Here is a 110,068-nt window from a genome sequence, read left to right on the forward strand (position 1 = left end):
GCGCGGCGCGGCGCGCGCCCCCCCCCCCCCCCCCCCCCCCCCCCCCCCCCCCGCGGCCGGGGTGCCCGGGCGCCCCGGGCGTCAGCGCGCGGCGGCCGCGGCGGCCGACAGCGCCGCCGCCAGCTCGCGCGGGCGCCGGGTGGAGACCATCCAGTACGGCGCCGGGTCCCGCGGGTCGTCCAGGTGCACGCGCACCGCGCCCGGCACCCACGAGCGGATCGCCAGGTGGGCGCGCGCGTCCAGCTGCGTGCCCAGCGCCGCGCGCCGCTGCGCGGGCAGCACCGGGTCGACGCCGCTGACGACCTCCAGCGGCAGCCGGGCGCGGCCGACGTGGAACGCGCCGTCCTCCAGCCGGGTCCGGGTGGCCAGCGAGAGCAGGACGGCCGCGGACACCAGCGCGCCCAGCACCGCGCCGGCCAGCGCGGCCGCGGTGCCCCAGATCGGCAGCGGCACCAGCGCCGCGCCCGCCACGACGACCAGCGACGACGCCCACGACCCCGGCGCCGGCCACCAGCGCTCGTCCCAGGTCACCGCGCCGCCGGCCGCGCCGCCGGGGGCCCCGTCCGTCGCGTCCGCCGCTCCGCCGCTCGTGCCGTGCGCCACGCCGCCAGCCTCTCACGGGCCGCGGGTAGGGTCGGGGCCCGTGACGGACAGCACGCTCAGCGCGACGCCGCCCGCGGCGCCCGGTGCCGCGGCACCCGCGAGGTCCGCGGTGTCCGCGACGCCCGGGCTGCCCGTGCCCACGGTGCTCGCGGCCGGGGTCCCCGCGCCCTCCTACGCCCACCCGGGCGACGCCGGGGCGGACCTGACCACCCGCGTGGACGTCGAGCTCGGCCCGGGGGAGCGCGCCACCGTGCCCACGGGCGTGTCCGTGGCGCTGCCCGAGGGGTACGCCGCCTTCGTCGTGCCCCGCTCCGGGCTCGCCGCCCGCCTGGGCGTGACCACGCTCAACGCCCCCGGCACCGTCGACGCCGGCTACCGCGGGGAGATCAAGGTCACCCTGCTCAACACCGACCCGCGCGAGACCGTCCACCTGCACGCGGGCGAGCGCGTGGCGCAGCTGGTCGTGCAGCGCGTGGAGCGCGTGGACTTCCAGCTCGTGGACGTCCTGACCGGCTCGGTGCGCGGCACCGGCGGCCACGGCTCCACCGGCGGGGCCCGAGCCCTGACCGGCGCCACCGCCCCCGGCACGCCCACCGCCTCCAGCACCACCCCCAGCGATCCCAGCACCGACGAGGAGGGCCGGCCGTGAGCCTGTTCCGACGACGCAACAAGGCCGCCGACACCGGGTCGGCCACGTCCGCGGGCCCGGCGGCCGACTCGCCCGCCGGCACCCCGGTGGGCGAGCGGTCCGTCACCACGGCGGAGTCCTCGGCGGAGCCCGCGACGGCCGCGGCCGGCGCGGTCCGCGACCCGGAGGCCGAGGCCGCCGCGGCCGCGGTGCGGGAGCCGGCGACCGGCGCCGCGACCACCGGGTCCGCCTCCGGGGCGTTCGACCGCAGCGCCGGGCCCTTCGACGTCGCCGAGGTCGACGAGGACGACACCCGCCTGCCGCTGGGCGGGCTGCGGCTGAAGGGCCGCGACGGCATGGAGCTGCGCTTCGAGGTCGAGGAGGCCACCGGGCGCGTCATCGCCGTCACCGTCGGCCTGGGCGGGTCCACCGTCCAGCTGCAGGTCTTCGCCGCCCCGCGCACGAGCGGGGTGTGGGACGAGGTCCGCGAGGAGATCGCCACGGCCGTCACCCGCCAGGGCGGCGCGGCCGAGGAGGTCGCCGGCGCCTTCGGCACCGAGCTGCTGTGCCGGCTGCCCGTGCGCACGCAGGACGGGCGCACCGCGCACCAGCCGACCCGCTTCGCCGGGATCGACGGGCCGCGCTGGTTCCTGCGGGCCGTCTTCTCCGGCCACGCCGCCCACGACGCGGCCGCGGCCGCGCCGCTGGAGGCCGTGGTGCGCGACGCCGTCGTCGTGCGCGGCTCCGAGGCGATGGCCCCGCGCGAGCTGGTGCCGCTGGCGCTGCCGCAGGTGCCCGGCGGCGCCCAGCCCGCTCCCGGCCAGGAGGCCCAGCCGGCGGGCGCGGGCGGGCCGCAGGGCGGGCAGCGGCCCCGCACCGACGACCTGAAGCCGTTCGAGCGCGGCCCCGAGATCACCGAGGTGCGCTGAGGTGGTCGCCGCACCGCTCGCGCGGACGTGCTCCGCCACCGTCCGCACCGTCCTACGCTTGTCCTCGTGAGCAGGTCCTCCCTGGTCGGCGCGCCGCTGTGGCGCCGTGCGCTGCAGCGGTTCACCGCGTCCGAGTCCGACCTGGCCGCGCGCGACGCGCTGGCCGAGTCCGCCCGCCAGGGCGGTGTGCCGTGCGGGCAGCTGGCCAACCGCTCGCGCGCGTGCGTGTGCGGCACGCTGCGGTCGGTCACCGCCCGCCCTCGCGGCGGCGTGCCCGCCGTCGAGGCCGAGCTGTTCGACGGCTCCGGCACCGTGTCGCTGGTCTGGCTGGGCCGCCGGCGCATCGCGGGCGTCGAGCCGGGCCGGCGCCTGAAGGCCAGCGGGCTGGTCGCCGAGGACGACGGCCAGCGCGTGATCTTCAACCCCGTCTACGAGCTGATCTGCCCGGACGGCGCGTGAGCGGACAGCCCGTCCCCACCACCGTCGAGGAGGTCGTGCGCCAGCGGCTGTCGCTGGCCGTGGGCGGCTGGCGGGGTCTGCTGGACAGCGCCCTGCCCGGCGTCGCCTTCCTCGTGGCGTGGACCACCACGCAGGACCTGTGGACGGCCGTGGGCGCCTCGGTGGCCGTCATGCTCGTGGCGGTCGCCGTGCGGGTGGTGCGGCGCGAGACCGTCCAGCACGCCCTCGGCGGCCTGTTCGTGCTCGTCGTGGCCGCCCTCGTGGCCTCGCGCACCGGCCGGGCGGGTGACGTGTTCCTGCCGGGCATCCTGCTCAACGCGGCCCTGGCGGTCGTCTTCGCCGTCTCGATGGTGACCCGCTGGCCGGTCGTCGGCTTCCTCGTCGGCGCCGTGGTGGAGGAGCCGACGCGCTGGCGCCGCGACCCGGGCGTCGTCGCCCTGTGCCAGAAGCTCACCGCCCTGCTGCTGGCCGGGTACGTGCTGCGGGTGGCGGTGCAGCTGCCGCTGTACCTGGCCGACGACGTCACCGGCCTGGCCGTGGCCAAGCTGCTGCTGGGCTGGCCGCTGCTGGTGCTGGGGCTGGTCGTGGCCAGCGTCGTCCTGCTGCGCGGGCGCACCCCGCTGGCCCCGCCCGCCGAGCGCGTCGCGGGCTGAGCCGCCCCCGCGGACCTCTCAGGGGGAGCCGAGGACGGTCCGCAGCGCGTCCTCCGCCGCGGGGGAGGACAGGAACATCAGGTGGTCGCCCGCCTCCAGGCGGTCGTCGCGGTCGGGGGCGATGGGCCGCTCGCCGCGCACGATGGCCACCAGCACCGTGTCCTCCGGCAGCCGCACCTCGGCCACGGTGCGGCCCACGACCCGGCTGGTCTCGTCGAGGGTGAACTCGGCCATCGACGTCTGCCCCTGCTGGAAGGTGAACAGCCGCACCAGCTCGCCGGCCGAGACGGCCTCCTCCACCAGTGCCGTCATCAGCCGCGGCGTGGAGACGGCCACGTCCACGCCCCACGCCTCGTCGAAGAGCCACTCGTTCTTGGGGTTGTTCACGCGCGCCACGGTGCGCGGCACGCCGTACTCCGTCTTGGCCAGCAGGGAGACGACGAGGTTGGCCTTGTCGTCGCCCGTGGCGGCGACCACGACGTCGCAGTCGGCCAGGTCGGCCTCCTGCAGGCTGGTCACCTCGCACGCGTCGGCGAGCAGCCACTGGGCGTCCGGCACGCTGCTGATCTTCATGGCGGCGGGGGCGCGGTCCACCAGCAGGACGCGGTGGCCGTTGCCGATGAGCTCGCGGGCGATGGAGCGGCCGACGATGCCGGCCCCGGCGATGACGACGCGCATCAGGCGACCTCCTCCGGGGAGCGGCCGAGGACCTTCACGGCCTTGGCGGACAGCTCGTCGGCGACGACGACGTGCACGAGGTCGCCCTCCTGGTGGACGGTGCCGGAGCGGGGCACCAGCCCCGCCCCCAGGCGGGTGATGTAGGCGACGCGGGCTCCCGAGGCGGCCTCCAGCTCGCGCAGCGGCCGGCCCACCCAGTCCTCGTGCACGGGCACCTCCAGCATGACGACCCGCCCGCTGGCGTCGCGGTGCTCGCTCAGCGCACCCTCGGGCACGAGCCGGCGCAGCACCTGGTCGGCGGTCCAGCGCACCGTGGCGATGGTGGGGATGCCCAGGCGCTGGTAGACCTCGGCGCGGCCGGGGTCGTAGATGCGGGCCACGACGGTCGGCACGTCGAACTTCTCCCGCGCCACGCGGGCGGCGAGGATGTTGGAGTTGTCGCCGGAGCTGACGGCGGCGAAGGCGTCGGCCTCGTGGATGCCGGCCTCGACGAGGGTGTCGTGGTCGAAGCCGACGCCGGTGACGCGCCGTCCCTCGAAGGCGTGCCCGAGGCGGCGGAAGGCGTCGGCGTCCTGGTCGACGACGGCGACGCTGTGCCCGCGCTGCTCGACGGTCAGGGCGAGGGTCGAGCCCACCCGCCCGCAACCCATGATCACGAAGTGCATCCGCCCCGGTCCGTCCCGTCGTCGCCCGCGCCGCCCCGGCGGGCGGCGCGGGTCCGACGCTACCGCCCGGCCCGCCGCGGGCGCGGCGCGCGGGTGCCCGGTGGGCGGACGTCCGCGCACCGGGTCCGCCGGTCGTACCATCGGCGGACGTGCCCTCTGTCACCGACGCGGCCAAGCGGCTGCTGGTCGGCCGGCCGTTCCGCAGCGAGAAGCTGTCCGAGACGCTCCTGCCGAAGCGCATCGCGCTGCCCGTCTTCGCCTCCGACGCCCTGAGCTCGGTGGCGTACGCGCCCGACGAGATCCTCCTGACCCTCTCGATCGCCGGCATCGCCGCCTACGCGCTGTCGCCGTGGATCGCCGTGGCCGTCGTGGTGGTGCTGCTGGTCGTCGTGGCCTCCTACCGCCAGAACGTCCACGCCTACCCCTCCGGCGGCGGTGACTACGAGGTCGCCACGGTCAACCTCGGCCCCAGCGCCGGCCTGACCGTGGGCAGCGCGCTGCTCGTGGACTACGTCCTGACGGTCGCCGTGTCGATCTCCTCGGGCGCGCAGTACGCGGCCACGGCCCTGCCGTTCCTGCGCGGGCACGAGGCCCTGTTCGCCGTCGGGCTCATCGTGCTGCTGATGACGGTCAACCTGCGCGGCGTGCGCGAGAGCGGCACCGCGTTCGCCGTGCCCACCTACCTGTTCATGGCCTCGGTCATCGGCATGGGCCTGTGGGGCTTCGGGCGCTGGCTGTTCGGCGACCTGCCGCAGGCGCCCAGCGCCCACCTGGAGCTGGCCGCCGAGCACGACATCTCCGGCGGCCTGACGAGCCTGGCGGGCGTCTACCTCATCCTGCGGGCGTTCTCCTCGGGCGCGGCGGCCCTGACGGGCGTGGAGGCCATCAGCAACGGCGTCCCGGCCTTCCGCAAGCCCAAGAGCCGCAACGCGGCCACGACGCTGCTGCTGCTGGGCCTCATCGCGGTGACCATGCTGATGAGCGTCGTGGCGCTGGCGAACCTGACGAACGTCCGCTTCGCGGAGGACCCGTCGGTGCAGCTGCTGGACGACGGGGTGCCCGTGGGCGACTCCTACGTGCAGGACCCGGTCATCGGCCAGCTCGCCGCGACGGTCTTCGACCACTTCCCGCCGGCGTTCTACCTCGTGACCGCGGCCACCGGCGTCATCCTCGTCCTGGCGGCCAACACCGCCTTCAACGGCTTCCCCGTCCTGGCCTCGATCCTGGCCCGCGACGGGTTCCTGCCCAAGCAGCTGCACACCCGCGGGGACCGGCTGGCCTTCTCCAACGGCATCCTCGCCCTGGCTGGCGCCGCGATCGTCCTCGTGCTGGCCTTCGACGCCGAGGTGACGCGGCTGATCCAGCTGTACATCGTCGGGGTCTTCGTCTCCTTCACCGTCAGCCAGCTGGGCATGGTGCGGCACTGGACGCGGCACCTGCGCACCGAGACCGACGCGGCGGCGCGCGCCCGGATGACCCGCTCGCGGGTGGTGAACTCCGTCGGCTTCGCGCTGACGGGCCTGGTCCTGGTCATCGTGCTGCTGACGAAGTTCACGCAGGGCGCGTGGATCGCCGTCCTGGCGATGGCCGTGGTGTTCGTCAACATGCGGCTGATCCAGCGGCACTACTCCTCGGTGGCCCGCGAGCTGGCGGTGCCCGACGACCCGGCCGCCAAGGCGCTGCCCACGGGCGTGCGCGCGGTGGTGCTGGTCTCCAAGCTGCACAAGCCGACGCTGCGGGCCCTGGCCTACGCCCGGGCGGCGCGCAACACCGACCTGCAGGCCGTCACGGTGGCCGTGGACCCGCAGGAGACGCGGGCGCTGCAGGAGCGCTGGGAGCGCCTGGGCGTGCCGCTGCCGCTGACGGTGCTGGACTCCCCGTACCGGGAGATCACCCGGCCGGTCGTGGACCACGTGCGGGCGCTGCGCGAGCGGCACCCGCGCGACCTGGTCGTCGTCTACGTGCCCGAGTACGTGGTGGGGCACTGGTGGGAGACGCTGCTGCACAACCAGTCGGCGCTGCGGCTGCGGGCTCGCCTGCGCTACACGCCGGGTGTCATGGTGGCCAGCGTGCCGTGGCAGCTGTCCAGCTCGGCGGGCATGGAGGACCGCCACGAGCCGGCCGCGCCGGGCGTGGTGCGCCGCGGGACGTGGGGCCCGGCGCCGCTCGAGCACGAGGAGGCCGCCCGCCCGTCCGGGCGCGGCGGCGGCGAGCCGCGGGACCGGCACGAGGTCGGGCAGGACGAGCAGCAGGAGCAGGGGAGGCGCGCGTGAGCCCGCAGGACGACCGCGGACGGGCGGGGGGACGGTCCGGGGGACGGTCCGGGGGACGGCCGTCCCGGGAGCGGGCCGGAGCGCGCGGCGGGCGGCCGGCGGCGCCGGCCGCGGCACCCGGGGTGAGCGCGCGCCGGCCCTCGCGGCCGCGGGCGCGGGCCGGGCGGGACGTCACGGGCACCGAGCTGGAGCTGGAGGTGGGCCCCGTCGCCCACGGCGGGCACTGCGTGGCGCGCACCGAGGGCGAGGGGCGCGTGGTCTTCGTGCGCCACGCCCTGCCGGGGGAGCGCGTGCTGGCGCGCGTCACCGAGGGCACCGAGGAGTCCTCGTTCTGGCGCGCGGACGCCGTCCGGGTGCTGCGCGCCGACGCCGACCGCGTCGAGCCGGCCTGCCCGGTCGCCCGGCCCGGCCTGTGCGGCGGCTGCGACTTCCAGCACGTGGCCCTGCCCCGGCAGCGGCTCCTGAAGGCCGAGGTGGTCGCCGAGCAGCTGCGCCGCCTGGCCGGCCTGGACGTGGCCGCGGGCACCGACGTCGTCGTCGAGCCCGTGCCCGGCGACACCGGGGACGACACCGGGGACGAGGACGGCGACGGCGACGGCGACGGCGCTGTCGGCGGCGGGGCGGGGCTGCGCTGGCGCACCCGCACGCGCTTCGCGGTGGACGCCGAGGGCCGTCCCGGCCTGCACGTGCACCGCTCGCACGCCGTCGTGCCCCTGGACGACTGCCCGATCAGCGCCCCGGGCGTCGTGGGCTCCGGCGTCCTGGGCGCGCGCTGGGGCAACGTGGAGGCGGTGGAGGTCGCGGCCGGCTCCGACGGCGGCCCGCCGCTCGTGGTGGCGCTGCCGTCCGCGGGCCGGCACGCGCACCTGCCCAAGCTGCCCGGCGCGTCGGTGGCCGTGCGCACCGCCGAGGGCGTGCACCGCGTCAGCGGGCGCACCTGGGTCGGCGAGCGCGTGGCGGCCGGCGGGCGCGAGCACGCCTTCCGGGTCAGCGGCGCGGGCTTCTGGCAGGGGCACCGCGCCGCCCCCGGCGTGCTGGCCGGGGCCGTGCTGGAGGCCGCCGCCCCGCGGCCGGGGGAGTCCGCGCTGGACCTGTACGCGGGGGCGGGCCTGTTCACGGCGGTGCTGGCGGCCGCGGTGGGCGAGCAGGGGTCCGTGCTGGCCGTGGAGGGCGAGGAGCGCGCCGTGCGCGACGCCCGGCGCAGCCTGCACGGCGCGCCGCAGGTGGAGCTGTGGGCGGGAGCGGTGGAGGAGGCGCTGGCCGACCCCGAGCTGGCCGGGCGCTCCGTCGACGTCGTCGTCCTGGACCCCCCGCGCGCGGGGGCGGGCCGGGACGTCGTGGCCGGGGTGGCCGGGCTGCGCCCGCGCGCGGTGGTCTACGTGGCCTGCGACCCGGCCGCCCTGGCCCGGGACGTGGCGACGTTCGCGCAGCACGGGTACCGGCTGGACGGCCTGCGCGCCTTCGACCTGTTCCCGCAGACCGCGCACGTGGAGTGCGTGGCGCGCCTGGTCCCGGCGTGAGCCGCCCGGCGCCGCGCGGCCGCTTCCCGCGCGGCGTCTACGGCACCGGCGCCGAGCCGGACCCGCGCTTCTCGCTGGCCAACGAGCGCACGTTCCTGGCGTGGCTGCGCACCGCGCTGGCGCTGCTGGCGGCCGGGGTGGCGCTGGAGGCGCTCGCGCTGCCGCTGCAGCCGGGGCTGCGGCTGGCGGCCTCGCTGCTGCTGGTCGTGCTGGGGCTGGTCACGCCCGTGCAGGCCTGGCGCGGGTGGGCCCGCGACGAGCGGGCGCTGCGGCGCGCGGAGCCGCTGGCCCCTCCCGTGCTGGCCGCGCCGCTGGCGGCGGGGGTGTGCCTGGCCGGGGTGCTCGTGCTGCTCGGCGTCCTGTGGCGGTGAGCGGGCGGTGAGCGGGGGAGCGGGCCCGCGGGTGTTCGACCCGGGGCTGCAGCCGGAGCGGACGGCGCTGGCGTGGCGGCGCACGGCGCTGGGGGTCCTGGTGGGCTCGCTGGTGCTGGCGCGGCTGCTCGCGCCCGTGCTGGGCGGCGCCGCCCTGGCCGTCGCCCTGGCGGGGGCCGCGGCGGGCACGTGGCTGCTCGTGGCGTCCGGGCGGCGCTCGGCCCGGGTGGTGCGGGTGCTGCTGCGCGACGGGGACCTGCGCGCGGGCCCGGGGGCGGGGGTGCCCGCGGCCGCGGCCGCGCTGACGGCGCTGGTGGGGGTGCTGGGGCTGGTGCTCCTGCTGACCCGCGCCGCGTCCGTGGTATCTTGACGTCGAGACAATCGGGCGGCGGGGTGGCTGGCCGGTCCACCAGAGCCGGTGGGACCATCGCCGGGACCGCATCCGGACGTCGCGGACGACGAGTGAGGAGCTCACGGTGAGCAGCCAGAACAGCTTCCAAGCGAAGGCTACCCTAACAGTCGGGGGCAAGGACTACACGATCTTCCGCCTGGACGCGGTCGACGGGGCGGCGCAGCTGCCGTTCAGCCTCAAGGTCCTCCTCGAGAACCTGCTGCGCACCGAGGACGGCGCGAACATCACCGCCGACCACATCCGGGCCCTCGGCGGCTGGGACGCGGACGCGGAGCCGGACACCGAGATCCAGTTCACGCCCGCGCGCGTGATCATGCAGGACTTCACGGGTGTGCCGTGCATCGTCGACCTGGCCACCATGCGCGAGGCCGTCGCCGAGCTGGGCGGCGACGCGACCAAGGTGAACCCGCTGTCGCCGGCCGAGCTGGTCATCGACCACTCCGTCATCGCCGACGTCTTCGGCCGCCCCGACGCCTTCGAGCAGAACGTCGAGATCGAGTACGGGCGCAACCGCGAGCGCTACCAGTTCCTGCGCTGGGGCCAGACCGCGTTCGACGACTTCAAGGTCGTCCCCCCGGGCACCGGCATCGTCCACCAGGTCAACATCGAGCACCTGGCGCGCGTCGTGTTCGAGCGCGAGGTCGGCGGCGAGCTGCAGGCCTACCCCGACACCCTCGTGGGCACCGACTCGCACACCACGATGGTCAACGGCCTGGGCGTGCTGGGCTGGGGCGTCGGCGGCATCGAGGCCGAGGCCGCGATGCTCGGCCAGCCGGTCTCGATGCTCATCCCGCGCGTGGTGGGGTTCAAGCTGTCCGGGTCCATCCCCGCCGGCGCCACCGCCACCGACGTCGTCCTGACGATCACCGAGGTGCTGCGCAAGCACGGCGTGGTGGGCAAGTTCGTGGAGTTCTACGGCGACGGCGTCGGCGCCGTCCCGCTGGCCAACCGCGCCACCATCGGCAACATGAGCCCGGAGTTCGGCTCCACCGCGGCGATCTTCCCGATCGACGACGTCACCCTGGACTACCTGCGCCTGACCGGCCGCAGCGAGGAGCAGGTCGCCCTCGTGGAGGCCTACACCAAGGAGCAGGGCCTCTGGCACGACCCGTCCCGCGAGGCGCGCTACTCCGAGTACCTCGAGCTGGACCTGTCCACGGTCGTCCCCAGCATCGCCGGCCCCAAGCGCCCGCAGGACCGCATCGTCCTCACCGAGGCCAAGGAGGCGTTCCGCGCCGCCCTGGGCGACTACGTCACCGACGAGGTGCCCGCCGGGAACCCCGCCTCCAGCGCGCACAGCGACGCGGTCGACGCCGTGCACGGCTCCTCCCAGGACGAGGCCAGCGCCGAGAGCTTCCCGGCCTCCGACCCGCCGGCCGCCTCCGGCAGCAGCGAGGCCGACGAGCCGGCCGCCCCCGGCCACGCGCAGGGCCGTCCCTCGCGCCGCGTGCCCGTGACGCTGGCCGACGGCACCCGCACCGAGATCGACCACGGCGCCGTCGCGATCGCCTCGATCACCAGCTGCACCAACACCTCCAACCCCTCGGTGATGGTGGCCGCGGCGCTGCTGGCCAAGAACGCGGTGGAGCGGGGCCTGGCCCGCAAGCCCTGGGTGAAGACCTCCCTGGCCCCCGGGTCGAAGGTCGTCACCGACTACTACGACAAGGCCGGGCTGACCCCGTACCTGGAGAAGCTGGGCTTCCACCTCGTCGGGTACGGCTGCGTCACCTGCATCGGCAACTCCGGCCCGCTGCCGGAGGAGATCTCCGCCGCGGTGCAGGAGAACGACCTCGCGGTGACCGCGGTCCTGTCGGGCAACCGCAACTTCGAGGGCCGCATCAACCCCGACGTGAAGATGAACTACCTGGCCTCCCCGCCGCTGGTCATCGCCTACGCCCTCGCCGGGACGATGGACTGGGACGTGGAGAACGACCCCATCGGCCAGGACGAGTCGGGCGCCGACGTGTTCCTGCGCGACATCTGGCCCGACGCGGCCGAGGTCGAGCGGGTCATCGGCGACGCCATCAGCAAGGACATGTTCGTCACCGGCTACTCCGACGTGTTCGCCGGCGACGAGCGCTGGCGGAACCTGCCCACGCCCGAGGGCGACACCTTCGCGTGGGACCAGGAGTCCACCTACGTGCGCAAGCCCCCGTACTTCGAGGGCATGGGCGCCGAGCCGGAGCCCGTGCGGGACATCTCCGGCGCGCGCGTGCTGGCGCTGCTGGGCGACTCGGTCACCACCGACCACATCTCGCCCGCCGGCTCCATCAAGCCCGACAGCCCCGCCGGCACGTACCTGTCCGAGCACGGGGTGGAGCGCAAGGACTTCAACTCCTACGGCTCGCGCCGCGGCAACCACGAGGTGATGATCCGCGGCACGTTCGCGAACATCCGCCTGCGCAACCTGCTGCTGGACGGCGTCTCGGGCGGTTTCACCCGCGACTTCACCCGCGGCGGCGAGCAGACGAGCATCTACGAGGCCGCGCAGCACTACGCCGAGCAGGGCACCCCGCTGGTCGTCCTGGGCGGCAAGGAGTACGGCTCCGGCTCCTCGCGCGACTGGGCCGCCAAGGGCACCGCGCTGCTGGGCGTGAAGGCCGTCATCACCGAGAGCTTCGAGCGCATCCACCGCTCCAACCTCATCGGCATGGGCGTCGTCCCGCTGCAGTTCCCAGCCGGCGAGAGCGCCGCCTCCCTCGGCCTGGACGGCACCGAGACGTTCGACGTCACGGGCATCGCCGAGCTCAACGAGGGCCGCACCCCCCGGACCGTGCGCGTCACCGCCACCAGGGAGTCCGGCGAGAGCGTCGAGTTCGACGCCGTCGTGCGCATCGACACCCCCGGCGAGGCGGACTACTACCGCAACGGCGGCATCCTGCAGTACGTCCTGCGCTCGCTGACCCGGGCGTGAGCCGCGCCCGGGGCTGACCCGGGAGCAGCGGGAGGGGGCGGTCACCCGGACGGGGTGGCCGCCCCCTCGTCGTGCCCGTGCCCCCGCGGCGACCACGCACCGTGACCGCGGACGGGGCGGCACCGCCGACCGGGTGGGCCCGGGGGCTTCACCTCGCGCCACCGCGTGCCGATGGACCCCCTGACGCGGCACCACGGACGGGGCCGCACCGCACGAGGGACGGACGGAACCGTGGACCCCGAGGACCTGTGGCGCCCGGCGGGCGCAGCGACCCCGCCAGAGGTCGCCGCCGCCCTGCTGCACCTCGCCAGCGCCCAGCCGCACCCCGTCCTCGTCGTCTCCCGCCCCGCCGACGACGTCCACGGCCGGGTCCCGCGCGAGGCACCGCGCGTGCGCTGGGCCAACGCCGCCGCCGCCGAGCTGCTCGCGGTGGCCGCCGACGCCCTGCCCGAGCTGGCCCTGACCCGCCTGCTGCGCCCGGCCGCCGGCGCGCTCGGGGACCACCTGCGGCGAGAGCGCCACACCCGCTTCGCCGCCACCGCGACCACCAGCTCCGGCGAGGCCCGCGCGTGCGAGCTCGTCGCCTGGCCCGTGCCCGCCGCCCCCGCCCTCCCGGGCGCCCCCGCGACGCCGGGAGCACCCGGAGCACTCGGAGCACTTGGCGCGCCCGCCGAGGAGTGCTGGGTCCTGCAGGGCGCCCTGCCCGGCGACGCCCGCGCCGACGCGGCCCTGCGCGCCGCCGAGGAGCGCTTCGCGACCCTGGCCCGCAGCTCGCCCGTGGCCACCATCGTCTCCGACGTCGGCGCCCGCCTGTCCCACGTCAACGACGCCTTCGCCGCCCTGACCGGCCGCTCGGCCGCCGAGCTGCACGGCACCGGCTGGCTGGACTGCGTCGTCGAGGAGGAGCGCGCCGCCGTCGTCGAGGCCGTCACGCACGTCCTCGCCGGGCGCCCCGTCACCCTCGACACGCGGCTGCGCACCGCCACCGGGCAGGTCCGCTGGGTCCACGTGCGCTTCGCGCCGTCCCGCACCCCCGGCTACGGCGCCGGCTTCATCGCCACCGTCGAGGACGTCACCGACCGCCTGGCCCGCGAGCACCGGCTGGCCTACCAGGCCCAGCACGACCTGCTGACCGGCCTGCCGAACCGGCTCGCGCTGCTGGAGCACCTCGCCGGGCTCCTGCCCGCCGCCGAGGGGTCCCGCCCCCCGGGCGCGGAGCACCCCGCGCCCCGCGCCGGGGTCCTCATGGTCGACCTCGACGACTTCAAGACCGTCAACGACGGCCTGGGCCCCGAGGCCGGTGACGCCGTCCTCGTCGAGGTCGCCCGCCGCCTGGCCGCCACCGTGCGCGCCGGCGACCTCGTCACCCGCCCCGGCGGCGACGAGTTCGTCGTCGTCTGCCACGACCTGCCCGACGCCGACGCCGTGGCCGCCGCCGCCCGGCGGGTCCTGGACACCGTCTCGGCACCCGTCGAGGTCAACGGCCTGCGCCTGGACGTCGTCGCCAGCGTCGGCGTGGTCCTGCTCGGCGGGCCCTCCGGCACGCCCGACGAGCTGCTGCGCGACGCCGGCATCGCCACCCACGAGGCCAAGGCCGCCGGCGGCGGGCGCTGGGCCCTGCTCGACGACGAGGTGCGCCGCCGGGCCCGCCGGGCCCTGCGCCTGGTCGCCGACCTGCGCGAGGCCCTGGCCCGCGGCGCCGTCGACGTGCACTACCAGCCCATCGTGCGCCCCGGCCCGGTCGCCGAGGTGCTGTCGGTGGAGGCCCTGTGCCGCTGGCGCCACCCCGAGCTGGGGCCCGTGGACCCCGGCACCTTCGTGCCGCTGGCCGAGCGCGCCGGGCTGGTGCCCGCCCTGGACGCCCACGTCCTGGCCGTCGCCTGCCGCGACCTGGCCGGCTGGCGGGCCGCCGAGCGCTCCGGCGAGCTGCCCCGCGCCCCGCGCTGGGTCGCCGTCAACGTCTCCGCGGTCACCCTGTCCGCCGAGGGCTTCGCCGACAGCGTGCGGCGCACCGCCGCCGGGGCCGGGGTGCAGCTGTCCGACCTGTGCCTGGAGGTCACCGAGACCGCGCTGGCCAGCGACCTGCGCGCCTGCCGGGAGGTCCTGGAGGAGCTGCGCCGCGACGGCGCCCGCGTCGCCGTCGACGACTTCGGCACCGGCTACTCCTCGCTGGCCTACCTGAAGGACCTGCCCGTCGACCACCTGAAGGTCGACCGCTCGTTCGTGCGCGACCTCGACGCCCGCCCGCGGCCCCGCCCGGGCGCCGTGCCCGGTGCGCGCCCCGGGGACCAGCGCGGCGGCCCGGCGCGCGCCGTGGCCGCGGCCGTCGTCTCGCTGGCCCGCACCCTGGGCCTGGGGGTCGTCGCCGAGGGCGTCGAGACGCCCGAGCAGGACGCCGTGCTCGCCGAGCTGGGCTGCGAGGCCGTCCAGGGCTACCTGTACTCGCGCCCCCTGGAGCCCGCCGCCCTGCTGGCCCTGCTGCGCTCCGGCGGCCGCATCGAGCGGCCCGCCGCGGTGCCCGCGCCCCGGACGGTGACCGCGTGATCGGGCGGCGCCCCGCGGTGACCGGCACCGGCACCGTGGAGGACACCACCGCCGGCGCCGTCGAGGTCCTCGGGCGCATCTCCTCCGCCCTGGACGACCTGCCCGCCCACCGGCCCGTCGCCGCGCGCGTCATCGCCGAGGCCGACGACGCCCGCTCGGACGCCACCTCCCTCGGGCGCACCCTCAGCTACGACCCCGCCCTGACCGCCAAGGTGCTGCGGCTGGCCAACTCCGCCTACTTCGGGCTGTCCGGGCGCGTGTCGGCGCCCTCCTTCGCCGTGACCGTCGTCGGCTTCTCCACCGTGCGCAGCCTGGCCGTGACGGCCATGGCCGGCCTCGACGACGTCCCGCCGGAGCTGGACGGCTTCTGGGACCGCAGCCTGCTGACCGCCGTCGCCGCCGGCGAGGTCGCCGCCCGGCTGGGCGCCCTGCAGCCGGAGGCCTTCAGCCTGGGGCTGCTGGCGCGCCTGGGCCAGGCCCTGCTGGTGCGCTGCGACCCCGTGCGCTACCCGCAGCTGCTGACCGCGGCCGCCGACCGCGAGGAGCTGCTGGCCGCGGAGGCGCGCCGCTACGGGGCCGTGCACACCCGCGTGTCCGCCGAGGCCCTGGCCGCGTGGGCGTTCCCCGACGACCTGGCCCTCGCCCTCGCCCAGGTCGACCAGCCCGGCCCGGCGCGGCCGCTGGCCGTGGCCGTGCGGCTGGGCCTGGAGCTGTCCGAGCGCGTGCTGGACCCCGCGCGCGCCCCGCGCCCGGCCGGGCACCTGTCCGCCGGGCACGTGCGCGACGCCGAGCTGGACGCCCTGCGCGCGCCCGTGGAGCGCACCGCCGCCGACATGGTCCGCCTGCTGACGTCCTGAGCCCCGCGTCCCGCCCGCCGCGCCGCCCGGTGCGCCGCCCGGCGCGCCGCGCGACCCCGCCGCGCGGCCCGCGGGGGGCGGCGGCAGGATGGGCCGGGTGTGCGAGGCGACCCCCGCGGCGGAGCTGGTCCTCCCCGACCACGAGGGCTCGGCCCGCGAGGCCCGGGACTTCCTGACGCGGGCGTACTGCAGCGTCCACCACGCCCGCGTCCTCGACGAGGCGCAGCTGCTCGTCTCCGAGCTGGTGACCAACGCGGTGCGCCACGGCGGCCCGCCCGTGCGGGTGCGCGTGGAGTGCGACGGGACCGCCGGCCTGCAGGTGTCCGTCAGCGACGGCCACCCGGCCCCCCCGGTGCGCCGCGACGTCCCGCCCGACGCCGAGGGCGGCCGCGGCGTGGCCCTCGTCGACATCATCAGCGACCGCTGGGGCGTCTCCAGCGCCGGCCGCGGCAAGACCGTTTGGTTCGTCCTGTCCTGACGCCCGCGGGCGGGGTCCTCAGCGGGCGGCGGCGGCCTCGGCGGCCGGCACGACCAGCACCGGGCACAGCGCGCGCCCCAGGACCTGCCGGCCGGGACCGCGCCCGCCGAGGCCGTCGGCGTCGTCGTCCGGGGCGGCCACCACGAGCACGCCCGCGCCCGCCCCCGCGGACAGCAGCGCGTCGTCCCGGGAGGACCAGCGCTCGTCGGGGCGGCAGGTGCGCACCACGTGCACCGCCCCGCCGTGCCGGCCCGCCCAGTCCTGCGCCCGGCGCACCACCGCGTCGTCGTCGCCGCCGTGGCGGCCGTCCCCGTGGACCGCGGCGACCGTCGCGCCCGCGGCGCCGCCCGGGCCCGCCGGCTCGGGCGCGGCCGCCGTCACGACGAGCACCGGCACGGGGGAGCCGGCCACCAGCTCGGCGGCCACGTCGCCCAGGCCGGGCAGGAACTCCCCGCCGGTGCCGCGGGCGCCCACCACGAGCAGCCGCGCGTCGCGGGCCGCGGAGCGCAGCGCCGTGGCCACCGGCCCCAGGTGCAGGTGGCGGACCACCGGCAGCCCCGGGTGCAGCCGCTCCACCAGCGCGCCGGCGTGGCGCAGCACCTCCTCGGCGCGCGCCACCGGCTCCACCGCGTGGTCGCCGGCGCCCGGGTCGGCACCCGCGGCCGGTGCCGCGGTCCGGGCAGCGGGGTCCTCGCCCAGCCGGGCCACCGTCAGCACGTGCAGCGGCGAGCCGGTCCCGGCCGCGTCGTCGGCGGCCAGCACCAGCGCGCGCACGGCGTCGGGGGAGCCGTCGTAGCCCACGACGACGGGCGCTGCCGCGGGGCCCCCGCCCGAGGACCCGGCGCCGGTCCGGCCGGTGGGCGCGCCGGCGGGGCGCGCGGGCGGGGCGGTGACGGCGGCGAGCGTGTCCACGGCGGACCTCCGGGAGGGGTGGGCGGGTGCCGCGACCAGCGTCCCCCGCGGGTCCGGGCGCCCACCAGGGACGGAGGTCCCGGGTGCCCGCCGGGCCCGCGGGGGCCGCCGGCCGGCCGCCGGGGCAGGATCGGCCCGTGACGCCGCACGAGCGCGAGCAGGGGACCCGCACCCGCCCGGACCCGCTCGGGGACGTGCGGATCGGCCAGGTGCGCAGCCGCACGAGCCTGAAGTGGCGCTTCCACCCGCCGGACGTGCTGCCGCTGTGGGTGGCCGAGATGGACGTCCTGCTCGCCGCGCCCGTGGCCGCCGCCCTGCACGACGCCGTCACCCGCGGCGACACCGGCTACGCCCACGGCGACGACCTGGCCCGCGCCTTCGCCGGCTTCGCCCGGCGCCGCTGGGGCTGGGAGGTCGACGTCGCCCGCACGGCCCTCGTGCCCGACGTCATGACCGGGGTCGTGGAGGCGCTGCGGCTGGTGTCCGGGCCCGGCGCCGCGGTGGTCGTCAACACGCCCGTCTACCCGCCGTTCCGCGCCTTCGCCGAGCGCTCGGGCCGCCGCGTCGTCGACGTCCCGCTGACCGCCGCCGGGCGCCTGGACCTGCCGGCGCTGGAGGCGGCGTACGCGCGCGAGCGCGCCCGCGGCGAGGTCGTCCACCTGCTGTGCAGCCCGCAGAACCCCACCGGCACCGTGCACACCGCCGCCGAGCTGACCGCGCTGGCCGAGCTGGCCGCCGCCCGCGGGGTGCGCGTGGTCGCCGACGAGGTGCACGCCCCGCTGGCCGACGCCGCCGCCGGTTTCGCGCCGTACCTGGCCCACGACCCGACCGGGCTCGGGACGGCCCTGACGTCGGCCAGCAAGGGCTGGAACCTCGCGGGCGTCCCGGCCGCGCTGCTGCTGGCCGGGCCCGCCGCGGCCGGCGACCTGGCGCGGCTGCCGGAGGAGGCCGGGCACGGTGTCGCCCACCTGGGCGTCCTCGCCCACGCGGCGGCGTTCCGGGCCGGCGGGGAGTGGCTGGACGGCCTCCTGGACGGCCTGGCCCGCCGGCGGGCGCTGCTGGACGCCCTGCTCGCCGAGCACCTGCCGGCGGTGCGGCGCGCGCCGTCCCGGGCCACGTACCTGGCGTGGCTGGACTGCCGCGACCTCGGCCTGGGCGACGACCCGGCCCGGGTGCTGCTGGAGCGCGGCCGGGTCGCGCTCAGCGCCGGGCACGAGTTCGGGCCCGCCGGCCGCGGCTTCGCGCGCCTGAACCTCGCCACGGGCGAGGACGTGCTCACCGAGGCGGTGCGGCGGATGGCGGCCGCCCTGGACGGCTGACCGGACGGCCGACCGGACGGCTGAGCCGTCCCGCGCGCCGCGCGGTAGCGTCGAACGCGTGTTCGAGGAACCGTCCGCCGCGCCCGCGCGGCGGCGTCCCCGGCACGGCCCGCCCGGCTGGCCGCAGGAGGTCCCCCCGGCCGGGGCGGAGGGCTGGGAGGCGGCCGCGACGGACTGGCTGCTGGACCAGGCGCCGCCGGAGTACCGCGGCTACCCGCCGGTGCGCCGCCACCCGGTGCTGCTGGCCTGGCTCGTCGCCCACCACGCCGCCGCCGGCCAGGAGCAGGTGCGCCGCGCCCTGGGCACCGCGCGCCGCGACCTGTCCGGGCACCTGCCGCCCGAGACCGCCCCGGCGGTCTTCGACGTCCTGGAGCGCGAGCAGCTGCGGCTGCGGCGCCTGGCCCGCGCCGTCGGCCTCGTCCACGACGCCCTGCTGCGCGCCGCGCCGCCGCCCTGGTGAGCGGGCCGGTGAGCGGGCCGGTGAGCGGGCCGGTGAGCGGGCCGGTGAGCGGGCCGTCCGTGTGCAGATCCGGTGCGGGCCCGCCCGTCGGGGTGCTCTTCCCGCGCCGCGGCGCCCCGGCGCTCCTACACTCGACCCGCGACGCGCCCGGGCACCCCGCCGCGCCGCGACCGCAGGACGACGCCGCACGCCAGGAGGCCACCGGAGCATGGGGCTGCTCGCATCGATCACGGGTCCCGAGGACCTCAGGGCCCTGGCCCCGGAGCAGCTGCCGGCGCTGGCCGCTGAGGTCCGGGACTTCCTCGTCCGCGCCGTCAGCCGCACCGGCGGGCACCTGGGCCCCAACCTCGGGGTCGTCGAGCTGACCATCGCGCTGCACCGGGTCTTCGACTCCCCGCGCGACCGGCTGGTCTTCGACACCGGCCACCAGAGCTACGTGCACAAGCTGCTCACCGGCCGGCAGGACTTCTCCCGCCTGCGCGAGGCCGGCGGCCTGTCCGGCTACCCCTCGCGCGCCGAGAGCGAGCACGACGTCGTGGAGAACTCGCACGCCTCCACGTCGCTGTCGTGGGCCGACGGCCTGGCCAAGGCGTTCGAGCTGAGCGGCCAGACCGACCGGCGGGTCGCCGCCGTCGTCGGCGACGGCGCCCTGACCGGCGGCATGGCCTGGGAGGCGCTGAACAACATCGCCGCCGCCCAGCGGCCCGTCATCGTCGTCGTCAACGACAACGAGCGCTCCTACGCGCCGACCATCGGCGGGATGGCCACCCACCTGGCGACCCTGCGCACCACCCGCGAGTACGAGAAGCTCCTGGACTGGGGCAAGCAGTCGCTGCGCCGCGGCGGGGCCCCCGGCCGCTTCGCCTACGACACGCTGCACGGGATGAAGAAGGGCATCAAGGACATCGTCGCCCCGCAGGGGCTGTTCGAGGACCTGGGCCTGAAGTACGTCGGTCCCGTCGACGGCCACGACGCCGTCGCCGTCGAGCACGCCCTGCGCCGCGCCCGCTCCTACGGCGGCCCCGTCATCGTGCACGTCATCACCCAGAAGGGCCGCGGCTACAAGCCCGCCCTGGACAACGACGCCGACCACTTCCACGCCGTCGGCGTCATCGACCCCGAGACGGGCGAGGCGCAGGCCTCCAGCGGCTCCTCCTGGACCAGCGTGTTCGCCGAGGAGATGGTCGCGATCGGCGAGGTGCGCCGCGACGTCGTCGGCATCACCGCCGCCATGCAGATCCCCGTCGGCCTCGGGCCGTTCGCCCGCGCCCACCCCGAGCGGGTCTTCGACGTCGGCATCGCCGAGCAGCACGCGGCCACGTCCGCGGCCGGGATGGCCGCCGGCGGCCTGCACCCCGTCGTCGCCGTCTACGCCACCTTCCTCAACCGGGCGTTCGACCAGCTGCTCATGGACGTCGCGCTGCACCGCGCGGGCGTCACGTTCGTCCTGGACCGCGCCGGGGTCACCGGCCCCGACGGCGCCAGCCACCACGGCGTGTGGGACATGGCCCTGACCCGCCTGGTGCCGGGGCTGCGGCTGGCCGCCCCCCGCGACGCCACGACGCTGCGCGAGGAGCTGCGCGAGGCCGTCGCCGTCGAGGACGCGCCCACCGTCCTGCGCTTCAGCAAGGGCAAGGTGCCGGCCGACCTGCCGGCGATCGCCCGCACCGGGCACGCCGACGTGCTGGAGGGGGAGCGCTGGCGCGAGGGCGACGACGTCCTGCTCGTCGCCGTCGGCGCGATGGTCCCGCGGTGCCTGGACGTGGCCGCCCGGCTGCGCGCGCACGGGGTCGGCGTCACCGTCGTCGACCCCCGCTGGGTGACGCCCGTGGACCCGGCCCTGGTCGAGCTGGCCGCCTCGCACCGGCACGTCGCCGTCGTCGAGGACGGCTGCGAGGCCGGGGGCGTGGGCAGCGCCCTGGCCGACGCGCTGCGCGCCGCCGACGTGACCACCCCGCTGCAGACGTTCGCGCTGCCGCAGCGCTTCGTCGACCACGGCGGGCGCGACGCCATCCTCGACGAGGCGGGCCTGTCGCCGCAGCACGTGGCCCGGCGCGTGGTGGAGGCCGTGGCCCGGCGGACCCAGGGCTCGCAGGACGCCGACACCGCCGGCGACCCGGCGGTGCGCCCCGGCGGCTGACCCGCGGCGGCTGACCCGCGGCGGCTGACCCGCGGCCGCCGCTGCGTCACTGCTGGAGGACGACCTCGGCCAGCCGCACCGTCCGCGGCGCGTGCGCGACCTCGTGGCGCGAGACGAGCAGCGGGCGCGCCGCCCCCCGCTCCAGGGGGTCGGTGGCGCTCCACGCCGCGGCCACGAAGGCCGGGTCGATCCGGGCCAGGTCGAACCAGCCGCGCGAGCGCGCGGGCACCGCCACGGCGCGCAGCAGGCCCACGCCCCCGTGAGCCGCCCCGGGGCCCGAGCCGGCGCCCGGCCCGTCGCCGGGGGCGGTCAGGTGCGCGCGCAGCGCCGGGGACGTCAGCAGGGTCGGCACGTCGCAGCCGCCCACGGGCCGCAGCACCCCGCCACCGCGGGCGCCGGCGTCGCGGGCCAGGCGCTGCGCCGCCAGCGCGCCCATCGCGTCGACGTGGTCGAGGTCGGCACCGGTCAGCGCGGGCGAGGAGCCCGTGGCCCGGGCGGTCGCGGCCGCCAGCGGCAGCGCCCGCTCGCGGCCGTCGGGGCCGGTGAGCACCACGGCCGGGCCCACGTCCAGCGCGCCGCCGGTGAACCGGCGGGCCGTCCACGCCCGCCCGGGGTGCACGTCCGCGTCCACCGCCACCGCGAGGGCGACGCGGCGCGCGCCGCGCCGGTGCGCGGCGCGGTGGGCCAGCAGCAGGTCGCGCACGCGCCGGCGCCGGGGCTCCTCGCCGGCCGGCGCGCCCGGGGCGCCCGCGGCGGCGGCCTCGAGCACGGCCCAGTCCAAGGACGCGCAGCCGGGCAGGTGGACGCCCGCGTCGTCGAGGTCGACGTCCACGTCGTCCAGCACGCTCGCGGCCAGCACCGCGCGGCGCAGGGCCGCGCGGGCGGCGCGCGCGGCGGGCAGGGACGAGGTCACGGGCCGACCGTAGGCGAGCGGGCGGCCCGCCTCTCGCGCAGCGCGAGCACCGCTGGGCCGCACGGGTGAGGTGCCGGCCCCCGGACGGCGCCGGTCACCACGGGCGGTGACGAGACGACCACCCGCCCTCCTGCGCGCTCCCGCGCGGCCGCCCGTCCCCCGTCCGGGGGGCTCCGCGCCGCGGCGGACGGCCCTCCCACCTTGCCCGCGCGCGCGGCCTGCGCCATCGTCTGCCGTGGTGGTGTCGAGGGCGCACCGCCGGGTCGAGGGCGACGGAGGACGACGTGGAACGCCTCTCACTGGACGCGCACCTGTCCTCACCGGCGCTGGCGCGGCACTGGGTGTGCGAGCGCTGCCCCGCCGAGCACCTGCCGGAGGCGCGCCGCTGGATCGCCGAGCTGCTCACCAGCGAGCTCGTCTCCAACGCGCTGGAGCACGGCCAGGGGCCGGTCACGCTGACGATGACGCACGACGCCGAGGGCATCGTCGTGGGCATCTCGGACGGCACGACCAGCATCCCGGCGCTGCGGCCGCAGAGCCCGACGGCCACCTCCGGGCGCGGCATCGCCCTCGTCGACGCGCTGGCGACGGCGTGGGGGTACTACCCGAGCGCCGAGCGGCCCGGCGCGGACGGCGACCGGGACGCCGGCGGGGCCGGTGACGCCCCGGCCGGTGGTGACGGGGCCGCCGGCGCCGTCGAGGACGTCGGCGATCCCGCCCGCGAGGTGCTGCGCTGGCCGCTGCCGCGCGAGGAGGAGAGCGCCGCGCCGGCCGCGGGCGGGGCCGCGGGGGACCGTCCCGGGCGCGGCGGCAAGACCGTCTGGTTCCACCTCGCCCGCGACTGACGCCGGGGACGCCGGCGGTCCTCAGCCCGCCGGGCGCCCGCCGTCGGCGGGGGCGTCCACCGGGTGCTCGCCGCGGGCGGCCGCGGCGAACGCCTCGGCCAGCGGCTGCGCCACGAGGGCGACCTGCCAGTCGCGGGCGCGCGAGGCCCGCAGGGCCGCGCCCAGCGCCGCCGCGTCGGCCGGCCGCGGCGGGGACCAGGCCAGCCGGCGCAGGGCGTCCGGCTGCAGGAGGTTCTCCACCGGCAGGCCGTGCTCCCCGGCCAGGGCGGTGACCGCGGCGCGTCCCGCGGCCAGGCGGGCGGCGGCCTCCGGGTCGCGCTGGGCCCACGTGCGCGGCGGCGGCGGGCCGTCCCCGCGCGCGGCGTGCTGGGGCAGCTCGGCCTCGGGCAGCGCCCGCCCGGCCTCGACGGCCGCGAACCAGGCGACCAGGCGGGTGCGGGCGGCCCGGCCGGTGAACCCGGGCGTGCCCAGCAGGGCCTGCGGCGTGCGGGGCATCGCCCGCGCGGCGGCCACGAGGGCGGCGTCGGGCAGGAGGCGGCCGGGAGAGGTGTCGCGGCGGCGGGCCTCCTCGTCGCGGGCCTGCCACAGCGCGCGCACGACGGCCAGCTGGCGGCGCGAGCGCACGGCGTGCAGGCCGGAGACGCGGCGCCACGGCTCGGCGGGCGGGGCGGGCGCGGCGGCCGCCGCGACGGCGGCGAACTCCTCGCGGGCCCAGCCCAGCTTGCCCTGGGCGTCCAGCCGCGCCGCGACCGCGTCGCGCAGCTCTAGCAGCACCTCGACGTCGAGGGCGGCGTAGTTCAGCCACGGCTGCGGCAGCGGGCGGGTGGACCAGTCCACCGCGGAGTGCTCCTTGGCCAGCCGCAGCCCGAGCAGCTCCTCGACGACGGCGCCCAGGCCCACGCGCGGCAGCCCGGCCAGCCGCGAGCCCAGCTCGGTGTCGAACAGCGTCACCGGGCGCATGCCCACCTCGGCCAGGCACGGCAGGTCCTGGCTGGCGGCGTGCAGGACCCACTCGGCGTCGGCGAGGGCCTCGCCCAGCGCCGACAGGTCCCCCAGCGCCTCGGGGTCGACGAGGGCGGTGCCGGCCCCGGCGCGGCGCAGCTGCACGAGGAAGGCGCGCTGGCCGTAGCGGTACCCGGAGGCGCGCTCGGCGTCCACCGCCACGGGGCCGGTGCCGGCCGCCATCGCGGCCACGACCTCCGCCAGCGCCGCCGGCGTGTCGGCCACCGGCGGCACCCCGCCGGTGGGCGCGTCGAGCAGGGGCAGCGGCGGGGCCTCCGGCTGCTCCTGCGGCCCGGCGGCCCCGCCGGGGGCGCCGGGGGCGTCCTGACCCGGCGCGTCCCGACCGGCCGCGTCCTGACCGCTCTCGCCCTGGCTCACGCGCCCACCGTACGGGGCGCTCCCGGCCCGCCCGGGGCCGGTCGCCGGACCGGTTACTGGATGACGCCGGCGCGCAGGGTGATGGCGACCATCTCGGCGCGGTCGCCGGTGCCCAGCTTGCGGGCGATGCGCGCCAGGTGGCTCTTGACGGTCAGCGCGGACAGGCCCAGCAGGGCCCCGGTGTCCTTGTTGGAGCGGCCGTCGGCGACGTGCTGGAGCACCTCGACCTCGCGCTCGGACAGGCCGTCGACGCCGGCGCCGCCGGTGCGGGTCTCGAAGCCGGTGCCCTCGGGGCGGGTGGTGACCAGGTAGCAGCGCACCCCGGCGGCCACCGCGCCGCGCACGGCGAACGGGTCGGCGTTGCTGGACAGCACGACGCAGCGGTTCCAGCCGGCCGCGCGCAGCTCGGAGACGAGCTGGGCGCCGGAGCCGTCGGGCAGGCCCGCGTCGGCGATGAACAGGGCGCGCGGGCCCGTGCGCGCCAGGGCGCGGGCCTGGGCGACGCTGGAGGCGTGCTCCACGTTGGCCGCGCCCAGCAGGCGCAGGGTGCGGGTCACCGACTCGCGGACCACCGGGTCGGCGACCGCGACCAGGGCGGCGAAGCGGCCGAGACGGGAGGGGACGGCCATCCCCGGGCGTTCGACGAGCGCAGTCACCGTCGTCCTCCTCAGTGCGCGGCGTCCGCCTCGTGCGGAGCCTGTGTCCCGAGGTGATCGGCCGGACGGGGGGCCGCCTTGACGTCCGGGGACGGCCCGGAACGCGGCGGCACCCGTCACGACCTGCGACGACGTCACCGCCGGGTGCGTCCCGGCGGGTGGGCGCGCACCCGTCCGGGTGAGCGGCCACCGGCCCGGGCCCCGCCCGCGGCCACGGGCGGTCACCGACCGTCAGGGAGGGGTCAGCGGTACGGCCGTCCGAGGGAACTGACGCCCTCGGGCACCGGCGGCAGCCCCGCGACCGTGCACAGGAGCACCGCCCACGCCTCCACGTGGGCGGCGACGTCACCGGGTGCGAGCACCGCCACGCCCGCCGCGCCCGCCACGCCCACCGGGCCCCCCGGGCCCCCCGGGCCCCCCGGGCCCCCCGGGCCCCCCGCCGCCAGCGGCGTCCAGGAGGCGCGCACCTCCACGTCCACGGACGCCTCGCGGTCGGCCAGCGCGCCGTAGCCCTCGCTGAGCACCCGCGTCACCGTGCCGCCCACCTCGGCGGCCCGGGCGCCGGCGCCGGCCAGGGCGTCCTCCAGCCACGACCAGCCGACCCGGCCCAGCAGCGGGTCGGCGCCCAGCTCGGCCTCCAGACCCGCCCGCGCGTACGTGACGACCCGGAAGGCGCCGCCCCACTCCGGCGGGGCGGCGGGGTCGTGCAGCAGGATGAACCGGCCCGTCGCCAGCTCCTCGCCGTCGTGCAGGACCTCCCCGGACAGCGCCGCGGCGTGCGGGGCGATCCGGGCCGGTGCGGCCACCTCGGTGACGGCCACCTCCGGGCGCACGCGGACCGCGCGCAGGGCGGCCACGGCGTCCGCGAAGGCGGGCGGCACGGCGGCCCCGTCACCGGGTCGCACGCGGGTCACGGTCACGTCCCGGAGACTAGGCACGAGGCCGCCGCGGACCGGGTGCGCCGCGCCGTGGGACCATCGGCCCGTGCCCGGCCCCACCTCCAGCCCCGCCCCCGCGACCACCGCCCCGGACGCCCCGGGCGCGCAGCAGCCGTACCTGGTGGCCGCGCGCGGCGGCCGGCCCCTGGAGACCGGCGGGCGCACCCCGGTGTGGTTCATGCGCCAGGCCGGCCGCTCGCTGCCGGAGTACCGGCGGGTGCGCGAGGGCACGACGATGCTCGAGTCCTGCCGCCGCCCCGAGCTGGTCACCGAGATCACCCTGCAGCCCGTGCGCCGCTACGGCGTGGACGCGGCGATCTTCTACTCCGACATCGTCGTGCCGCTGGAGGCAGCCGGGGTCGGCGTGGAGATCGTCCCCGGCACCGGCCCGGTCATCGCCGAGCCGTTCCGCACCCGCGCCGACCTGGACCGGCTGCCCGAGCTGACCCCCGACGCCCTCGGGCACGTCACCGAGGCGGTGCGGCTGATCACCGCCGAGCTGGCCGCGAGCCACGGCGGCACGCCGCTCATCGGCTTCGCCGGCGCCCCCTTCACCCTGGCCAGCTACCTCGTCGAGGGCGGCCCCTCGCGCGACCTGCTGCGCACCAAGGCGCTCCTGCACGCCGACCCGCGGCTGTGGCACGACCTCGCTGCCCGCCTCGCGCAGATCACGGGGGCGTTCCTGCGGGCGCAGGTGCTCGCCGGCGCCTCCGCCGTGCAGCTGTTCGACTCCTGGGTCGGCTCGCTGTCCCTGGCCGACTACGAGCGCCACGTGGCCGCCCACTCCGCCGCCGCCCTGCGCGCCGTCGCCGACCTCGGCGTGCCGCGCACCCACTTCGGCACCGGCACCGGCGAGCTGCTGGGCGCGATGGCCGCCGTCGACGGCGGCGTCGACGTCCTGGGCGTGGACTTCCGCGTGCCGCTGGACGTCGGCGCCGCGCGCGGCCGCGCCGGCGCCGGGCGGCCCGTGGCCGTGCAGGGCAACCTCGACCCCGCGCTGCTGTCCGCCCCCTGGGAGGTGCTGCGCGAGGAGGTGTACCGCGTCCTGGCCGCCGGCGAGCGCGCCGGCGGCGGGCACGTGTTCAACCTCGGCCACGGCGTCCCGCCCTCGGCCGACCCGGACGTGCTGCACCGCGTGGTGGACGAGGTGCACGCCTGGCGCGGCACCGCGTGAGCGGGCCCGGCCCCGACCGCGCCGGCGGGGCCGCCCGCCCCGCCCGCCCCGCCCGCGTCGTCGTCGTGGGCGGCGGGGTCAGCGGCCTGACCGCCGCCCACCACCTGCTCACCCGCGCCGGCCGGCCCCTGGAGGTCGTGGTCTGCGAGGCCTCCGGGCGCGTGGGCGGCGTCCTGCAGCGCGCCGAGGTCGGCGGCGTCGTGCTCGACCTGGGCGCCGAGTCGCTGCTGGCGCGCCGGCCCGAGGCCGTCGACCTCGTGCGCGAGGCCGGCCTGGGCGACGACCTCGTCCACCCCGCCACCGCCTCGGCCTCCCTGCGCCTGGAGGACGGGCTGCACCCCCTGCCCGCCGGGACGGTCATGGGCGTGCCGGCGAGCGCGGAGCAGCTGCGCGCCCTGCTGGCCCCGGCGGACGTCGAGCGCGCCGCGCAGGACGAGCAGCGGCCCGCGGCCCCGCTCGAGCACGACGTCAGCGTCGGCGCCCACGTCGCCGACCGCGTCGGGCGGGCCGTCGTCGACCGCCTCGTCGAGCCCCTGCTCGGCGGCGTCTACGCCGGGCACGCCGACCGCCTGTCGCTGCGGGCCACCGTCCCCGCGCTGTGGCGGCGCGCCGCGGCCGGCGGCCCCCTGATGGCCGGGGTCCGCGAGGCCGCCGCCGCCCGCCCCGCCGGCGCCGGGCCCGTCTTCGCCGGTGTCGCCGGGGGTGTGGCCCGCCTGCCCGAGGCGCTGGCGGCCGCCGTCACCGCCCGCGGCGGTGAGGTCCGCACGAGCACCCCCGTGACCGGCCTGGAGCGCGACGGCCGCGACGGGACCGGCGGCTGGCGGGTGCGCACCCCCGCCGGGACGCTCGCCGCCGACGCCGTGGTGGTGGCGCTCCCGGCGCCCGCCGCGGCGCGGCTGCTGCGCGGGCCCGTGCCCGCGGCCGCCGCCGAGCTCGCCGCCGTGGAGACGGCCAGCGTGGTCATCGCGGCGCTGGCCGTGCCCGCCGGCCAGCTGGCCGGCCTGAGCGGCTCCGGGGTCCTCGTGCCGCCCGCGGTGGGCGCGGCCGCCGGGCTGCGGGTCAAGGCGCTGACCCTGTCGGCGTCCAAGTGGGCCTGGGTCGCGGCCCAGCGCGCGGGCGTCGCGGTCCTGCGCGTCTCGCTGGGCCGCGCCGGGGAGGACGAGGTCCTGCGCTGGGACGACGAGCGGGTGCTGGCCACCGCGGTCGCCGACGCGGGCGCCCTGCTGGGCCGCGAGCTGCGTCCCGTGGACGCCGCGGTGGCGCGCTGGACGGACGGGCTGCCGCAGTACGCCGTCGGGCACCTGGACCGGGTGGGGCGCCTGCGCGCGGCCGTCGCCGGCGCCGGGCGCCTCGCGCTGGCCGGGTCCGTCCTCGACGGGGTGGGCGTGCCCGCGTGCGCGGCCGCCGCCCGGGCGGCCGCCGACGCCGTGCTCACCGAGCTCGCCGAGCCCACCGGGCCCGTGGGGCCCGCCCGCGCGTGAGGCGTCTCACCCCCCGGCCCGCGGGAGCCGTCCGCCGGGCGCGGGGGAGAATGGCGCCATGACCGAGACCAGCCACGCCGCCCCCAGCGCCGAGGAGATCAACAACACCGTCCGCTACACGATGTGGTCGGTGTTCCGGGTGGAGCGCGCCCTCGGCGACGCCGACCGGCCCGCCCTCGTGGGCGAGGTGCAGGCCCTCCTGGACGAGCTGACCGGCAAGGGCCTCGTCGTGCGCGGCCTCTACGACGTCGCGGGCCTGCGCGCCGACGCCGACGTCATGGTCTGGTGGCACGCCGAGACGGTCGAGCTGGTCCAGGAGGCCTACCGCCGCCTGCGCGCCACCCGCCTGGGCGCCCACCTGGCGCCCGTGTGGTCCGTCGTGGGCCTGCACCGGCCCGCGGAGTTCAACCGCGGGCACGTGCCCGCCTTCATGGCCGGCGAGCGCGCCCGCGACTACGTGTGCGTGTACCCGTTCGTGCGCTCCTACGAGTGGTACCTGCTCGAGGACGCCGAGCGCCGCACGATGCTGCGCGACCACGGCCTGGCCGCCCGCCCCTACGAGGACGTGCGCGCCAACACCGTCTCCGCGTTCGCCCTCGGCGACTACGAGTGGGTCCTGGCCTTCGAGGCCGACGAGCTGCACCGCATCGTCGACCTCATGCGCGACCTGCGCGCCACCGAGGCGCGCCGGCACGTGCGCGAGGAGGTGCCCTTCTACACGGGCCCCAAGGTCGAGCTGGCCGACCTGGTCGCCTCCTTCCACTGACGCGCCGCGCCCGCGCGCGAGGGCCCCGCACCGTCCGGTGCGGGGCCCTCGTCGTCGGGTCCGGGTGCTGCTCAGCGCCGTCCGGAGCTGCTCAGATGCGCTCGGGGTCCGGGGTGTCGGCGCCCTCGAGCGGGTCGGTGGCCGGCAGGTGACCGGCGCCGCCCGCGTCGTCCGGGACCTCCTGCGTGAGGCGCTCGTCGAGCGTCTCGTTGTCCGGGTCGACGTCGTCGCGCATCAGCTCGCGCAGCGCGTGGCTGCTGGAGCGGTCGGTGTCGTACGTGTCGTCGTCCGAGTCGCCGATGAGGTCGTCGGTGCGCAGGGCGCCCAGCTCGTCGCCGTCGTCGGGGCCCGCGTCGATCGAGGAGTCGCGGGCGCGCAGGTCCGGGTCGTCCAGCGGGTCGACGTCGGGCTCGGCGGGTTCGTGGGACTGCTCGCTCATGGCCCCCACCCTGCCGGGGGCGGTCCGCCCCCGCACGCCGGGCCCGCTCAGAACTCCTCGTGCAGCGCCGGGTCCTGCCCGCCCACCCGCTCGCCGCGCTCCAGCGCGTCGATCGCGGCGACCTCCGCGTCGTCCAGCGAGAACGAGAAGACGTCGAGGTTCTGCGCCAGGCGCTCGCGGCTGGAGGCCTTGGGGATGGTCACCACGCCGTGCTGGACGTCCCAGCGCAGCACGACCTGCGCGGGGCTGACGCCGTGCCGCTGCGCCGCGGCGCGCACCGGCTCCTCCTCCAGCAGCCCCTTGCCGGCGCCCAGCGGGGACCACGCCTGCGTGACGACCCCGCGGCGGGTGTTGTCGTCGAGGACGCCGCGCTGCTGCAGGCGCGGGTGGAACTCCACCTGGTTCACGGCCGGCACCGGCAGGCCCTCGGCGTGCAGGACGTCCAGGTGCTCGGGCAGGAAGTTGGAGACGCCCACGGCGCGGGTCAGCCCCTCCTCGCGCATCTCCACCATCGCCCGGTAGCTCTCGGCGAACAGGCCCAGGCGCGGCAGCGGCCAGTGCACGAGGTACAGGTCGACGTGGTCCAGGCCCAGGCGCTCCAGGCTGGCGCGCAGCGCGGTGCGGGTCGGGGCGTACCCCTGGTCCGCACCGCGCAGCTTGGTGGTGACGTACAGGTCCTCGCGGGGCAGGCCGGCGTCGGCGATGCCCTGCCCGACCCCCACCTCGTTCTCGTACTTCGCGGCCGTGTCGACGAGCCGGTAGCCGAGCTCGAGGGCCTGGGCGACGACGCGCCGGGCGGTCGCGTCGTCGGTGCGGGCCGTGCCGAGCCCCAGCTGGGGGATCGGCCGGCCGGTGGGCAGGTCCAGGACGGGGACGCTCACGCGCTCTCCTCGGGTCGGTGCGCCCGCGCCGGCCCGGGCACCGGACCCGCCGGTGGGCGGGTGCTCAGGCCGTGGGGCGCAGCGTCAGGCTGATGGAGTTGATGCAGTACCGCTGGTCGGTCGGCGTCGGGTACCCCTCGCCCTCGAAGACGTGGCCGAGGTGCGACCCGCAGGTCGCGCAGCGGACCTCCGTGCGGACCATGCCGAGGGAGCGGTCCTGGAGCAACTCGACGGCGTCGCTGTCCTTGGGGTCGAAGAAGGACGGCCACCCGCAGTGGGAGGCGAACTTCTCGGAGCTGGTGAACAGCTCGGCCCCGCAGGCGCGGCAGGCGTAGACGCCCTCGGTGGTGGTGTCCTCGTACTCGCCGGTGAAGGGGCGCTCGGTGCCGGCCTGGCGCAGGACGGCGTACTCCTGCGGGCTCAGCTGCTCGCGCCACTCGGCGTCGGTCTTGGTCACGGCGTAGCGGCCGGTGGTCTCGGAGCTCGTCATGACCGTTCCAACCGGCGCGCGCGGGGCGGTGTTCCGGGGCGGTCCGGGCGGCCCGGGGTGGGCGGGGAGCCCGCCCGGGCGCTCAGCCGAGGCGGGTGGTGCCCGCGTACACGTGCAGGACGGGCACGCCCAGCTCGTCGCGGGCGCGCGAGGCCCAGTCGGTGTGGAAGGTGTCCTCCACGGCGTGCGGGCGGGTGACGACGACCAGCTCGCGGGCGTCGGGCTCGTCGCGCAGCGCCTCGCGCACCGCGGGCATCGGGTCGTCGCCCGTGGTGCGCCCGTCGGCGTCCAGGCCCTCCGCGCGCAGGGCCGCCAGGGTGGCCGCCAGGGCGGCCTCGGCCTCGGCGCGCGCCCGCTCGGGGTCGGTGCGCCCGCCCTCGCGCAGGGCGCCGAGGGCCTCGCGCAGCTCGCCCAGGCTCAGGTGGTCCAGCAGGCCGGCCAGGACGCTGCGGCGGGTGTCGGCCGGGACGAGGACGACGTGGCGCACGGCCTCCCCGGCGTGCAGCTGCGCGACGTTGCGGGCGTCGACGTCGCCGAAGGCCTCCTCGGTGAGCACCACGAGGGTCCACGGCGAGGACGCCCCGGGGGACGACGCCCCGGAGGACGGCTCCGCGGCGGGGCCGCCGGGCGGCGCGACCGGCTCGCGGGCGGCGTCGGGGGAGGGGGGCGGGACGGGCGTGGACGGCACCCCCGCGACGCTACCGGGGGCGCCGTCGCCGCGGCGCGGGGCCTGCGGCAGGATCACGACGTGGACCGGGACGACGCGGACGACGGCACGCGCGAGCGCGGGCACGGCCGCGCGGGCACGGCCCGCCGGGTGCGGGTCCCGGGCGGCCCGGCGCTGCCGCTGGCCGCGCTCCTGGGCGCGGCGGGCACCGCGCACCTGCTGCGGCCGGCTCCCTTCGACGCGGTCGTCCCCCGCTCGCTGCCCGGCGCTCCGCGCGCGTGGACGCTGGTCTCCGGCGTCGCGGAGCTGCTCCTGGCCGCGGGGCTGGCCGTGCCGCGCACGCGCCCGGCCGCCGCCCGCGCGAGCGCCGGGCTGCTGCTGGCCGTCTGGCCCGCCAACGGCCGGATGGCGCTGGACGCCTGGCGGGGGCGCGGCCGCGGGCCCGCCGCCCGGGCGCGCTGCGCGCTGACCCTGGCCCGGCTGCCGCTGCAGGTGCCGCTCGTGCGGGCGGCGTGGCGGGCGGCCTCGCAGGAGGAGACCGCGTGAGGGCCCCGCGCGGCGCGGTCGTCGGCGCCGTCTCCACCGCGGCGCTCGCGCTCGGCGCCGCCGCGGCCACCGGGGTGGCGGCCGCCTTCGCCCGCGCCGTGGTCACCCCGACCCGCCACAAGCCCGACGACCTGGAGGTCCTGCAGGTCGGGCCGCGCCGCGTCGTGCTGACCGTCACCCCGGACACCGTCGTGCCCGGCCGGTACGGGGTGTGGACGGAGGCCGGGCGGGGCCACTTCCGCGTCGGGGACGTGCTGTCGGTGACCGCCGAGCGCGTCACCCGCGAGCTGCTGGGCGTCGACGCCGGCCGGGTGGTGCCCGGCCCGGCCCGCTGGAACCAGTACTTCTTCGCCGGCGCCCCGGCGGGCGCGCTGGGCCTGCCGCACGAGGACCTGCGGGTGCCCTCCGAGGTCGGGGACCTGCCGTGCTGGTTCGTCCCGGCCGGCGGCGACGGGGACGGCGACGGGGACGGCGACGGGGACGGCGACGGGAGCGGCGACGCTGGCGCGCTGCCGCCGGGCACCTGGGCGCTGCTCGTCCACGGCCGCGGCGCCACCCGCGAGGAGGCGCTGCGCGCGCTGCCGGTCCTGCACCGCCTGGGCCTGCCGTGCCTGGTGCCCGCCTACCGCAACGACGCCGACGGCCCCTCGTCCCCGGCCCGGCGCTACGGCCTGGGCGACACCGAGTGGCAGGACGTGGAGGCCGTGGCCCGGTACGCGCTGGACGCCGGCGCGCGCCGCCTCGTGGTGGTCGGCTGGTCGATGGGCGGGGCGATCCTGCTGCAGTTCGCGGCGCGCTCGCCGCTGGCCGAGCGGGTGGCCGCCCTCGTCCTCGACGGTCCCGTCGTCGACTGGTACGACGTCCTGGACCACCAGGCCCGCCGCTACGGGGTGCCGGTGCAGCTGGGCCGCTACGGGCTGCGGCTGCTGGCGCACCCGCTGGGCCGGCGCCTGGTCGGCGTCGACGGGCCGGTGGACCTGCGCCTCATGGACTGGGTGCGCCGCGCCGAGGAGCTCGTCCTGCCCGTGCTGCTGCTGCACAGCGACGACGACGACTACGTGCCCTCCGGGCCCTCGCAGCGCCTGGCCGCGGCCCGCCCGGACCTGGTGACGTACGTGCCGAGCGAGCGCGCCCGCCACACCAAGGAGTGGAACGTGGACCCCGAGCGCTGGGAGGCCGCCGTCGAGGGGTTCCTGCGCGAGCACCTGGGCGACGACCCCGGTCCCGGCGCCGGCCCCGGCCCGGGGGGCGGGGCGTGAGCGCCGCGCGGGCGTTCTGGACCACCGGCCCGGGCGCGGGGGAGCTGCGCGAGGAGGAGCTGCGGCCCGTCGGCGTCGGGGACGTGGAGGTCACGGCCCTGTTCTCCGCCGTCAGCCGCGGCACCGAGGCCCTCGTGATGCGCGGCGGGGTGCCGCCCAGCCAGCACGACGCGATGCGGGCGCCCTTCCAGGCCGGGGAGTTCCCCTTCCCCGTCAAGTACGGCTACCTGTCGGTGGGCACCGTCACCACGGCCGGCGGCCGGGTGCCGGAGCTGCTGGGCCGCACCGTCTTCTGCCTGCACCCGCACCAGGACCGCTACGTCGTGCCCGCCGGCGCGGTCCTCGCCGTGCCCGCCGGCGTCCCGGCCGGGCGGGCGGTGCTGGCCGGGATGCTGGAGACGGCCGTCAACGGCCTGTGGGACGCGCAGGTCGCCGCCGGGGACCGGGTCAGCGTCGTGGGCGCCGGCGTCCTGGGCCTCGTGGTCGCGCGGCTGGCCGCGCAGGTGCCCGGCACCGACGTGGAGGCCGTCGACGTGGCGCCCGGGCGGGACGCCGTGGCGCGGCGGATGGGCGTGGAGCTCGTCGCGCCGGACGACGCCCGCCGCGAGCGCGACGTCGTCCTGCACACCAGCGGCACCGGCGCGGGGCTGTCCACGGGCCTGTCGCTGCTGGGCGACGAGGGCGTGCTGACCGAGCTCAGCTGGTACGGCGACCGGCCCGTCGAGGTGCGCCTGGGGGAGGGCTTCCACTCCCGGCGCCTGACGGTGCGGGCCAGCCAGGTCGGGCGCGTCCCGCCGGCGCGCGCCCCCCGCTGGACGACCCGCCGGCGCCTCGCGCTGGCGCTGGACCTGCTGCGCGACGAGGCGTTCGACGCCCTCGTCAGCGGGGAGAGCGCCTTCGAGGACCTGCCGCGGGATCTGCCGCGCGTGGCCGGGCCCGGCTCGCACGCCCTGTGCCACCGCGTGCGCTACGCCGCCGGCCGGCACCCCGCCGGCTGACACCCCGCCCGCCGACCCCGCCCGCCGACCCCGCCGGTCCCCGACCCCGACCTCCGGAGCCGCCCGTGTACTCCCTCACCGTCCGCGACCGCGTCATGGTCGCCCACAGCCTGCCCGGGGAGGTGTTCGGGCCCGCGCAGGCGCTGCACGGGGCCACGTTCGTCGTCGAGGCCACCTTCCGCCGCCGGGAGCTGGACCCCGACGGCCTCGTGGTGGACATCGGCGCGGCCGCGGCGGCGCTGGCGGCGGCGCTGGGGCGCATCGGCTACCGCAACCTCGACGAGGTCGAGGAGTTCCGCGGCCGCACCACCACGACGGAGTTCCTGTGCGGGTGGCTGGCCGACCGCCTGGCCGACGCCGTCGCGGCCGGCGACCTGGGCCCGCACGCCGCCGGGCTGGACTCCCTGCACGTGCTGCTGCGCGAGTCCGACGTGGCGTGGGGCGCCTACGAGCGGTCCCTGTGAGCGCTGGCGCGCCCGCCGCGCAGGTCCGCTCCGGTGCCCCGGACCGGGTCCCGTTCCTGGTGCCGGCCGGGCTGGACGCGCCGAGCGGCGGCAACCGCTACGACCAGCGCCTCCTGGCGGGCCTGCCCGGGCTGCGGGCCGTCACCGCGGCCGGGCCCGACCCGGCGGCGGCCCTCGACGACGCCCTGGGCGCGGTGCCCGCCGGGTCCCCGGTCCTGCTCGACGGCCTGGTGGCCACCGCCCACCCCGACGTCCTGGCCGCGCACGCGCCGCGGGTGCGCGCGGTGCTGCTGGTGCACCTGCTGCGCGCCGACGACGACCCGCCCGCCGCGCCGCTGGCCGACGAGCGGCGCTCGCTGGCCGCCGCGACCGCCGTCGTCGCCACGAGCGCGTGGTCGGCGCGCCGGCTGCGCGACCTCGGTGTCGCCGGGGACCGCCTCGTCCTGGCCGAGCCGGGCACCGCGCCCGCGCGGGCGTCGGCCGCGCTGGGCGCGCACCGGCTGCTGAGCGTGGGCACCGTGTGCGAGCGCAAGGGGCAGGCCGTGGCCGTCGAGGCCGTCCAGCGGCTGGGCGCGCCGTGGACGCTGGCGATGGCCGGCGGGACCGGGCCCGGCGGCAGGGCCGTCGAGGCGGCGGTGCGCGCCGCCGGCACCGGTGCCCGCGCCGCCCTGCTGGGGCCGCTGGACGCCGGGGCGCTGGCGGCGCGCTGGGACCGTACCGACCTGCACGTCCTGCTGTCCTCGCGCGAGCCGTACGGCATGGCGGTCGCCGAAGCCCTGGCCCGCGGCGTCCCCTCGCTCGTCAGCGGTGCCGGCGAGCTGCCGGACCTCGTGGGCGACGCCGGTCTGGTCGTCGAGCGCTCGGCGGACGCCGTGGCCGCCGCGCTGGAGCGGTGGGCCGACGACGCGGCGCTGCGCCGGGACCTGCGGGCCGCCGCCCGCCGGCGCGCCGGGTCGCTGCCGACGTGGGAGGGGACCGCGGCCGCGGTCCGCGGCGCGCTGGAGCTGGCGCGCGACGCGCCCCGAGCGGGAGGAGCGGCCGGTGGCTGAGCAGCACGGGGAGCGCGAGCTGGAGCGCTTCGACGCCGACTGGCTGGCGCTGCGCGAGCCCGTGGACCACGCCAGCCGCTCCGAGCGGCTGGAGGAGCTGCTGCTGCGGCACCTGCCGGCCCCGGGCGCCCCCTTGCGCGTGGTGGACCTGGGGGCGGGCGCGGGCTCGACGCTGCGGCACCTGGCGCCGCGGCTGGCCGCGGCCGGGCACGCGCGGCAGGAGTGGACGCTCGCCGACCACGACGAGGCCCTCCTGCGGCGGGCGCTGGCCGGGCCGCGCCCGGACGGGACGACGCCGGACGGGCAGCGGGTGCGGGTGGACGCGGTCGCGGCCCGCCTGGACCTGGGGGACGCCGACGCCCTGGCCGCCGTCCTGCGCCCGGCCGGCCGGCCCGCCGACGTCGTCGTGGCCTCCGCGCTGCTCGACGTGCTGACGCCCGCCGCGGCCGCCGTGCTCACCGGCGCGCTCGGCGCCCTGGACCCCCGCCCGCCGGTCCTGCTGGCGCTCACCGTGACCGGCAGCGCCCGGCTCGACCCGCCGGCCGACGGGGACGACGCGGTCGCCGCGGCCTTCGACGCGGACCAGCGCCGGCACGGCCTGGGCCCGGACGCGACCGGCCACGTGGCGGGGCTGCTGGCCGCCGGCGGCTGGCGGGTGCACCGCGAGCCGTCGCCGTGGCGGCTGGGCCCGGCGACCCGGCCGCTGCTGGAGGCCTGGCTGGACGGCTGGCTGGCGCCGGCGCGCGCGGGCGGCGCGGGACCGGACGGGGACCGCGACTGGGACGACTGGCGCGGGAGCCGCCTGGCCGACCCCGGGCTGCGCGCCCGGGTGGGGCACGAGGACCTCCTCGCGCTGCCCGCGCGACCGCCCGCCTGACGCGCGCGGCCGACCGGCGCGCCACCAGCAGAGAGCGCTCTCACCGGATCGGCCGAGCGCGCCGCCGGGGGCGTTGTGGAGCCCCGCCGGTCCGCCCTACGCTCCCGGACCGTGCAGACCGCGCGCACCCGGCAGCCCGCCCGCGACCCGGCCGTCGTGCGGGTCGCCCCGCCCGGGCCCACCGGGCCGCTCGGCCCGCCCGCGCTGCCCGGGGAGGCCGTGCAGGAGGCGCGCGCCGTGGCCGGGCAGCTGCTGGCCGGCGACCCGGCCCGCCTGAGCCACACCCGCGGGGTCGCCGCCACCGCCAGCGTGGTGGCCCGCGTGCTGCCGCCCGCCGAGCGCCCCGTCCTCGTCGCCGCGGCCTGGCTGCACGACGTCGGCTACGCGCCCGAGCTCGTCCGCCACGGCTACCACCCGCTGGACGGCGCGCGCTGGCTGGCCGACCGCGGCTGGGACGCCCGCGTCGTGGGCCTGGTCGCCCACCACTCCGGCGCCCGCTTCGTCGCCGCCCACCTGCGCCTGGCGCGGGAGCTGGCCGACCTCGGCGTCCCCGGCTCGGCGACCGGCCCGCTCGCGGACGCCCTCGCCTACGCCGACCAGCGCACCGGCCGCCTCGGCGAGCCCGTCGACCTGGACGCGCGCTTCGCGGAGGTGCACCGGCGGCAGGGCCCGGGCAGCGCCACGGTGCGCGTGAGCGGTGTGCGCGAGCCCGCCCTGCGCGCGGCGGTGCGGCGCACCGAGGAGCGCCTGGCCCGCGCCCCCTGGCCGGTCCCCGGCGCCTGATCCGGGTCCCGCGCGGACCGGTGATCCGGGTCCCGCGCGGACCGGGCGTCAGGCGCGCAGGTCGAGCTCCCAGCACACGTCCTCGCCGAGGACGTGCCGGTGCGCCGGCGGGCGGCGGCACGCGCTCAGCGGTTCCACGTCCGGCAGGGACAGCCCCCGCCGGCCGCCGCGCCCGATGACCAGCGGCGCGATCGTCAGGAACAGGCGGTCGACGACCCCGGCGTCCACCCACTGCGAGACCGTGCGCCCGCCGCCCTCCACGAGGACGCGGCGCAGGCCGTGCTCGCGCAGCACCGCCAGCACCTCGGCCGGGCCGGAGCCGACGTCGAGGACGACGACCTGCGCGCCGGGGGAGTCCACGGGGCACTGGGTGAACCACAGGGTGGACGGGTCGCGCAGCAGGGCGCGCTCGCGCAGCCGGCCCGCGGGGTCGAGGACGACGCGGCGCGGGTCCGGGCCGGGCACGGCTCGCACCGTCAGGCGCGGGTCGTCGTGGTGCACGGTGCCCGGGCCCACCACCACGGCGTCCACGAGGGCGCGCAGCCGGTGCAGGTGCTCGTGGTCGGCCTCGCCCGTCACCGGCACCGAGTCCCCGCCGGCCGTGGCGATGCAGCCGTCCAGGCTCTGTCCCAGCTGCGCGACGACGCCGGTGCGCCCGGCGGCCAGCAGGCGCGCGTAGCGGTGCACCAGCGGGTCGGTGGCGTGCCGGGCCAGCGCGGCCGCCACCACGGCCGGGTCCTCCTCGCGGGCCAGGCGCAGCAGCAGCGGCCACGCGCCGGCGCCGTCCACCGGCGCGGGGGACGGCGGGGGCGCGGGGTGCGGGGGGCGGACCGGGACGGTGGTGCCCGTCCCGGTGCTCACGACACTCCCGGCAGGCGGTGACCCATCCGGTCGCGCTTGGTGCGCAGGTAGCGCACGTTGTCCAGGGTCTGGGCCACCGGCAGGTCGCGCCGGCGCAGGACGGGCACGCCGTGCGCGCGCAGCGCCTCCACCTTGACCGGGTTGTGCGTCATGAGCTCCACGTCGTGCACGCCCAGGTCGGCGAGCACGGCCGCGGCGCCGGTGTAGTCGCGCGAGTCCACGGGGTGCCCGAGGTCGAGGTTGGCCTCGACGGTGTCGCGGCCGCGCTCCTGCAGCGCGTAGGCGGCGATCTTCTCGGCCAGGCCGATGCCGCGGCCCTCCTGCCCGCGCAGGTAGACGACCACGCCGCGGCCCTCCGCGGTGATCGCCTCCAGCGCCGCCTGCAGCTGCGGGCCGCAGTCGCAGCGCAGCGACCCCAGCGCGTCCCCGGTCAGGCACTCCGAGTGCAGGCGCACGAGCACGTCGCGGCCGTCGCCGAGGTCACCGGTGACGAGCGCGAGGTGCTCCACGCCGTCGGCCTGGCGGTAGGCCACCGCGCGGAAGGTGCCGTGGGCCGTGGGCAGCCGCGTCTCGGCCACCCGGACGACGGGCAGGGCCGGGTGCTGCGGTGCCAGGGCCACGTCGCTGGACTCCTGGATGTCGGTCACGTGCGTTCTTCTCCTCGCGGGACGGGTCCGGATGCACCCGCCGCTGCGCAGGACGGGGACCGGGACGGGCGGGGCCGCCGGGCGGCGGCCGCGCGGGTGGCGGCGTGGGTGGCGGCTCAGGCGGCCAGGGCCACCCGGACCTGGCGCTTGACGCGGGCGAGCATCCCCGTCATGCCGCGCATGCGCAGCGGGCTGACGGCCCTCTCCAGGCCCAGGCGCGAGCACACGTCGGCCGGCAGCTCGAGGACCTCGGCGGCCGGCAGGCCCTCCAGGCCCTCGCGCAGCACCCCGGCGAACCCGCGGGTGGTGGGCGCCTCCGGCGGCGCGGACACGTGCAGGTGGGCGCGGCCCTCGCGGTCCACCTCCACGGAGATGAAGACGGGCGACTGGCACTCGTCGACGCGCTCCATGAGCTCCGGGTGCCCCTGCAGGTGCGCCGGCAGCTCCGGCAGCCCCTGGCTGAACTCCAGCAGCAGCTGCAGGCGCTCGCGCTCGGGCAGCGCCTGGAAGTCCTCGACGATGTCGGCCAGGGCGGGCGGCAGGCCCGCCGTGAGGCCGAAGGGGTCCTCGCTCACCGCGCCCGCACCTCGCCCTTCTCCGGGCCCTGGACGATCGGCACCCGCACGGAGTTGCCCCACTCGGTCCACGAGCCGTCGTAGTTGCGCACCTTCTCGAAGCCCAGCAGGTGCGTGAGCACGAACCAGGTGTGGCTGGAGCGCTCGCCGATGCGGCAGTAGGCGATGACGTCGTCGCCGGGCGCCAGGCCCTTCTCCCGCTGGTAGACCTCCTCCAGCTCCGCGCGCGGCTTGAAGGTGCCGTCCTCGGCGGCCGCGCGCGCCCACGGCACGCTGTCCGCGCCGGGGATGTGCCCGCCGCGCACGGTGCCCTCCTCCGGGTAGTCGGGCATGTGGGTGCGCTCACCGGTGTACTCCTGCGGGGAGCGCACGTCGACCATCCGCCCGCCCAGGTGCGCGAGGACGTCCTCCTTGAACGCGCGCACGGCGGTGTCGGAGCGCTCCACGACCGGGTACTCCGCGGGGGTGGGCTCAGGGGCCTCCGTCGTCATCGCGCGGCCCTCGGCGACCCACTTGGCGCGCCCGCCGTCCAGCAGCCGCACGTCGGGGTGGCCGAACAGGGTGAACACCCACAGCGCGTACGCGGCCCACCAGTTGTTCTTGTCGCCGTAGATCACGACGGTGTCGTCGCGGGAGATCCCCTTGCGGCGCATCAGCGCCGCGAAGGCCTCGCCGTCGACGTAGTCGCGCGTCACGGGGTCGTTGAGCTCGGTGTGCCAGTCCACCTTGACCGACCCGGGGACGTGGCCGGTGTCCCACAGCAGCACGTCCTCGTCGCTCTCGACGACCACCAGGCCCTCCGCGCCCAGGTGCTCGGCCAGCCAGGCCGTCGTGACGAGCTTCTCCGGGTGCGCGTACTCGGCCAGCTTCGGGTCGCTGTCGTGGGGCAGGGGCACGGTTCCTCCAGCTCTCCGCCGGGCGGCGGGGTGCGTCGCGGGTCCTCGGGTCCTGGGCTCGCGGGTGCTCGCGGACTCGTCCAGCGGCAACGCCGCGGGCGCGCCGGACGTTCCCGCGGCGATCCTGCCAGAGGGGGGTGCGCGGCCCGGGGCCCGCGCCGGGCCCCTCACCCGCTCGGACGGGCGCGTCCGCCCGTCCTCACTACGCTGGCGCGGTGAGCAGCCCGGAGCAGCAGGAGCAGCACCAGACCCGCCCGGCCCTGGTGGAGCGCTCCCCGCGGGTGCCCCCCGGGCAGCTGGTCGCCGAGCTGGTGCCGCCGCCGCGCTTCGCCGACGTGCGCTTCTCCACCTACGTGCCCGCGCCCGACCAGCCCAGCCAGACCGAGGCCGTGCAGCGGATGAGCGTCTTCGGCGAGCGCGTCGCGGGCGGGTCCGGCTCCGGGGGCGGCGGGCTGGCGGGGCTGTTCCGCCGCAAGCGCACCGACGAGCGCGCCCCCGGCACCTACCTGGACGGCGGGTTCGGCGTCGGCAAGACCCACCTGCTGGCCTCGCTGTACCACCAGGTCGTCACCGACGGCGGGCGCTCGGCGGCCTACGGCACCTTCGTGGAGTACACCAACCTCGTCGGCGCGCTGGGGTTCCTGCCGGCCGTGGAGGCGCTGGCCCACCACGACCTCGTCTGCATCGACGAGTTCGAGCTCGACGACCCCGGCGACACCGTCCTCATGTCCCGGCTCATGCGCGAGCTGGTCGACCGCGACGTGAAGCTGGCCGCCACCTCCAACACGCTGCCCGGCTCGCTGGGCGAGGGCCGCTTCGCCGCGCAGGACTTCCAGCGCGAGATCCAGGCCCTGGCCGGGCGCTTCGACGTCGTGCGCGTCGACGGGGAGGACTACCGCCACCGCGGCTCGCCGTCGGCGCCGCGGCCGCTGGAGGACGCCGACGTGGAGCGCGTGGCGGCCGGGCGCGAGGGCGCCACCCTCGACGACTTCGACGCGCTGCTGGCCCACCTGGCCGACGTCCACCCCAGCCGGTACGGGGCGATGGTCGACGGCACGGGCACCGTGTGCCTGCGCGGGGTGCGCACCGTCTCCGACCAGATGGTGGGGCTGCGCCTGGTGGTCCTCGCCGACCGGCTCTACGACCGGGAGGTGCCCGTGGCCGCCTCCGGAGTGCCGTTCGACCAGGTGTTCACCGACGAGCTGCTCCAGGGCGGCTACCGCAAGAAGTACCTGCGCGCGGTCTCCCGCCTGTCGGCGCTGGCCCGCGAGGGCGCGGCGCTGGCCTGAGCGCGCGCGTCCACCGCCGAGCCCGTCAGTCCCACTCGGTGGGCAGGGCGGGGTCGCGGTGGTGGGCCAGCAGCCGCTCCAGCTCCGCGCGCACCACCCGCGCGCCGGACAGCTCCGGCAGCTCCTCCAGGCCGAACCAGCCGACCTCCAGGGTCTCCAGGTCCTGCGGCGGCACCGGCTCGCCCACCACCCGCCCGAGGAAGAACAGGTGGAAGACCGCCACCGGCAGCGGCGGCTGCTTGCCGCGCACGTCGCGCTCCCACACGGCCACGAGCTTGACCGGCTCGACGGGGTAGCCGGTCTCCTCGAGCGCCTCGCGCGCGGCGGCCTCACCGGGCCGGTCGCCCGGGTCCACCCACCCGCCGGGCAGCGACCACCGCCCGTCGCTGCGCTCGCGCAGCAGCAGGAACCGCTCGGCGGCGTCCAGCACACCCACCCGCACGTCGACCTTGGGCGTCGCGTACCCGGTGTCCCCGCCCAGGTCGGTGCGCAGGGCGTCCTCGTCGGCCCCCGACACCGCGGCCAGCAGCTGCACCGAGACGTCCTGCAGCTGCCGGTAGCGGGCGGTGTCGTAGTCGCGGGCCGGGTCGCCCACGGAGTAGGCCAGCCCGTCCTGGGCCAGCGCCGCGATCCGCACCGCGGCCCGGCGCACGGCCTCCGCCGGCGCGAGCGCCCCGCCCGGTCCCGCCCCGCCCGGTCCCGCGCCGTCCGCGCTCACGCGACGCGGACCACGGCGACGCCCTCACCGGTCAGCCGCACGCCCTCGCCGAGCAGCTCCGGCGCGGGGGAGGCCGGGTGGGCGGCCACGACCTGCACGGGCGCCCCGCCCACGGGCACGTCGGCCCCGCCGCCGAGGGCGACGACGACGCGGAAGGAGCCGCGGTGCAGCACGAGCGCGTTGCCGACCACGTCCACGCGCACCGCCCGCAGGTCGTCGTCGCGCAGGTCCGGCTCGTTGCGTCGCAGCGCGATCAGCCGCCGGTACCAGTCGAGCACGCGGGCGTGGGACTCCTCGCCGACCTCGTCCCAGCGCAGCACCGAGCGCTCGCGGGTGGCCGGGTCCTGCGGGTCGGGCACGTCCTCGGCGTCCCAGCCGTGGTCGCCGAACTCCGAGCGGCGGCCCTCGCTGACGGCGCGGCCGAGCTCGGGATCGGGGAAGGAGGTGAAGAACTGCCACGGCGTGGAGGCGTTCCACTCCTCGCCCATGAACAGCATGGGGGTGAACGGCCCCAGCAGGTACAGGGCGGCGCCGGCGGCCAGCCGCGCCTCGCTGAGCAGGTGCCCGATCCGCTCACCGGTGGCGCGGTTGCCGACCTGGTCGTGGGTCTGCACGTACCCCAGGAACGCCCCGCCGCGCACGGCGTCGCGGTCCACGGCCTTCCCCCACACCTCGCCGCGGAACGTGGAGAACCGCCCGGCGTGGAAGAACGCCTCCTCGAACGTGGTCTTCAGCACCTCGGGGGAGCCGAAGTCGCCGTAGTAGCCCTGCCGCTCACCGGTCAGCCAGGCGTGCAGGGCGTGGTGGACGTCGTCGTCCCACTGGGCCGTCATCCCGAACCCGCCCCGCTCGGTCGGGGTGACCATGACGGCGTCGTTGAGGTCGCTCTCGGCGACCAGCGACAGCGGCCGGCCCAGCTCGCGCGAGAGGGCGGCCGTCTCGTCGGCCAGCTGCGCCAGCACGTGCACGTCGGAGTCGTCGACGAGGGCGTGCACGGCGTCCAGGCGCAGCGCGTCGACGTGGAAGTCGCGGAACCAGCGCAGCGCGTTGTCGACGATCCAGCGGCGCACCTCCACCGAGCCGGTGTCGTCGAGGTTCACCGCTGCGCCCCACGGCGTCTCGTGCTTGTCGGTGAAGTAGGGACCGAACTCGGCCAGGTAGTTCCCGCTGGGGCCCAGGTGGTTGTAGACGCAGTCGAGGGCGACCGCGAGGCCGCGCGCGTGGCAGGCGTCGACGAACGCCGCGAACGCCTCCGGACCGCCGTAGGCGTGGTGCACGGCGTACGGGGCGACGCCGTCGTAGCCCCAGTTGTGCTCCCCGTCCCAGGAGGACACCGGCAGCACCTCGACGACGTCGACGCCGAGGTCGACGAGGTGGTCGAGCTTCGCCGCCGCCGCGGCGAACGTGCCCTCGGGGGTGAACGTGCCGACGTGCAGCTCGTAGAACACCGCGCCGCGCGCGTCGCGGCCGGCCCAGCCGCCGTCGCTCCAGCGGAACGTCGCCGGGTCGACCACGGCGCTGGCCCCGTGCACCCCGTCCGGCTGCCACCCGCTGCGCGGGTCGGGCCGCTCGTCCCCGCCGTCGAGGCGGAACGCGTAGCGCGTGCCGTGACCGGCGCCGTCCACCTGCGCGGTCCACCAGCCCTCGCGCGGCGACCCGCTGCGCTCCATCGCGACCGACCCGCCGTCCACGACGACGTCCACCTGCTGCGCCTGCGGCGCCCACACCCCGAACTGCATGCCCCCACCCTGGCCCATGCGACGACTCCTGGCGCGTCCACCACCCCTCCCGCGGCGGGGAGGGTGGGGAACGCGCCAGGAGTCGGACGGTGGCGGGTCAGTCCGCCCGGACGAGGAGCGCGACGGGCAGCGCGCTGAGCACGTCGGCGACGCGGACGGTCCCGCCGTCCACGCGCGCGCCCGTGAAGGCGTCGACCCAGGAACCCGCGGGCAGCGCGAGGGTGTGCTCGCCCCACCCGCCCAGGCGCTCCAGCGCCACCGGCAGCCGGGTCGCCACCGCCACGGCGGCCGGCGCGCCGACGGGACCGCGCGCGAAGGCCACGGCGTTGCCGGAGGACGTCGGCACGGGGGAGTAGTCGGCGCCCTCCCCGACGAAGTGCTCCGCGTGCTCGCGCCGCACCCGCAGGGTGCGCGAGACCACCAGCAGCTTCTCGTCGTGCAGGTCGCGCGGGGCACCGCCCTCGTCGAGGGCGGCCAGGCGCCGCTCGCGCTCGGCGTAGTCCACCGGCCGGCGGTTGTCCGGGTCCACCAGGGACAGGTCGACCAGCTCGGTGCCCTGGTAGACGTCCGGCACGCCCGGCATGGCCAGCTGCACGAACTTCTGCCCCAGCACGGCCGTGCGCGCCGCGTCCGCGGTGAGCTCGACGAACTCCCGCACGGCCGCCAGGACCGCCTCGTCGCCCAGCACCCCGGTGGCGAAGCGCTCGACCGCCGCCTCGTACACCTCGTCCGGCGCCGTCCAGGTGGTGTGGTCCTTGGCCTCGCGGGTCGCCTTCTGCAGGTAGCCCAGCAGCCGCTCGGCGCTGATCGGCCCCTCGCCCCACGTGCCGAAGAGCGTCTGCCACACCAGCAGCTCGGTGCGCGCGTCCAGCTCGGCGGCGCGGTGCTCGACGGCCAGCTCGCGCCAGCGCGCCAGGGCCGCGCCCCACTCCTCGGTGCGCTCGGACAGCACCGACAGCCGGGCCCGCACGTCCTCGCTGCGCTTGGTGTCGTGCGTGGACAGCGTCGTCATGGCCGCCGGCCAGTCCCGCGCCAGCACGGTGCAGAAGGAGTGGAACTCCTCCGGCGCGGTGCCGAAGCGCGTCGGGTCACCGCCCACCTCGTTGAGCGAGGACAGGCGGAACCAGCGGTAGAAGGCGGTGTCCTCGATGCCCTTGGCCATCACCGGGCCGCAGGTCTGCTGGAAGCGCACGACGAACTCGGCCACCCGCCGGTCCTCGGGGCTGCCGGCCCGGCCCAGGGCCAGGTCGACGACCACCCCCAGGGTGTCGTGCCGCTCCTCGGGCAGGTGCGCGCGCGCGTGCTCGGCGGCGCCCTCCACGACGCGCACGGCCTCCTCGGGCGCCTGCTCGCCGGGCACCACGTAGGCGCGGTACTGGTGGAAGGCCACCAGCAGCTCCACGACGCACTCGTGCAGGCCGCGGCGGGTGTGGTCGCGCAGGTCGACGTCGTCGTGGCAGATGCCCGACAGCAGGTCGACCAGGCGGTGCACCTCGGCGTACAGGCCGTGCTCGACGACCTCGCGCTTGGCGTGGTCGACGACGGCCTGGAAGGTCCCGGTCTCCCCGGTGACCGCCACGTACTGCTCCGTCAGGGGCTCGGCGCCGGTCGGGTCGAGGAACAGCCCGCCCACGCGGTGCAGGGCGTCGTAGCCCGTGGTGCCGGCGCACGCCCAGTCCCGGGGCAGCGCCTCGTCGCCCTCGAGGATCTTCTCCACGACGACCCACGCGCTGCCGTCGCCGGTGGCGCCCGCGGTGGCCTCCGCCAGCCACCGCAGGTAGCCGCGGGGGTCGGCCAGGCCGTCCGGGTGGTCGATGCGCAGGCCCTGCAGGTCCCCGCGGCCCACCAGCTCCAGCAGGAGGGCGTGGGAGGCGTCGAAGACCTCGCGGTCCTCCACGCGGATCGCCGCGAGGGTGTCGACGTCGAAGAAGCGCCGGTAGTTCAGCTCCTCGTCGGCCACCCGCCAGTGCGCCAGCCGGTACCACTGCCGGTCCACCAGCTGCGCCAGCGGCAGGTCCTCGGTGCCCGGGCGCACGGGGAAGACGTGGTCGTAGTAGCGCAGCACCCGCTCGCGGGCACCGCCGACCTCGGCCTCGTCCAGGGACAGCTCCCCGGCGGCCAGGACCTGCCCGATCCGCTGCCCGAGGACGGCCATGAGGATCGCCCGGTCCGGCACGGACCAGTCGACGTCGAACCAGCGCGCGAACGGCGAGCGCGGGCCCTCCTTGAGCACCGACCACAGCTGGGCGTTGTCGGAGGCCGGGGTCGGCACCGCCATGTGGTTGGGCACGACGTCGGCCACGGCCGCCAGGCCCTGCTCGCGCAGGGCGGCGGCCAGCCGGTCGAAGCCCTCGCGGCCGCCCGCCTCGGGGTTCAGCCGCGCGTGGTCGACGACGTCGTAGCCGTGCGTGGAGCCCTTCGCGGGCGCCAGCACGGGCGACAGGTAGGCGTGCGAGGCGCCGAGGCGCCGCAGGTGCGCGGCCTGCGCGGCGGCGTCGTCGAAGGTGAAGGCCGGCTGCACCTGGAAGCGGTAGGTGCTCACCGGCACGACGGCCGGGCGGTAGCCGCCGGCCGGGCCGGCGCCGGTGGGGCGCTCGCTCACTTGGCGTCCCCCAGCGGCCCGCGGGCCAGGACGAGGATGGAGCGCCCCGCCACCGGCAGCGTGGTGCCGGGGGAGAACGCCGACTCCTCCGTGAAGATCGACACGACGCCCACCTGGTCGTCGGCGGTGTCCAGGCGCGGCAGCCAGCTGTCGCCGTACGCCTTCTCCGGCAGGGTGAACTCCACCGACTCGTGCCACGGGTTGTACATGATGAGGAACGAGTCGCCGACGATGCGCTCGCCGCGGCGGTCCGGCTCGGGGATGGCCTCGCCGTTGAGGAAGACCATGACGCAGCGGTTGGAGGCGTCGCCCCAGTCCGCGTCGGTCATCTCGGTGCCGTCGGAGCCGAACCACTCGATGTCGCCGACGTCGCTCTCGCCGCCGTGGCCGGCGTCGCCGGCGAAGAAGCGGCGGCGCTGGAAGACGGGCTCGGTGCGGCGCAGCTCCACCACGCGCCGGGTGAAGGCGAGCAGCTCGCGCTGCGGCTCGTCCAGGTCCCAGTCGACCCACGCCAGCTCGTTGTCCTGGCAGTAGACGTTGTTGTTGCCCTGCTGGGTGCGGCCCAGCTCGTCGCCGTGCAGGATCATCGGCACGCCCTGGCTCAGCAGCAGCGTCACCATGAGGTTGCGGTGCTGGCGGGCCCGCAGCGCGACGATCTCCGGGTCGTCGCTGGGTCCCTCCACGCCGCAGTTCCAGGAGCGGTTGTGGCTCTCGCCGTCCGCGCCGCCCTCGCCGTTGGCGTCGTTGTGCTTCTCGTTGTACGAGACGAGGTCGCGCATCGTGAAGCCGTCGTGGGCGGTGACGAAGTTGATGCTGGCGATGGGCTTGCGGCCGGAGTGCTCGTACAGGTCCGAGGACCCGCTGACGCGGCTGGCGAACTCGCCCAGCGTCTTGGGCTCACCGCGCCAGAAGTCGCGCACGGTGTCGCGGTAGCGCCCGTTCCACTCGGTCCACAGGGGCGGGAACCCGCCGACCTGGTAGCCGCCGTCGCCGACGTCCCACGGCTCGGCGATGAGCTTGACCTGGCTGACGACCGGGTCCTGCTGCACGAGGTCGAAGAAGGCGCTCAGGCGGTCGACCTCGTGGAACTGCCGGGCCAGCGTCGAGGCGAGGTCGAAGCGGAAGCCGTCGACGTGCATCTCGGTCACCCAGTACCGCAGCGAATCCATGATCAGCTGCAGGACGTGCGGGGAGCGCATCAGCAGGCTGTTGCCCGTGCCGGTGGTGTCGAAGTAGTGCTTCTCGTCCCCGTCGACCAGCCGGTAGTAGTTGGCGTTGTCGATGCCGCGGAAGCACAGCGTCGGGCCCATGTGGTTGCCCTCGGCGGTGTGGTTGTAGACGACGTCGAGGATGACCTCGATGTTCGCCTCGTGCAGCGCGCGCACCATCGACTTGAACTCCTGCACCTGCTGGCCGCGCTGGCCGGTGGAGGAGTAGGCGTTGTGCGGGGCGAAGAAGCCGATGGTGTTGTAGCCCCAGTAGTTGGACAGCCCCTTCTCCGTGAGGTGGGTGTCCTGGACGAACTGGTGCACCGGCATGAGCTCGACGGCCGTCACGCCCAGCTGGGTGAGGTGCTCGATCATCGCCGGGTGGGCCATGCCCGCGTACGTCCCGCGGATCTCCTCGGGGATGTCCGGGTGCTGCTCGGTCAGCCCCTTGACGTGCGCCTCGTAGATCACCGACTCGTGGTACTCGTGCCCGGGGCGCCGGTCGCTGCCCCAGTCGAAGTACGGGTTGACGACGACCGAGAGCATCGTGTGCCCGGCGCTGTCGGCGTCGTTGACGGTGTCGGGGGCGTCGAAGTGGTAGCTGAACAGCGACTCGTCGCCGTCCACCTGCCCCTCCACGGCCTTGGCGTAGGGGTCCAGCAGCAGCTTCTCGGGCTGGCAGCGGTGCCCCTGCTCGGGGTTGAAGGGACCGTGGACGCGGTAGCCGTAGCGCTGCCCGGGCTGCACGGAGGGCAGGTAGGCGTGGTGGACGAAGCCGTCGACCTCGGGCAGGTCGAGGCGCGTCTCGCTGCCGTCGTCCTCGATCAGGCACAGCTCCACCCGCTCGGCGGCCTCCGAGAACAGGGCGAAGTTGGTCCCCGCCCCGTCGTAGGTCGCCCCGAGGGGGTAGGGCCGTCCGGGCCAGATCTGCATCGCACTTCCTCCGCTGGGTGACTCCGGACGGTCCCCGGCCGCGCTCCTGCTCGACGCTGCCGTGCGGAACCCCCCGCCGGGGGGTGCCGCGTGCCGTCCGACGGCCAGCATCATGTCGTCTCCGCCCCGCGGGCACGACCGGGAGCCCGTCCCGGCGCGCCCGGGCGGGAGGGACCCGCCCGGCCGGTAGCGTCGGGGCGTGGCACCCGACGACCTCCCGGCGGCGCCCTCCGCCGCCGGCCGCCGGCCGCGCGTGCTCCAGGTGCCCCGGCTGCCCCGCCCGCGCGTGCCCGCCGGGGGAGCGCTGCGGCCGCTGCTGCGGGTCCTGCTGCGGGTGCTGCGCGACGCGCGCGCCCTGGTCGCCGGGACGGTGGGGGCGTGCCTGCGCTTCCGGGTCACCGGCCTGGCCGCCGAGGGCGGCTTCTTCATGCTGCTGTCGCTGCCGCCGCTCGTCTTCGGGCTGGTGGCGCTGCTCGGCTACGCCGGGCGCTGGGTGCCGGCCTCCGACCTGGCCGCCGCCCGCACCCAGATGGAGGAGCTCGCCCAGTCGGTCCTGACCGCCGAGGCGGTCAGCGAGGTCGTCCTGCCCACCTTCGACTCGGTGACCACGCAGGGGCGCGCCGACCTGACGGTGCTGGCCTTCGCGGTGAGCGTGTGGTCGGGCTCGCGCGCCCTCAACGTCCTCGTCGACACCGTGGCGATCATGTACGGCTTCGGCGGGCACCGCGGCATCGTGCGCACCCGGCTGCTGTCGCTGAGCACGTACCTGGTCGCCCTCGTGGTGGGCGTCGTGGTGCTGCCGCTGGTCCTCGTGGGCCCGCAGCTGCTGCAGCGGTGGCTGCCGGGTCGGCTGCAGCCGCTGAGCGAGCTGTACTGGCCGCTGGTGCTGGTGCTCTCGATCGCCGGTCTGGCGACGCTCTACCACCTGGCGACCCCGGTGCGCAGCCGCTGGTGGCGCGACCTGCCGGGCGCGGTCCTGGCCGTCGTCGGCTGGCTGGGCGTCTCCTACGTCCTGCGCGGGGCCCTGTCGGCGACCGTGCAGGGGGCCTCGACGTCGGTGTACGGCCCGCTGGCCGCGCCGATCGTCGTCCTCATCTGGTTCTACTTCCTCACCATCGTGCTGCTGGTGGGGGCCGCGCTGAACTCCGCGGTGGACCGCGTGTGGCCGGACGAGGAGAAGGCCGCCGCCCGCGCCAGCGCCCGGGCCGAGGCCGCCCGCCGGCGGCGCTGGGTGCCCTGAGGGGCTGCCCGGGCGGGACACCGGGGCGCCGGGCCCCCGGGAGAGCACGACGAAGGCCGGACCCGTCGGGTCCGGCCTTCGTCGGGGGCTGGTGGGCGATACTGGGATCGAACCAGTGACCTCTTCCGTGTCAGGGAAGCGCGCTACCGCTGCGCCAATCGCCCGAGTCCGCACCAAGGCCACGCCTTGGTGGGCACCGAGGTGGAGACGGGATTCGAACCCGCGTACACGGCTTTGCAGGCCGTTGCCTCGCCTCTCGGCCACTCCACCGTGAGGCGCGTGCCCCGGAGCTCGTGCCCCCGAGCGGACGACGGGACTCGAACCCGCGACCCTCACCTTGGCAAGGTGATGCGCTACCAACTGCGCTACGTCCGCACACCAGGTGTTCCCCCGGCCTTCCGGCCCGGTTCGCCCTGACGTCGTAGACAGTAGCCGACCGCCGGGGACGGAGTCCAATCGCCCCCCGGGCACCACCCGGACGCCCGCGCCCGGGCGGGCGCCCGGGGTCAGAGCCTCAGTGCCACAACAGGTCCGGACCCAGGTCGGCCAGCCGCGGGGCGCCGCACAGGCCCATCGCCATGCGCAGCTCCGTGTCCAGCATGTGCAGCGCGGCCAGGACGCCCTCGCGGCCCGCGGCGGCCAGGCCGTACAGGTACGGACGGCCGACGAAGACCGCGTCCGCGCCCAGGCACAGCGCCTTGAGCACGTCGGTGCCGCGCCGCACCCCGGAGTCGACGACCACGGGGACCCGGCCGGCGACCTCGGCGGCCACCGCGGGCAGGGCCTGCGCCGTCGGCACGACCGTGTCGAGGTTGCGCGCGCCGTGGTTGGACACCCACACCCCGCGCGCGCCGTGGTCCAGGGCCCGCGAGGCGTCGTCGGCGCGCAGCACGCCCTTGACGACGACGGGCAGGTCCGTGAGCTCCGCCAGCCACGTGATGTCCTTCCACGTCAGCGTCGGGTCCAGGCGCTCGACGTAGACCCGGCGGTGGGCCGGCAGCGGGTCCTCCACGCGCGCGGTCTGCGCGGGCAGGTTCGCGAAGGACAGCCCCGCCGGCAGGCGCACGCTGCGGCGGCGGTCGGTGTCGCGGGCGCCCAGCACCGGGGTGTCGACGGTGACCACGAGGGCCTGGTAGCCGGCCGCGGCCGCCCGCAGGGCCAGGCTCGCGGTCAGGTCCCGGTCGCGGCGCACGTACAGCTGGAACCACAGCGGTCCCGTCGCCCGGGCCGCGACGTCCTCCATCGAGGCCGTGCCCAGGGTGCTCTGGCAGTAGACCATCCCGGCCTCGTTGGCGGCGTCGACGACGCCCAGCTCGCCGTCGTCGTGCCAGATGCGGTGGCTGGCCGCCGGGGACAGGCCGATGGGGGAGGCCACCCGCGACCCGAACAGCTCCACGGAGGTGTCGATGGCGTCCACGCCCACGAGGCAGCGCGGCGCGAGGCGGATCTCGCCCCACGCCTCCTCGTTCCAGCGCAGGCTGCGCTCGTCCCCGGACCCGCCCTCCAGGTAGTCCCACATCTCCTGCCCGAAGGCGCCCTCGCGCATCCGCCGCAGCGCCGCGGCGCGCAGCTCGTGCACGTTGAGGGGGGCGTCGGCGACGCCCGGGCCGGACGGGTCGACGTGGGGCATCCCGGCCGGCGGGGTCTGCGAGGGCGGACGGGTGGTCGTGTCGGTCATGTCCCCGGAGTACCAGACGCGCGCGGCCGCCGTGCCGCTGCGCGCCCGTTCGGTGGCGGAAGTCCCCCGTCGGGGTGCGCGCGGCTCCGTCGCCGCCCGCGCTCCCGGGGGGCGCGGTTCAGGAGACGAGCCGGGCGACCAGGTCGTCGAGGTCGAGGTGGCGGGTCTCGCGCCCCGGGGGCACCAGGGCGTCGGCCCGGCGCAGGAAGCGCCGCACGTCGGCCTCGTCGGCCTCCAGCTCGGCGTTGCCGTCGGGGGAGGACAGGCGCAGCAGGACGCGCCGGCGGCCGTCGACGGAGCCGGAGCAGGGCCGCACGTGCACGTCCCCGTCGCCGGCCGGGCCGACGAGGCCCTCGCGCAGCAGGTCGCGGGCGAAGACCCACTCCACGTCGGCGTCGCCGCCGCGGAAGACGGCGTGGATGGCGTAGGGGTCGTCGGCCCCGTAGTGCAGGCTCGCGGGCACGGGCAGCCCGGGGCCGGTCGAGGTCCGCAGGCGCAGCGACACGTCGACGTCGACCTCGGTCTTGCGGTGCGGCAGTGCGGGCACGTCGACCTCCGTGTGCTCGTGGCCGCTGACGGGCTCCAGCGACCGTGTGGACGAGTTTCCCACTGTTCGCGCGTCTCAAACACCCGAACGGTGCAGGTCGGACGCACCCGTCCGGGTGGAGGTTCCCCGGTGCCCCCGGGTGCCGGAGCGGGGGAGGACCTGCGCAGGTCGGCGCCCGGGATCCGCGAGCGCCCCCCGCGCGTTGCACGATCGGGTCGCGCCGCCGGAGCGGGCGGCGCCGGTGCGCGACGGTGCGCGGGGACGGGACGGCCGCGGGACGGGGGACGGGTGAGGACGATCGAGCAGCACGGCGGGGACGGTCGGGGACGGACCGCCGGCGGCGGGGCCGGCAGCGGTCAGCTCCCGCGCGCCCGGGAGACCCCCGGCGACCCCGCCCCGGCGGGCGGGCCGGACGAGCCGCGGGCCGCGCGGGACGCGGCGGCCGGGACCGGCGACGCGGCGCTCGCCTCGGCCGCGCAGGAGGCCGCCGCCGCGACGGAGCCGCACCCCGCCGCCCGGGCGGTGCGCCGGCGCCGCGCCGAGCGCCTGCGCGCCTCGCTGCGCGCCCGCCGGGCCCGGCTGCGCACCGACCCGCGCGCCTACCGCCTGTACCGGACGGCCGTCGGCGCCGTCGGCGGCCTCGTCGTCCTCCTGGGCCTGGTGCTCGTGCCGCTGCCGGGCCCGGGCTGGCTCGTCGTCTTCCTGGGCCTGGCCCTGCTCGGCACGGAGTTCCACGTCGCCCGGCGGCTGCTGCGCTTCGCGCGCCGGCACGTCGACCGGTGGACGCGGTGGGTGGCCGGGCGCTCGTGGGGGACGCGGATCGCCATGGGGTCGGCCACGGCCGCCGCCGGCGGGCTGCTCGTCTACGGCTACCTCGCCGCCGCCGGGGTGCCCGGGTGGGTGCCCGAGCAGGTCACCGCGCAGCTCGTGCTCGTGCCCGGCGTCGGCGGCTGAGCGCGCCGGGCGACCGCGCGGGAGGCGGGCGTCGGCGTCCCCGGCGCCGTGTATGGTGTTCCACGCCGGTCGCGGTCAGCGGTCGCACCGGGCGATTAGCTCAGCGGGAGAGCACCTCGTTCACACCGAGGGGGTCACTGGTTCGATCCCAGTATCGCCCACCCAGCACCACCCACCGGGGCCCTCGGCCCCGACCCGGGAGGACGGCCCGTGCAGCGCCTCGTCGCCACCGTCCAGCAGCTCGCCGTCTTCCCCGTGAAGTCCCTGCCGGGGACGGCCCCCCACCGCGTCGAGGTCGGCGCCGACGGCCTGCGCGGTGACCGCGCCCTCGTGCTCGTCGGGCCCGGCGGTGAGGTCCTGACCGCCAAGCACCACCCCGGCCTGCGCGCGCTGGAGCTGACCGGCCCGCCGGAGGCGCCGCTGGTCAGCGCGCCCGGCGCCGCGCCCGGCGACCTGGACGCCGTCGCCCGCGCCCTCGGCCTGGACGGCCCCGTGCGCCTGGAGCGCGCCGCCGGCGGTGCCCGGCAGGTGGCCCCCGTCCACGTCGTCACCCTCGCCGAGCGCGCGGCGCCCGGCGCGGGCGACTCCTCGCGCGCCAACGTCGTCCTGGACCTGCCCGGTGAGCCCGGTGAGCCCGGCGAGCCCGCCGGCGCCGGCGCGCCGGCCGGGGCGCTGCTGCGCCCGGAGGGCGCCGACGGGCCCGTGCTGCGGCTGACGCGGCGCCCGCGGCACTGCGCGGGCGTGTTCGCCGACGTCCTCGTCCCCGGGGTCCTGCGGGTCGGGCAGCGGGTGCTGCTGGAGCCGGGCCCGCACGCGCCCGCGGACGGGCGGGCGCCCGGCCCGGCGGGGGCGCACGGCTAGAGTCGCGGGCGCGGGAGCGCGCTCCCGCCGGTGCGCCGCCGGTGCGCCGCCGCCCGAACCCCGCACGTCCCGGAGGCCCGCGTGTCCGCGCAGCTCACCGTCACCCGCACCGGCGAGGCCCTGCAGGTGGCCGCCGGCACGACGGCGGGGGAGCTGTTCGCCGACGAGCGCGACGTCGTCGTCGCCCGCGTCAACGGCGAGCTGCGCGACCTGTCGCACCCGCTGGCCGACGGCGACGAGGTCGAGGGCGTGCTGATCTCCTCCGAGGACGGCCTGGCCGTGCTGCGCCACTCCGCCGCGCACGTGGTGGCCCAGGCCGTGCAGCAGCACTTCCCGGACGCGAAGCTGGGCATCGGCCCGCCCGTGCGCGACGGCTTCTACTACGACTTCGACGTCGAGACGCCGTTCACCCCCGAGGACCTGAAGACGCTGGAGAAGACCGCCCAGCGCATCGTCAAGGAGGGCCAGCGGTTCGTCCGCCGCGTCGTCACCGACGAGGAGGCGCGCGCCGAGCTGGCCGCCGAGCCGTACAAGCTGGAGCTGATCGGGCTGAAGTCCGGCGCCGGCGACGCGGAGGAGGCCGCCGAGGGCGCCGGCGTCGAGGTCGGCGCGGGCGAGCTGACGATCTACGACAACGTCCGCCGCGACGGCACCGTCGCCTGGAAGGACCTGTGCCGCGGCCCGCACCTGCCCACCACCCGCCTGCTGGGCAACGGGTTCACCCTGCTGCGCACCGCCGCCGCCTACTGGCGCGGCAGCGAGAAGAACCCCCAGCTGCAGCGCGTCTACGGCACCGCGTGGCCCAGCAAGGAGGAGCTGAAGGCCTACCAGGAGCGCCTGGCCGAGGCCGAGCGGCGCGACCACCGCCGCCTGGGTGCCGAGCTGGACCTGTTCTCCTTCCCCGACGAGATCGGCTCCGGCCTGGTCGTGTTCCACCCCAAGGGCGGCGTCGTCAAGCGCGTCATGGAGGACTACGTGCGCCGCCGGCACGTGGAGGAGGGCTTCGACTACGTCGGCACCCCGCACATCGCCAAGGGCGGGCTGTTCGAGACCTCCGGGCACCTGCCCTACTACGAGGACACGATGTTCCCGGCGATGGAGCTGGAGAACAGCAGGTACTACCTCAAGGCCATGAACTGCCCGATGCACAACCTGATCTTCCGCTCGCGGGGGCGCTCCTACCGGGAGCTGCCGCTGCGCTTCTTCGAGTTCGGGTCGGTGTACCGCTACGAGAAGAGCGGCGTCGTGCACGGCCTGACCCGCGTGCGCGGGCTCACCCAGGACGACTCGCACAGCTACGTCACCCCGGAGCAGGCGCCCGGCGAGATCAAGCACCTGCTGGACTTCGTCCTCGGCCTGCTGCGCGACTTCGGCCTGGACGACTACTACCTGGAGCTGTCCACCCGCGGGGACTCGGCCAAGTTCATCGGCAGCGACGAGGAGTGGGCCACCGCCACGGCCGTCCTGGAGGCCGCCGCCCGCGACACCGGCCTGGAGCTCGTGCCCGACCCGGGCGGGGCGGCGTTCTACGGGCCGAAGATCTCCGTGCAGGCCCGCGACGCCATCGGCCGCACCTGGCAGATGTCCACCATCCAGTACGACTTCAACCAGCCCGCGCGCTTCGGGCTGGAGTACACCGCCGCCGACGGCTCCAAGCAGCAGCCGGTGATGGTCCACTCGGCGAAGTTCGGCTCCCTGGAGCGCTTCTTCGGCGTCCTCACCGAGCACTACGCCGGCGCCTTCCCGCCGTGGCTGGCGCCCGTGCAGGTCGTCGGGATCCCCGTCGCCGACGCCCACGTGGAGCACCTGCAGGACGTCGCGCGGCAGCTGCGCGCCCGCGGGGTGCGCGTGGAGGTCGACGCCGCCGACGACCGCATGCCCAAGAAGATCCGCACCTGGACCAAGCAGAAGGTGCCGTTCCTGCTCATCGCCGGCGGCGAGGACGTCGAGGCGGGCGCGGTCTCCTTCCGCTACCGCGACGGCAGCCAGCGCAACGGCGTGCCCGTCGAGCAGGCCGTCGCCGAGGTCGTGGACGCCGTCGAGCGCCGCGTGCAGGTCTGAGCGTGGAGCGGGACGGCACGGTGGGGCAGGGCGACGGAGAACCCCGCGTCGAGGCCTCGGAGGGGTTCGCGGGCCGGGCGGACGGCTTCGAGCGGCTGTGGACCCCGCACCGCATGGCGTACATCACCGGCGGCGACAAGCCGGCGGACCCGCACGACGCGCAGCAGTGCCCGTTCTGCCGGGCGCCCTCGCGCTCGGACGCCGAGGGCCTCGTCGTGCACCGGGGCGAGCGCGTCTTCGTCGTCATGAACCTGTACCCGTACAACCCCGGGCACCTGCTGGTGTGCCCGTACCGGCACGTGTCCTCGTACGTGGACCTCGACGCCGCGGAGCTGGCCGAGTTCACCGCGCTGACGCGCGCGGCCGTCCTCACGCTGCGCGCCGCCTCCGACCCGGCCGGGTTCAACCTCGGGATGAACCAGGGCGCCGTCGCCGGCGCCGGGATCGCCGCCCACCTGCACCAGCACGTCGTCCCCCGCTGGGCGGGCGACGCGAACTTCCTGCCCGTGGTGGCGCGCACCAAGGCCCTGCCGGAGCTGCTGGAGGACACCCGCCGGCGCCTCGCCGACGCCTGGACCAGCACCGGGCCCGCTGAGCCCGCTGAGCCCGCCGAGCCCGCCGCCGGCGAGGGCTGAGGCGTGCTCGGCCGCAACGCCCGCGCCCTGGCCGGGCGCGTCTTTACCCCGCCCGCGAAGCTGCTGCTGCGCCTGGGGGTCGGGCCCGACGCGGTGACCGTCGCCGGCACCACCGGCGTCGTCGTCAGCGCGCTGGTGCTGTACCCGCTCGGGCACCTGTTCTGGGGCTCGATCGCGGTGGCCTTCTTCGTGCTCTCCGACACCGTCGACGGGATCATGGCCCGCGCGCTGGACCGGCCCGGCCGCTGGGGCGCCTACCTGGACTCCACCCTCGACCGCTTCGGCGACGCGGCCGTCTTCGGCGGACTCGTCGTCTGGTTCGCCCGCGGCGGCGACTCGCAGCTCACCGCGGGCCTGGCGCTGCTGTGCCTGGTGCTGGGCAGCCTCGTCTCCTACGCCAAGGCGCGCGCCGAGGGCCTCGGCTTCACCGCCGACACGGGCATCGCCGAGCGCTCGGACCGCCTCGTGGCCGTCCTGGTCGCGACCGCCCTCGTGGGCCTCGGGCTGCCGGACGCCGTCCTGCCGGTGGTCCTGGCGCTGCTGGCCGTGGCCAGCGCCGTCACCGTCGTGCAGCGGATGGCCCTCGTGCGGCGCCAGGCCCTCGCCGCCGCCGCGCCCGTCCCGCCCGTCCCGCCCCGCGCGCCCGACGCGTGAGCGGCCGGCGCGAGGACCTCGTCGCCACCGGCCTGCGCACGGCGTGGCGCGCGGCCCGGGCCCTGCCCGAACCCGTCGCGCTGGCGCTGGCGCACGCCGCCGCCGACGTCGCCCACCGCCGCCGCGGCCCGCGCGTCGAGCAGCTGCGCGCCACCCTGCGCCGCGCCCGGCCCGACGCGGCCCCGGCCGAGCTGGACGCCCTCGTGCGCGAGGGCCTGCGCGCCTACGCCCGCTACTGGAGCGACGTCTTCCGCCTGCCGTCCTGGTCGCGCGAGCGGACCACCGCCACCCTGCGGATGGAGGACGCCGGCGGCCTGCGGCAGACCCTCGCGGGCGGGAGCGGCGCCGTGTGCGCGCTGGGCCACCTCGGCAACTGGGACCACGCCGGCGCCTGGAGCGCCCTGGAGCTGGCCCCCGTCACCACGGTGGCCGAGCGGCTGCGCCCGGAGGCCGTGTACGAGGAGTTCCTCGCCTTCCGCTCCCGGGTGGGGATGCGGGTGCTGCCGCTGGGAGACCCGTCCACCCTCGGCGCCCTCGTGCGCAGCGCCCGCGGCGGCGGCCTGGTGCCGCTGCTGGCCGACCGCGACCTGTCCGCCACCGGGGTGCCCGTGACGTTCCTCGGCGAGCGGGTGCGGATGGCCGCCGGCCCGGCCGCCGTGGCGCTGGCCGCCGGTGTGCCGCTGTTCCCGGTCGTCGTGCGCACCGAGCCGCTGGCGCGCAGCTCGACCGCCCGGCGCACCGGCGCCCGGTACGGCGTCGTCCTCGAGGTCGCCCCCGCCGTGCCGGTTCCGCCCGCGCCGCCCGGGGCCACCCCGGCGCAGCACCGGCGCGCCGCGGTCGCCGCGATGACGCAGGCGTGCGCCGACGTCCTCGCCGACGGGGTGCGCCGCTCCCCGCACGACTGGCACGTGCTGCAGCCCGTCTTCACCGCCGACCTCGCGGGGGAGCGCGCGTGAGGATCGGCCTGGTCTGCCCCTACGCCTTCGACGTGCCCGGGGGCGTGCAGTTCCACGTCCGCGACCTGGCCGAGCACCTGCTCGGCCTGGGCCACCACGTGCGGGTGCTGGCTCCCGGCGAGGACGGCGACCCGCACCTGCCGCCCTTCGCCGACGCCGGCGGCCGCGTCGTCGCCGTGCCCTACAACGGGTCCGTGGCGCGGCTGTCGTTCGGCCCGGTGACGGCCGCGCGGGTGCGCCGGTGGGTGGCCGAGGGCGCCTTCGACGTCCTGCACGTGCACGAGCCCGTCGCCCCCAGCACGTCGCTGCTGGCGCTGTGGGCGGCGCAGGGACCGCTCGTGGCGACCTTCCACACCGCCAACCTGCGCTCGCGCGCCCTGCAGGCGGCGTTCCCGCTGCTGCGGCCCGGGCTGGAGAAGGTCTCCGCGCGCATCGCGGTCAGCGAGGACGCCCGCCGCACGCTCGTCGAGCACGTCGGCGGCGACGCCGTCGTGGTCCCCAACGGCGTCTTCGTCGACGCCTTCGCCACCGCGCCCGCCCGGCCCGCGTGGAGCGGGACCGAGCGCGCGCCGGTCGTCGCCTTCGTCGGCCGCCTCGACGAGCCCCGCAAGGGCCTGCCGCTGCTGTGCCAGGTCGTGCCCCGGGTGCGGGCGGTGGTGCCGGGGGCGCGCTTCCTCGTCGCCGGCCGCGGGGACGCCGCCGCGGCCCGGGCGCTGCTGGACGACCCCTCGGCGGTGGAGTTCCTCGGCGCCGTCCCCGACGCCGACAAGCGGGCGCTGCTGGCGTCCGCCGACGTGTACCTGGCCCCGCACACCGGCGGGGAGAGCTTCGGCATCGTCCTCGTGGAGGCGATGGCGGCGGGGGCGGCCGTCGTCGCCAGCGACCTGGGCGCCTTCCGGCGGGTCCTCACCGGCCCCGACGGCGGCGGTGAGCCCGTGGGGGAGCTGTTCACCGTCGGGGACGCGGACGCCGCGGCCGCCGCCGTGCTGCGGCTGCTCGCCGACGCGCCGCGCCGGCGCGCGCTGGCGGCGGCCGGGCGGCGGGCGGCGTGGCGCTACGACTGGTCGCGGGTGGCGGCCGAGGTGCTGGCCGTCTACGAGACCGTGCGCGCCGCGGGCGGTGCGCGGTGACGGCGCTGTGGTGGCTGCTCGCGGCGCTGCTCGTGCTGGCCGCCCTGGGCTGGCACCTGTCCTCGCTGGCCCGCCGCGTCGACCGCCTGCACCACCGCGTGGAGACCAGCCGCGCCGTGCTGGACGCCGAGCTGACCCGCCGGGCGAGCGCCGCGCTGGAGCTGGCCACCTCGGGCGCGCTGGACCCGGCGACCGCGCTGCTGCTGGCCGACGCGGCGACCGCCGCCCTCGACGCCCCGCGCACGCCCGCGGCGCTGCGCGAGGCCGCCCACGCCGACGACGTGCAGCGCTGGCGCGCCGAGAGCGTTCTGAGCGACGCCCTGGACCGCGCCCTCGGCGGGGCCGGGGACGGTGACGGGGCCGGCTGGGACGCCGGCGGGGTCGGGCCGCCCGCACCGGGCGCCGCCGAGGCCGTCGCCCGCGCGCGCCGGGCCGGGCGGCGCGCGCAGCTGGCGCGCCGCTTCCACAACGACGCCGTCGTGCAGACGCTGCGGCTGCGGGGCAAGCGCGTCGTGCGGTGGGGGCGGCTGGCCGGGCACGCCCGGCTGCCGGAGACCGCCGACTTCGACGACGGCACCGGGCGGCCGTGGGCGGCGGAGGAGACCGGCGGCCCCGCGCCGGGCGGCGGTGCCGCCGGGGGGCCCGGCACCGGCGGCGGCTCGTAGGATCGTGCGGGCACCCCGCCCGTCCCCCAGCACAGATCGCGAGGCCGGACCGACCGTGAGCACCGACGTGACCAGCGAGCAGACCACCGGCGGACCCGCCCTCGGCACCGACCGCGTCAAGCGCGGCATGGCCGAGATGCTCAAGGGCGGCGTGATCATGGACGTCGTCACCGCGGAGCAGGCGAGGATCGCCGCGGACGCCGGCGCCGTGGCCGTCATGGCCCTCGAGCGCGTGCCCGCCGACATCCGCGCCGAGGGCGGCGTGTCCCGCATGAGCGACCCCGACGTGATCGAGTCGATCATCGAGGCCGTCTCGATCCCCGTCATGGCCAAGGCGCGCATCGGCCACTTCGTCGAGGCGCGGGTCCTGCAGTCCCTGGGCGTGGACTACGTCGACGAGTCGGAGGTCCTCACCCCCGCCGACTACGCCCACCACATCGACAAGCGCGCCTTCACCGTGCCCTTCGTGTGCGGGGCGACGAACCTGGGCGAGGCGCTGCGGCGCATCACCGAGGGCGCCGCGATGATCCGCTCCAAGGGCGAGGCCGGCACCGGCGACGTGTCCAACGCGGTCACGCACATGCGCACCATCCGCGCCGAGGTCAACCGGCTGCGCTCGATGGCCCCTGACGAGCTGTACGTGGCGGCCAAGGAGATGCAGGCCCCCCACGAGCTGGTCCGCGAGGTCGCCGAGGCCGGCCGGCTGCCCGTCGTGCTGTTCACCGCCGGCGGCATCGCCACCCCGGCCGACGCGGCGATGATGATGCAGCTGGGCGCCGACGGCGTCTTCGTCGGCTCCGGCATCTTCAAGTCCGGCGACCCCGCCCGGCGCGCCGAGGCCATCGTCCAGGCCACCACCTTCCACGACGACCCGGACGTCATCGCGAAGGTCAGCCGCGGGCTGGGCGAGGCCATGGTCGGGCTCAACGTCGAGGCCATCCCCGAGCCGCACCGCCTGGCCACCCGGGGCTGGTGACCCGCTGGACGGGCTCGACCCGCTGAGCGGGCACGACCCGCTGGGGCCGGAGTGGGGGACCGCCCCCGACGGCACCCGCACCCGGGACGCCTCCCGCGTCGTCGTCCTCGACGGCGCGGGGCGCGTCCTGCTCGTGCGGGGCACCGACCCCGAGCGGCCGGGCGAGGCGTGGTGGTTCACCGTCGGCGGCGGCCGCGGCGCGGGTGAGGACCCCCGCGACGCCGCGGTGCGCGAGCTGCGCGAGGAGACGGGCCTGGCCGTGGCGCCCGGCGACCTCACGGGCCCGGTGTGGGTCCGCACGGCCGACTTCCCCTACCTGGGGCGGGCGTGCCGGCAGCGGGAGGAGTTCTTCGTGCTGCGCCTGGGCGCCGCCGCCCGCCTGTCGCGCGCCGGGTGGACGGCCCTGGAGCTGGCGACCCTGACCGACGTGCGCTGGTGGGACCCCGACGAGCTGGCCGCCTCGGCGGACCTGTGCTATCCCGCGGACCTGCCGACGCTGCTGGCCGACCTGCCGCCGGCGTGGACGGGACCGCCGCGCGTCATCGCCTGAGCCGACCCCCTCGCCGACCCCCGCGCGCGGCGCGCCTAACCTCCTGCGGTGACCACCCCGCCGACGCCCACGGCCGGCGCCCCCGCGGCCGGCGACCGCCCCGTCGTCGGCGTCCTGGCCCTGCAGGGCGACGTGCGCGAGCACCTGGCCGCCCTCGAGGCCGGCGGCGCCCGCGCGGTCCGCGTGCGCCGTCCCGCCGAGCTGGAGGCCGTCGACGGCCTCGTGCTGCCCGGCGGGGAGTCGACGACCATCGACCGGCTGCTGCGCGTCGTCGGGCTGCGCGAGCCGCTGCGCCGGCGCGTCGCGCAGGGCCTGCCCGTGTACGGCTCCTGCGCGGGCATGATCCTGCTGGCCGACCGGGTGCTCGACGGCGCCCCGGACCAGCGGACCCTCGGCGGGCTCGACATCACGGTGCGCCGCAACGCCTTCGGCCGGCAGGTGGCCAGCTGGGAGGAGGACCTGCCCCTGGACGCGCTCACCGGGGACGGCCCGCCGGTGCGGGCCGTCTTCATCCGCGCGCCGTGGGTGGAGGACGCCGGACCGGACGTGGAGGTCCTCGCGCGCGTGGGCAGCGGCCCGGCCGCGGGTAGGATCGTCGCGGTGCGGCACGGCGCTCTGCTGGCGACGTCGTTCCACCCCGAGATCACCGGGGACGACCGGGTGCACCGCGGCTTCGTGGCGATGGTGCGCGAGCGGGTCGGGGGACGGGCGGCGCAGGGCGCCTGACGCGGCGAGCCCAGCAGGTCCCGAAGCAGGTCCCGAGCACGTCCCGAGCGCGAGCGCGGGGCGGACACAGGCGGAGGTAGCACGATGTCCGGCCACTCCAAGTGGGCGACGACCAAGCACAAGAAGGCCGTCATCGACGCCAAGCGCGGCAAGATGTTCGCGCGCCTCATCAAGAACATCGAGGTCGCGGCGCGCACCGGCGGGGGCGACCCGGCCGGCAACCCGACGCTCTTCGACGCCATCCAGAAGGCGAAGAAGTCCTCCGTGCCCGCCGACAACATCGACCGCGCGGTCAAGCGCGGCTCGGGCGCGGAGGCCGGCGGCGCCGACTGGCAGACGATCATGTACGAGGGCTACGGCCCCAACGGCGTCGCCCTCCTGGTGGAGTGCCTCACCGACAACAAGAACCGCGCGGCCATGGAGGTCCGCACGGCCATGACCCGCAACGGCGGCTCGATGGCCGACCCGGGCAGCGTGTCGTACATGTTCAGCCGCAAGGGCGTCGTCGTCATCGGCAAGGAGGGCACCGACCTCACCGAGGACGACGTGCTGACCGCCGTCCTGGAGGCCGGCGCCGAGGAGGTCAGCGACCAGGGCGACACCTTCGAGGTCGTCAGCGAGGCCACCGACCTGGTGGCCGTGCGCGAGGCCCTGCAGGCCGCGGGCATCGACTACGACTCCGCCGACGCCAGCTTCGTGCCCAGCGTGCAGGTGCCGCTGGACGCCGACGGCGCCACCAAGGTGTTCAAGCTCGTCGACGCCCTCGACGACTGCGACGACGTGCAGAACGTCTACGCCAACTACGACGTCTCCGACGACGTCATGGCGGCCCTCGAGGACGCCTGAGCGAGCGCGCCGCCCGGCCCCGCCCCCGCGAGCGTGCGAGGGTGGGGTCGTGCGCGTGCTGGCGGTGGACCCGGGGCTGACCCGCTGCGGCCTGGGCGTCGTCGACTCCGGCCGCGGCCGGCGCCCCGTCGCCGTCGACGTGGGCGTGGTGCGCACCCCGGCGACCGACCCGGTCGAGCTGCGGCTGCTGGCGATCAGCGAGGGCCTGGACGCGTGGCTGGACCGGCACGCCCCGGACGTCGTGGCCGTCGAGCGGGTCTTCGCCCAGTCCAACGTGCGCTCGGTGATGGGCACCGCCCAGGCTGCCGGCCTCGTGCTCGTGGCCGCCGCCCGGCGCGGGCTGCCGGTGGCCATGCACACGCCCAGCGAGGTCAAGGCCGCCGTGACCGGGTCCGGGCGCGCGGAGAAGCAGCAGGTCACCGCCATGGTCACCCGCATCCTCGGCCTGGCCGAGGCCCCCAAGCCCGCCGACGCCGCCGACGCCCTGGCCCTGGCCCTGTGCCACCTGTGGCGCGGCGGCGGCGCCTCCCGGCTGGAGGACGCCGCCCACCGCGCGCTGGTCACCGGCCGGCGCAACGCCTACGCGGAGGCCGAGCGGGCCGCGCGCCGGTCCGGGGCCGTCGCCCGCTGACCCGCCCGCCGACCCGCCCGCTCCTCAGCGCACGTGCCGGCGCAGGAAGGCCGTCGTGCGCTCCCAGGCCAGCTCGGCGCTCTCGGGCCGGTGGTTCGGCCGCTCGTCGTTGTAGAAGGCGTGCGGCGCCGGGTACACCTGCAGGTCCACCTCGACGCCCGCCTGCTCGCGCACGCGCTCGGCCGTGGCGCGCACCGCGTCCAGCGGCACCGAGGTGTCCTCGGCGCCGAAGTGGCCCAGCACCGGCGCCCGCAGCCCCGTGAAGTCCGTGTCCGGGCCGGGCACGCCGTACCAGGGCACGGCCGCGCCGATCCGCTCGCCCTGCTGGGCGGCGAGGCTGAGGACGAACGCGCCGCCCATGCAGAAGCCGACGGCCCCGACGGTGGCGGAGGTCGTCTCCGGCCGCTGCAGCAGGTACGTCACCGCGCCGGCCAGGTCGCGCGCGGCGCGGTCCGGCGGCAGCTCGGTCATGAACCGCGCCGCCTCCTCGCTGTCGTGGGTGGTGCGCCCGCCGTACAGGTCGGGGGCCAGGGCGACGAAGCCCTCGGACGCCAGGCGGTCGGCGATCGCGACGACGTGGTCGGTCAGCCCCCACCACTCCTGGACGACCACCACGCCCGGCCCGCCGCCGTCGGCGGGCAGGGCGAGGTAGCCGTGCGCGTGGTCGGCACCGGCCTCGTCGGTGGCGGGGAAGGTGACGTTCTGGCGCGGGTTCTCGTGCTGCTCGTGGCTCACGGGCCCGACTCTGCCGCTCCCGCGGTGCTCGCGCAGCCCGTCGTCCCGCGGTGCCGCCCGCCGGCGGCGCGCCGACGCCCCCCGTGTCGCGGCGCCGCGCTAGCGTGGCCCCGTTCGTACAGGTGTTCGCGCGGGCCCCGCCCGGCGGGTGAGGGGGATCGGTGATCGCGTCGGTGCGCGGGCAGGTGCTCGCCGTGCGGCTGGACTCGGTGGTCGTCGAGGTGGGCGGCGCCGGGATCCTCGTGCAGGCGGCACCGGGCACGCTGGCCGGGTTGCGCGTGGGCGAGGAGGCGATGCTGGCCACCAGCCTCGTGGTGCGCGAGGACTCCCTGACGCTGTTCGGGTTCGCCGACGCCGACGAGCGGGAGGTGTTCGAGGTGCTGCAGACCGTCTCGGGCGTCGGGCCGCGCCTGGCGCTGGCGATGCTCGCGGTGCACCGGCCCGACGGGCTGCGGGCCGCCGTGGCCGCCGAGGACCACGCCGCGCTGGTGCGGGTGCCCGGCATCGGCAAGAAGGGCGCGCAGCGCATCTGCCTGGAGCTGGGCGACCGCCTGGGCCCGCCCTCCGACGGGCCGCTGCCGGCCGCCCCCGCGGCGGCCGCGGACGGCACCGACCCCCGCACCCAGCAGGTGGTCGACGCCCTCGTCGGGCTCGGCTACCCCGTCAAGCAGGCCGGCGACGCCGTCGACGCGGTCCTCGCCGCCGCCGGGGAGCCCGGCCCGGCCGCGGCCGACGGGGACCCCCTGGACGTCGCCGCGACGCTGCGCGCGGCCCTGCGCCGGCTGTCGGGCCGCGGGTGAGCGGCTACGGCGAGGGCCGCCCCGGCGCGGGGGAGCGGCTGGTGGCCGGCGGCGCCGACGAGCGCGAGCGCGCGGCCGAGAGCGCGCTGCGCCCGCACGGCCTGGAGGAGTTCGTCGGGCAGAAGGTGGTGCGCGAGCAGCTCTCGCTCGTCCTGGACGCCGCCCGCGCGCGCGGCGCGCCGAGCGACCACGTCCTCTTCTCCGGCCCGCCCGGCCTGGGCAAGACGACCCTGGCGATGATCGTGGCCTCGGAGATGGGCGCCCCGCTGCGCCAGTCCAGCGGCCCGGCCATCCAGCACGCCGGGGACCTGGCGGCCGTGCTCAGCTCCCTGGACGAGGGCGAGGTGCTCTTCCTCGACGAGATCCACCGCATGGCCCGGCCGGCGGAGGAGATGCTCTACATGGCGATGGAGGACTTCCGGGTCGACGTCGTCGTCGGCAAGGGCCCGGGGGCGACGGCCATCCCGCTGGAGCTGCCGCGCTTCACGCTGGTGGGGGCCACCACCCGCGCCGGTCTGCTGCCGGCGCCGCTGCGCGACCGGTTCGGCTTCACCGGCTACCTGGACTTCTACTCCCCCGAGGAGCTCGTGCAGGTGCTGCGCCGCTCCGCGAGCCTGCTGGGGGTGCAGCTGACGGCCGAGGGGGCCGCGGAGATCGGCGGGCGCTCGCGCGGGACCCCGCGCATCGCCAACCGGCTGCTGCGCCGCGTGCGCGACTGGGCGCAGGTGCGCGGCTCGGGCATCGTCGACCGCCGCGCCGCCCGCGCGGCCCTGGAGGTCTACGAGGTCGACGAGAAGGGCCTGGACCGCCTGGACCGGGCCGTGCTGGACGCCCTGTGCCGCCGCTTCGGCGGCGGCCCCGTGGGGCTGTCCACGCTGGCGGTCGTCGTGGGCGAGGAGGCCGAGACCGTCGAGACGGTCGCCGAGCCGTTCCTCGTGCGCGAGGGGCTGCTCGGGCGCACCCCGCGCGGTCGCGTCGCCCTGCCGCAGACGTGGCAGCACCTGGGGCTGACCCCGCCGCGCGACGCCGTCTGGCAGCTGCCGCTGGACAGCGCGGACGACGGGGCGGACGACGGGGCGGACGGCTGAGCGGACGGCGGGGCGGACGACGGGGCGGGGGGCGACGGGCAGCGACCGGGGCGTGACGCGCCGCGGCGGGCGGCGGGGCCGGACGGGTGAGCCGTCTAGACTCGCCGGGCGTCCGGCCGACGCCCGCCCGCGGACCTCCCCCGGGCGGGGCGTGGGCCCGCCGCGCCGGCACGGAGGTCGGCGTGTGCGCCGGTGAGCCGTCGTCCCACCGGTGCGGGAAGGGATGTCGTGGGTGGTGGAGGTGGTGGCCAGCTGGTCTTCCTGCTCCTCATGGTGGGCCTCCTGGTCTTCATGTTCAGCAGGACGCGCAAGCAGCAGCGGGCCCAGCAGGACCTGCAGAACAGCGTCGCACCGGGGTCGGAGGTCATGACGACCTCGGGCGCCTACGGGACCGTGGTGGACGTGGAGGGCGACGTCGTCGTCCTCGAGGTCGCCCCCGGCGTGCACACGCGGTGGAGCCGCCGGGCGGTGGCGCGGGTCGTGACGGCCGTCGGGCCGGCGCCCGACGCGACCGCGGGCACCCCCGAGGCGGTGGACCCCGCCGAGGCGGGCGTGGACCTGCGCAAGGACCGTCCGGACGAGGCGGGCGGAGCCACGCGCGCCTGACCCGCACCCATCGTCCTCGGGCACACAGACGTGACTGGTAGGACAAGAAGCGACCACGAACAGTGACAAGCTTGCTCTCGCCGGGGGACCACCCCGGCGAGAGCCGTCCCGAGGTAACCAGTGTCCAACGACAGGCCACCCCAGCGCGCCCGCCGCGGCGCGCCCGTCCGCCGACCCCACCACGGCCGCACCCTCGGGGTGCTGCTGCTCGTGGCGGCGCTCCTCTTCGGCGCGGTCGGCGCCGGGTCGATCTGGTCCGACGCCCGCTGGGCGCCCGGCCTCGCCCTCGACCTCGAGGGCGGCACGCAGGTGCTGCTCACCCCCCGGCCCACCGCCGGTGGCGGTGAGGTCACCGAGGACCAGCTGCAGCAGGCGCGCAACATCATCGAGCAGCGCGTCAACGGCACCGGCATCAACGAGTCCGAGGTCAGCATCCAGGGCGGCGAGAACATCGTCGTCTCGATCCCCGGCGAGGCCACCCGCGCGCAGCTCGACCTCATCTCGCAGTCGTCGCAGCTGAGCATGCGCGTCGTGCTGGTCGCCGCCGAGGGCGCGCCCGCCCCGGCCGGGGACCCCGCCGCGGAGGACCCCGCCGCCGGCGACCCGGCGGCTGAGCCGGCGGACCCGGCCGCCGAGCCGGCGGAGCCGACGGACCCCGCCGCCGAGCCGGCCGACCCCGCGGCGCAGCCGACCGACGAGGCCGAGGGGGCGGCCGCCCCCGCGGCGCTGCGCCGGGACACCGCGCCCGAGCCCGCCGCCGAGCCGACCGGTGCCCCGGCCCCGGCCGCCCCCGAGGCCTCGCCCGCCCCGCCGACGCTGGCCGACGTCGCCACCCCGCGGCCCACCCCCGGGCCGGGCCAGCCCACCGACAGCCCCGCCACCCCGCCGGCCGACGCCAGCGACCAGGCGTGGCTGACCGAGGACGTCGGCCGCCTGTTCACCGAGCTGGACTGCTCGGACCCGGCCAACCTCGCCGGCGGCACCGGTGGCGCGGAGGACCCGGCGCTGCCGCTGGTCACCTGCTCGCAGGACGGCTCGGTCAAGTACGTCCTCGGGCCCGCGGAGATCCAGGGCACGCAGCTGACCGGCTCCTCGGCCCGCCAGGCCGTCAACCAGCAGGGCCAGCCCACCGGTGGCTGGGCCGTGGACCTGCAGTTCAACTCCGAGGGCGGCGACGCCTTCGAGGCGCTGACCGCGCGCATCAGCCAGCTGGAGCCCCCGCGCGACCAGTTCGCCGCCGTGCTCGACGGCCTCGTCGTCACGGCCCCCTCGGTCAGCGGCACCATCCCCGGCGGCCGCGCCGAGATCACCGGCAACTTCACCCAGGAGAGCGCCGACGCCCTGGCCCAGCAGCTGCGCTTCGGCGCGCTGCCGCTGTCCTTCGACGTGCAGTCCGAGGAGCAGCTGTCGGCGACCCTGGGCTCGGAGCAGCTGCGCAACGGCATCATCGCCGGCCTCGTGGGTCTGGCCCTCGTCGTGGCCTACTTCCTGATCCAGTACCGGGCCCTCGGCCTGGTGACCGTCACCGCGCTCGTCGTGGCGGCGCTGCTGAACTGGGGCGTCATCCTCCTGCTGAGCTGGCTGCAGGGCTTCCGCCTCAGCCTGGCCGGTGTGGCCGGCCTCATCATCGCCATCGGCACCACGGCTGACTCGTTCATCATCTTCTTCGAGCGCGTGCGCGACGAGATCCGCGAGGGCCGCGTGCTGGCGTCGGCCGTCGAGGCCGGCTGGCGCCGGGCGCGGCGCACGATCCTCATCTCCAACGCGGTCACCTTCATCTCCGCGGTCGTCCTGTACGTGCTGGCCGTGGGCAACGTGCGCGGCTTCGCGTACACGCTGGGCATCACCACGGTCATCGACCTCGTCGTCGTGGCCCTGTTCACGCACCCGGTCGTCGCGCTGCTGGCCCGCACGAGGTTCTTCGGCGGCGGGCACAAGTGGTCCGGGTTCGACCCCGAGCACCTCGGCTCCGTCGTCGCCCGCTCGGCGTGGCGGCACGGGCAGGTGCGCAAGACGGTCGCCCAGCTGCGCGCGGAGGAGCGCGAGAAGGCCCGCGCGGGCGCCGGCGGCGGCGGTGACCCCGGAGGGGGATCGGCGGACGACGGGACGGCGGGGCCGGACGGGCCGGCGGCGAGCGAGCGGGGGAACGCCTGATGGGCATGGCGCAGCTGGGCAACCAGCTCTACACGGGCGAGCGGTCCTTCGACTTCGTCGGGCGGCGCAAGCGCTCCTACCTGATCTCCGGGGCGGTGTTCCTGCTGTCCCTGGTGCTGCTGGTGGTGCCCGGGCTCACGTTCGGCATCGAGTTCGAGGGCGGCTCGGAGTTCCGCGTCAGCGGCGGCGCCGCCGCCGGCGAGCTGGTGGCCGAGGACGCGGTCCAGGAGGTCGTGCCCGGCACGGCCCCGCAGGTGACCACCGTCGGCCAGGGCGACGTGCGCGTGCAGACCGTCGAGCTGGACACCGCGCAGCTGGACGAGGTGCGCGCCTCCCTGGCGGAGGCCTACGACGTGCCGGTCTCGGACGTCACCTCCACCAGCATCGGGCCGAGCTGGGGCGCCAACGTGACGCGGCAGGCCCTCACGGCCCTGGTGGTGTTCTTCGCCATCGTCACGCTGGTCATGGCCGTCTACTTCCGGGCCCTGGCGATGGCGGGGGCGGCGATGCTGGCCCTCGTCCACGACCTGGTCATCAGCGCGGGGATATACGCGCTGGTGGGTTTCGAGGTCACCCCGGCGACCGTCATCGGCTTCCTGACGATCCTCGGCTACTCCCTCTACGACACGGTCGTCGTCTTCGACAAGGCGCGCGAGAACACCGACGCGGCCTTCCGCGACCGCGACCGCACCTTCGCCGAGGCCGCCAACCTGGCGATCAACCAGACGGTCGTGCGCTCGATCAACACCACGGTCGTGGCGATCCTGCCGGTGGCGGCGATCCTCTTCATCGGCGACTTCCTGCTGGGCGCGGGGACGCTGCGCGACATCAGCCTGGCGCTGTTCGTCGGCACGATCGTCGGTGCGGCCTCGTCGGTCTTCATCGCGACCCCGCTGCTGGTGGACCTGCGCCGGCGCGAGCGCGGGGTGCGCGCGCTGGACGCGGCGGTGGCCGAGCGCCGGGCCGCCGCGCCGGAGCCCGTGGGCGCCGGTCCGGCGGGCGGCGCGGCCGGCACCGGCGGCGCCGGCGGTCCCGCGTGAGCGGAGCACCGCCCCGGGGCGCCGGCGGTCCGGTGCCGGACGCCGAGCGCGTGGCGGCGCTGGTCGCCGCGCGGGTGCGCGACGTGGCCGACTTCCCGCGCCCGGGCATCGCCTTCAAGGACATCGCCCCCCTGCTGGCCGACGCGGCCGCCTTCGCGGCGGTGGTCGGGGCGCTGGCGCAGCTGGCCCGCGACCGCGGTGCCACGGCCGTGGCCGGCATCGAGGCCCGCGGCTTCATGCTCGCCGCCCCCGTGGCCGAGCGCAGCGGCCTGGGCTTCCTGCCGGTGCGCAAGGCGGGGAAGATGCCGCCGCCGGTGCTGCGGCGCGAGTACGAGCTCGAGTACGGCTCGGCGGCCGTGGAGCTGCGCAGCGACCTCGTCGGCGCCGGGGACCGGGTGCTCGTCGTCGACGACGTCCTGGCCACCGGCGGCACGGCCCGCGCGGCGTGCGACCTGCTGGAGGAGGCGGGGGCGCAGGTCGCCGGGGTGGCGGTGCTGCTGGAGCTGGCCGCGCTGGGCGGCCGGACCCGTCTCGCGGCGGACTGCACCGCCCTGCTCGTCCTCTGAGCCCGCCCGGCGCGGGGTCCGCATGGGTGGGTGACGCCCGCGCGGGACACCCGCGGCGGCCCGGCTCCTAGACTGGTCGGGATCGAGAGCGGAGGACGCCATGGCGGACGGCACCGACAGCACCGGCGTCGGCGTGCGCCCGGACCAGCCCGGGCCCGCCGGGTCCGCGCGCCCGGGCGCCGCGGACACCAGCGCCGCGACCGGCGCGGACCGGGCGGCGCCGCTGCCCGCCCCGGCCGAGCCCCTGGACCCCGGCGCTCGCCGCGGCCCGCGCCCGGCGGAACCGGCGCACACCGGGCCCGTGACGGCCGGCCGGATGCTCTCCCGGCTGGCGCGCTTCGGCCAGCACCGCCAGCCCAGCGTCTCCCCGGTGCTGGAGCCGCTGCTGCGCACCGTGCGGACCACCCACCCCAAGGCCGACCTGTCGGTGGTCGAGCGCGCGTTCCAGCGCGCCGAGCGCGCCCACGACGGGCAGCGCCGCAAGTCCGGCGACCCCTACATCACGCACCCCGTGGCGGTCGCCACGATCCTCGCCGAGCTGGGGATGACGCCCTCCACGCTGGCCGCGGCGCTGCTGCACGACACCGTCGAGGACACCGACTACTCCCTGGACGACCTGCGCCGCGACTTCGGCGACGAGATCGCCCTGCTCGTGGACGGCGTCACCAAGCTGGACAAGGTCACCTACGGCGAGGCGGCCCAGTCCGAGACGGTCCGCAAGATGATCGTGGCGATGGCCAAGGACATCCGCGTCCTGGTCATCAAGCTGGCCGACCGCCTGCACAACGCCCGCACCTGGCGGTACGTGTCCGCCTCCTCGGCCGAGCGCAAGGCGCGCGAGACGCTGGAGATCTACGCGCCGCTGGCGCACCGGCTGGGCATGAACACCATCAAGTGGGAGCTGGAGGACCTGTCGTTCGCGACGGTGTACCCCAAGCGCTTCGACGAGATCGTGCGCCTGGTCGCCGAGCGCGCGCCCGCCCGCGAGGAGTACCTGGCCGGGGTGCGCCACCAGATCGACGAGGACCTGCGGGCGGCGCGCATCCGGGCCACCGTCACCGGCCGGCCCAAGCACTACTACTCGATCTACCAGAAGATGATCGTCCGCGGCCGCGACTTCGCGGAGATCTACGACCTGGTCGGCGTGCGGGTCCTGGTGGACTCCGTGCGCGACTGCTACGCCGTCCTCGGCGCCCTGCACGCGCGGTGGAACCCGGTCCCCGGCCGGTTCAAGGACTACATCGCGATGCCCAAGTTCAACATGTACCAGTCGCTGCACACGACGGTGATCGGGCCGCAGGGCAAGCCCGTCGAGGTGCAGATCCGCACCCACCTGATGCACCGGCGCGCCGAGTACGGCGTCGCCGCGCACTGGAAGTACAAGGACGACGCGGGCACCCCGGGCAGCGGCCGCGGCGGGGAGATGACCTGGCTCAAGCAGGTCATCGACTGGCAGCAGGAGATGGCCGACCCGAGCGACTTCCTCGACTCGCTGCGCTTCGAGATCAACGCGAGCGAGGTGTTCGTCTTCACGCCCAAGGGCGACGTCATCGCCCTGCCGGCCGGCTCGACGCCGGTCGACTTCGCGTACGCCGTCCACACCGAGGTCGGCCACCGCACGATGGGCGCGCGGGTCAACGGCAAGCTCGTGCCGCTGGAGTCCGCGCTCGACAACGGCGACCTGGTCGAGGTGTTCACCTCCAAGGCCGACGGCGCCGGGCCCAGCCGCGACTGGCTGACGTTCGTCAAGAGCCCGCGGGCGCGCAACAAGATCCGCCAGCACTTCTCCAAGGAGCGGCGCGAGGAGGCCATCGACTCGGGCAAGGAGGCCATCGCCCGGGCGATGCGCAAGCAGCACCTGCCGCTGCAGCGCCTGATGTCGCACGACTCGCTCCTGCAGGTCGCCCGCGACCTGCACTACAGCGACGTGTCCGCGCTGTACGCGGCGGTGGGGGAGAACCACGTCTCCGCCCAGCACGTCGTGGACCGCCTCGTGGTGGCCGTCGGCGGTGAGGCCGCCGCCGAGGAGGACCTGGCCGAGTCGACCACGCCGGGCCGGGCGCCGCGCACCTCGCGCGGCGCGCACGACGCCGGGGTCGTCGTCAGCGGCAGCGGCGACGTGTGGGTGAAGCTGGCCCGCTGCTGCACCCCCGTGCCGGGTGACCCGATCATCGGCTTCGTCACCCGCGGGGCGGGGGTCTCGGTGCACCGCGCCGACTGCGACAACGTCGACCGGTTGCGCGAGGAGCCCGAGCGGATCGTCTCGGTGACGTGGGCCGACAGCGCCTCGCGCCTGTTCCTCGTGCAGATCCAGGTCGAGGCCCTCGACCGGGCCCGGCTGCTGTCCGACGTGACCCGCGTGCTGTCCGACAGCCACGTCAACATCCTCTCGGCGACGGTCAGCACGAGCCGGGACCGGGTGGCCCTGTCGAAGTTTTCCTTCGAGATGGCCGAGCCGAGCCACCTGGGGCACGTGCTGGCCGCCGTGCGGCGGGTCGACGGCGTCTTCGACGCCTACCGTGTCATGGCCTCGCGCCCGCGCACCTGACACCGCCGGCCCGGCCCGGCCGCCCCGGCTCACGCGGGGGCCGCAGCCGCACCGAGCGCGGCCCGCGCGGCGCGGACCCCGCGCCGGCGCCGCGCGCCGTCGGTGGCCTCGCGCACGTCGGCGGGTCCCAGGCTCTCCGGGCACGCGGCCAGCAGGGCCTCGCGCACCCGCACCGCCCGCCCGGGCGCCGTGCGCGCCACGTCCACCAGGGTGCGCGCGGGCGAGGTGACGAGCAGGCCGCCGAGCTCGAGGAGGTCGGCGCGCGCCGGACGGCAGCGGGTGCGCTCCACCGGCAGCCCGGCGCGGGCGGCCAGCACCTGCGGTCGCGGTCCGCCGGCCACCCACAGGCGCTGCGGGGCGTCGGCGGCCGCGCCCGCGTGCACCCAGGCCGCCGTGGGGCCGACGACCACCGCGCCCGCCCCGACGAGCAGGGCCAGGGCGCGGGCCCGGGTCGCCGCGTCCAGCGGTGCGCCGGCGGCGACGACCACGTCGCCCACCAGGACGCGCAGCAGGCCGTCGCGCACGTCGCGGGCCGTGCCGGCGCGCTGCGCGGGGACCGGTCGCCACGGCAGCACCGGGTCCGGTCCGTGCCCGCGCCGCAGGACCTCCCGCAGCCAGCGGTGCGGGTCGCCGGTCGCCGCCGGACCGGCGTCGGCGGGCCCGGGCGGAGGGTCGGTGGGGCGGGTGGTCGGGAGGGCGCCGGTTCCGTCGAGCACCCGCCCATCCCAGCCCACCGGTCACCGGCACCGCGCCGTCGGCCCGGCCGCCTGTGGACGGCCGGGCCGGGCGGTCCCTGGGGACCCCGGGGCTCAGCCCCGGACGTCGCGCAGCGTCGCCTGCGCGGCCTGCAGCCACTCGCGGCGGGTGCGCAGGGCCTCCTCCGCGCGGGCGAGGCGGCGGGCGTCGCCGCGGCTGCGCGCCTCCTCCACGTCCGCCTCCAGGTCGCGGATGGCCGCCTCCAGCTGCCCGGCCACACCGCTGGCGCGCGCCGTCTTCTCCGGGTCGCTGCGCCGCCAGCGGGCCTGCTCGGCGTCGCGCACGGCGTTCTCCACGGCCCGCAGGCGCGCCTCGATCCGCCCGAGGTCGCCGCGCGGCACCTTGCCCGCGACCTCCCAGCGGTCCTGCACGGCGCGCAGGGCGCTCTTGGCCGCGCCCAGGTCCTTGACCGGCAGGATGGCCTCGGCCTCGACGAGCAGCTGCTCCTTCACCTGCAGGTTGGCGCGGAACTCCTCGTCGACCTCGTCGTTGGCCGCGGAGCGGGCGGCGTAGAAGACGTCCTGCGCGGCGCGGAAGCGGTCCCACAGGGCGTCGTCGTCCTTGCGGCCCAGCCGCCCGGCCGCCTTCCAGCGGTCCATCAGCGTCCGGTAGGCGTTGGAGGTGCCGCGCCAGTCGGTGGAGGTGGACAGCGCCTCCGCCTCGGCGACGAGCTTCTCCTTCTCGGCGCGGATGCCGGCGCGCTGCTCGCCCAGCGCGGCGAAGTGGTGCCGGCGCTTCTTGTCGAAGGCGCTGCGGGCGTGGCTGAACCGCTTCCACAGCTCGTCCTCGCTGCGCTTGTCCAGCCGGCCCTCGCGCTGGGCGGCCTTCCACTCCTCGAAGAGGGTGCGCAGCCGCTCGCCGGACTGGCGCCACTGCAGCTTCTCCGGGTCCTGCTCGGCGATCCGCTCGGCCTCCTCGACGATCGCCGTGCGCGCGGTGCGCAGGCGCTCGCGGTTGGCGGCGCGGGCGCGGTCGGCGGCGGCGCGCGCCTCGTCGGCCACCGTGGCCAGGGCCTCCACGCGCGCGGCGAGCCCGTCGAGGTCCCCGACGGCGCGCGTCTCGGCGAGCGCGGTCCGCAGCCCGCTGACACCCGCGACGATCTCCTTGCCGCCCAGCTCGGTGCTGCGCAGGCGCTGCTCGAAGAGGTCGACCTGGGCGACGAGCTCCTCGTACTTGCGCACGAAGTAGGCCAGCGCCTCCCCGGGCGTGGCGTCGGGGTACTGCCCGACCTCGTGCTCGCCGTCGTGGCGGCGCACCCACACCGTGCCCGCCTCGTCCACGCGGCCGAAGGCGGCCGCGGCGTCGCGGTCGACGCTCGTGTGCGGCAGGTCGGCGGCGTGGTGCTCGAGGACGGCCGGGCCCGGAGCGGGCGCGGCGGGGGCCGCGGGGCGCGCGGCCAGGGCGGCGGGGCTGGGGGCGCGACGGGGGACCGGCCGCGGAGCGGGCGCGGCGGCCGTCTGCTCGGCGGCGGGCTCGGCCGTCTGCTCGGCGGCGGGCTCGGCCGTCTGCTCGGCGGCGGGCTCGGCCGTCTGCTCGGCCGCCTGCGCACCCGCGTCGGCGCCGGCGGTGCCCTCCGGCACGTCCTGCTCCCCGGACCCCTCCGCGGCTCCGCCGGGGCCGGTGGGCCCGTCGGGGACGCCGGTGGTGCCCTCTTCGGGCTCCGGGGTCGGGTCGGGGCGCTGGGTGTCCGGGACGTCCGCGGGGGACACCGGCTCCTGGGGGTGCTCGCTCACGCGGGCCAGTCTAGGTGCGGGACCCCCGGACGGCGCAGGCCCTGACGCGGTGTGCCGACGACCTCGCGCAGCGTCCGGGCCGCCGGACCGCCGGCACCGCCCCGGGAGCCCGCCGGGCGCCGCCCGCCGGAGGCCCTAGGCTCGCCCGGTGCTCGTGGAGTCCCTGGAGGCCACCGCGTTCGGGACCAACTGCTACGTGCTGGCCCCGCAGCGCGGCGAGGAGTGCGTCGTCGTCGACCCCGGCGTGGGCGTGGCCGACCGGCTGGCCGAGCTGCTGCGCCGGCACCGGCTGCGGCCCGCGGCGGTGCTGCTGACCCACGGCCACCTCGACCACGTGCACTCCGTGACCCCGGTGTGCGGCGCGCACGGGGTGGCCGCCACCGTCCACGCCGACGACCGGCACCGGCTGCGCGACCCGCTGGCCGGCCTGGGACCGCAGCTGCGGGCGGCGCTGGCCGCCTCGGGCGGCACGGGCCCCTGGCGCGAGCCCGACGACGTGGTCGAGGTCACCGACCGCACCCGCCTGGAGGTCGCGGGCCTGCGCGTGGACGTCTCGCACGCCCCCGGCCACACGGAGGGCTCGGTCCTCTTCTCCGTCGCCCGCCCCGGCGACAGCGACCTGCTGCTGGCCGGGGACGTCCTGTTCGCCGGGTCGATCGGGCGTACCGACCTGCCCGGCGGGGACCACCGGGCCATGCTGCGCAGCCTGCTGACCCGCGTCCTGCCCCTGGACGACGCCACCGACGTGCTGCCCGGCCACGGCCCGGCCACGACGATCGGGCGCGAGCGCCTCACCAACCCCCACCTCGTGCAGCTGGCCGCAGCTGCCGGAACGGAGCAGCAGTCCTGATGGCCGCGATGGCACGCCCCCGCCCGCTGTCCGGGTACCCCGAGCTCGGCCCCGCCGAGCGCATCGTCGAGCAGCGGGTGCTGGACACCCTGCGCGGGGTGTTCGAGCTGCACGGGTTCACCGGCATCGAGACCCGCGCGGTCGAGCCCCTGGCGCAGCTGCTGCGCAAGGGCGAGATCGACAAGGAGGTCTACGTCGTGCGCCGCCTGCACGAGGACCCCCGCGCGGGCGGCGTCCCGGCCGCCGAGGAGGACGGCGCCGCCGCGGCCGCGGACGTCCTGGCGCTGCACTTCGACCTGACGGTGCCCTTCGCCCGCTACGTGGTGGAGAACGCCGGGACCCTGCAGTTCCCGTTCAAGCGCTACCAGCTGCAGAAGGTGTGGCGCGGCGAGCGCCCGCAGGAGGGCCGCTACCGGGAGTTCCTGCAGGCCGACATCGACGTCGTGGGCCGCGACGTCCTGCCGTCCCACTACGAGGCGGAGATGGCCGCCGTCATGTCCGAGGCGCTGACGGCCCTGCCGCTGCCGGCGCTGCGCATGCAGGTGAACAACCGCAAGCTCATCGAGGGCTTCTACCGCGGGGTCGGCGCGGGCGACACCGCCGCCGTCATGCGGGCGGTGGACAAGCTCGACAAGGTCGGCCCGGACGGCGTGCGCGCCGAGCTGACCGCCGCGGCGAGCCTGACGGACGAGCAGGCCGGCGCGTGCCTGGCGCTGGCGGGGCTGTCCGGCTCCGACCCGTCCGTCCTGGACCGGGTGCGGGCCCTGGGCGTGTCCGACCCGCTGCTGGAGGAGGGGATCGCCGATCTCGGCGCGGTGCTGGAGGCCACGGCGTCGCTGACGTCCGAGCGCTTCTCGGTGGTGGCCGACCTCAGCGTGGCGCGCGGGCTGGACTACTACACGGGCACCGTCTACGAGACGCGCATGAGCGGTTTCGAGTCGCTGGGCTCCATCTGCTCCGGCGGCCGCTACGACGCGCTGGCCTCGGACGGGCGCTCGACCTTCCCGGGCGTGGGCATCTCCTTCGGCGTCACGCGCGCGCTGGTGCCGCTGCTGGGCCGCGGCCTGCTGCGCGCCTCGCGCAGCACCCCCACGTGCGTGCTCGTCGCGCTCGTCGACGAGGAGGGACGCGCCGCGGCTCGGCGCACGGCGGCGGCGCTGCGGGCGCGGGGGATCGCCGCCGAGGTGCACCCGGACGCGGCGAGGTTCGGCAAGCAGATCCGCTTCGCCGAGCGGCGCGGCATCCCGTTCGTGTGGTTCCCGGGCGCCGCCGACGGCGGCGGTGACCAGGTGCGCGACATCCGCTCCGGCGAGCAGGTCGACGCGGCCGCGGACGCCTGGGCGCCGCCCGCGGAGGACCTGCGCCCGCAGGTGCTGACCGGCTGAGCGCGCGCCGGCGCGGCGGGTCCGCCCCGGCTCGCCGAACCGGCGCCGCGGTGGTCTGCTCGGCGCGTGGGCAGCGGAGCCGGTGGGGCGGCCGCGCCGCGGGTCGAGCCGACGGCGGCGCGCTCGCGGGCGTGGATGACGTCCCGCCGGGTCCTGGTCCTGCTCCTCGTCGTCTTCGTGGTGCTCGGGGGCACCGGTCTGCTCGGCGTCCGGGACGCCGTGGCGCGAGCGTCCGGGGACGGGTGCTCCCTGGAGGTGCGCTACCCGCGCGTGGCCCGGGCGGGCCTCGACGTGCCGCTGCGGTACTCGGTCTCCTGCGACCGCCCGCTGCCCGCCCAGGTCGTCCTGGGCGTGAGCCAGGACTACGCGACGATGTTCGAGGCGCAGGGCTTCGCGCCCGAGCCCGAGAGCCAGTCCGGCGACGGGAGCACGACCTGGTTCACCGTCGCCGTCGAGCCGGGGTCGCGCGACCTGGTGCTCGACGTGGACACCTACGTGCAGCCGTCGAGCCAGCGCGGCCGCGAGGCGGAGGTGGTCCTCCGGCTGGAGGACCGCGAGGTGGCGCGCACCTCCTTCCGCACCACCCTGCTGCCGTGAGGAGGAGGCCGTGGAGATCGTCGTCCGGGCCGTCGTGGTGTTCGCGTTCCTGTGGCTGCTCACCCGCGTCGTGGGGCGCTCGACGCTGGGGGAGCTGACGACCTTCGAGCTGCTGCTCTTCGTGACCATGGGGGACCTCGTCCAGCAGGCGGTCACGCAGCAGGACTACTCGCTGACCGCGGGGCTGCTGGCGGTGAGCGTCTTCGCCGTCCTGACCATCGTCCTGTCGTGGACGACCTGGCGCTTCCCGAGCACCCGGCCCGTGCTGCAGGGGACACCGCTGGTCCTCGTGCGCGACGGTGAGCCGGTGCTGGAGGCGCTGCGCAGCGAGCGCCTGTCGCTGGACGAGCTGCTCGCCGCGGCGCGCCAGCAGGGGGTGCGCGGCTTCGCGGAGATCGACCTGGCGGTGCTGGAGGTCAACGGCCGCCTGTCCTTCTTCCGGCGCAGCGGGGTCCCCGGCGGCGGCGCGGGCGCGACCGAGCAGCCGCCGGCGGGGGCGTGAGCGGCGGCCCCGCCGCGCGGGCTCGTCAGCCGGGCGCGCCGGTCGTCGCGCCCGCGGGCCGGGGCCCGCGCGGGTGCGCCAGCGCGGCGAGGCGGCGCAGGTCCCCGGACAACCCGTCGGGCGCGCGGCCGCTGCGCCGGCCGCTGGTGAGGACGGGCTCGCCCGTCGTCGCCACGACCCGCCCGCCCGCGGCGGCCACGGCCTCCACGAGGGCGACGTCCTCGCCCACGGGCAGGTCGGGGAACCCGCCGGCCGCCAGGTAGCGGTCGGCGCGCACCCCCAGGTTGGCCCCGTGCACGTGCGGGTGGCCGTCCTCGCCGACACCGGCGCGGTAGGCGGCCAGCCAGCGCGCGGGCGGGCGGGCCAGCCGCACCGTGCCGCGCACGAGGTCGGCGCCGGCGGCGGCCAGCAGCAGCTGGTGGCGCAGCCACCCGGGGGGCACGCGGCTGTCGGCGTCGGTGCAGGCGATCCAGACGGCGGCGGGGTCGGTGGCGGGGTCGGTGCCGGGGTCGGTGCCGGGATGGGTGCCGGGTGCGGGCGGGGCGGTGGGGCCGGCCAGGGCGGCGCGCACGCCCGCCGCCCGCGCCGCCCCGGCGCTGCCGGCCGCCACCTGCACGACGCGGGCACCGGCCGCGGCGGCCACCGCGGCCGTGCGGTCGCGGCAGCTGTCGGCGACCACGACGACGTCCGCGGGCGTCCCGGCCAGTGCGACCGCGCGCTCCAGCGCGGCCAGGCACCGCGGCAGGCGCCGCTCCTCGTCGCGCGCGGGCACGACGACGAGGACCCGCGCCACCGGCGGGGCGGGAGGCCTCACGGGACGAGCCCGCCGGCCCGGGCGACGGAGACGGCCGGCACGGGCACGAGCACGTCGAGGAGGAAGTCCTCCTCGACGTGCGAGACGAGGACCTCCAGGCCCGGCTCGGCCCGCAGCACCCGGTGCACCTCGTCGCCGGTGACGGGCTGGTCGACCGAGCGGTGCCGCCAGTGGCAGGCCACGAGCACCCCGTCGTGGGCCAGCGCGCCGGCGGCCAGCGCCACCAGCCGGCGCACGTCGGCGTGGTCGCAGTAGTAGGCGACCTCCGAGAGGACGACGAGGTCCCAGCGCTCCTCCGTCCCCGGCGCGGCCGTCCCGGGGGCGCTCGCGGGCCACTGCCCGGGCACGGTGGCGGTCACGACCTCCACGGGCACCGGCTCCCCGCCGGGCAGCAGCGGCGGGTCCGCGGCCAGGCGCGCCCGGGCGCGCTCGACGACCGTGGCCGAGGCGTCGCAGGCCAGCAGCCGGTCGCTGCGCGCGGCCAGCTCGGCCGTCAGCACCCCGGTGCTGCAGCCGACCTCCAGCGCGCGGCGGAACCGCTGCCGCGGCAGGCAGGCCAGCAGCAGGGCCCGCTTGCGCTGCTCGTACCAGCGGTCCTGCACGCCCCACGGGTCCTCGTCGTGGTGGGCGTAGAAGTCGTCGAACCACGCCGCGCCCAGGGTCCCGGACGCCTCGGGGGCCCCGGGGGCCTCCGGGGCGAAGAACAGCTCCGCGGGCCGGGTGAAGTGCTCCAGCAGCCGGGCGGGCAGCAGCACCTCGTCGCCGGGCCGGTCGGACAGCGGCGCGACCTGGCTGACGTGCTCGGCCAGCGCGGAGCGCTTGCGCTCCAGCACCTGCGCGGGCAGCGGCAGGCGCAGGGCGCGGGCCCAGGGCAGGCGGGCGTCGCCGGGCTCGGCCCAGTGCCACGCCCACACCGGGTGGTGCAGCAGGCGCGCGCCGGCGGCCGCGGCGGCGCGCGCGGCGCCCTCACCGGCCGCGGCGTGGTCGGGGTGGCCGTCGCCGGTCCACACGCCCACGACGAGCGCTGCGGCGGCGTCGGGGGCGTCCGGGGCACCAGGGGCGTCCGGGGCACCGCCGGCGGGGGCGAGCAGGCCGGTGACGGCGGCGGCCACCGCGTCGACGTGCCCGGCCAGGGCGCCGTCGGGCAGGCCGAGGTGGTGCACGCGGGCGGCGGGGGCCAGCACGGCCACGGCGCGCCGGACCTCCTCGGCGCGCAGCTGCGCCAGCCGGGCCGGCGGGTGGGTGGGGGAGCAGGGGTGGGAGGCGTCGCCGTCGGTGGCGACGACGACGTCGACGCGGGCACCGGCGTCGGCGGCCGTGGCGATCAGCCCGCCCGCCCCGAGGGTCTCGTCGTCGGGGTGCGCGGCGACCACGACGAGGTGCTCCAGGCCGGCCAGGTCCACCGCGGGCAGCTCGTGCAGCCACGGCCACGCCGACCACCGCGCCGCGCTCGTGCCGGGACCGGAGGCCGTGAACCCCGGGACGCCGGGCTCCGCGCCGCCGGGCTCCGGGACGCCCCCGGTCACCGCGGCCACCCCGCCCCGCCGCCCACCGGGTCCTGCGCCGGGTCCTCCGCCAGGTCCTCCGCCAGGTCCTCCGCTAGGTCCTCCGCCAGGTCGCCCCCGAGCGCGGCCACGTCCCGCTCGGCGTGGTGCTGGCGCAGGTACACGGTCAGGTCCGCGACGCGGGCGGCGTGCTCGGCGTCCAGGGCCAGCGGCGCCGGGCCCAGCGCGTGCCCGGTGCGCGCCAGCACGGCCTCGGCGGCCGCGGCCACCACCGAGCGCGTGCGCAGCGCCAGCCGGGCACCCGCCGTCCCGGCCGCGCGGCCCGCGTCGACCTCGGCGGCGGCGTGCTCCAGCGCCAGCCGCGAGCGCCACAGGTCCAGGTCGTTCTCCCCGGCGTGCCAGCGGGCGAGCTGGTCCGGCTCGCGGGCGCCCGGGGCGGTCAGCGACCGGGTGAGGGCCGCGGCCACGGCGCTCGCCCCGCCGTACCAGCAGGCCGCCACACCGGCGCCGCCGTGCGCGAAACCGGGCCGGTGCAGGTACCAGCCGTCCTCGCCGACGGGCGTGGCCGCCACGTCGTCGAAGTCGACCGGGCCGCTGGCCACGGCCCGCAGGCCGCGCGCGTGCCAGGCACCCGGCACGACGCGCACGTCGGCGCCGCGCAGGGACACCGCGAACAGGCGCCGGCCGGTGGGGGTGCGGGCGGTGACGAGGGCGTGCGAGAGAGCGCCGGCCAGGGAGCACCACGGCTTGCGCCCGCTCAGCCGCCAGCCGGGGCCGTCGGGGCGGGCGTCCAGCCGGGTGCCGGCGGCCTCGGCGGCGAAGACGCCCCACGTGGAGCCGGGCGGGACCAGGTCGCCCGCACCGGCCTCGGCCAGCACCGCGAGGGCGTCGGTGTGGGCCTCCACGACCCGCGCGAGCGTCAGGTCGCGCGCGCCCAGCCGGGCCAGCTCCTGCCAGCGCTCCAGGGTGCGCCCGGCACCGGGCAGCGGCAGGTCGGAGCGGTCCACGGCCGCGGCCAGCGCCGCCGCCACGTGGGCCGCGTCGCCGGTGGCGTCCGGGCCGGCGGTCGCCCCGGGAGGCGCGGTCGGGTTCGGCGCGGGCTGCACGGTGGCCTCCGGTCCGGGCTGGTGGGCGCCGGGCAGCGGACCGGCGGCCGCGCGGGTGTCGACGGCTCCGCGACCGTAACCACGCCCGAGATCGGGCGCACGGCGAGCGCGGGCGAGGTGACCGTGCGCGACGGTTCACCCGAACGCCGCGCGGGCGCCGCTTCAGGTCCGACGCGGCGCGACCGAAGCACTGGGGGTCAGTGATGGACGGCGGCACCCGCGGTCCAGACCCTCCTCCGGAAGGACCACGCTCCATGGCCAACGTCGACGCCACCCTCAAGGCCGCCCTCGAGATCGACGGCGCGACCGCCGTCGCCCTCGTGGACTACGAGAGCGGCATGTCCCTGGGCCAGGCCGGTGGCGGCAACGTCGACCTCGACGTCGCCGCCGCGGGCAACACCGACGTCGTGCGCGCCAAGCTGCGCACGATGCAGCGCCTGGGCATCCAGGAGCAGATCGAGGACATCCTCATCACCCTGGGTACGCAGATCCACCTGATCCGCCTCATCCAGAGCCAGTCCGGCCAGGGCCTGTTCCTGTACCTGGTCCTGAAGAAGGACTCCTCGAACCTGGCCATGGCCCGTCGCCAGCTCACCATCCTCGAGCGCGACCTGGCCATCTGAGCCGCCCGCCGGGGTCCTCCGGCACGGCTCGGCAGGTCCAGGCACCGGGGCACCGCGCGCGGCGGCCCCGTCCACCCGTCCCACCCGCCGCGCCCGCGCGGCCCCCAGGAGGCAGCGCGTGAGCAGCCCCGTCAAGGTCGTCGTCACCGGCCCGTTCGGAGCCGGGAAGACGACGTTCGCCCGCTCGCTGTCGCCCGGTGGCCTGGTGACCACCGAGACCGGCGTCAGCGACGAGACCGCCGCCCTGAAGACGTCCACCACGGTGGCGCTGGACCACGCGAGCGTGGAGGTCGCGCCGCCGCCGGGCGCCGCCTGGCCGGCCCGCCGCGTCTCGCTGTTCGGCACCCCGGGCCAGGAGCGCTTCCGCTTCACGTGGGAGCTGCTGGCCCGCGGCATGGACGGCTACCTCGTCCTCGTCGACGCCAGCCGCTCGGCCAGCGTCGCCGAGGCCGCCGGCATCGTCGGCGCCTTCGCCCGCCTGGCGCCGGCCGTCCCCCGCCTGGTCGCCGTCAGCCGCTGGGAGCGGCCCGCGGCCACGCGCACCGCCCTGGCGCAGCTGCTGGGCACCTCCCCGCAGGCCCTCGTGGCCTGCGACCCCCGCGATCCGGCGCAGTGCACGGCCGTCCTGCAGGTCCTGCTGGACGGCGTCCACGTCCTGGCCACCCGCACCACCGCCCCCGCCCAGCCCGCCACCGACGGAGCACCCGCATGATCGTCAAGCAGCACGCCCTCCGGGTCTCGGCCACGCTGCGGCGCGAGATCGACGGCGTCCGCCGGGTCGTCATCGCCCGCACCGACGGCCTCGCGTTCGCCGACGACGGCCCCGAGCACGACCACGAGGCGACGGCCGCGATCACCGCCACCGTCCTGGGCATCGCCCAGCGCGCGGCGGCCTCCAGCGGGCTGGGGGACTTCCGGACCACCACGGTGCGCGGCGCGGACGGCTGCCTGGTCGTGCACGCGGTGGACTCCACCCACCTGCTCGCGGTCGTCACCGACCCGGCGGTCAACCTCGTGCTGCTGGACCGGGTGGCCGCCCGCCTCGTGGGCGACCTCGCCGGCGCCGAGGCCGGGGCGGTACCCGCCCGCTGACGCGGGTCCCGCCGGCCAGGTCCGCGGCCTCGTCCGCGGCGACGGCCCGCGGTGACGGTCCGTAGGATCGTCCGGGCGCGAGAGACGCGCCGGACGACCAGGAGGGACCCCCGTGCTCCGCACCCACGAGGCCGGCACGCTGCGCGCCGGCCACGCCGGCCAGACCGTCACCCTCACCGGCTGGGTGGCGCGCCGTCGCGACCACGGCGGGGTGGCCTTCCTCGACCTGCGCGACGCCTCGGGCGTGGTGCAGGTCGTCGCGCGCGACGAGGTCCTCGACGCCGGCGGGGCGCACGAGCTGCGCAACGAGTACTGCGTGCGCGTCACGGGCCGGGTGCGGGTGCGCCCGGAGGGCAACGAGAACCCGAACCTGCCCACGGGCGCCGTCGAGGTGGACACCGAGGCGCTGGAGGTCCTGTCCGAGGCCGCGCCGCTGCCCTTCCAGGTCGACGACCGCATCGACGTCGGCGAGGAGGTGCGCCTCAAGCACCGCTACCTCGACCTGCGCCGCAGCGGCCCCGCGGCCGCGCTGCGCCTGCGCAGCGCCGTCAACAGGGCGGCCCGCGAGGTCCTGGACGCGCACGCGTTCACCGAGGTCGAGACCCCGACCCTGACGCGCTCCACCCCCGAGGGCGCCCGCGACTTCCTCGTGCCCGCGCGCCTGGCGCCCGGGTCCTGGTACGCGCTGCCGCAGAGCCCGCAGCTGTTCAAGCAGCTGCTGATGGTCGCCGGCCTCGAGCGGTACTACCAGATCGCCCGCTGCTACCGCGACGAGGACTTCCGCGCCGACCGGCAGCCGGAGTTCACCCAGCTCGACGTCGAGATGAGCTTCGTCGAGCAGGACGACGTCATCGCCCTGGCCGAGGAGGTCCTGGCGGCGCTGTGGCGGCTGGTCGGCGTCGAGCTCACCCTGCCGCTGCCCCGCCTCACCTACGCCGAGGCGATGGCCCGCTACGGCAGCGACAAGCCCGACCTGCGCTTCGGCGTCGAGCTGACCGACTGCACGGAGTTCTTCTCCGGCACCTCCTTCCGCGTGTTCCAGGCCCCGTACGTGGGCGCCGTCGTCATGCCCGGCGGCGCCTCGCAGCCGCGCAAGGCGCTGGACGCCTGGCAGGACTGGGCGAAGCAGCGCGGCGCGCGCGGGCTGGCCTACGTCCTCGTGGGCGAGGACGGCGAGCTGTCCGGCCCCGTCGCCAAGAACCTGTCGGAGGCCGAGCGCGCCGGGATCGCCGCGCACGTGGGCGCCGCCCCGGGCGACTGCGTGTTCTTCGCCGCCGGCGCCGTCAACCCCTCCCGCGCCCTGCTGGGCGCCGCGCGCGGGGAGGTCGCCCGCCGCTGCGGCCTCGTCGACGAGGCCGCCTGGGCGTTCACGTGGGTCGTCGACGCGCCCATGTTCAAGCCGACCGCCGAGGACGACGACGTCGCGATCGGCACGGGCGGCTGGAACGCCGTGCACCACGCGTTCACCGCCCCCAAGCCCGAGCACCTGGCGACGTTCGACACCGACCCGGGGTCGGCGCTGACGAACGCCTACGACATCGTCTGCAACGGCAACGAGATCGGCGGCGGCTCGATCCGCATCCACCGCCGCGACGTGCAGGAGCGCGTGTTCTCCGTCATGGGGATCGACGCGGCGTCCGCCCGCGAGAAGTTCGGGTTCCTGCTCGACGCGTTCTCCTACGGCGCCCCGCCGCACGGCGGCATCGCGTTCGGCTGGGACCGCATCGTCGCCCTGCTGGCCGGTGCGGACTCCATCCGCGAGGTCATCGCGTTCCCCAAGTCCGGCGGCGGTTTCGACCCGCTGACCTCCGCGCCGGCGCCCATCACGGCGCAGCAGCGCAAGGAGGCCGGGGTGGACGCGAAGCCCGAGCAGAAGCCCGAGCAGAAGGCCGGGTCGACGTCCGGGCAGCGCGCGGGCGAGCGGACGGGCGCCTGAGGGCTCCCGCCCGCGCCGCCGCCGCCGCGGGGGCGGCGGCGCTCGCCCTGGCGCTGCTGACGTCGGCGGTGCTGCGCGGCGCGACGGCGGGGCTGGACGGGCCCGTCTCCCGGGCCGCCGTGCGCGCGGCCGAGGGCGCCGGGGGCCTGACGCGCGCCGCGCAGGTCGTGGAGGCGCTCACGCAGCCGGGCTGGGTGTACCTGGCCGGGCTGGTGGCGCTCGTCGCGGCCGTCCGGGCGGGGCGGGCCCACCGGGCCCGGTGGGCGCTGGGCGCGGGGGTGCTGGCCTCGCTGGCCAGCCCGCTGCTGAAGGCGCTGGTGGGCCGCGAGCGCCCCGCGCTGGAGGCCGGCCTGACCACCGCGGGCGGCGGGGCGTTCCCCTCCGGGCACGCCGTCGGCTCGGCGACGGTGGTGCTCCTGCTGCTCCTGCTGCCGCCCGCGCCGTCGCGGCGCACCGCGGCGCTGCGCTGGGCGGCGGGCGCGGTGTTCGCGCTCCTGGTGGGCGCCGACCGCGTCTGGCTGGGCGCGCACTGGCCCACGGACGTGCTGGGCGGCTGGCTGCTGGCGGTCGCGCTGGTGGCCGGTGCCCGCGCCGCGGCGGACCGGGGAGCGGACCGGGCGCTGACGCGTCCCGCGCCGGAGGGGTGAGGCGGCTCACGTCACCGCCCGTCACACCGCTGGGCCTTCCGGGGACGGGCTGGTCCGATCGGGTGGTGCTGGCGCGTGCCGCGTAACGCCGCGGGCCCTGATCGCGAGGAACTCCCGGGCGTGCTCCAGGCTCCCGCGCCGAGGATTCCCCGCCGGGTCCGGTCCAGCGCAGAACCGTTGCGCTGCAACAGCCTGGTCGACGAGACCGGGGAGGCGCGACCTGCTCGGGGCGTGCGCGCCCGGCGGCGCCGGCGGGGTGGCCGGACGGTGGTGCGGGGCGCTCCTCACCGAGCGTGATGTGGTGGGGGCGGGGTCAAGGCGGGCCGGGGCGGCCCCGAAACCCCTCTCAGCAACGTTCCCCCCACTTGCACGCCGAGAGGAAACACTCGTGGACGACCAGCGCCCCGCCGAGCACCGCCCCTCCCGCACCACCCGCCGCCAGGCCCGCGCCGAGGCCCGCCCCGTCCGCCGCTGGCCGGCCGCGCTGGGCGCGAGCGTCGTGACCGCCGCCCTCGCGTTCTCGATGGCCCCCGCGACCGCGAACGTCGCCGCCGGCATCTTCGACCTGGGGCGCGGCGCGACGCTGACGTCGGCCAACGGGTCCGTCTTCACCGTGACCGTGAAGGACGACGGCGCCCTCGTCACGGCCCGCAAGTCCGGCCCCACCCCGACCGCCACCCCCACCGCGACGCCCACGGCGACCCCCACGCCCACGGCCACCGCGCCGGCCCTGGCCGTCACCGCCAAGGCCGCCGGCACCAGCTCCGTGACGGTCTCCTGGGACACGACCCTGACGCAGGCCACCTACGGCCGCGACGGCGTGGACGCCGGCGGCAGCGGCGCCTGGACCTCCGCCCCCGGCGTGAAGTCCCCGCAGACCCTGACGAACCTCAAGCCCGGCACGCGGTACAACGTGACCGTGGCGGGCGTCCTGGGCGGCAAGCAGGTCACCCGCACCGTGGCCGTCACGACCGCCTCCACCTCCACCGGCACGCCCACCACGTCCCCGACCGCTCCGGCCCCCTCGCCGACGGCCACGCCGTCGCAGCCGGCCGCGACCACCGGCGACTTCAAGGCCACCACGATCGGCGCGTCCGTCACCGGCGCCGCGAACGGCGACTTCAACCGCTGGACCGGCACCAAGCACGGCCTGTACGCCACCTGGGCCGACAACGGCAAGGTGTGGGGCATCGACACCGCCAGCAGCGAGTACGGCGCGAACAGCGTCTCGCGCCTGGGCGACTACGACCTGGACATCGCCACCCAGCACAAGATCGCCAACTGGGGCAGCCCGGGCGTCGACAGCGCGCTGGAGAACACGTTCCGCGAGATCAAGACCAAGTGGGGCAGCCGCCAGGGCACCGTCTACATCCGCCCGTTCCACGAGTTCAACGGCAGCTGGTACAACTGGTCGGTCCGCAACGCCACGGACCAGGCGAACTTCGTGAAGTACTGGCAGAACGTCGTCCACCCGAAGTTCGAGGGCGTGTTCGGCACCGACAAGCGGTTCAAGCTGGTGTGGTCGCCCAACCGCGACTCCTCCACCACGCTCGACGTGCGCAAGTCGTTCCCGGGCGCCAAGTACGTCGACGCGATCGGCGTGGACTACTACGACTTCTCCAAGGCCAACGACGAGGCCAAGTGGGCCGCGGAGGTGAACCGCACGCAGAACGGCGGGCCGGTCGGCATCGCCGCGTGGGACTCCTTCGCGCAGTCGCAGGGCGTGCCGTGGTACCTGCCCGAGTACGGCGTCCAGTTCGGCGACAACGCCTTCTTCCTGGGCAAGGTCCTCGACTTCATCAAGGCCAACCGCTACGACGGCACCGGCGACCCGGCCGGCAAGGCCCTGGGCGCCGCGTGGCACAACCTGCAGGGCACCTCGCCGGACCCGAACGCCGGCGGCGACTTCTTCGTCCAGCGCGGCGGCAGCGACTACTCCGGCCGCCCGCGGACGGCCGCGCTGCTGCGCACGTGGGTGAAGGACAACCCGTGGCTGCGCCAGGCGCGCTGACCCCGCGGACCTGAGACCGTCCGCCCCGCGCGGACCGCGGCGCCCCGTCCGGGAACTCCCGGGCGGGGCGCCGTCGTCGTGCCGGACGCCGCTCAGCCGCGCGTCAGCTGCCGGCGGCGGGCTTGAGGACGTACCCGGCGCCCCGCACGGTGTGGATCATCGGTGGGCGGCCGGCGTCGATCTTGCGGCGCAGGTAGGAGATGTACAGCTCGACGATGTTCGCCTGCCCGCCGAAGTCGTAGTTCCACACCCGGTCCAGGATCTGCGCCTTGGACAGCACCCGGCGCGGGTTGCGCATGAGGTAGCGCAGCAGCTCGAACTCGGTGGCCGTCAGCCGCACCTCGGTGCCGGCGCGGGTGACCTCGTGGCTGTCCTCGTCCAGCAGCAGGTCGCCCACCGCCAGCAGCGGCTCGCGGCCCGCGGCCGTCAGGCCCGAGCGGCGCAGCAGGCTGCGCAGCCGCGCGACGACCTCCTCCAGGCTGAACGGCTTGGTGACGTAGTCGTCCCCGCCGGCGGTCAGGCCGGCGACGCGGTCCTCGACCGCGTCCTTGGCGGTCAGGAACAGGACCGGGACTTCGCTGGCGTCGGCGCGCAGGCGCCGCAGCACCTCCAGGCCGTCGATGTCGGGCAGCATGATGTCCAGCACGACCGCGTCGGGGCGGAAGTCGCGCGCGGCGCGCACCGCGTCCAGGCCGTTGCCCGCGGTCCGCACCTGCCAGCCCTCGTAGCGCAGGGTCATGCTCAGCAGCTCGGACAGCGTCGCCTCGTCGTCGACCACGAGGACGCGCAGCGGGGTGCCGTCGGGCCGGGTGAGCTCCGCGCGACGGCCGGTGGTGGGAGCGGTCATCGGGCCATGGTCGCGCTGTGAGCCGCCTGTCCGCGGGGAAACGGCTGTGCGCGACCTGTGCGTCTGCGCGCGGGTCCTCCGGACGGCCCAGCGGGACGGCCGCGCCGGGGGAGCTGGGTACCGTCGGCGCCGTGGCCGACCTGTTCACCCCCGACGACGAGGCCGACGACCCGGGCACGACCGCCGGTGCGGGAGCGCGCGTCCCGGCGGTGCTGGCCGGGGCGCCGCTGGCGGTGCGGATGCGCCCGCGCACCCTCGACGAGGTCGTCGGCCAGCAGCACCTGCTGCGCCCCGGCTCCCCGCTGCGGCGCCTGGCCTCCGACGGCGACCTGGGGCGCGCCGGCCCGGCCTCGGTGGTCCTGTGGGGGCCGCCGGGCACCGGCAAGACGACCCTGGCGCACGTGCTGGCCCGCTCCGGCGGCCGGCGCTTCGCCGAGCTGTCCGCCGTCACCGCCGGCGTCAAGGACGTGCGCCGCGTCGTGGACGAGGCCCGCGAGGCCCGCGACCTGCACCGGCGCCAGACCGTGCTGTTCCTCGACGAGATCCACCGCTTCACCAAGGCGCAGCAGGACGCCCTGCTGCCGGGGGTGGAGAACCGCTGGGTGGTGCTCGTGGCCGCCACGACGGAGAACCCGAACTTCTCCGTCGTCACCCCGCTGCTGTCGCGCTCGCTGCTGCTGACGCTGCGGCCCCTGGAGGCCGCCGACGTGCGCGGCCTGCTGCTGGCCGCGGTCGCCGACCCGCGCGGGCTGGCCGGCGAGGTCGAGGTCACCGAGGAGGCCCTGGAGCACCTGGTGCGGGTGGCCGACGGGGACGCCCGGCGCGCGCTGACCGCGCTGGAGGCCGCCGCGGGGGCCGCCTTCGACACCCCCGACGAGGAGGACGCCCCCGACGGCGGGACCACCGCGGCGGCGCAGGACGGTGACGCGCTCCCCGCGCGGCCCGTCGTCGCGCTGGCCCACGCCGAGCGCGCGCTGGACCGCGCGGCGGTGCGCTACGACCGGGCCGGCGACCAGCACTACGACGTGGCCAGCGCCCTCATCAAGTCGATGCGCGGTTCGGACGTGGACGCGGCGCTGCACTACCTGGCGCGGATGCTGGAGGCGGGGGAGGACCCGCGCTTCATCGCCCGCCGCGTCGTCATCGCCGCCTCCGAGGACGTCGGGATGGCCGACCCGTCGGCGCTGCAGACCGCGGTCGCCGCGATGCACGCGGTGGCGCAGATCGGGATGCCGGAGGCGCGGATCGTCCTCGCGCAGGCGGTCGTGCACAACGCCACGGCGCCGAAGTCGAACGCCGCGTACAACGGCATCAACGCGGCCGTGGCGGACGTGCGCGCGGGCCGCGGCGGCGCGGTCCCGGCGCACCTGCGCGACGCGCACTACGCGGGCGCCTCGCGCCTGGGGCACGGGCGCGGCTACGTCTACCCGCACGACGTGCCGGCGGGGGTGGCCGCGCAGCAGTACCCGCCGGACGAGCTGGTCGGGCGCGACTACTACGTCCCCACCGACCGCGGGTTCGAGGAGCGGCTGCGCGAGCGGGTGGCCCGGCTGCGCCGCGTCGTCCGCGGCCGCTGAGCGCTAGCGTCGCGCCGTGCCCGGACTCGCCGCCCGCGTCGCCCGCCTCCTGTCCCCGCTCGTGCGCGCGGGGGGCCGGGCCGCGCTGCGCGAGCTGGAGCGCCGCGACCCCGCGCCCGCCCCGGCTCCCGCGCCCCGTCCGTCCGCGGCGCCCGGCCCGCCGCGCGGCGCGGTCGAGCACCGCGGCCCGCTGCGCGTGGAGTACGCCCCCCGCGCCGACGGCCGCCCCGACCCCGGCGAGGTCGTCTGGGCGTGGGTGCCGTTCGAGGAGGGCGACGGGCGCGGCAAGGACCGCCCCGTCCTCGTCGTCGGCCGCGACGGCGACGGGGACGGCGACGACCTGCTCGTGCTGGCGATGAGCAGCCGCGACCACGACGAGCCCGCCGCGGCCGCCGGCGACACCCGCCACGGGCGGCAGTGGGTGGACGTGGGCAGCGGGGCCTGGGACCGGCGCGGGCGCCCCAGCGAGGTGCGCGTGGACCGGCTGCTGCGCGTGGCGGCCGCCGACGTGCGCCGGGAGGGGGCGGCCCTGGACCGCGGGCGCTTCGAGGAGGTCGCCGCCCGGGTGCGGGGCGTCCACGGCGGCTGAGCGCCGGGTGCTGAGCGGCGGGTAGTGTCGAGGGCCGACCCGGCGGGTCGCCCGCAGCACCCCGCACGCACAGCCAGCAGACGCAGGAGGCACGTCCGATGCAGACGGCAGAGATCCGTCGCCGGTGGCTCGACTTCTTCGAGCGCCAGGGGCACGCGGTGGTCCCCAGCGCCTCGCTGGTCTCCAGCGACCCGAGCCTGATGTTCACCGTCGCCGGCATGGTGCCGTTCATCCCGTACCTGACCGCCCAGGTGCCCGCGCCGTACCGGCGCGCCACCAGCGTGCAGAAGTGCCTGCGGACCCTCGACATCGAGGAGGTCGGCAAGACCACCCGCCACGGCACGTTCTTCCAGATGAACGGCAACTTCTCCTTCGGCGACTACTTCAAGCGCGAGGCCATCGCCTTCGCCTGGGAGCTGCTGACCACCCCGCAGGAGCGCGGCGGCTACGGCTTCGACCCGCAGCGCCTGTGGGCGACCGTCTACCACGACGACGACGAGGCGTACGCGCTGTGGCGCGAGATCGGCATGCCCGCCGAGCGCATCCAGCGCCGCGGCAAGGCCGACAACTACTGGAACACCGGCCAGCCCGGCCCCGGCGGGCCCTGCTCGGAGATCTACTACGACCGCGGTGCGCAGTTCGGCGCCGACGGCGGCCCGGAGGCGGACGAGGACCGCTACCTGGAGATCTGGAACCTCGTCTTCATGCAGTACCAGCTGTCGGCGGTGCGCTCGAAGACGGACTTCGACGTCGCCGGCGAGCTGCCCGCCAAGAACATCGACACCGGCATGGGCCTGGAGCGCGTCGCGTTCCTGCTGCAGGGCGTCGACAACATGTACGAGATCGACGAGGTGCGCCCCGTCCTGGACCGGGCCGCGCAGCTGTCCGGCAAGCGCTACGGCGCCGACCACGAGGACGACGTGCGCCTGCGGGTCGTCGCCGACCACGTGCGCAGCGCGCTCATGCTCATCGGCGACGGCGTCGTCCCCGGCAACGAGGGCCCCGGCTACGTCCTGCGCCGCCTCATCCGCCGCGCGGTGCGCGCCGTGCGGCTGCTGGGCGTGGAGGAGCCGGCGATGCCGCACCTGCTGCCCGCCTCGATGGAGGTGATGAGCGCCTCCTACCCGGAGCTGCGCCGCGACTTCGCGCGCATCGCCGCGGTCGCCGACGCCGAGGAGGAGGCGTTCCGGCGCACCCTGGTCGCCGGCACGTCCATCTTCGAGACGGCCGTCGCGCAGGCGCGCGGCGCCGGGTCGACGACCCTGAGCGGCGAGCGGGCGTTCGCGCTGCACGACACCTACGGCTTCCCCATCGACCTCACCCTGGAGATGGCCGCCGAGGCCGGGGTGGACGTCGACGAGCGGGGCTTCCGCCGCCTCATGGCCGAGCAGGTCGACCGCGCCAAGGCCGACGCGCGCGCAAAGAAGACCGGCGGGGTGGACCTGTCCAGCTACCGCACGACGCTGGAGGGGCTGTCCGGCGGCCCGGTCGTCTTCACCGGCTACGAGCGCGCCGAGGGCGACGCGGACGTCCTCGTCCTGCTGCGGGGCGGGGTCAGCGCGCCCAGCGCGCCGGCGGGCACCGACGTCGAGGTCGTCCTGGACCGCACCCCCTTCTACGCCGAGGGCGGTGGCCAGCTGGCCGACCACGGCACCATCACCACCGCCTCGGGGGCGCGCGTGCGCGTGGACGACGTGCAGCAGCCCGTGCGCGGGCTGTACGTGCACCGGGGCACGGTGGAGGCCGGCGAGGTCGTCGTCGGCGACCGCGCCCACGCGCAGGTGGACGCGGTGCGCCGCCGCGCGGTCAGCCGCGCGCACACCGCCACCCACCTCGTGCACCAGGTCGTGCGCGAGCACCTGGGCGACACCGCGACCCAGGCCGGCTCGGAGAACGCCCCCGGGCGGCTGCGCTTCGACTACTCCTCCACCGCGCAGGTGGGCGCCGACCTCGTGCGCGACATCGAGGGCGTCGTCAACGAGCGCGTGGCCGACGACCTGGAGGTCAGCGCCACGGTCACCGACCGCGAGACCGCGCTGCGCTCGGGGGCGATGGCGCTGTTCGGGGAGAAGTACGGCGACCGCGTGCGGGTGGTCTCCATCGGCGGGGACTGGTCCAAGGAGCTGTGCGGCGGCACGCACACCCTGACCTCCCAGCAGGTGGGGCTCGTCTCGATCGTCTCCGAGGGCTCGATCGGCTCGGGCGCGCGGCGCATCGAGGCCCTCGTCGGCACCGACGCCTACGCGTTCCTCTCGCGCGAGCACCTGCTGGTCAGCCAGCTCACCGACGTCGTCAAGGCGCGCCCGGAGGAGCTGCCCGAGCGCGTCGGCGGGCTGATCGCCCGGCTGCGCGACGCGGAGAAGGAGATCGCCCGGCTGCGGGCGGGGCAGGTGCTGGCCGCGGCGCCGCAGGTGGCGGCCGCCGCCCGCGACACCTTCGGCGTCAGCGTCGTCGCCCACGACGCCGGCCCGGCCTCCGCCGAGGACCTGCGCACCCTCGTGCTGGACGTGCGCGGGCGCCTGGGCAACGAGCGGCCCGTCGTGGTCGCCGTCGCCGGCGTCGCCAAGGACCGCCCCGTGGTCGTCGTGGCCACCAACGAGGAGGCGCGCCGCTGGGGCGTCAAGGCCGGTGAGCTGGTGCGCGGCGCCGCGCAGGTCCTCGGCGGCGGGGGCGGCGGCAAGGACGACCTCGCCCAGGGCGGCGGGCAGGACCCGGCGCGCGTCGCCGACGCCCTCGCGGGCATCGAGCACGCCGTCGGCCAGCGCGTCACGGGCTCCTGAGCGGCCCGGCGATCCCCTGACCGGTACCTGACCCGCACCCACGTCGACGGAGAGGCACCGCACGAGTGCGCAGCGGAGTTCGACTCGCCGTCGACGTGGGATCGGTCCGCGTCGGCCTCGCGGCGTGCGACCCTGCGGGGGTGATCGCCTCACCGGTGCGGACGCTGGCCCGCGACGAGCGCCGCGGCAGCGACGTGGCCGAGGTGGCCGCCGAGGCCCGCGAGCGCGGGGCCGTGGAGGTCGTCGTCGGGCTGCCGCTGTCCCTGGACGGCGGCGAGGGCCCCGCGGCCCAGCGGGCGCTGGCCTACGCCGGGCGGGTCGCGGCCGCCGTGGCGCCGGTACCCGTGCGGCTGGTCGACGAGCGGCTGAGCACCGTCGACGCCCACCGGGCGCTGCACGCGGCCGGGCGGCGCGAGCGCGACTTCCGCGCCGTCGTCGACCAGGTGGCGGCCGTGGTGCTCCTGCAGGCCGCGCTGGACGTCGAGCGCACCAGCGGCCGCCCGCCCGGGCGGGTCGTGGGGGAGCGGACCCGCCCGCCGCGCAAGCCGCGCCACCGGGGCGGCGGCGGGGGCGGCGGCGCAGGCACCGCGCCCGCGACCGGCACCACCAGCAGCTCGAGCACCGGCACGGACGCCAGGGAGGGCGAGGACTCGTGATGGACCTGACGGACCTGCCGGGCTCGCAGCAGCCCGACGCCGCCGGCCGGCGCCGCCGCCGGGTGCGCCGCCGGCGCACCGCCGTGGCCGTGGTCCTGTCCCTGGCCGTCCTCGGCGGCGGGACCGCCGCCGCCTGGAGCACCCTGGAGCCCGTCGTCAGCGGCTTCCTGGAGAGCGACGACTTCGAGGGCGAGGGCACCGGCGAGGTGGACGTGCGGGTGATGGCCGGCGACAGCGGCCGCGCCATCGGCCGCACCCTGGAGGAGGCCGGTGTCGTCAAGACCACCACCGCCTTCGTGTCCGCCGCCTCCGCCCAGCCGGACATGGCGACCATCCAGCCGGGCACCTACCGGCTGCGCGAGGGCATGTCCGCGGCCTCCGCCGTCGCGCTGCTGCTCGACCCCGCCTCCCGCGTCACCACCCGCCTGACGGTGCCCGAGGGGCGCACCGCGGCGCAGGTCCTGGACCTCGTCAGCTCCGAGACGCCCATCGACCGCGCCCAGCTGGACGCCGCGCTGGCCGACCCGGCCGCCCTCGGCCTGCCCGCCTCGGCGCAGGGGAGCGTCGAGGGCTACCTGTTCCCCGCCACCTACGAGGTGAACCCGGACGAGACGGCCGCCGAGCTGCTGCGGCAGATGGTGGGCCAGACCGTCCGCGTGCTGGCCGAGCTGGGCGTGCCCGCCGAGCGCGAGCGCGAGGTCGTCACCACCGCCAGCATCGTCGAGCGCGAGGTGCGGACGCCGCAGGACATGTCCCGCGCCGCCCGCGTCATCGCCAACCGGCTCGCCGACGGCATGCCGCTGCAGATGGACTCCACCGTCGCCTACGCCAACCGCGACTGGGCGACGACGACCACCACGGCCGAGCAGCGCGCGATCGACTCCCCGTACAACACCTACCGCTACCCGGGCCTGCCCGCCGGACCAATCAGCAACCCCGGCGCCGACGCGCTGCGCGCCGCGCTGGACCCGGAGCCCGGCCCCTGGCTGTTCTTCGTCACGGTGGACCTCGACACCGGCGAGACGCGCTTCGCGGCCACCGAGCAGGAGCACTTCGCCAACGTGGAGCTCTTCCGCGCCTGGCTGCGGGAGAACCCGGAGTGACAGGGGTGAGCGGGGCGACGGCGGAGCCGGCGGGCGGGGCGCGGCCGTGAGGGCCGCCGTGTGCGGGTTCCCCATCCAGCACTCCCTCTCGCCCGCGCTGCACCGCGCCGCCTACCGCGCCCTGGGCCTGGACGACTGGGAGTACGACCTGCTGGAGGTCGACGAGGAGCGCCTGCCCGCCGTCGTCGGCGCCCTGGACGCCTCGTGGGCCGGCCTGTCGCTGACGATGCCGCTGAAGCAGGCCGTGGTGCCGCTGGTCGACGAGGTCAGCGACTTCGCCCGCGCCGTGGGCGCCGTCAACACCGTCGTCGTGCAGCCGCGCGTGGACCGGCGCGGCGTGCCCGGCCGGCGCGGGGTGCGCCTGCGCGCGGAGAACACCGACGTCATCGGCCTGGTGACGGCGCTCGCGGAGGCGGGTGCCGAGCGCGTCGAGCGCGGTGTCGTCCTCGGCGGCGGCGCCACCGCCCGCTCCGCGCTGGTCGCCCTGCTGCAGGCCGGCTGCCGCCGCCCCGTGGCCGTCGTGCGCAGCCCCGCGCGCGCCGCCGAGCTGCGCGGCGTCGCCGCCCGCCTGGGCGGGGAGGTCGAGATCAGGGGCTGGGACGAGCTGCCGGTGGCGCTGACCGGGGACGTCGTCGTCTCCACCGTGCCCGTCGGCGGGTCCGGGGACACCGCCGACGCCCTGCTGGGGGCGTTCCGGCCGCTGTGGTGGCCGCTGCTGCTGGACGTCGTCTACGCGCCGTGGCCGACCCCGCTGGCCGGCCGCTGGGGCGGCACCGTCGTCGGCGGCTTCGAGATGCTGCTGCACCAGGCGGTGGCGCAGGTGGAGCTCATGACGGGGCGCCCGGGGCCGGTGGAGGCCATGCGCGCCGCGGGGACCGCGGCGCTGGAGGCCCGCGCCCGCGCCTGAGCGCCCGGGCGCGTCGTACCCCTCAAGACCGGGCCCCGACGGGCCGACACCTCTCCTGCGAGCGCTGACCGGCAGCGCTGCTGCGCCGTGGCCAGGCGCGCGGAGGGGAGCGAGATGAACGACCCGGGGCAGCACCGTCCGTCGGTGGAGCCGTACGTGCCGGTCAACGTGCGTCCGGACGAGGACGGCGTCCCGCGCCGGCGCGAGGTCAGCGAGATCCTCGCCCGCCTCAACCCGCCCGCGACCCCCGCCGCCGCTCCCGCCGTCCCGCAGGTCGCGCCCGCGCCCGCCGTGCCCGTGCAGGCCGGTCCCGCGGACACGTACGCGCTCGCGCCCGCCCCGCTGGCCCCCGTCGCCGACCCCGCGCCCCTGGTCACCAGCGGCGGCGAGGTGGAGACCGCCCCGCCGAAGGTCAACGACGTCCTCGTGGCCGCCCTGGCCGCCGGCGCCTCCGACATCCACCTGACGTCGGGCGCCGCGCCCACCGTGCGCCTGTCCGGTGAGCTGAGCCCGCTGGAGGGGTTCGGCAAGCTCGCCGCGAACGACCTGCAGCAGATGGTGTACGCCGTCCTCACCCAGAAGCAGCGCGAGCAGTTCGAGGCCAACCTCGAACTGGACTTCGCCTACCAGGTGCCCGGGCACTCGCGCTTCCGCGTCAACGTGTACCGCCAGCGCGAGTCCGTCGGCGCCGCGTTCCGCCGCATCCCCTTCGAGATCAAGCCGCTGGAGGACCTGGGCGTCCCGCCCGTCGTCGGCTCGTTCGCCTCGATGCAGCGCGGTTTCGTCCTCGTCACCGGCCCCACCGGCTCCGGCAAGTCCACGACGCTCGCCTCGATCGTCGACCTGGCCAACCGGACCCGCAAGGACCACATCATGACGGTGGAGGACCCGATCGAGTTCCTGCACCGCCACAAGGGCTGCCTCATCAACCAGCGCGAGGTGGGGGAGGACACCAAGAGCTTCGCCAACGCGCTCAAGAGCGTCCTGCGCCAGGACCCCGACATCATCCTCGTCGGCGAGATGCGCGACCTGGAGACCATCTCCGTCGCCCTGACCGCCGCCGAGACCGGCCACCTCGTCTTCGGGACCCTGCACACGCAGGACGCCGCGCAGACCATCGACCGCGTCATCGACGTGTTCCCCCCGCACCAGCAGCAGCAGATCCGCGTGCAGCTGGCCGGGGCCATCCAGGGCGTCGTGTGCCAGACGCTGTGCAAGCGCGCCGACGGCCGCGGCCGCGTCGTCGCCACCGAGGTGATGGTCGCCACCCCGGCGATCCGCAACCTCATCCGCGAGGGCAAGACCCACCAGATCGCCTCCGCGATGCAGGCCGGCGCCCAGCACGGCATGCACACCCTCGACCAGCACCTCGCCGACCTCGTGCGCACCCGCCAGATCACGTTCGAGCACGGCCTGGAGAAGTGCCACTCCGCCGACGAGTTCCGCCGCCTGACCGGGCGCTGAGAGGACCAGCCATGGCCACCCCGACCAAGGCCCCCGCCAAGCCGGCCGGCAAGGCGGCGCGCAGCGGGCCCGCGACGTTCGAGTACACCGCCCGCGACCGCGCCGGCAAGCTCGTCAAGGGTACCCTGGAGGCGAACGACCAGCAGGCCGTCGTCGCCCGCCTCGTCGGGCAGGGCCTCGCGCCCGTGTCCGTCGAGGCCTCCAGGGCCGGCAAGGGCATGCAGATGGAGATCAACCTGCCCGGGTCCAACCGGGTGGGCCTGAAGGACCTGGCGCTCATGTCGCGCCAGTTCGCCACGATGGTCTCCTCCGGGCTGACCCTGCTCAAGGCGCTGGGGATCCTCGCGGAGCAGACCGAGAGCAAGAAGCTCGCCGCCGTGCTCGGCGAGGTCCGCGCCGAGGTGGAGTCCGGCACGTCGCTGTCCACCGCGCTCGGCCGGCACCCCGCCGTCTTCCCGCCCCTGATGATCAACATGGTGCGGGCCGGTGAGGTCGGCGGTTTCCTCGACCAGGTGCTGCTGCAGCTCGCGGAGAACTTCGAGTCGGAGGTGAAGCTGCGCGCCAAGGTGAAGTCGGCCATGACCTACCCGGTCGTGGTGTTCGTCATCGCGATCCTGGCCGTCACCGGCATGCTGCTGTTCATCGTGCCGATCTTCGCGGGGATGTTCGCCTCGATGGGCGGTGAGCTGCCGCTGCCGACGAAGATCCTCGTGGTGCTGTCGCACGGCCTGCGGTACGCCGCACCGGTCATCGTCGTCCTGGGCATCGTCCTGCCGGTCGTGTGGCGCAAGGTCAAGGACAAGCGGAAGGTCCGCAACGTCGTCGACCCGCTCAAGCTGAGGATCCCGATCTTCGGGCTCCTCGCGCAGAAGATCGCCCTCAGCCGCTTCACCCGCAACCTCGGCACCATGCTGCACTCGGGCGTGCCGATCCTGCAGAGCCTGGACATCGTCGGCAACGCCTCGGGCAACGTCGTCATCGAGCGTGCCTCGCAGGACGTGATGGAGAGCGTGCGCTCCGGCAAGGCGCTGGCCGCGCCGCTGGCCGAGCACAAGGTGTTCCCGCCGATGGTCGTGCAGATGATGAGCGTCGGCGAGGACACCGGCGCCCTGGACGCCATGCTGCACAAGATCTCCGACTTCTACGACCAGGAGGTCGAGGCGACGACGGAGGCGCTGACGAGCCTCATCGAGCCGCTGATGATCGCCTTCCTGGGCGGCATCATCGGCGCGATGATCGTCGCGATGTACATGCCCATCTTCGGCGTCTTCGACCTCATCAACTGATGCGCCGGCGGCCGGGACCGGGGGGCGACGCGGGTTTCACCCTCGTCGAGCTGCTCGTCGTCATGATCATCATCGGGATCCTCGCGGCGATCGCTGTCCCGGTGTTCCTCAACCAGCGCACCAAGGCCCACGACGCCGGCCTGCAGTCGGACCTGCGGACCATCGCGCTGTCGGAGGAGACGTACTACACGGACCACGAGACGTACCTGGCGGTCTCCGCCACGGCGACGCCGACCATCATCGACAGCATCGCCCTCACCCCCGGTGCCGTCGCCGGCGTGGAGCTCAACAGCACCGGGCAGGCGTTCTGCGTGCGGATCACCAGCGACCGCGCCAGCCGGCCCCGCGTGCACGTCTCCAGCCGCGGCGGCCTGCAGCCCGTGGGCGTCAGCACCTGCCCCGCGCCGGCCACCTACTGAGGCGCCCCACCGTCCCACCGTCCCTCCGCCGCCCGGCGTTGCGCCTGACGGGTGATCCACCACGCAGGGTCTCAAGCTCCCCGGCACCCGGGCCGAAGCACTAGGTGTCAAGAGCCGCCACACCGACCGACGGTGCGCGACCCGCGAGCGGCTCCGGATCTCAGAAGGGGAGCATCGAATGCTCGCTCGCATCCGCAAGTCCATCGAGGAGAAGGACCAGGGCTTCACCCTGATCGAGCTCCTGGTCGTCATGATCATCATCGGCATCCTGGCCGCCATCGCCATCCCGGTGTTCCTCAACCAGCGCAAGAAGGCCGTCGACTCGTCCATCAAGTCGGACCTGAAGACGATCGCCACCGCGATGGAGACCTCCTACACCGACAGCGGCACCTACCCGACCCCGTCGGGCACCTCGCCGACGCTGACCATCGGCAGCGACACCATCAAGGTGACCGCCGGCAACACCTACACCTACGTCGTGGGTGCGAACTCCTACTGCATCGCGGGCTCGGCCGCTGCTGGCAAGGCTTCGCAGACCTGGGTCTACAAGAGCGACCAGGGTGGCCAGCAGCCGTCCAGCGTGACGACCTGCGCCTGATCCCTTCGCTGACGTGAGGTGGGTGGTCCCCGACCACCCACCTCGCGGCGTCTCACCCACTCACCGGCCGACCACCCAGGAGCTCGCCATGCCGCAGGACCGGGCGCCCCGCGACGAGGGTTTCTCCCTCCTCGAGGTCGTCGTCTCCATGCTGGTCTTCGCCGTGCTCTCCGCCGCCATCGCCGGCCTGCTGGTCAAGACCATGGACACCACGGGCCAAGGCACCCGGCGGGAGGTCGCGGTGAACCTCGCCGACAGCGAGAAGGAGTTCCAGGTCGGCCGGCCGTGGACGGCGGTCGCCTCCCGCACGAGCACCACCACCGTCGACGGCACGGCCTACACGGTCGACACCCGGGTCGTCACCGTCCCGGACACGAGCGGCAACAGCTGCAACGCCGCCAGCGGAACCGCCCTGAACGCCAAGGTCGTCACCGTCTCGGTCACCTGGCCGGGCATGCGGGTCGAGCCGGTGCGCACCGACACGCTGCGCCCGATCCCGATGGGGGAGAGCGGGGGCACCAAGGGCGCCGTCGCCTGGCAGCTCAAGGACGCGGCGAACAAGGGCCTGCGCGGCATCACCGCGACCCTGACCAACAGCGCGGGTGGCGCCCTGCGCACGACGACGTCGGACGGCAACGGCTGCGTCGTCTTCTCCGAGCTGGACGCCGGCTCCTACGGCGTGCGCGTCGACCAGGACGGGTACGTGTCCCCCTACAACGTGCAGCAGCTCCAGCAGTCGGCGGTCGTCGAGCTGGGCAAGATCACGGTGGTGACGCCGGGGGTGTACTCGCCGCACAGCTCGGCGCGCCTGTTCGCCAACGCCCCGTCCAGCGCCTACCCGCTGCCCGAGGGCGTGCTCGGCTTCCACCTCGCGCCCGTGGACGGTCTCGGGGCGGCCCAGCAGCGGCGGGGCTGCGATCCCGGCCAGGACGCGGGGTCCGTCCCCTGCGTCGACGCCACCGGGCTCGTCTCCCGGTTGTACCCCAAGAACTACAACGTCTACGCGGGCCTGTGCACCGACCCGCTGGTCACGGGCACCGCCGTCCAGCCGCGGACCACCACCCCCGTTCCCGAGACGGCGCTGAACCTCGGTGCGACGGCGTTCAGGGTGACCAGCCTCAACCCCGCGCCGCTGACGGTGTCGGCCGTGCACGCGACCAACAGCACGTGCACCGGACAGGAGGTCGTCCTGTCCCAGAGCATCACGCCGTCCGCGACGGCGGTGCGCCGGTTCGCCCTGCCCTACGGGACGTGGACCCTCACGGCGCGCCGTGGCGGACCCACCGGAACGGTGGTCGGGCAGACGGTCGTCACCATCACCTCCACAGCTGTGACGGACGTCCTGGCGGCCACGGTGGCCGCCTCGTGATGCGCGCCCTGCGCGACCGCCTCGCGCGCCGCGGCGACGAGGGCCTCACCCTCGCCGAGACCGTCGTGAGCGCCGCCGTCGGCACGATGCTGCTGGTCTTCGTCACCGCGCTGTCCGTCGCCCAGATCCGGGGCGTCGACGGCGCCTCCAAGCGCGTGGCCGCGGCCAGCGAGGTCACGGGAGCTCTCGACCTGATGGCCAAGGAGCTGCGGGTCGCCTACAGCCCCGGGCAGGACGCGTCCGGCAACCCGATGCCGGCCTTCCTGGCGGCGTCGGGGGAGACCGTCGGCTTCTACGCCAACCTGCGCTCCCTGCCCGCCACCGCCTCGCCGACCCAGACGTTCACGCCCCAGGAGGTGTGGCTCTGGACCCGGACCTCGGGGACGAAGCGGCAGCTGTGCCACCAGGTCCGCCCGCTGACGCGGGACAGCACCGGCAAGCTCAACGTGCCCACCCCCCTGACGAACGTCGCGTCGCGCACCTGCCAGGTCCTCGTCAACGACCTGGCGGCCGCCGACGCGGTGCCCACCTTCACGTACCTCGCCGGCGCGGACACCATCAACGCCGCCACGGGGCTGTCCACCTCGTCGCTGCCCACGACCGGCGGCGCGGTCGCCGACACCACGGGCATCGACGCCGTGCAGCTGCGACTGCGCGCCAGGGCGGGAACGACGCGGGAGTCCGCGACCACCACGAGCGTCGTGCGCATCACGCTCGCCAACACGCAGTAGACCGAGGACGGGACTGACGCGATGAAGGGCAACACGCTGCGCCGGCTGCGCCGCGACGACGAGGGCTTCACCATGCTCGCGGTGCTCGCCAGCGCCTTCCTCGTGCTGGGGCTGGTGCTCGTCGGCATCGGCTTCGCCGTCGTGGGTGTCCAGCGCTCCAAGGTCAGCCAGGACACCCGTGGTGCCCTGGCCGCGGCGCAGGCCGGCGTGCAGGACTACCTCAACCGCCTCAACGAGTGCGAGACGTACTACCTGACGACGAACACCTGCGGCGGCACCGACGTGGCGCTCGGAGTGACCGCCAAGGGGCAGGGCGCCGTCGTGCCCGGGACGGCGGGCGTCAACCGTGCCATCTACCGCTACCGCGTCGTCAGCACGCCGCTGACCGCCGGGGGCAACGGCGCCGTCCGCCTGCAGGCCACGGGCGAGGTGAACGGCCGGACCCGCACGCTGACCGTCGACCTCGTGCGCAGCGGTTTCCTCAAGTACCTGTACTACACCGACTTCGAGACGTTCAGCCCGGCGAACACGGCGCGCCTGTTCCAGTCGACCCCGTCCTGGTCCCCGGGCACCACGGACCGCGCCTTCACCTTCACGGGCAGCGGCAGCAGCAACACCGTCACGTTCCCGCGCAACGGTACCTACACCCTCAAGGCGCCCACCGTCGACCAGGTCACCCGCGGCTGCCAGCGGTACTACTACTCGACACCGACGAGCCCGGCCCGGACCACGTTCCCGCGGACGGTCAACGTCGGCGGGGTGGACCGGGAGATCTGGCCCTCGCCGACGGACACCAGCCCCTTCAGCGTGAGCGGCAACTTCACCTGCCTGACCATCAGCTTCAGCGGCAACGACTCCTTCGACGGGCCGGTGCACTCGAACGACGCCCTGCGTCTGAGCGGTCCCGTCACCTTCAAGCAGGCGACGACGACGGCGTGGGACACGGCGTCCACCAAGAAGTACTACGGGGACTCCGACCCCTCCGCCTCCTCCCAGCGCCCCAAGTACCTCGGCCGCTTCGACATGCCGGAGACCGCCACCGAGCAGCTGGCGATGGCGACGGCCGGCGGGTGCGTCTACGAGGGACCGACGTCCATCAAGTTCCTCTCCGACGGCAAGCTGGAAGTCGTCAGCCCCAACACGACGGCGGGTTCCGTGCGCGCGGGATGCTCGACGGGCAACCCGGCCGCCAAGATGACGAGCGCGCAGACCGTCAACGGCCCCGGCAACGGTGTCGTCTACGTGAAGTCCACCACCACACCCGGCAACTGCATCGCCGCCTTCCAGCAGGTCAGCGGCGACGTGACGGACTACGACAACAACAACTGCCGGGCGGGTGACGCCTTCGTGCAGGGCGACGTCAAGGGGGCCCGCACCATCACGGCCGAGCACGACGTCGTGGTGACCGGCGACGTCAAGTACGTCGGCGGGCTCAGCGGTGAGGACGTCCTGGGCCTCATCGGGCAGAACAACGTCGCCGTGTGGCACCCCGTCAGCGGCAGCGGGACGACCGGTACCAACCTGCGGGGGACGGGGGACCGGCGCATCGACGCGGCCATCGCCTCGGTGTCCAACAGCTTCACCGTCTTCAACTACTCGACCGCGCCGAAGGTGGGCACCCTGCAGGTCAACGGGGTCATCATCCAGAAGTTCCGCGGTCCGGTGGCCACGGGCTCCGGCTCGGTGACCAGCACCGGCTACGGCAAGGACTACCGCTACGACAACCGGCTGCAGTACCTGCCGCCGCCGTCGTTCATCGCCCCGGTTAACGACCCGTGGACCGTCGGGACGCTGTCGGAGCAGGCCGGCTCGTGAGCACCGCGCTGCTCGTCGCGGCCGGCGTCCTCGGCGCGCTCGTCGGCTCGTTCCTCAACGTCGTCGTGCACCGGGTTCCGCGCGGGGAGTCCGTGGTGCGGCCGGCCAGCCGGTGCCCCTCGTGCGGCCACGCCGTGCGCCGCAGGGACAACGTCCCGGTCCTGTCGTGGGTGCTGCTGCGCGGGCGCTGCCGGGACTGCCGGACGCCCATCAGCGCCCGCTACCCGCTCGTCGAGGCCGGGACCGCCGCCCTGTTCGCGGCGGTCACCGCCGTCGTCGGCCCGGCCTGGTCGCTGCCCGCCTACCTGTACCTGGCCGCCGTGGCCGTGGCGCTGGCGCTGATCGACCTCGACGTGCACCGGCTGCCCGACCCGATCGTGCTGCCCTCCTACGCGGTGGCCCTGGTCCTGCTGACGGTGGCCAGCGCCGGCACGGCGGACTGGTGGGCGCTGCTGCGCGCCGCCGTGGGCGCCGCGGCCCTCTTCGCGCTCTACGCCGTCCTGTTCGTCGCCAAGCCCGGCGGCATGGGCCTGGGCGACGTGAAGCTGGCCGGCGTCCTCGGCCTGTACCTGGGCTGGTGGGGCTGGGACGCCCTCGCCGTCGGCGCCTTCCTCGCCTTCCTGCTCGGCGGCGCCGTCGCCGTCGTGCTGATGGCCCTCGGTCGCGCCGGCCGCCGCACCCGCATCCCCTTCGGCCCGTACATGCTGGCCGGCGCGCTGTCGGCGCTGGCCGTGGCGCAGCCCCTGGCGGACGCCTACCTGAGCGTCGTCGGACTGTCGCCCTCCGCGTGACGCGGTCCAGCCGAGGACGACCCGCCCCTCAAGGTGGCGCTGCGACGTCCCGATCACACCACTGAGGACCTGTAGGACCCGAGCCCGCTGGGCTCCCGACTCGAAGGAGGCGACGTGCCCGGACGAACCGCCATCGGTCTCGACATCGGCACGTCGGGCGTGCGCGCCGCGGAACTCTCGTACGGGCGTGGCGGCATCACGCTCGAGAAGTTCGGCCAGGTCGCGCTGCCCGACGGCGCCGTCCGCGACGGCGAGGTCGTCGACCGCGCGGCCGTCGTCGACGCGCTCAAGACCCTGTGGAAGGGCAGCGGTTTCACCGGGAAGGACGTCGCCCTCGGCGTGTCCAACCAGCGCGTGGTCGTCCGCCAGGTCGACCTGCCGTGGATGCGCTCGGCCGAGCTGAAGTCCTCCCTCGCCCTGCAGGTGCAGGACTACCTGCCCGTCGCGGTCGAGGACTGCGTCCTGGACTTCCACGTGACCGAGGAGCTGCACGAGGGTCCCACCCGCAGCCTGCGCGGTCTGCTGGTCGCCGCCCCCCGCGAGATGGTGCTCGCCAACGTGCACGCCGTCGAGGCCGCCGGCCTGCGGACCCGGTCGGTGGACCTGACGCCGTTCGCGGTGCTGCGCAGCATCGGCCGCCCCAACGCCGACGTCGCCACCGAGGCCCTTCTGGACATCGGCGCCCGCGTCTCCAACCTCGTCATCCACTCCGGCGGCCAGCCCCGGTTCGTCCGCATCCTCCTCATGGGCGGCCAGGACGTCACCGACGCCATCGCCGAGCGCATGGGCGTCCCGTCGGCCATCGCCGAGAGCGTCAAGCGCGGTCAGGTCGACGACGTGCCGGCCGAGGACCTGGAACTCGCCCGCACCGCCGTCGACCTCATGGTCGAGGTCTTCGTGGACGAGATCCGCAGCTCGCTGGACTACTACGGCGCCTCCAACCCGGGTTTCCCCGTCGAGCGGATCGTCGTCTCCGGCGGCGGTTCCCTGCTCGAGGGCGTGCTGGACCGGATGGCCACCGCGACCCGCCGGCCCGTCGTGGCCGGCGACTCCATCGGCGGCTACCACCTGGGCCGCACCGGCCTGGACGACCACCAGCTCGCCACCGTCCAGCCCCTCGCGGCCGTGCCGATCGGTCTCGCCCTCGGAGTGATCTCATGAGCTTCCAGACCCTCGAAGCGGTCGCGACGCGCAGCCGCGTCGTGCGCGTGGACCTGCTGCCGCCCGAGATCGGGCAGGCGCGCCGCGACCGCCGCGTGCGCCTGGCCCTCGGCGGCGCCCTCGCCGCGGTCGTCGGCGTGTGCGCCGGCGCCTACGTCATCACCCTCGGGCACGTGGCCGTCGCCAACGACGACCTGGCGGTCGAGCAGGCCCGCACCGCCGCGCTGCAGGCCGAGCAGGCTCCCTACGCGGAGGTGCCGAAGATCCTCGCCGAGGTGGAGACCGCCGTCTCCGTGCAGCAGGCGGTCTCCGCGGGCGACGTCCCCTGGTACTCCTACCTGGACCAGCTCGCGGCCGTCTCGCCCACCGAGCTGTCCTTCACCTCGGTGACCATGCAGGTGACCGGCACCTCCACCGACGCGACAGGGGCGGTCGCCGACCCCCTGCAGCAGCCCGGGGTCGCGTCGGTCACGGTCGCCGGGCAGACGACCTCGCAGACGAAGGTCGCCGACTGGCTGGACGCCGTCGCCGGGATCCCCGGCGTGGCCGACCCGACGCTCAGCAGCTCGACCTTCGACCCCGGTACGGACGTCGTGACGTTCGACGCCGGCCTGACCCTGACCGACGCCGCGCTCAGCGCGCAGCGGTGACCCGAGAGACGACAGGAGGCACCCCGACGTGAGCGGTTCCCGGAACACCGCGTGGATCGCGGGCACCGGCGTCCTCGCCCTGCTCGCGCTGGTGGCCACGTACTTCCTCCTCGTGACGCCCAAGCGCGCCGAGGCGGCCGACGTGCGGGCCCAGACGGCGGGCGTCGTGGCGAGCAACGCCCAGATCGCCCAGCAGACCGAACTGCTCAAGTCGCAGTTCGCCACCCTCGACGAGCAGCGCGCCCGGCTCGCCGAGATCAAGGCCTCGCTGCCCGACGAGGCCGAGGTCCCCGCCCTGCTGCGCCAGCTGGAGGGCTACGCGACCAGCGCCGGGGTCACCCTCGTCGCCGTCACGCCCTCGCCCGCGTCGCTGTACACCACGACGTCCGGTGCCGGCACCGACACCGCCGGCATCGTGCAGGTCCCCCTCGTCGTGCAGGTCGCCGGGTCCTTCCCGGCCAGCGAGCTGTTCGTCAAGAACGTCCAGGCCGACATGACGCGCTTCTTCGGCGTCGAGCAGGTCACCGTGACCCAGGGCGCCGACACCGCGGACGGCGACGACGTCACCACCACCATCACGGGGCGCGTGTTCGTGCTCGACCCCGACGTCGCGGCCGCCGTGGCCGCGGTCCCCACCGACACCCAGGCGACGGCCGACGACGCCGCCACGACGGAGAGCGTGAGCTGATGAGCGACCAGCACGTGCCCTTCGGGGCGCCGACGCCCCCGGAGCCTCCCGCTCCCCAGGAGGCCGCCGGCGACGAGGCGCGGGAGCCCGGTGACGGGCGCGCCGTGCGCGCCGTCCTCGCCAGCGCCGCCGCGGTCGCCGTCCTCGGCGGGGGGACCCTCGGGTTCCTCTGGCTGAGCAGCACGCCCGGCGGCGACATCGCCGGGGCCGTCCCCGGTGGTGTGCGCGTCCAGCCCAGCGTCAGCGCGCCGGCCGACGGCGGCGACGCCGTCGCCTTCGCCGCCAGCGGCCGCGACATCTTCGGCCGCACCGTCGGCCCGACCCCCGTGACGGTCGGCTCCGGCGACCAGACCGGCGCGTCCGGCGGCTCGACCGGTTCCACCGGCGGCTCCGTCGTGGGCGGCCTCCCGAGCGGGTCCGTGGGCGGCGCCGTCGGTGGTGGGACGACCGTCCCGACCGCCGTCCCGACCGCCGGGCCCACCACGGCCCCGGGCACGGCCACTCCGGACCCGCCGCCGGTGACCACGCCCCTCACGCCGTCGGACACCCGTTCCACGGCGCCGGCCTGGCAGAAGGCCGAGGTGAAGTTCGTCGAGTTCACCAAGACTGGACTGGGCAAGTTCGTCATCGGCGGGAACCAGATTGCCTACCTCGGCTCCGGCGCCGTGGTGCCCGGCACCTCGACGCTGTTCCAGCCGGTCGGGAAGGTCACGGACCGCCCCATGACCGAGGACGAGATCAAGGCGTGCCAGCAGAGCGTCAAGGACGCTGCGACCGTCGAGGAAGCAGCGCTGATCGAGCGACGCACCGAGAAGTGCACCACGACCCAGGACTACGTCCTCAAGGCCGTGTTCGTCACCGACAGGACGGCGCGCGCCGGCTGGATCGTGGAGAACGGCAGCAAGCTGCCCGACGCCGCGCTGGGCCGGACGACCGGCACCGTGCGCGTCCTCGGCCAGTCGGTCGAGGAGTTCCTCGTCCAGGTCGACCGCCACCGCAGCCAGTGGGTCGCCGAGGGGGGAGCCGTCGAGGGCTCGCCGCTGACGTTCTTGAAGCTCGGCGCTGAGAGCATCGACCGCTCCGACGTCGCCGTCCTCCAGGGCGACGGCGTCCAGTACTTCACCGTGATGGGCGGCGGCGAGTCCGCCGGCGTCGCGTTCTGACGATACTCCCACCCCTGAAGAGCTCGGAGTTGACCATGATCCGCTTGCCGAAGGGCGCCGCCCGGCGCGCCGCGGTGGCGTTGACCCTGACCGGCCTGCTGGGTGGTCTGGCGACGGTGTCCGCGAGCGCCACGCCGCTTCGCTTCACGACGAACTACGGCGAGGACCGCTACCGGACCTCCGTCTTCGCCGAGGGGAACGTGCTGGACACCGCCTTCCTCGTCACGGGGACCACGTTCCCCGACGGGCTCACCGCGGGCGCCGTCGCCGGGCTCCTGCCCGGGGGGGGGGGCGGCGCGCCCCCCGCGCCGGACCCGGCCGCCAACCACGAACAACCACCCCCCCCACACCCCCAGCGCCCCCCCGACCCTCACCAGCAAC

At 76.7% G+C, this 110,068-nt stretch carries 104 protein-coding genes, 4 tRNA genes and 2 pseudogenes; 78 read left to right on the forward strand and 32 right to left on the reverse strand.

What is annotated here, in order from left to right; translation table 11 throughout:
* Positions 1 to 81: 81 nt before the first annotated feature.
* On the reverse strand, positions 82 to 603 hold the full coding sequence (locus AB8M62_RS10140) for a DUF3093 domain-containing protein (RefSeq protein WP_369052354.1): 522 nt from the start codon (positions 601 to 603) through the stop codon (positions 82 to 84).
* 127 nt (positions 604 to 730) lie between these two features.
* Between AB8M62_RS10140 and dut the strand changes: the two genes are divergently transcribed.
* The 4 genes from dut to AB8M62_RS10160 all read left to right on the forward strand — a co-directional run bounded on the left by dut (position 731) and on the right by AB8M62_RS10160 (position 3,272).
* Positions 731 to 1,252 (forward strand): dUTP diphosphatase, encoded by a 522-nt coding sequence (gene dut, locus AB8M62_RS10145; RefSeq protein WP_369052390.1) that lies wholly within the window; start codon positions 731 to 733, stop codon positions 1,250 to 1,252.
* Positions 1,249 to 2,160, forward strand: a complete 912-nt coding sequence (locus AB8M62_RS10150) for a DUF3710 domain-containing protein (RefSeq protein WP_369069458.1) — start codon at positions 1,249 to 1,251, stop codon at positions 2,158 to 2,160. Before dut ends, AB8M62_RS10150 begins: the two co-directional genes overlap by 4 nt.
* A gap of 66 nt (positions 2,161 to 2,226) precedes the next feature.
* Positions 2,227 to 2,619, forward strand: a complete 393-nt coding sequence (locus AB8M62_RS10155; RefSeq protein ID WP_369052352.1) for an OB-fold nucleic acid binding domain-containing protein — start codon at positions 2,227 to 2,229, stop codon at positions 2,617 to 2,619.
* Positions 2,616 to 3,272, forward strand: a complete 657-nt coding sequence (locus tag AB8M62_RS10160) for a DUF3159 domain-containing protein (RefSeq protein ID WP_369052351.1) — start codon at positions 2,616 to 2,618, stop codon at positions 3,270 to 3,272. Before AB8M62_RS10155 ends, AB8M62_RS10160 begins: the two co-directional genes overlap by 4 nt.
* A gap of 18 nt (positions 3,273 to 3,290) precedes the next feature.
* On the opposite strand, the gene AB8M62_RS10165 is transcribed toward AB8M62_RS10160, so the two are convergent.
* Both AB8M62_RS10165 and AB8M62_RS10170 read right to left on the reverse strand, forming a co-directional pair.
* Positions 3,291 to 3,950 carry a potassium channel family protein gene (locus tag AB8M62_RS10165; RefSeq protein WP_369052350.1) on the reverse strand — a complete coding sequence of 220 codons (660 nt, stop codon included), beginning with the start codon at positions 3,948 to 3,950 and terminating at the stop codon, positions 3,291 to 3,293.
* Positions 3,950 to 4,615 (reverse strand): potassium channel family protein, encoded by a 666-nt coding sequence (locus AB8M62_RS10170; RefSeq protein ID WP_369052349.1) that lies wholly within the window; start codon positions 4,613 to 4,615, stop codon positions 3,950 to 3,952. Before AB8M62_RS10170 ends, AB8M62_RS10165 begins: the two co-directional genes overlap by 1 nt.
* A 149-nt stretch (positions 4,616 to 4,764) precedes the next feature.
* Here AB8M62_RS10170 and AB8M62_RS10175 point away from each other — a divergent pair, with 149 nt between their 5' ends.
* From AB8M62_RS10175 to AB8M62_RS10210, 8 genes are all read left to right on the forward strand, one after another.
* On the forward strand, positions 4,765 to 6,888 hold the full coding sequence (locus AB8M62_RS10175) for an APC family permease (RefSeq protein WP_369052348.1): 2,124 nt from the start codon (positions 4,765 to 4,767) through the stop codon (positions 6,886 to 6,888).
* Positions 6,889 to 7,010: 122 nt separating this feature from the next.
* Positions 7,011 to 8,408: a class I SAM-dependent RNA methyltransferase gene (locus tag AB8M62_RS10180; protein WP_369069459.1), complete on the forward strand. Its 1,398-nt coding sequence runs from the start codon at positions 7,011 to 7,013 to the stop codon at positions 8,406 to 8,408.
* A complete protein-coding gene (locus tag AB8M62_RS10185) occupies positions 8,405 to 8,779 on the forward strand; it encodes a DUF202 domain-containing protein (protein ID WP_369052346.1) in 375 nt (124 codons plus the stop codon). The genes AB8M62_RS10180 and AB8M62_RS10185 overlap by 4 nt, the downstream gene beginning before the upstream one ends.
* A 7-nt stretch (positions 8,780 to 8,786) precedes the next feature.
* Positions 8,787 to 9,149 carry a DUF202 domain-containing protein gene (locus AB8M62_RS10190; RefSeq protein WP_369052345.1) on the forward strand — a complete coding sequence of 121 codons (363 nt, stop codon included), beginning with the start codon at positions 8,787 to 8,789 and terminating at the stop codon, positions 9,147 to 9,149.
* A gap of 106 nt (positions 9,150 to 9,255) precedes the next feature.
* Positions 9,256 to 12,105 carry an aconitate hydratase gene (locus tag AB8M62_RS10195; RefSeq protein ID WP_369069460.1) on the forward strand — a complete coding sequence of 950 codons (2,850 nt, stop codon included), beginning with the start codon at positions 9,256 to 9,258 and terminating at the stop codon, positions 12,103 to 12,105.
* 231 nt (positions 12,106 to 12,336) lie between these two features.
* Entirely contained in the window at positions 12,337 to 14,649 is a 2,313-nt protein-coding gene (locus tag AB8M62_RS10200; protein WP_369069461.1) for a putative bifunctional diguanylate cyclase/phosphodiesterase, read from the forward strand.
* Positions 14,646 to 15,506: an HDOD domain-containing protein gene (locus AB8M62_RS10205; protein ID WP_369052342.1), complete on the forward strand. Its 861-nt coding sequence runs from the start codon at positions 14,646 to 14,648 to the stop codon at positions 15,504 to 15,506. Before AB8M62_RS10200 ends, AB8M62_RS10205 begins: the two co-directional genes overlap by 4 nt.
* Positions 15,507 to 15,594: 88 nt before the next feature.
* Positions 15,595 to 15,984 (forward strand): ATP-binding protein, encoded by a 390-nt coding sequence (locus AB8M62_RS10210; RefSeq protein ID WP_369052341.1) that lies wholly within the window; start codon positions 15,595 to 15,597, stop codon positions 15,982 to 15,984.
* An 18-nt stretch (positions 15,985 to 16,002) separates the two neighbouring features.
* On the opposite strand, the gene AB8M62_RS10215 is transcribed toward AB8M62_RS10210, so the two are convergent.
* Positions 16,003 to 16,896, reverse strand: coding sequence for a universal stress protein (locus AB8M62_RS10215; protein ID WP_369069462.1), 894 nt, complete (start codon positions 16,894 to 16,896; stop codon positions 16,003 to 16,005).
* A gap of 137 nt (positions 16,897 to 17,033) precedes the next feature.
* Here AB8M62_RS10215 and AB8M62_RS10220 point away from each other — a divergent pair, with 137 nt between their 5' ends.
* From AB8M62_RS10220 to dxs, 3 genes are all read left to right on the forward strand, one after another.
* Positions 17,034 to 18,215, forward strand: coding sequence for a MalY/PatB family protein (locus AB8M62_RS10220; protein ID WP_369069463.1), 1,182 nt, complete (start codon positions 17,034 to 17,036; stop codon positions 18,213 to 18,215).
* Positions 18,216 to 18,273: 58 nt separating this feature from the next.
* Entirely contained in the window at positions 18,274 to 18,675 is a 402-nt protein-coding gene (locus AB8M62_RS10225) for a hypothetical protein (RefSeq protein WP_369052338.1), read from the forward strand.
* Between the two features lie 208 nt (positions 18,676 to 18,883).
* Complete coding sequence (dxs, locus tag AB8M62_RS10230; RefSeq protein WP_369069464.1) at positions 18,884 to 20,815, forward strand: 1-deoxy-D-xylulose-5-phosphate synthase; 1,932 nt, start codon at positions 18,884 to 18,886, stop codon at positions 20,813 to 20,815.
* A gap of 46 nt (positions 20,816 to 20,861) precedes the next feature.
* Here dxs and AB8M62_RS10235 read toward each other — a convergent pair whose 3' ends face one another.
* Positions 20,862 to 21,728, reverse strand: coding sequence for a hypothetical protein (locus AB8M62_RS10235; RefSeq protein WP_369069465.1), 867 nt, complete (start codon positions 21,726 to 21,728; stop codon positions 20,862 to 20,864).
* Between the two features lie 284 nt (positions 21,729 to 22,012).
* Here AB8M62_RS10235 and AB8M62_RS10240 point away from each other — a divergent pair, with 284 nt between their 5' ends.
* Positions 22,013 to 22,573 carry an ATP-binding protein gene (locus tag AB8M62_RS10240; protein WP_369052335.1) on the forward strand — a complete coding sequence of 187 codons (561 nt, stop codon included), beginning with the start codon at positions 22,013 to 22,015 and terminating at the stop codon, positions 22,571 to 22,573.
* 21 nt (positions 22,574 to 22,594) lie between these two features.
* Here the strand turns inward: AB8M62_RS10240 and AB8M62_RS10245 are convergent, their stop codons facing one another.
* The 3 genes from AB8M62_RS10245 to AB8M62_RS10255 all read right to left on the reverse strand — a co-directional run bounded on the left by AB8M62_RS10245 (position 22,595) and on the right by AB8M62_RS10255 (position 25,529).
* On the reverse strand, positions 22,595 to 23,953 hold the full coding sequence (locus tag AB8M62_RS10245; RefSeq protein ID WP_373694907.1) for an HRDC domain-containing protein: 1,359 nt from the start codon (positions 23,951 to 23,953) through the stop codon (positions 22,595 to 22,597).
* A 53-nt stretch (positions 23,954 to 24,006) separates the two neighbouring features.
* Positions 24,007 to 24,609, reverse strand: coding sequence for a response regulator transcription factor (locus tag AB8M62_RS10250; RefSeq protein WP_369052334.1), 603 nt, complete (start codon positions 24,607 to 24,609; stop codon positions 24,007 to 24,009).
* A gap of 242 nt (positions 24,610 to 24,851) precedes the next feature.
* Complete coding sequence (locus AB8M62_RS10255) at positions 24,852 to 25,529, reverse strand: DUF3000 domain-containing protein (RefSeq protein ID WP_369069466.1); 678 nt, start codon at positions 25,527 to 25,529, stop codon at positions 24,852 to 24,854.
* 64 nt (positions 25,530 to 25,593) lie between these two features.
* Between AB8M62_RS10255 and hemE the strand changes: the two genes are divergently transcribed.
* From hemE to hemQ, 3 genes are read left to right on the forward strand one after another with little or no spacing between them, the layout of a single operon-like run.
* Positions 25,594 to 26,721, forward strand: a complete 1,128-nt coding sequence (hemE, locus tag AB8M62_RS10260; protein WP_373694908.1) for a uroporphyrinogen decarboxylase — start codon at positions 25,594 to 25,596, stop codon at positions 26,719 to 26,721.
* Entirely contained in the window at positions 26,718 to 28,202 is a 1,485-nt protein-coding gene (hemG, locus tag AB8M62_RS10265; protein ID WP_369069467.1) for a protoporphyrinogen oxidase, read from the forward strand. Before hemE ends, hemG begins: the two co-directional genes overlap by 4 nt.
* A 58-nt stretch (positions 28,203 to 28,260) precedes the next feature.
* Positions 28,261 to 28,968, forward strand: a complete 708-nt coding sequence (gene hemQ / locus AB8M62_RS10270) for a hydrogen peroxide-dependent heme synthase (RefSeq protein ID WP_369052331.1) — start codon at positions 28,261 to 28,263, stop codon at positions 28,966 to 28,968.
* Between the two features lie 91 nt (positions 28,969 to 29,059).
* Here hemQ and AB8M62_RS10275 read toward each other — a convergent pair whose 3' ends face one another.
* From AB8M62_RS10275 to AB8M62_RS10290, 4 genes are all read right to left on the reverse strand, one after another.
* Positions 29,060 to 29,407, reverse strand: a complete 348-nt coding sequence (locus AB8M62_RS10275) for a hypothetical protein (RefSeq protein WP_369052330.1) — start codon at positions 29,405 to 29,407, stop codon at positions 29,060 to 29,062.
* Positions 29,408 to 29,454: 47 nt separating this feature from the next.
* Entirely contained in the window at positions 29,455 to 30,288 is an 834-nt protein-coding gene (locus AB8M62_RS10280) for an aldo/keto reductase (RefSeq protein WP_369052329.1), read from the reverse strand.
* A gap of 64 nt (positions 30,289 to 30,352) precedes the next feature.
* On the reverse strand, positions 30,353 to 30,778 hold the full coding sequence (gene msrB / locus AB8M62_RS10285; protein WP_369052328.1) for a peptide-methionine (R)-S-oxide reductase MsrB: 426 nt from the start codon (positions 30,776 to 30,778) through the stop codon (positions 30,353 to 30,355).
* A gap of 82 nt (positions 30,779 to 30,860) precedes the next feature.
* Complete coding sequence (locus tag AB8M62_RS10290) at positions 30,861 to 31,466, reverse strand: hypothetical protein (protein WP_369052327.1); 606 nt, start codon at positions 31,464 to 31,466, stop codon at positions 30,861 to 30,863.
* Between the two features lie 129 nt (positions 31,467 to 31,595).
* Here AB8M62_RS10290 and AB8M62_RS10295 point away from each other — a divergent pair, with 129 nt between their 5' ends.
* The 7 genes from AB8M62_RS10295 (at position 31,596) to AB8M62_RS10325 (ending at position 37,421) form a co-directional block, all read left to right on the forward strand.
* Positions 31,596 to 31,991, forward strand: a complete 396-nt coding sequence (locus AB8M62_RS10295; protein ID WP_373694910.1) for a DoxX family protein — start codon at positions 31,596 to 31,598, stop codon at positions 31,989 to 31,991.
* Positions 31,988 to 33,250 (forward strand): alpha/beta hydrolase, encoded by a 1,263-nt coding sequence (locus AB8M62_RS10300; protein WP_369069468.1) that lies wholly within the window; start codon positions 31,988 to 31,990, stop codon positions 33,248 to 33,250. Before AB8M62_RS10295 ends, AB8M62_RS10300 begins: the two co-directional genes overlap by 4 nt.
* Entirely contained in the window at positions 33,247 to 34,248 is a 1,002-nt protein-coding gene (locus AB8M62_RS10305) for a zinc-dependent alcohol dehydrogenase (protein WP_369069469.1), read from the forward strand. The genes AB8M62_RS10300 and AB8M62_RS10305 overlap by 4 nt, the downstream gene beginning before the upstream one ends.
* Before the next feature lie 65 nt (positions 34,249 to 34,313).
* Positions 34,314 to 34,712 carry a 6-pyruvoyl trahydropterin synthase family protein gene (locus tag AB8M62_RS10310; protein ID WP_369052324.1) on the forward strand — a complete coding sequence of 133 codons (399 nt, stop codon included), beginning with the start codon at positions 34,314 to 34,316 and terminating at the stop codon, positions 34,710 to 34,712.
* On the forward strand, positions 34,709 to 35,761 hold the full coding sequence (locus AB8M62_RS10315; protein WP_369069470.1) for a glycosyltransferase: 1,053 nt from the start codon (positions 34,709 to 34,711) through the stop codon (positions 35,759 to 35,761). Before AB8M62_RS10310 ends, AB8M62_RS10315 begins: the two co-directional genes overlap by 4 nt.
* Complete coding sequence (locus tag AB8M62_RS10320; RefSeq protein WP_369069471.1) at positions 35,754 to 36,638, forward strand: SAM-dependent methyltransferase; 885 nt, start codon at positions 35,754 to 35,756, stop codon at positions 36,636 to 36,638. The genes AB8M62_RS10315 and AB8M62_RS10320 overlap by 8 nt, the downstream gene beginning before the upstream one ends.
* Positions 36,639 to 36,749: 111 nt before the next feature.
* A complete protein-coding gene (locus AB8M62_RS10325) occupies positions 36,750 to 37,421 on the forward strand; it encodes an HD domain-containing protein (protein ID WP_369069472.1) in 672 nt (223 codons plus the stop codon).
* Positions 37,422 to 37,469: 48 nt separating this feature from the next.
* Here AB8M62_RS10325 and AB8M62_RS10330 read toward each other — a convergent pair whose 3' ends face one another.
* The 4 genes and pseudogenes from AB8M62_RS10330 to AB8M62_RS10345 all read right to left on the reverse strand — a co-directional run bounded on the left by AB8M62_RS10330 (position 37,470) and on the right by AB8M62_RS10345 (position 40,400).
* Positions 37,470 to 38,282, reverse strand: coding sequence for a RibD family protein (locus tag AB8M62_RS10330; RefSeq protein ID WP_369069473.1), 813 nt, complete (start codon positions 38,280 to 38,282; stop codon positions 37,470 to 37,472).
* Positions 38,279 to 38,938: pseudogene (ribA, locus tag AB8M62_RS10335) on the reverse strand (GTP cyclohydrolase II); the annotation flags it as partial. The gene AB8M62_RS10330 and the pseudogene ribA, both read right to left, overlap by 4 nt.
* Positions 38,939 to 39,045: 107 nt before the next feature.
* Entirely contained in the window at positions 39,046 to 39,504 is a 459-nt protein-coding gene (locus AB8M62_RS10340; RefSeq protein ID WP_369052319.1) for a SufE family protein, read from the reverse strand.
* Positions 39,501 to 40,400, reverse strand: coding sequence for a sulfurtransferase (locus AB8M62_RS10345; RefSeq protein ID WP_369052318.1), 900 nt, complete (start codon positions 40,398 to 40,400; stop codon positions 39,501 to 39,503). The genes AB8M62_RS10340 and AB8M62_RS10345 overlap by 4 nt, the downstream gene beginning before the upstream one ends.
* A 215-nt stretch (positions 40,401 to 40,615) precedes the next feature.
* Between AB8M62_RS10345 and zapE the strand changes: the two genes are divergently transcribed.
* Complete coding sequence (gene zapE / locus AB8M62_RS10350; RefSeq protein ID WP_369069474.1) at positions 40,616 to 41,689, forward strand: cell division protein ZapE; 1,074 nt, start codon at positions 40,616 to 40,618, stop codon at positions 41,687 to 41,689.
* Between the two features lie 25 nt (positions 41,690 to 41,714).
* Here zapE and AB8M62_RS10355 read toward each other — a convergent pair whose 3' ends face one another.
* The 4 genes from AB8M62_RS10355 to glgX form a co-directional block, all read right to left on the reverse strand.
* Positions 41,715 to 42,407, reverse strand: a complete 693-nt coding sequence (locus AB8M62_RS10355) for an NUDIX hydrolase N-terminal domain-containing protein (RefSeq protein ID WP_369069475.1) — start codon at positions 42,405 to 42,407, stop codon at positions 41,715 to 41,717.
* Positions 42,404 to 44,164 carry a malto-oligosyltrehalose trehalohydrolase gene (gene treZ, locus AB8M62_RS10360; protein ID WP_369069476.1) on the reverse strand — a complete coding sequence of 587 codons (1,761 nt, stop codon included), beginning with the start codon at positions 44,162 to 44,164 and terminating at the stop codon, positions 42,404 to 42,406. The genes AB8M62_RS10355 and treZ overlap by 4 nt, the downstream gene beginning before the upstream one ends.
* Positions 44,165 to 44,243: 79 nt before the next feature.
* On the reverse strand, positions 44,244 to 46,748 hold the full coding sequence (gene treY / locus AB8M62_RS10365) for a malto-oligosyltrehalose synthase (protein ID WP_369069477.1): 2,505 nt from the start codon (positions 46,746 to 46,748) through the stop codon (positions 44,244 to 44,246).
* Entirely contained in the window at positions 46,745 to 48,889 is a 2,145-nt protein-coding gene (glgX, locus tag AB8M62_RS10370; RefSeq protein WP_369069478.1) for a glycogen debranching protein GlgX, read from the reverse strand. The genes treY and glgX overlap by 4 nt, the downstream gene beginning before the upstream one ends.
* 199 nt (positions 48,890 to 49,088) lie before the next feature.
* Here glgX and AB8M62_RS10375 point away from each other — a divergent pair, with 199 nt between their 5' ends.
* Positions 49,089 to 50,129 (forward strand): YihY/virulence factor BrkB family protein, encoded by a 1,041-nt coding sequence (locus tag AB8M62_RS10375; RefSeq protein ID WP_369052312.1) that lies wholly within the window; start codon positions 49,089 to 49,091, stop codon positions 50,127 to 50,129.
* A gap of 89 nt (positions 50,130 to 50,218) precedes the next feature.
* On the opposite strand, the gene AB8M62_RS10380 is transcribed toward AB8M62_RS10375, so the two are convergent.
* The 5 genes from AB8M62_RS10380 to AB8M62_RS10400 form a co-directional block, all read right to left on the reverse strand.
* Positions 50,219 to 50,293 (reverse strand) — tRNA-Val (locus AB8M62_RS10380).
* A 35-nt stretch (positions 50,294 to 50,328) separates the two neighbouring features.
* Positions 50,329 to 50,399, reverse strand: a tRNA-Cys gene (locus AB8M62_RS10385).
* 32 nt (positions 50,400 to 50,431) lie between these two features.
* Positions 50,432 to 50,504 (reverse strand) — tRNA-Gly (locus tag AB8M62_RS10390).
* A 139-nt stretch (positions 50,505 to 50,643) separates the two neighbouring features.
* On the reverse strand, positions 50,644 to 51,807 hold the full coding sequence (locus AB8M62_RS10395) for an alpha-hydroxy acid oxidase (RefSeq protein ID WP_369069479.1): 1,164 nt from the start codon (positions 51,805 to 51,807) through the stop codon (positions 50,644 to 50,646).
* 118 nt (positions 51,808 to 51,925) lie between these two features.
* Positions 51,926 to 52,354, reverse strand: coding sequence for an SsgA family sporulation/cell division regulator (locus tag AB8M62_RS10400; RefSeq protein ID WP_369069480.1), 429 nt, complete (start codon positions 52,352 to 52,354; stop codon positions 51,926 to 51,928).
* Between the two features lie 288 nt (positions 52,355 to 52,642).
* Between AB8M62_RS10400 and AB8M62_RS10405 the strand changes: the two genes are divergently transcribed.
* The 14 genes from AB8M62_RS10405 to ruvC all read left to right on the forward strand — a co-directional run bounded on the left by AB8M62_RS10405 (position 52,643) and on the right by ruvC (position 63,999).
* Positions 52,643 to 53,308: a TIGR02611 family protein gene (locus AB8M62_RS10405; RefSeq protein ID WP_369069481.1), complete on the forward strand. Its 666-nt coding sequence runs from the start codon at positions 52,643 to 52,645 to the stop codon at positions 53,306 to 53,308.
* Positions 53,309 to 53,397: 89 nt separating this feature from the next.
* Positions 53,398 to 53,469, forward strand: a tRNA-Val gene (locus AB8M62_RS10410).
* A 49-nt stretch (positions 53,470 to 53,518) separates the two neighbouring features.
* A complete protein-coding gene (locus AB8M62_RS10415; protein ID WP_369069482.1) occupies positions 53,519 to 54,169 on the forward strand; it encodes an MOSC N-terminal beta barrel domain-containing protein in 651 nt (216 codons plus the stop codon).
* Positions 54,170 to 54,250: 81 nt separating this feature from the next.
* On the forward strand, positions 54,251 to 56,230 hold the full coding sequence (gene thrS / locus AB8M62_RS10420; protein ID WP_369069483.1) for a threonine--tRNA ligase: 1,980 nt from the start codon (positions 54,251 to 54,253) through the stop codon (positions 56,228 to 56,230).
* Between the two features lie 2 nt (positions 56,231 to 56,232).
* Positions 56,233 to 56,865, forward strand: a complete 633-nt coding sequence (locus tag AB8M62_RS10425) for an HIT family protein (RefSeq protein ID WP_373694909.1) — start codon at positions 56,233 to 56,235, stop codon at positions 56,863 to 56,865.
* A gap of 3 nt (positions 56,866 to 56,868) precedes the next feature.
* A complete protein-coding gene (gene pgsA, locus AB8M62_RS10430; protein ID WP_369069484.1) occupies positions 56,869 to 57,519 on the forward strand; it encodes a phosphatidylinositol phosphate synthase in 651 nt (216 codons plus the stop codon).
* Positions 57,516 to 58,475, forward strand: coding sequence for a phosphatidylinositol mannoside acyltransferase (locus tag AB8M62_RS10435; protein WP_369069485.1), 960 nt, complete (start codon positions 57,516 to 57,518; stop codon positions 58,473 to 58,475). The genes pgsA and AB8M62_RS10435 overlap by 4 nt, the downstream gene beginning before the upstream one ends.
* On the forward strand, positions 58,472 to 59,605 hold the full coding sequence (locus AB8M62_RS10440; protein ID WP_369052304.1) for a glycosyltransferase family 4 protein: 1,134 nt from the start codon (positions 58,472 to 58,474) through the stop codon (positions 59,603 to 59,605). Before AB8M62_RS10435 ends, AB8M62_RS10440 begins: the two co-directional genes overlap by 4 nt.
* Positions 59,602 to 60,270, forward strand: a complete 669-nt coding sequence (locus AB8M62_RS10445; protein WP_369069486.1) for a hypothetical protein — start codon at positions 59,602 to 59,604, stop codon at positions 60,268 to 60,270. Before AB8M62_RS10440 ends, AB8M62_RS10445 begins: the two co-directional genes overlap by 4 nt.
* Before the next feature lie 55 nt (positions 60,271 to 60,325).
* Positions 60,326 to 61,246 (forward strand): pyridoxal 5'-phosphate synthase lyase subunit PdxS, encoded by a 921-nt coding sequence (gene pdxS, locus AB8M62_RS10450; RefSeq protein ID WP_369069487.1) that lies wholly within the window; start codon positions 60,326 to 60,328, stop codon positions 61,244 to 61,246.
* A 40-nt stretch (positions 61,247 to 61,286) separates the two neighbouring features.
* On the forward strand, positions 61,287 to 61,796 hold the full coding sequence (locus AB8M62_RS10455) for an NUDIX hydrolase (RefSeq protein ID WP_369069520.1): 510 nt from the start codon (positions 61,287 to 61,289) through the stop codon (positions 61,794 to 61,796).
* Between the two features lie 48 nt (positions 61,797 to 61,844).
* Positions 61,845 to 62,522 carry a pyridoxal 5'-phosphate synthase glutaminase subunit PdxT gene (gene pdxT, locus AB8M62_RS10460; protein ID WP_369069488.1) on the forward strand — a complete coding sequence of 226 codons (678 nt, stop codon included), beginning with the start codon at positions 61,845 to 61,847 and terminating at the stop codon, positions 62,520 to 62,522.
* 84 nt (positions 62,523 to 62,606) lie between these two features.
* Positions 62,607 to 63,368, forward strand: coding sequence for a YebC/PmpR family DNA-binding transcriptional regulator (locus AB8M62_RS10465; RefSeq protein WP_369069489.1), 762 nt, complete (start codon positions 62,607 to 62,609; stop codon positions 63,366 to 63,368).
* Between the two features lie 49 nt (positions 63,369 to 63,417).
* A complete protein-coding gene (gene ruvC, locus AB8M62_RS10470; protein ID WP_369069490.1) occupies positions 63,418 to 63,999 on the forward strand; it encodes a crossover junction endodeoxyribonuclease RuvC in 582 nt (193 codons plus the stop codon).
* Between the two features lie 24 nt (positions 64,000 to 64,023).
* Here the strand turns inward: ruvC and AB8M62_RS10475 are convergent, their stop codons facing one another.
* Positions 64,024 to 64,734, reverse strand: coding sequence for a dienelactone hydrolase family protein (locus AB8M62_RS10475; RefSeq protein WP_369069491.1), 711 nt, complete (start codon positions 64,732 to 64,734; stop codon positions 64,024 to 64,026).
* A 161-nt stretch (positions 64,735 to 64,895) separates the two neighbouring features.
* On the opposite strand from AB8M62_RS10475, the gene ruvA reads away from it, so the two are divergent.
* The 7 genes from ruvA to AB8M62_RS10510 all read left to right on the forward strand — a co-directional run bounded on the left by ruvA (position 64,896) and on the right by AB8M62_RS10510 (position 73,536).
* The gene (gene ruvA / locus AB8M62_RS10480) at positions 64,896 to 65,534 is read left to right on the forward strand and encodes a Holliday junction branch migration protein RuvA (protein ID WP_369069492.1); all 639 of its coding nucleotides are present in this window, start codon (positions 64,896 to 64,898) and stop codon (positions 65,532 to 65,534) included.
* A complete protein-coding gene (gene ruvB, locus AB8M62_RS10485; RefSeq protein WP_369052295.1) occupies positions 65,531 to 66,622 on the forward strand; it encodes a Holliday junction branch migration DNA helicase RuvB in 1,092 nt (363 codons plus the stop codon). Before ruvA ends, ruvB begins: the two co-directional genes overlap by 4 nt.
* 228 nt (positions 66,623 to 66,850) lie before the next feature.
* Positions 66,851 to 67,228, forward strand: coding sequence for a preprotein translocase subunit YajC (gene yajC / locus AB8M62_RS10490; protein ID WP_369069493.1), 378 nt, complete (start codon positions 66,851 to 66,853; stop codon positions 67,226 to 67,228).
* A gap of 120 nt (positions 67,229 to 67,348) precedes the next feature.
* Complete coding sequence (gene secD, locus AB8M62_RS10495; protein ID WP_369069494.1) at positions 67,349 to 69,382, forward strand: protein translocase subunit SecD; 2,034 nt, start codon at positions 67,349 to 67,351, stop codon at positions 69,380 to 69,382.
* Positions 69,382 to 70,422, forward strand: a complete 1,041-nt coding sequence (secF, locus tag AB8M62_RS10500) for a protein translocase subunit SecF (RefSeq protein ID WP_369069495.1) — start codon at positions 69,382 to 69,384, stop codon at positions 70,420 to 70,422. The genes secD and secF overlap by 1 nt, the downstream gene beginning before the upstream one ends.
* 32 nt (positions 70,423 to 70,454) lie before the next feature.
* A complete protein-coding gene (locus tag AB8M62_RS10505; RefSeq protein WP_369069521.1) occupies positions 70,455 to 70,988 on the forward strand; it encodes an adenine phosphoribosyltransferase in 534 nt (177 codons plus the stop codon).
* Between the two features lie 316 nt (positions 70,989 to 71,304).
* The gene (locus AB8M62_RS10510; RefSeq protein ID WP_369052385.1) at positions 71,305 to 73,536 is read left to right on the forward strand and encodes a RelA/SpoT family protein; all 2,232 of its coding nucleotides are present in this window, start codon (positions 71,305 to 71,307) and stop codon (positions 73,534 to 73,536) included.
* A gap of 29 nt (positions 73,537 to 73,565) precedes the next feature.
* Here AB8M62_RS10510 and AB8M62_RS10515 read toward each other — a convergent pair whose 3' ends face one another.
* The gene (locus AB8M62_RS10515; RefSeq protein WP_369069496.1) at positions 73,566 to 74,252 is read right to left on the reverse strand and encodes a hypothetical protein; all 687 of its coding nucleotides are present in this window, start codon (positions 74,250 to 74,252) and stop codon (positions 73,566 to 73,568) included.
* A gap of 93 nt (positions 74,253 to 74,345) precedes the next feature.
* On the reverse strand, positions 74,346 to 76,025 hold the full coding sequence (locus AB8M62_RS10520) for a DUF349 domain-containing protein (protein ID WP_369069497.1): 1,680 nt from the start codon (positions 76,023 to 76,025) through the stop codon (positions 74,346 to 74,348).
* Positions 76,026 to 76,173: 148 nt separating this feature from the next.
* On the opposite strand from AB8M62_RS10520, the gene AB8M62_RS10525 reads away from it, so the two are divergent.
* From AB8M62_RS10525 to AB8M62_RS10540, 4 genes are all read left to right on the forward strand, one after another.
* On the forward strand, positions 76,174 to 76,875 hold the full coding sequence (locus AB8M62_RS10525) for an MBL fold metallo-hydrolase (protein ID WP_369069498.1): 702 nt from the start codon (positions 76,174 to 76,176) through the stop codon (positions 76,873 to 76,875).
* An 8-nt stretch (positions 76,876 to 76,883) separates the two neighbouring features.
* A complete protein-coding gene (gene hisS, locus AB8M62_RS10530; RefSeq protein WP_369069499.1) occupies positions 76,884 to 78,260 on the forward strand; it encodes a histidine--tRNA ligase in 1,377 nt (458 codons plus the stop codon).
* Positions 78,261 to 78,326: 66 nt separating this feature from the next.
* Complete coding sequence (locus AB8M62_RS10535) at positions 78,327 to 78,857, forward strand: hypothetical protein (RefSeq protein WP_369052286.1); 531 nt, start codon at positions 78,327 to 78,329, stop codon at positions 78,855 to 78,857.
* A 10-nt stretch (positions 78,858 to 78,867) separates the two neighbouring features.
* Positions 78,868 to 79,359, forward strand: coding sequence for a DUF421 domain-containing protein (locus tag AB8M62_RS10540; RefSeq protein WP_369052285.1), 492 nt, complete (start codon positions 78,868 to 78,870; stop codon positions 79,357 to 79,359).
* Between the two features lie 25 nt (positions 79,360 to 79,384).
* On the opposite strand, the gene AB8M62_RS10545 is transcribed toward AB8M62_RS10540, so the two are convergent.
* The 3 genes from AB8M62_RS10545 to AB8M62_RS10555 are packed head-to-tail and all read right to left on the reverse strand — an operon-like array spanning position 79,385 to position 82,784.
* Positions 79,385 to 80,173, reverse strand: a complete 789-nt coding sequence (locus AB8M62_RS10545) for a glycosyltransferase family 2 protein (protein ID WP_369069500.1) — start codon at positions 80,171 to 80,173, stop codon at positions 79,385 to 79,387.
* Complete coding sequence (locus tag AB8M62_RS10550) at positions 80,170 to 81,699, reverse strand: PIG-L family deacetylase (RefSeq protein WP_369069501.1); 1,530 nt, start codon at positions 81,697 to 81,699, stop codon at positions 80,170 to 80,172. Before AB8M62_RS10550 ends, AB8M62_RS10545 begins: the two co-directional genes overlap by 4 nt.
* Positions 81,696 to 82,784: an acyl-CoA dehydrogenase family protein gene (locus AB8M62_RS10555; protein WP_369069502.1), complete on the reverse strand. Its 1,089-nt coding sequence runs from the start codon at positions 82,782 to 82,784 to the stop codon at positions 81,696 to 81,698. Before AB8M62_RS10555 ends, AB8M62_RS10550 begins: the two co-directional genes overlap by 4 nt.
* 254 nt (positions 82,785 to 83,038) lie before the next feature.
* Here AB8M62_RS10555 and AB8M62_RS10560 point away from each other — a divergent pair, with 254 nt between their 5' ends.
* From AB8M62_RS10560 to AB8M62_RS10585, 6 genes are all read left to right on the forward strand, one after another.
* Positions 83,039 to 83,407: a hypothetical protein gene (locus tag AB8M62_RS10560; RefSeq protein WP_369052281.1), complete on the forward strand. Its 369-nt coding sequence runs from the start codon at positions 83,039 to 83,041 to the stop codon at positions 83,405 to 83,407.
* Between the two features lie 118 nt (positions 83,408 to 83,525).
* Positions 83,526 to 84,119: a GTP-binding protein gene (locus AB8M62_RS10565; RefSeq protein ID WP_369069503.1), complete on the forward strand. Its 594-nt coding sequence runs from the start codon at positions 83,526 to 83,528 to the stop codon at positions 84,117 to 84,119.
* A complete protein-coding gene (locus tag AB8M62_RS10570; protein WP_369052279.1) occupies positions 84,116 to 84,499 on the forward strand; it encodes a roadblock/LC7 domain-containing protein in 384 nt (127 codons plus the stop codon). Before AB8M62_RS10565 ends, AB8M62_RS10570 begins: the two co-directional genes overlap by 4 nt.
* A gap of 112 nt (positions 84,500 to 84,611) precedes the next feature.
* A complete protein-coding gene (aspS, locus tag AB8M62_RS10575) occupies positions 84,612 to 86,435 on the forward strand; it encodes an aspartate--tRNA ligase (RefSeq protein WP_369052278.1) in 1,824 nt (607 codons plus the stop codon).
* Between the two features lie 68 nt (positions 86,436 to 86,503).
* Positions 86,504 to 87,082, forward strand: a complete 579-nt coding sequence (locus tag AB8M62_RS10580) for a phosphatase PAP2 family protein (protein WP_369069504.1) — start codon at positions 86,504 to 86,506, stop codon at positions 87,080 to 87,082.
* A gap of 388 nt (positions 87,083 to 87,470) precedes the next feature.
* Positions 87,471 to 89,093, forward strand: coding sequence for a glycosyl hydrolase (locus AB8M62_RS10585; protein WP_369069505.1), 1,623 nt, complete (start codon positions 87,471 to 87,473; stop codon positions 89,091 to 89,093).
* 103 nt (positions 89,094 to 89,196) lie between these two features.
* Here AB8M62_RS10585 and AB8M62_RS10590 read toward each other — a convergent pair whose 3' ends face one another.
* Positions 89,197 to 89,940, reverse strand: coding sequence for a response regulator transcription factor (locus AB8M62_RS10590; protein WP_369052275.1), 744 nt, complete (start codon positions 89,938 to 89,940; stop codon positions 89,197 to 89,199).
* A gap of 131 nt (positions 89,941 to 90,071) precedes the next feature.
* On the opposite strand from AB8M62_RS10590, the gene AB8M62_RS10595 reads away from it, so the two are divergent.
* The 19 genes and pseudogenes from AB8M62_RS10595 to AB8M62_RS10685 form a co-directional block, all read left to right on the forward strand.
* Positions 90,072 to 91,517 carry a replication-associated recombination protein A gene (locus AB8M62_RS10595; protein WP_369069506.1) on the forward strand — a complete coding sequence of 482 codons (1,446 nt, stop codon included), beginning with the start codon at positions 90,072 to 90,074 and terminating at the stop codon, positions 91,515 to 91,517.
* 16 nt (positions 91,518 to 91,533) lie between these two features.
* Positions 91,534 to 92,106 carry a type II toxin-antitoxin system PemK/MazF family toxin gene (locus AB8M62_RS10600; RefSeq protein ID WP_369069507.1) on the forward strand — a complete coding sequence of 191 codons (573 nt, stop codon included), beginning with the start codon at positions 91,534 to 91,536 and terminating at the stop codon, positions 92,104 to 92,106.
* A gap of 98 nt (positions 92,107 to 92,204) precedes the next feature.
* Complete coding sequence (alaS, locus tag AB8M62_RS10605) at positions 92,205 to 94,886, forward strand: alanine--tRNA ligase (protein ID WP_369069508.1); 2,682 nt, start codon at positions 92,205 to 92,207, stop codon at positions 94,884 to 94,886.
* Between the two features lie 65 nt (positions 94,887 to 94,951).
* Positions 94,952 to 95,542, forward strand: a complete 591-nt coding sequence (gene ruvX, locus AB8M62_RS10610; protein ID WP_369052272.1) for a Holliday junction resolvase RuvX — start codon at positions 94,952 to 94,954, stop codon at positions 95,540 to 95,542.
* The gene (gene mltG / locus AB8M62_RS10615) at positions 95,542 to 96,645 is read left to right on the forward strand and encodes an endolytic transglycosylase MltG (RefSeq protein WP_369052271.1); all 1,104 of its coding nucleotides are present in this window, start codon (positions 95,542 to 95,544) and stop codon (positions 96,643 to 96,645) included. The genes ruvX and mltG overlap by 1 nt, the downstream gene beginning before the upstream one ends.
* Positions 96,646 to 96,691: 46 nt before the next feature.
* Positions 96,692 to 97,552, forward strand: coding sequence for a shikimate dehydrogenase (locus AB8M62_RS10620; RefSeq protein WP_369052270.1), 861 nt, complete (start codon positions 96,692 to 96,694; stop codon positions 97,550 to 97,552).
* Positions 97,553 to 97,666: 114 nt separating this feature from the next.
* Positions 97,667 to 99,016 (forward strand): type IV pilus twitching motility protein PilT, encoded by a 1,350-nt coding sequence (locus AB8M62_RS10625; protein ID WP_369052269.1) that lies wholly within the window; start codon positions 97,667 to 97,669, stop codon positions 99,014 to 99,016.
* 11 nt (positions 99,017 to 99,027) lie between these two features.
* Positions 99,028 to 100,302 (forward strand): type II secretion system F family protein, encoded by a 1,275-nt coding sequence (locus AB8M62_RS10630; protein ID WP_369052268.1) that lies wholly within the window; start codon positions 99,028 to 99,030, stop codon positions 100,300 to 100,302.
* The gene (locus tag AB8M62_RS10635; RefSeq protein ID WP_369069509.1) at positions 100,302 to 100,721 is read left to right on the forward strand and encodes a type IV pilin protein; all 420 of its coding nucleotides are present in this window, start codon (positions 100,302 to 100,304) and stop codon (positions 100,719 to 100,721) included. Before AB8M62_RS10630 ends, AB8M62_RS10635 begins: the two co-directional genes overlap by 1 nt.
* A gap of 178 nt (positions 100,722 to 100,899) precedes the next feature.
* Positions 100,900 to 101,319, forward strand: a complete 420-nt coding sequence (locus tag AB8M62_RS10640) for a type II secretion system protein (protein WP_369069510.1) — start codon at positions 100,900 to 100,902, stop codon at positions 101,317 to 101,319.
* A gap of 88 nt (positions 101,320 to 101,407) precedes the next feature.
* Entirely contained in the window at positions 101,408 to 102,688 is a 1,281-nt protein-coding gene (locus tag AB8M62_RS10645; protein ID WP_369069511.1) for a carboxypeptidase regulatory-like domain-containing protein, read from the forward strand.
* Positions 102,688 to 103,419: a hypothetical protein gene (locus AB8M62_RS10650; protein ID WP_369052264.1), complete on the forward strand. Its 732-nt coding sequence runs from the start codon at positions 102,688 to 102,690 to the stop codon at positions 103,417 to 103,419. Before AB8M62_RS10645 ends, AB8M62_RS10650 begins: the two co-directional genes overlap by 1 nt.
* A 21-nt stretch (positions 103,420 to 103,440) precedes the next feature.
* Positions 103,441 to 105,234, forward strand: coding sequence for a hypothetical protein (locus AB8M62_RS10655; protein WP_369052263.1), 1,794 nt, complete (start codon positions 103,441 to 103,443; stop codon positions 105,232 to 105,234).
* The gene (locus AB8M62_RS10660; RefSeq protein WP_369069512.1) at positions 105,231 to 106,025 is read left to right on the forward strand and encodes a prepilin peptidase; all 795 of its coding nucleotides are present in this window, start codon (positions 105,231 to 105,233) and stop codon (positions 106,023 to 106,025) included. Before AB8M62_RS10655 ends, AB8M62_RS10660 begins: the two co-directional genes overlap by 4 nt.
* Positions 106,026 to 106,139: 114 nt before the next feature.
* Complete coding sequence (gene pilM, locus AB8M62_RS10665; protein ID WP_369052261.1) at positions 106,140 to 107,186, forward strand: type IV pilus assembly protein PilM; 1,047 nt, start codon at positions 106,140 to 106,142, stop codon at positions 107,184 to 107,186.
* Positions 107,183 to 107,836 carry a PilN domain-containing protein gene (locus AB8M62_RS10670; protein ID WP_369052260.1) on the forward strand — a complete coding sequence of 218 codons (654 nt, stop codon included), beginning with the start codon at positions 107,183 to 107,185 and terminating at the stop codon, positions 107,834 to 107,836. Before pilM ends, AB8M62_RS10670 begins: the two co-directional genes overlap by 4 nt.
* Positions 107,837 to 107,864: 28 nt before the next feature.
* Positions 107,865 to 108,524 (forward strand): type IV pilus inner membrane component PilO, encoded by a 660-nt coding sequence (locus AB8M62_RS10675; protein ID WP_369052259.1) that lies wholly within the window; start codon positions 107,865 to 107,867, stop codon positions 108,522 to 108,524.
* Positions 108,524 to 109,687 (forward strand): hypothetical protein, encoded by a 1,164-nt coding sequence (locus AB8M62_RS10680; RefSeq protein WP_369069513.1) that lies wholly within the window; start codon positions 108,524 to 108,526, stop codon positions 109,685 to 109,687. Before AB8M62_RS10675 ends, AB8M62_RS10680 begins: the two co-directional genes overlap by 1 nt.
* A 35-nt stretch (positions 109,688 to 109,722) precedes the next feature.
* Positions 109,723 to 110,068, forward strand: a pseudogene (locus tag AB8M62_RS10685) (cell wall-binding repeat-containing protein); the annotation flags it as partial.

The organism is Kineococcus terrestris, from assembly GCF_041020755.1.
GTDB lineage: Bacteria > Actinomycetota > Actinomycetes > Actinomycetales > Kineococcaceae > Kineococcus > Kineococcus terrestris.

Coding starts and splice junctions, on each gene's coding strand:
- AB8M62_RS10165 (WP_369052350.1), bottom strand. CDS start 3,950: ATGCGCGTCGTCATCGCCGGGGCCGGCATCGTCGGCCGCTCCATCGCC.
- AB8M62_RS10170 (WP_369052349.1), bottom strand. CDS start 4,615: ATGCACTTCGTGATCATGGGTTGCGGGCGGGTGGGCTCGACCCTCGCC.
- AB8M62_RS10210 (WP_369052341.1), top strand. CDS start 15,595: ATGGGCCGGGTGTGCGAGGCGACCCCCGCGGCGGAGCTGGTCCTCCCC.
- dxs (WP_369069464.1), top strand. CDS start 18,884: ATGGGGCTGCTCGCATCGATCACGGGTCCCGAGGACCTCAGGGCCCTG.
- hemQ (WP_369052331.1), top strand. CDS start 28,261: ATGACCGAGACCAGCCACGCCGCCCCCAGCGCCGAGGAGATCAACAAC.
- AB8M62_RS10275 (WP_369052330.1), bottom strand. CDS start 29,407: ATGAGCGAGCAGTCCCACGAACCCGCCGAGCCCGACGTCGACCCGCTG.
- msrB (WP_369052328.1), bottom strand. CDS start 30,778: ATGACGAGCTCCGAGACCACCGGCCGCTACGCCGTGACCAAGACCGAC.
- treZ (WP_369069476.1), bottom strand. CDS start 44,164: ATGGGCCAGGGTGGGGGCATGCAGTTCGGGGTGTGGGCGCCGCAGGCG.
- glgX (WP_369069478.1), bottom strand. CDS start 48,889: ATGCAGATCTGGCCCGGACGGCCCTACCCCCTCGGGGCGACCTACGAC.
- AB8M62_RS10395 (WP_369069479.1), bottom strand. CDS start 51,807: ATGACCGACACGACCACCCGTCCGCCCTCGCAGACCCCGCCGGCCGGG.
- AB8M62_RS10465 (WP_369069489.1), top strand. CDS start 62,607: ATGTCCGGCCACTCCAAGTGGGCGACGACCAAGCACAAGAAGGCCGTC.
- secF (WP_369069495.1), top strand. CDS start 69,382: ATGGGCATGGCGCAGCTGGGCAACCAGCTCTACACGGGCGAGCGGTCC.
- AB8M62_RS10510 (WP_369052385.1), top strand. CDS start 71,305: ATGCTCTCCCGGCTGGCGCGCTTCGGCCAGCACCGCCAGCCCAGCGTC.
- hisS (WP_369069499.1), top strand. CDS start 76,884: ATGGCACGCCCCCGCCCGCTGTCCGGGTACCCCGAGCTCGGCCCCGCC.
- AB8M62_RS10560 (WP_369052281.1), top strand. CDS start 83,039: ATGGCCAACGTCGACGCCACCCTCAAGGCCGCCCTCGAGATCGACGGC.
- AB8M62_RS10570 (WP_369052279.1), top strand. CDS start 84,116: ATGATCGTCAAGCAGCACGCCCTCCGGGTCTCGGCCACGCTGCGGCGC.
- AB8M62_RS10590 (WP_369052275.1), bottom strand. CDS start 89,940: ATGACCGCTCCCACCACCGGCCGTCGCGCGGAGCTCACCCGGCCCGAC.
- alaS (WP_369069508.1), top strand. CDS start 92,205: ATGCAGACGGCAGAGATCCGTCGCCGGTGGCTCGACTTCTTCGAGCGC.
- mltG (WP_369052271.1), top strand. CDS start 95,542: ATGGACCTGACGGACCTGCCGGGCTCGCAGCAGCCCGACGCCGCCGGC.
- AB8M62_RS10625 (WP_369052269.1), top strand. CDS start 97,667: ATGAACGACCCGGGGCAGCACCGTCCGTCGGTGGAGCCGTACGTGCCG.
- AB8M62_RS10630 (WP_369052268.1), top strand. CDS start 99,028: ATGGCCACCCCGACCAAGGCCCCCGCCAAGCCGGCCGGCAAGGCGGCG.
- AB8M62_RS10635 (WP_369069509.1), top strand. CDS start 100,302: ATGCGCCGGCGGCCGGGACCGGGGGGCGACGCGGGTTTCACCCTCGTC.
- AB8M62_RS10640 (WP_369069510.1), top strand. CDS start 100,900: ATGCTCGCTCGCATCCGCAAGTCCATCGAGGAGAAGGACCAGGGCTTC.
- AB8M62_RS10645 (WP_369069511.1), top strand. CDS start 101,408: ATGCCGCAGGACCGGGCGCCCCGCGACGAGGGTTTCTCCCTCCTCGAG.
- AB8M62_RS10650 (WP_369052264.1), top strand. CDS start 102,688: ATGCGCGCCCTGCGCGACCGCCTCGCGCGCCGCGGCGACGAGGGCCTC.
- AB8M62_RS10655 (WP_369052263.1), top strand. CDS start 103,441: ATGAAGGGCAACACGCTGCGCCGGCTGCGCCGCGACGACGAGGGCTTC.
- AB8M62_RS10670 (WP_369052260.1), top strand. CDS start 107,183: ATGAGCTTCCAGACCCTCGAAGCGGTCGCGACGCGCAGCCGCGTCGTG.
- AB8M62_RS10680 (WP_369069513.1), top strand. CDS start 108,524: ATGAGCGACCAGCACGTGCCCTTCGGGGCGCCGACGCCCCCGGAGCCT.